The sequence below is a fragment of the Bradyrhizobium sp. USDA3516 genome (genome assembly GCF_057651995.1).
In genome coordinates, this window is record NZ_JBYGYN010000009.1 from 110000 (window position 1) to 192827 (window position 82828).

79 protein-coding genes (1 of these 79 only partly in view) are annotated in these 82828 nt (G+C 64.6%); 48 read left to right on the top strand and 31 right to left on the bottom strand.

Translation table 11 applies throughout. From position 1 onward, the window contains the following. The 5 genes from AC24YW_RS26305 to AC24YW_RS26325 form a co-directional block, all read left to right on the top strand. Positions 1-356 carry the end of an HlyD family secretion protein gene (locus AC24YW_RS26305; RefSeq protein WP_487485451.1) on the top strand. 880 nt of this gene lie to the left of the window's left edge, so the window shows 356 of its 1236 coding nt (coding positions 881-1236); the start codon falls outside the window, past its left edge; it ends in the stop codon at positions 354-356. Between the two features lie 146 nt (positions 357-502). Beyond that, positions 503-2395 carry an ATP-binding protein gene (locus tag AC24YW_RS26310; RefSeq protein WP_487485452.1) on the top strand — a complete coding sequence of 631 codons (1893 nt, stop codon included), beginning with the start codon at positions 503-505 and terminating at the stop codon, positions 2393-2395. Between the two features lie 170 nt (positions 2396-2565). Further along, positions 2566-4242, top strand: coding sequence for a DUF3300 domain-containing protein (locus AC24YW_RS26315; RefSeq protein ID WP_487485681.1), 1677 nt, complete (start codon positions 2566-2568; stop codon positions 4240-4242). Then, the gene (locus AC24YW_RS26320; RefSeq protein ID WP_487485453.1) at positions 4239-5156 is read left to right on the top strand and encodes a DUF2950 domain-containing protein; all 918 of its coding nucleotides are present in this window, start codon (positions 4239-4241) and stop codon (positions 5154-5156) included. Before AC24YW_RS26315 ends, AC24YW_RS26320 begins: the two co-directional genes overlap by 4 nt. Further along, a complete protein-coding gene (locus AC24YW_RS26325; protein WP_487485454.1) occupies positions 5140-5604 on the top strand; it encodes a hypothetical protein in 465 nt (154 codons plus the stop codon). Before AC24YW_RS26320 ends, AC24YW_RS26325 begins: the two co-directional genes overlap by 17 nt. Before the next feature lie 21 nt (positions 5605-5625). Here the strand turns inward: AC24YW_RS26325 and AC24YW_RS26330 are convergent, their stop codons facing one another. Beyond that, the gene (locus AC24YW_RS26330) at positions 5626-6120 is read right to left on the bottom strand and encodes an N-acetyltransferase family protein (RefSeq protein ID WP_487485455.1); all 495 of its coding nucleotides are present in this window, start codon (positions 6118-6120) and stop codon (positions 5626-5628) included. 162 nt (positions 6121-6282) lie between these two features. Between AC24YW_RS26330 and AC24YW_RS26335 the strand changes: the two genes are divergently transcribed. The 4 genes from AC24YW_RS26335 to fabI are packed head-to-tail and all read left to right on the top strand — an operon-like array spanning position 6283 to position 11508. Then, entirely contained in the window at positions 6283-8511 is a 2229-nt protein-coding gene (locus AC24YW_RS26335; RefSeq protein WP_487485456.1) for a DUF3141 domain-containing protein, read from the top strand. Between the two features lie 29 nt (positions 8512-8540). Next, a complete protein-coding gene (locus AC24YW_RS26340) occupies positions 8541-9503 on the top strand; it encodes a phosphate acetyltransferase (RefSeq protein WP_487485457.1) in 963 nt (320 codons plus the stop codon). A gap of 5 nt (positions 9504-9508) precedes the next feature. Next, positions 9509-10723: an acetate/propionate family kinase gene (locus tag AC24YW_RS26345; RefSeq protein WP_487485458.1), complete on the top strand. Its 1215-nt coding sequence runs from the start codon at positions 9509-9511 to the stop codon at positions 10721-10723. Then, a complete protein-coding gene (gene fabI, locus AC24YW_RS26350; protein ID WP_166816225.1) occupies positions 10720-11508 on the top strand; it encodes an enoyl-ACP reductase FabI in 789 nt (262 codons plus the stop codon). Before AC24YW_RS26345 ends, fabI begins: the two co-directional genes overlap by 4 nt. 15 nt (positions 11509-11523) lie before the next feature. Here fabI and AC24YW_RS26355 read toward each other — a convergent pair whose 3' ends face one another. Continuing rightward, entirely contained in the window at positions 11524-12123 is a 600-nt protein-coding gene (locus tag AC24YW_RS26355) for a hypothetical protein (RefSeq protein WP_487485459.1), read from the bottom strand. Next, positions 12120-13046: an alpha/beta fold hydrolase gene (locus AC24YW_RS26360; RefSeq protein ID WP_487485682.1), complete on the bottom strand. Its 927-nt coding sequence runs from the start codon at positions 13044-13046 to the stop codon at positions 12120-12122. Before AC24YW_RS26360 ends, AC24YW_RS26355 begins: the two co-directional genes overlap by 4 nt. Positions 13047-13180: 134 nt before the next feature. Here AC24YW_RS26360 and AC24YW_RS26365 point away from each other — a divergent pair, with 134 nt between their 5' ends. Next, complete coding sequence (locus AC24YW_RS26365) at positions 13181-15688, top strand: alpha/beta hydrolase (RefSeq protein ID WP_487485460.1); 2508 nt, start codon at positions 13181-13183, stop codon at positions 15686-15688. Positions 15689-15697: 9 nt separating this feature from the next. Next, complete coding sequence (locus tag AC24YW_RS26370) at positions 15698-16582, top strand: alpha/beta fold hydrolase (protein ID WP_487485461.1); 885 nt, start codon at positions 15698-15700, stop codon at positions 16580-16582. A 223-nt stretch (positions 16583-16805) separates the two neighbouring features. On the opposite strand, the gene AC24YW_RS26375 is transcribed toward AC24YW_RS26370, so the two are convergent. From AC24YW_RS26375 to AC24YW_RS26390, 4 genes are all read right to left on the bottom strand, one after another. Further along, the gene (locus tag AC24YW_RS26375) at positions 16806-17264 is read right to left on the bottom strand and encodes a MaoC family dehydratase (RefSeq protein ID WP_487485462.1); all 459 of its coding nucleotides are present in this window, start codon (positions 17262-17264) and stop codon (positions 16806-16808) included. 12 nt (positions 17265-17276) lie between these two features. Beyond that, positions 17277-17927, bottom strand: coding sequence for a 3-oxoacid CoA-transferase subunit B (locus AC24YW_RS26380; protein ID WP_487485463.1), 651 nt, complete (start codon positions 17925-17927; stop codon positions 17277-17279). A 4-nt stretch (positions 17928-17931) separates the two neighbouring features. After that, positions 17932-18579 carry a CoA transferase subunit A gene (locus tag AC24YW_RS26385; RefSeq protein ID WP_487485464.1) on the bottom strand — a complete coding sequence of 216 codons (648 nt, stop codon included), beginning with the start codon at positions 18577-18579 and terminating at the stop codon, positions 17932-17934. Positions 18580-19132: 553 nt separating this feature from the next. Beyond that, on the bottom strand, positions 19133-20113 hold the full coding sequence (locus AC24YW_RS26390; protein ID WP_487485465.1) for a LysR family transcriptional regulator: 981 nt from the start codon (positions 20111-20113) through the stop codon (positions 19133-19135). Positions 20114-20217: 104 nt separating this feature from the next. On the opposite strand from AC24YW_RS26390, the gene AC24YW_RS26395 reads away from it, so the two are divergent. Genes AC24YW_RS26395 through aroQ form a run of 11 tightly spaced genes read left to right on the top strand, consistent with a single transcriptional unit; the run spans position 20218 to position 28540 of the window. After that, on the top strand, positions 20218-21162 hold the full coding sequence (locus AC24YW_RS26395; RefSeq protein WP_487485466.1) for a ketopantoate reductase family protein: 945 nt from the start codon (positions 20218-20220) through the stop codon (positions 21160-21162). A 4-nt stretch (positions 21163-21166) separates the two neighbouring features. Next, a complete protein-coding gene (locus AC24YW_RS26400; RefSeq protein ID WP_487485467.1) occupies positions 21167-21553 on the top strand; it encodes a VOC family protein in 387 nt (128 codons plus the stop codon). 12 nt (positions 21554-21565) lie between these two features. Continuing rightward, the gene (locus tag AC24YW_RS26405) at positions 21566-22036 is read left to right on the top strand and encodes a MaoC family dehydratase (protein WP_487485468.1); all 471 of its coding nucleotides are present in this window, start codon (positions 21566-21568) and stop codon (positions 22034-22036) included. Between the two features lie 41 nt (positions 22037-22077). After that, positions 22078-23304: a CaiB/BaiF CoA transferase family protein gene (locus AC24YW_RS26410; RefSeq protein WP_487485683.1), complete on the top strand. Its 1227-nt coding sequence runs from the start codon at positions 22078-22080 to the stop codon at positions 23302-23304. Between the two features lie 3 nt (positions 23305-23307). Further along, the gene (aroE, locus tag AC24YW_RS26415; protein ID WP_487485469.1) at positions 23308-24135 is read left to right on the top strand and encodes a shikimate dehydrogenase; all 828 of its coding nucleotides are present in this window, start codon (positions 23308-23310) and stop codon (positions 24133-24135) included. A gap of 6 nt (positions 24136-24141) precedes the next feature. Beyond that, the gene (locus tag AC24YW_RS26420) at positions 24142-25005 is read left to right on the top strand and encodes a shikimate dehydrogenase (protein WP_487485470.1); all 864 of its coding nucleotides are present in this window, start codon (positions 24142-24144) and stop codon (positions 25003-25005) included. Between the two features lie 51 nt (positions 25006-25056). Beyond that, entirely contained in the window at positions 25057-25725 is a 669-nt protein-coding gene (locus AC24YW_RS26425) for an amino acid ABC transporter permease (protein ID WP_487485471.1), read from the top strand. A gap of 10 nt (positions 25726-25735) precedes the next feature. Next, positions 25736-26392, top strand: a complete 657-nt coding sequence (locus AC24YW_RS26430) for an amino acid ABC transporter permease (RefSeq protein WP_487485472.1) — start codon at positions 25736-25738, stop codon at positions 26390-26392. Between the two features lie 53 nt (positions 26393-26445). Further along, a complete protein-coding gene (locus AC24YW_RS26435; protein WP_487485473.1) occupies positions 26446-27273 on the top strand; it encodes a transporter substrate-binding domain-containing protein in 828 nt (275 codons plus the stop codon). A 57-nt stretch (positions 27274-27330) separates the two neighbouring features. After that, complete coding sequence (locus AC24YW_RS26440) at positions 27331-28077, top strand: amino acid ABC transporter ATP-binding protein (protein ID WP_487485474.1); 747 nt, start codon at positions 27331-27333, stop codon at positions 28075-28077. 13 nt (positions 28078-28090) lie between these two features. Further along, on the top strand, positions 28091-28540 hold the full coding sequence (gene aroQ, locus AC24YW_RS26445; RefSeq protein ID WP_487485475.1) for a type II 3-dehydroquinate dehydratase: 450 nt from the start codon (positions 28091-28093) through the stop codon (positions 28538-28540). A gap of 485 nt (positions 28541-29025) precedes the next feature. On the opposite strand, the gene AC24YW_RS26450 is transcribed toward aroQ, so the two are convergent. Then, positions 29026-29304, bottom strand: coding sequence for a hypothetical protein (locus AC24YW_RS26450; RefSeq protein ID WP_487485476.1), 279 nt, complete (start codon positions 29302-29304; stop codon positions 29026-29028). Positions 29305-29799: 495 nt separating this feature from the next. Beyond that, positions 29800-30558, bottom strand: coding sequence for an SDR family NAD(P)-dependent oxidoreductase (locus tag AC24YW_RS26455; protein ID WP_487485477.1), 759 nt, complete (start codon positions 30556-30558; stop codon positions 29800-29802). A gap of 163 nt (positions 30559-30721) precedes the next feature. On the opposite strand from AC24YW_RS26455, the gene AC24YW_RS26460 reads away from it, so the two are divergent. Genes AC24YW_RS26460 through AC24YW_RS26485 form a run of 6 tightly spaced genes read left to right on the top strand, consistent with a single transcriptional unit; the run spans position 30722 to position 36587 of the window. Beyond that, positions 30722-31987 carry an extracellular solute-binding protein gene (locus tag AC24YW_RS26460; RefSeq protein ID WP_487485478.1) on the top strand — a complete coding sequence of 422 codons (1266 nt, stop codon included), beginning with the start codon at positions 30722-30724 and terminating at the stop codon, positions 31985-31987. Positions 31988-31989: 2 nt separating this feature from the next. After that, entirely contained in the window at positions 31990-32928 is a 939-nt protein-coding gene (locus AC24YW_RS26465; protein ID WP_487485479.1) for a carbohydrate ABC transporter permease, read from the top strand. Then, positions 32921-33766: a carbohydrate ABC transporter permease gene (locus AC24YW_RS26470; RefSeq protein ID WP_487485480.1), complete on the top strand. Its 846-nt coding sequence runs from the start codon at positions 32921-32923 to the stop codon at positions 33764-33766. Before AC24YW_RS26465 ends, AC24YW_RS26470 begins: the two co-directional genes overlap by 8 nt. Positions 33767-33788: 22 nt before the next feature. Then, complete coding sequence (locus AC24YW_RS26475) at positions 33789-34886, top strand: Gfo/Idh/MocA family protein (RefSeq protein WP_487485481.1); 1098 nt, start codon at positions 33789-33791, stop codon at positions 34884-34886. A 10-nt stretch (positions 34887-34896) separates the two neighbouring features. Continuing rightward, the gene (locus tag AC24YW_RS26480; protein ID WP_487485482.1) at positions 34897-35541 is read left to right on the top strand and encodes a ThuA domain-containing protein; all 645 of its coding nucleotides are present in this window, start codon (positions 34897-34899) and stop codon (positions 35539-35541) included. Further along, the gene (locus AC24YW_RS26485; protein ID WP_487485483.1) at positions 35538-36587 is read left to right on the top strand and encodes a LacI family DNA-binding transcriptional regulator; all 1050 of its coding nucleotides are present in this window, start codon (positions 35538-35540) and stop codon (positions 36585-36587) included. Before AC24YW_RS26480 ends, AC24YW_RS26485 begins: the two co-directional genes overlap by 4 nt. Position 36588: 1 nt before the next feature. On the opposite strand, the gene AC24YW_RS26490 is transcribed toward AC24YW_RS26485, so the two are convergent. Beyond that, the gene (locus AC24YW_RS26490; protein ID WP_487485484.1) at positions 36589-37476 is read right to left on the bottom strand and encodes a VOC family protein; all 888 of its coding nucleotides are present in this window, start codon (positions 37474-37476) and stop codon (positions 36589-36591) included. A gap of 236 nt (positions 37477-37712) precedes the next feature. Between AC24YW_RS26490 and groES the strand changes: the two genes are divergently transcribed. From groES to AC24YW_RS26505, 3 genes are all read left to right on the top strand, one after another. Continuing rightward, positions 37713-38027 (top strand): co-chaperone GroES, encoded by a 315-nt coding sequence (gene groES, locus AC24YW_RS26495; protein WP_487485485.1) that lies wholly within the window; start codon positions 37713-37715, stop codon positions 38025-38027. A gap of 36 nt (positions 38028-38063) precedes the next feature. Continuing rightward, positions 38064-39683 carry a chaperonin GroEL gene (gene groL, locus AC24YW_RS26500; RefSeq protein WP_487485486.1) on the top strand — a complete coding sequence of 540 codons (1620 nt, stop codon included), beginning with the start codon at positions 38064-38066 and terminating at the stop codon, positions 39681-39683. An 80-nt stretch (positions 39684-39763) separates the two neighbouring features. Beyond that, entirely contained in the window at positions 39764-40099 is a 336-nt protein-coding gene (locus AC24YW_RS26505; protein ID WP_487485487.1) for a hypothetical protein, read from the top strand. Between the two features lie 343 nt (positions 40100-40442). On the opposite strand, the gene rpoH is transcribed toward AC24YW_RS26505, so the two are convergent. Beyond that, positions 40443-41333 carry an RNA polymerase sigma factor RpoH gene (gene rpoH, locus AC24YW_RS26510; RefSeq protein ID WP_487485488.1) on the bottom strand — a complete coding sequence of 297 codons (891 nt, stop codon included), beginning with the start codon at positions 41331-41333 and terminating at the stop codon, positions 40443-40445. A 377-nt stretch (positions 41334-41710) separates the two neighbouring features. On the opposite strand from rpoH, the gene AC24YW_RS26515 reads away from it, so the two are divergent. Then, on the top strand, positions 41711-41944 hold the full coding sequence (locus AC24YW_RS26515; protein WP_225183240.1) for a hypothetical protein: 234 nt from the start codon (positions 41711-41713) through the stop codon (positions 41942-41944). Positions 41945-41951: 7 nt separating this feature from the next. Here AC24YW_RS26515 and ftsH read toward each other — a convergent pair whose 3' ends face one another. Both ftsH and AC24YW_RS26525 read right to left on the bottom strand, forming a co-directional pair. Continuing rightward, a complete protein-coding gene (ftsH, locus tag AC24YW_RS26520) occupies positions 41952-43793 on the bottom strand; it encodes an ATP-dependent zinc metalloprotease FtsH (protein WP_487485489.1) in 1842 nt (613 codons plus the stop codon). 83 nt (positions 43794-43876) lie between these two features. Further along, positions 43877-44161 carry a hypothetical protein gene (locus AC24YW_RS26525; protein ID WP_487485490.1) on the bottom strand — a complete coding sequence of 95 codons (285 nt, stop codon included), beginning with the start codon at positions 44159-44161 and terminating at the stop codon, positions 43877-43879. Between the two features lie 337 nt (positions 44162-44498). On the opposite strand from AC24YW_RS26525, the gene AC24YW_RS26530 reads away from it, so the two are divergent. After that, positions 44499-45686, top strand: a complete 1188-nt coding sequence (locus AC24YW_RS26530; RefSeq protein WP_487485491.1) for a CaiB/BaiF CoA transferase family protein — start codon at positions 44499-44501, stop codon at positions 45684-45686. Between the two features lie 213 nt (positions 45687-45899). Here AC24YW_RS26530 and AC24YW_RS26535 read toward each other — a convergent pair whose 3' ends face one another. Beyond that, complete coding sequence (locus AC24YW_RS26535) at positions 45900-46622, bottom strand: DUF72 domain-containing protein (protein WP_487485492.1); 723 nt, start codon at positions 46620-46622, stop codon at positions 45900-45902. Between the two features lie 90 nt (positions 46623-46712). Between AC24YW_RS26535 and AC24YW_RS26540 the strand changes: the two genes are divergently transcribed. After that, positions 46713-46928: a hypothetical protein gene (locus AC24YW_RS26540; protein ID WP_109144595.1), complete on the top strand. Its 216-nt coding sequence runs from the start codon at positions 46713-46715 to the stop codon at positions 46926-46928. Position 46929: 1 nt separating this feature from the next. Here AC24YW_RS26540 and AC24YW_RS26545 read toward each other — a convergent pair whose 3' ends face one another. The 9 genes from AC24YW_RS26545 to AC24YW_RS26585 form a co-directional block, all read right to left on the bottom strand. Continuing rightward, entirely contained in the window at positions 46930-48078 is a 1149-nt protein-coding gene (locus AC24YW_RS26545; RefSeq protein ID WP_487485493.1) for an amidohydrolase, read from the bottom strand. Positions 48079-48303: 225 nt separating this feature from the next. Continuing rightward, positions 48304-49392, bottom strand: coding sequence for a mandelate racemase/muconate lactonizing enzyme family protein (locus AC24YW_RS26550; protein WP_487485494.1), 1089 nt, complete (start codon positions 49390-49392; stop codon positions 48304-48306). 110 nt (positions 49393-49502) lie between these two features. Continuing rightward, positions 49503-49679, bottom strand: a complete 177-nt coding sequence (locus AC24YW_RS26555) for a hypothetical protein (RefSeq protein WP_487485495.1) — start codon at positions 49677-49679, stop codon at positions 49503-49505. A 388-nt stretch (positions 49680-50067) separates the two neighbouring features. Further along, positions 50068-51108 carry an AraC family transcriptional regulator gene (locus tag AC24YW_RS26560; RefSeq protein ID WP_487485496.1) on the bottom strand — a complete coding sequence of 347 codons (1041 nt, stop codon included), beginning with the start codon at positions 51106-51108 and terminating at the stop codon, positions 50068-50070. Between the two features lie 25 nt (positions 51109-51133). Next, complete coding sequence (locus AC24YW_RS26565) at positions 51134-52327, bottom strand: M20/M25/M40 family metallo-hydrolase (RefSeq protein WP_487485497.1); 1194 nt, start codon at positions 52325-52327, stop codon at positions 51134-51136. A gap of 119 nt (positions 52328-52446) precedes the next feature. Beyond that, entirely contained in the window at positions 52447-53691 is a 1245-nt protein-coding gene (locus AC24YW_RS26570; protein ID WP_487485498.1) for an MFS transporter, read from the bottom strand. Between the two features lie 288 nt (positions 53692-53979). Beyond that, entirely contained in the window at positions 53980-54975 is a 996-nt protein-coding gene (locus tag AC24YW_RS26575; protein ID WP_487485499.1) for a methyltransferase, read from the bottom strand. A gap of 331 nt (positions 54976-55306) precedes the next feature. After that, entirely contained in the window at positions 55307-55606 is a 300-nt protein-coding gene (locus AC24YW_RS26580; protein WP_487485500.1) for an HGGxSTG domain-containing protein, read from the bottom strand. Next, complete coding sequence (locus AC24YW_RS26585) at positions 55573-56208, bottom strand: hypothetical protein (protein ID WP_487485501.1); 636 nt, start codon at positions 56206-56208, stop codon at positions 55573-55575. The genes AC24YW_RS26580 and AC24YW_RS26585 overlap by 34 nt, the downstream gene beginning before the upstream one ends. Before the next feature lie 431 nt (positions 56209-56639). Here AC24YW_RS26585 and AC24YW_RS26590 point away from each other — a divergent pair, with 431 nt between their 5' ends. After that, on the top strand, positions 56640-57623 hold the full coding sequence (locus AC24YW_RS26590) for a Bug family tripartite tricarboxylate transporter substrate binding protein (protein ID WP_487485502.1): 984 nt from the start codon (positions 56640-56642) through the stop codon (positions 57621-57623). Between the two features lie 10 nt (positions 57624-57633). Here the strand turns inward: AC24YW_RS26590 and AC24YW_RS26595 are convergent, their stop codons facing one another. Next, the gene (locus AC24YW_RS26595; RefSeq protein WP_487485503.1) at positions 57634-58092 is read right to left on the bottom strand and encodes an NUDIX hydrolase; all 459 of its coding nucleotides are present in this window, start codon (positions 58090-58092) and stop codon (positions 57634-57636) included. Between the two features lie 93 nt (positions 58093-58185). Here AC24YW_RS26595 and AC24YW_RS26600 point away from each other — a divergent pair, with 93 nt between their 5' ends. Then, positions 58186-59253 (top strand): DUF1236 domain-containing protein, encoded by a 1068-nt coding sequence (locus tag AC24YW_RS26600; RefSeq protein WP_487485504.1) that lies wholly within the window; start codon positions 58186-58188, stop codon positions 59251-59253. 42 nt (positions 59254-59295) lie between these two features. Here the strand turns inward: AC24YW_RS26600 and AC24YW_RS26605 are convergent, their stop codons facing one another. Then, a complete protein-coding gene (locus AC24YW_RS26605) occupies positions 59296-60258 on the bottom strand; it encodes a lytic transglycosylase domain-containing protein (protein ID WP_487485505.1) in 963 nt (320 codons plus the stop codon). Positions 60259-60440: 182 nt separating this feature from the next. Here AC24YW_RS26605 and AC24YW_RS26610 point away from each other — a divergent pair, with 182 nt between their 5' ends. Beyond that, positions 60441-61472, top strand: coding sequence for a L,D-transpeptidase family protein (locus AC24YW_RS26610; protein WP_487485684.1), 1032 nt, complete (start codon positions 60441-60443; stop codon positions 61470-61472). On the opposite strand, the gene AC24YW_RS26615 is transcribed toward AC24YW_RS26610, so the two are convergent. The 3 genes from AC24YW_RS26615 to AC24YW_RS26625 all read right to left on the bottom strand — a co-directional run bounded on the left by AC24YW_RS26615 (position 61469) and on the right by AC24YW_RS26625 (position 64008). Continuing rightward, the gene (locus AC24YW_RS26615; protein WP_487485506.1) at positions 61469-61744 is read right to left on the bottom strand and encodes a hypothetical protein; all 276 of its coding nucleotides are present in this window, start codon (positions 61742-61744) and stop codon (positions 61469-61471) included. The genes AC24YW_RS26610 and AC24YW_RS26615 overlap by 4 nt on opposite strands. A 76-nt stretch (positions 61745-61820) precedes the next feature. Beyond that, complete coding sequence (locus AC24YW_RS26620; RefSeq protein ID WP_487485507.1) at positions 61821-62678, bottom strand: VOC family protein; 858 nt, start codon at positions 62676-62678, stop codon at positions 61821-61823. A gap of 139 nt (positions 62679-62817) precedes the next feature. Beyond that, a complete protein-coding gene (locus tag AC24YW_RS26625) occupies positions 62818-64008 on the bottom strand; it encodes a urate hydroxylase PuuD (protein ID WP_487485508.1) in 1191 nt (396 codons plus the stop codon). A gap of 263 nt (positions 64009-64271) precedes the next feature. Between AC24YW_RS26625 and AC24YW_RS26630 the strand changes: the two genes are divergently transcribed. Next, positions 64272-65579 carry a PQQ-dependent sugar dehydrogenase gene (locus AC24YW_RS26630; protein ID WP_487485685.1) on the top strand — a complete coding sequence of 436 codons (1308 nt, stop codon included), beginning with the start codon at positions 64272-64274 and terminating at the stop codon, positions 65577-65579. 238 nt (positions 65580-65817) lie between these two features. Here the strand turns inward: AC24YW_RS26630 and AC24YW_RS26635 are convergent, their stop codons facing one another. Beyond that, positions 65818-66618 (bottom strand): SDR family NAD(P)-dependent oxidoreductase, encoded by an 801-nt coding sequence (locus tag AC24YW_RS26635; protein WP_487485509.1) that lies wholly within the window; start codon positions 66616-66618, stop codon positions 65818-65820. A 242-nt stretch (positions 66619-66860) separates the two neighbouring features. Between AC24YW_RS26635 and AC24YW_RS26640 the strand changes: the two genes are divergently transcribed. The 4 genes from AC24YW_RS26640 to cyoD are packed head-to-tail and all read left to right on the top strand — an operon-like array spanning position 66861 to position 70708. Beyond that, on the top strand, positions 66861-67694 hold the full coding sequence (locus AC24YW_RS26640) for a cytochrome ubiquinol oxidase subunit II family protein (protein ID WP_487485510.1): 834 nt from the start codon (positions 66861-66863) through the stop codon (positions 67692-67694). Continuing rightward, positions 67684-69684, top strand: a complete 2001-nt coding sequence (cyoB, locus tag AC24YW_RS26645; protein WP_487485511.1) for a cytochrome o ubiquinol oxidase subunit I — start codon at positions 67684-67686, stop codon at positions 69682-69684. Before AC24YW_RS26640 ends, cyoB begins: the two co-directional genes overlap by 11 nt. Continuing rightward, entirely contained in the window at positions 69684-70325 is a 642-nt protein-coding gene (locus AC24YW_RS26650) for a cytochrome (ubi)quinol oxidase subunit III (protein WP_487485512.1), read from the top strand. Before cyoB ends, AC24YW_RS26650 begins: the two co-directional genes overlap by 1 nt. Beyond that, positions 70322-70708, top strand: coding sequence for a cytochrome o ubiquinol oxidase subunit IV (gene cyoD / locus AC24YW_RS26655; protein WP_487485513.1), 387 nt, complete (start codon positions 70322-70324; stop codon positions 70706-70708). The genes AC24YW_RS26650 and cyoD overlap by 4 nt, the downstream gene beginning before the upstream one ends. Positions 70709-70928: 220 nt before the next feature. Here the strand turns inward: cyoD and AC24YW_RS26660 are convergent, their stop codons facing one another. After that, on the bottom strand, positions 70929-71717 hold the full coding sequence (locus tag AC24YW_RS26660) for a thermonuclease family protein (protein ID WP_487485514.1): 789 nt from the start codon (positions 71715-71717) through the stop codon (positions 70929-70931). A gap of 200 nt (positions 71718-71917) precedes the next feature. On the opposite strand from AC24YW_RS26660, the gene AC24YW_RS26665 reads away from it, so the two are divergent. The 3 genes from AC24YW_RS26665 (at position 71918) to AC24YW_RS26675 (ending at position 75273) form a co-directional block, all read left to right on the top strand. Continuing rightward, positions 71918-73516, top strand: coding sequence for a GMC family oxidoreductase (locus AC24YW_RS26665; RefSeq protein WP_487485515.1), 1599 nt, complete (start codon positions 71918-71920; stop codon positions 73514-73516). Positions 73517-73711: 195 nt separating this feature from the next. Continuing rightward, entirely contained in the window at positions 73712-74161 is a 450-nt protein-coding gene (locus AC24YW_RS26670) for a hypothetical protein (RefSeq protein ID WP_487485516.1), read from the top strand. Positions 74162-74253: 92 nt separating this feature from the next. Then, the gene (locus AC24YW_RS26675; RefSeq protein ID WP_487485517.1) at positions 74254-75273 is read left to right on the top strand and encodes a S1C family serine protease; all 1020 of its coding nucleotides are present in this window, start codon (positions 74254-74256) and stop codon (positions 75271-75273) included. A 168-nt stretch (positions 75274-75441) separates the two neighbouring features. On the opposite strand, the gene AC24YW_RS26680 is transcribed toward AC24YW_RS26675, so the two are convergent. Continuing rightward, complete coding sequence (locus AC24YW_RS26680) at positions 75442-78918, bottom strand: indolepyruvate ferredoxin oxidoreductase family protein (protein ID WP_487485518.1); 3477 nt, start codon at positions 78916-78918, stop codon at positions 75442-75444. Positions 78919-79081: 163 nt separating this feature from the next. On the opposite strand from AC24YW_RS26680, the gene AC24YW_RS26685 reads away from it, so the two are divergent. The 3 genes from AC24YW_RS26685 (at position 79082) to AC24YW_RS26695 (ending at position 82709) form a co-directional block, all read left to right on the top strand. Further along, complete coding sequence (locus tag AC24YW_RS26685; RefSeq protein WP_487485519.1) at positions 79082-80029, top strand: hypothetical protein; 948 nt, start codon at positions 79082-79084, stop codon at positions 80027-80029. A gap of 303 nt (positions 80030-80332) precedes the next feature. Further along, the gene (locus AC24YW_RS26690) at positions 80333-81031 is read left to right on the top strand and encodes a cysteine hydrolase family protein (RefSeq protein WP_225139651.1); all 699 of its coding nucleotides are present in this window, start codon (positions 80333-80335) and stop codon (positions 81029-81031) included. A gap of 10 nt (positions 81032-81041) precedes the next feature. Then, the gene (locus AC24YW_RS26695) at positions 81042-82709 is read left to right on the top strand and encodes a regulator (protein ID WP_487485520.1); all 1668 of its coding nucleotides are present in this window, start codon (positions 81042-81044) and stop codon (positions 82707-82709) included. Positions 82710-82828: the final 119 nt, after the last annotated feature.

The window sequence follows — 82828 nt, forward strand, 5'->3', positions numbered from 1 at the left end:
AGCCCTGGGTGATCATTCCGATGGTGATCACGACGGTGCAGGATTACATTGCGGCCGGACAGTTTCGCACCGGCGAGCAGCTCATCGACCCGCAGAACGCCGTCCGCCCCGGCACGATCCTGGTGTTCCTGGAGCCGCTCTACAAAGGCGGTCTCGATGGCGTGACGCCTGGCTCGAGCTGCATCGTCAACGCCTACACCAGCAACCACGAGGAGATCTCGGCCAAGGGCACATCGACCAGCCGGAAGATCGCGCTCCACGTCGTCGACGGCGTCGGTCTCGTCCATGCGCTGCTGCTGCGCATCCAGGCGCTGTTGCTGCCGATCCAGACGCTCGTGCTGAGCGGCGGGCATTGAACGAGAGAAGAGAATGTCCCTCATCCGAGGAGGCCGATATGGCCGCGTCGTCACGCGTTGCTGAGGCTTGCCCCGGGGCTGTCCGTATGGTGCGATTCCGGATAGAATTGCCGGGAAAGCAGCTGCCGTAAGCTGCGAGGTGCCGCATGAGCGGGGGCGCGTCCATGGACCGGCTGAAGGCACGGCTCGCGGCCGCGCTCCTCTGTCTCGGCCTGCTCGTGGCCGAGTGGCTGGCGGCCGGGCAAGCCGGTGCGGTCGAGCGGAGCCGGCGCGGCGAGCTCAAGCGCGTGCTGTTGCTGCATTCCTTCGGCCGCGAGTTTCGGCCCTGGAGCGAGTATGCGCGCGACATCAAGGCCGAGCTCGAGCGGCAATCGCCCTGGCCGCTTGATATCCAGGAACACGCGCTGCTCACCGCGCGCTTCAACAACCCTGGTCCCGAGGCTCCCTTCGTCGAGTATCTGCAGTCGCTGTATCAAGGAGCGGCGCCCGACATCGTCTTGAGCATCGGCGCGCCTGCCGCCCGGTTTGCGCAGAAATATCGCGCCAGGCTGTTCCCCGATGCGCCGCTGATCCTCTCCGTGGTCGAGCATCGGCTGATTAATCGCACCGATCTCGCCGACAATGATATCGTCGTGGCCGTCCGCAACGATTTCGTGGCGGCCTTCGACAACATTCTGCAGGTTCTGCCCGATACGACATCGGTTGCGATCGTGGTCGGCGCCTCGCCGCTCGAGACGTTTTGGCGGGAGGAGCTGACGCGGGAGCTGAAACCATTTGCCGAGCGGATCGAGCTGGTCTGGTACTCGGATTTGTCCTTCGAGGAGATCCTGAAGCGCTCGTCAAAGCTGCCGCCCCACACCGCGCTGTTCTGGGGGCTGATGTCCGTCGATGCGGCCGGGGTCGTCTATGAGAGCGACTGGGCGCTACGCAGCCTGCGTGCCGTCGCGAACGCCCCGATCTTTTCCTACCAGGAGCCGTTCTTCGGCGAGGGCACGGTCGGCGGACCGATGCACTTGATCGGGGAGACGACATCGCGGACCGTCAGCGCCGCGATCGGTCTTCTCGGCGGCGCGAAGCCAGCGAGCATCAATTATGAGCCGATCGCCTTCGCCGCGCCGCGTTACGATTGGCGTGAGTTGCAGCGCTGGGATATCGGCGAGAGCCGCCTGCCCAAGGGAAGCACCATCCTGTTTCGCGAGCCGAGTATCTGGGAGCGCTATCGCTGGCAGATGCTGATGATCTCGGCCGTGTTCCTGGTTCAGGCCGGACTCATCAGCGGGCTCCTGCACGAGCGCCGCCGCCGCCGCGTCGCAGAAGTCGAATCGCGTCAGCGGCTGACGGAACTCGCCCACGTCAACCGCTACTCGGCCGTTGGCGAGCTGACGACTTCGATCGCGCATGAATTGAACCAGCCACTCGGATCGATTCTGACCAATGCGGAAACGGCAGAGCTCATGCTGAGGGCTGCCAAGCCTGATCTGGTCGAGATCCAGCAGATCCTCGCCGATATCAGGCGGGACGACCAGCGGGCGAGCGAGGTGATCCGCAGGCTGCGCAGCGTTTTGAAAAAGACCCCGTTCGAGGTCAAGCACATCGAGCTCAACGATACGGTGCGCGAAGCAATCGATCTTGTGAAGGCCCTGGCTCACGGGCGCCGGATCACGTTGAGCTATGTGCCGACCCTGGCCGGCATTTACTTCAAGGGCGATCCGGTCCAGCTTCAGCAGGTCGTTCTCAACCTGATCATCAACGCGATGGATGCGATTTCCGATGCGGACACCGGAAAGCGGGAGGTCAGCGTGTCGACGCACAGCACCGGTAGTCAGGCCGAGATCAGGATCGCCGACACCGGGCCCGGAATACCCGCCTCCGATCTCGCAAGCCTGTTCGATCCGTTCTTCACCACCAAACCGCAAGGCATGGGCATGGGCTTGGCAATCGCCAGAACCATCGTCGAAGCCCATCACGGCACGATCGTCGCGGCGAACCAGCCTGCAGGCGGCGCATTGTTCACGATCCGGCTTCCGGTCGCGCGCTGAGAGATGATCCGCGTCTCTCAGGGGCGGGCTGTTTCGACCGAATATCCTGGTCGAATGCTCGTGCGTCCTTGCGCTGCAGCAGCCTTTACGGACCCGTTTCGTTGATCTCGATCAACAAATGCCTGCGTCCCGGCTCGATCCTCCCGCACTGGAAGTCGAGGGAGGATGTGATGTTTCGTTGCGGCAATATCCTGATGGCGCTGGCGCTCTTGATGGCGACTTCGGTCGCCGCAACGGCGCAGACTCCGACGACACCCGCAGCCCCGGCGCCGCAGGCGCAGCCCGCGAGCCCGCCTGCGACCGCGGCCGAGCTCTTGAAGCCCGAGCAGCTCGAGGCCCTCGTCGCGCCGATCGCGCTTTATCCCGACGAGTTGCTCGCCAATGTCCTGGCCGCCTCGACCTATCCGCTGGAAGTGGTGCAGGCCGACCGCTGGCTGAAGGAGCGCAAGAGCCTGAAGGGCGATGCGCTGAAGACGGAGGTAGAGAAGCAGGGCTGGGACGACAGCGTCAAGGCGCTGGCCAGCACCGCCGATGTCCTCGCGATGATGAGCGATCAGCTCGACTGGACCAAGAAGCTGGGCGATGCCTTCCTCGCCCAGCAGCCCGACGTGATGGACGCGATCCAGCGTCTGCGCAACAAGGCCTATGACAACAAGAAGCTCGTCACCACCAAGCAGCAGAAGGTCAGCGTCCAATCTCAGGAAGGCAAGCAGGTCGTCGTCATCCAGCAGGCCGATCCCGCCGCGATGTACGTGCCGTATTACGACCCGGCGACGGTCTATGGCAGCTGGCCCTATGCGGAGTATCCGCCGTACTATTGGGGCTACCCGTCCTATATCGGCGCCGGCGTGGTCGCGGCGGGCATCGCGTTCGGCACCGCCTGGGCGATCGGACGCTGGGGCAATTACTGGGGCGGCGGCTGCAACTGGGGCAATCGCAACGTCTATGTCAACCATCGCACCACCAATATCGGCAATGGCTGGCAGCACAATCCGGCGCATCGCGGTGGCGTCCGCTACAACAACAGCAATGTTCAGCAGCGCTTCGGCAACAACAATCTGAAGGCCGGCGTGTCCGACCGGATGGATTTCCGCGGCCGCGACGGCAACCAGGTGCTGCGCCCCAACCAGGGTGCCGGGGACCGCGCGGGAGATCGTGCGGGTGACCGCGGCGGTCCAGGTGATCGCGCCGGCAATCGTGGAGACCGTCCGGGCGCAGGCGATCGCCCCAGCGCGGGAACGCGCGATCGGCCTGGCGGCGGCGATCGTGCCGGTGCCGGTGATCGTGCCAAGGGTGCGACCAAGGGCGGCGGCGATCGCGCCAAGGCTGCGAACCGCGCCGGCGGCGGTGCGGCCAATCGCGGCGGCGGCAATCGCGGCGGCGCCATGAACGTTTCCTCCGGCCGCTCGGCTGCCGCGGCATCCGCGCGCGGCCGCGCCAGCATGGCGAGCATGCCGCGCGGCGGCGGCGGAGCAAGCTTTGCCGGCCGCGGCGGCGGTGGCGGAATGGCGATGCGCGGCGGTGGAGGAGGCGGCTTCCGCGGCGGTGGCGGCGGTGGCCGGCGTTCCGACCTCGCGCTGAAGCATGATGTCGTCCTGCTCGGTCATCTCTCGAACGGCCTTGGCTACTACCGGTTCAGCTATATCGGCAGCGACAAGGCCTATGTCGGCGTCATGGCGCAGGAGGTCGAGCAGGTGGTGCCCGATGCCGTGACCCGCGGCAGCGACGGCTATCTGCGCGTCCACTACGAAAAACTCGGGCTGACGTTCCGCACCTATCGCGATTGGCTCGCCGGCGGCGCCAAGCTTCCTGCGGAGGTCAAGCTTCCTGCGGAGGTGATGCCATGACTGGTCTGAGATCGTTTGGCCGTGCATTGCTGCCCGGCGTCCTCGCGCTCGCGCTGCTCGGATCGGCCTCTCTCGCGCAGGAATCCTTCAAGACACCGGAAGAGGCCGCCTCTGCGCTTGCCGCAGCCGTCAAGAGCGGCCCGAGAGACATCCTGAAAGTGCTGGGCAGGAACGCGGAGGACATCGTGTCGTCCGGCGACGAGGTTGCCGACAACGACATTCGGGCGCGTTTCACCGCGATGTACGACGCCAAGCACGGCATCAAGGCCGAGGGCAACAAGACGGCCACCTTGATCCTCGGGCCGGACGACTTCCCGTTCCCGATTCCGCTGGTCAACACCAGGACGGGCTGGGCGTTCGACACCGACGAGGGGCGCATCGAGGTGTTGCGCCGTCGCATCGGCCGCAACGAGCTCGACGCGATCCAGACCGCGCTCGCCTTCGTCGACGCGCAAAACGAATACGCCGAGAAGGACCGCGGTGAGGGCGTCGGAGTCTACGCGCAGCGCATCGTCTCCTCGCCCGGCAAGAAGGACGGATTGTTCTGGCGCGACGACAGCGATCCGAGCCCGCTCGGCGCGCTCGCGGCCGAAGCCTCGAAGGAGGGCTATCGCGGCGGCGACGTCGGACCTGAACCTTATCACGGCTATTACTTCCGCATTCTCAAAGGGCAAGGGCGGGATGCGCCCGGCGGTGCGCTCAACTACGTGGTCAAGGGCAAGATGATCGGCGGCTTCGCCCTGATCGCCTGGCCGGCGGAATACGGCAATTCGGGCATCATGACCTTCCTCGTCAATCACGCCGGCACCGTCTACCAGAAGGATCTCGGCAAGCGCACCGCGTTCGTCGCCGAGCGCACCACGTTGTTCGATCCCGACGAGACCTGGAAGAAGGTCGATGCCGCAAAACCCTGAGCGCCGCGTGCGCGGGCGCGCATTTCCCCTGATCGCGATGCTCCTGCTCGCGTTCGGGCTGACCCTGGCAGCGACGCCGTCCTTCGCGCAAGCCTCCGGTCACGTCCGGGTCAAGATCGTCAAGGCAGGCCTCCTGGCCGGCGGCGGCGCCGGCAGCGGCGTGTTGACGTACCGGGGCAAGACCTATCCCTTCACGGTCAGCGGCGTGAGCTTGGGCATCACGGTCGGTGCGACGGTCGGCCGTCTCGACGGCTGGGCATCCGGTATCCGGGAGGTCGGTGATTTCGCCGGCACCTACAGTTCCGTCGGCGGCGGCTTCGCGCTGGTCGGCGGCGCCAACGGTGTGCACCTCCGCAACGACAAGGGCGTCACGATGGTACTGCAAGGCCCGAAGGCGGGGCTCGAGCTGGCGGCCAATATCAGCCGGATCACGATTGCTGTGAGGTGAGGCTCAAGCCGGGCGCGCGGATCAAAGCGAGAGCGACAGACGCACCGTTCTTGGATCGTCACTCCGCGCAAGCTTGAAGCCCGCCTTCGCGAACACGCTGCGCATGGACGCGTTGTCGGATAGAACCTCGGCCGTGAGCTCTCGTACGCCCTGCTCACGCGCGATGTCCGTCAGATGCCTCAGCAACAGCGAACCCACGCCGCGACCTTGCCAGGCATCCAGCACGACGAAAGCCATCTCGGCCTGACCGGGCTCGATGATGACGTACCGGCCGCCGCCGATGATGGCGTATCGACCCTGTTCTTCCACGAGAGCGGCCAGCGCAACGTGGTTGACGAAATCCACCTCCATGAAGTAGGCGCGCTCTTTCTCCGAGAAATGCCGTTTCAAAACGAAGAACCGGCTCTGCAGCGATTGCGGCCCGGTACGCGCGATGGCCGCAAGCATATCCGCCTCGTCGCTGGCGCGAAGCGCGCGGATCTGGATCGGAGTGCCGTCCTTCAGGGCGGTCTGCACGCTGTAGGTTGCAGCTTGTGACATGCCGATGTCGCTGGTCCAATCTCATGCCTTATAATGCAGAATAAACGCCTCCGAAGCGTGCAGATCATCTTGACCTAGATCAACGTTCGTCCTCGCCCTGCGCCGTCAATTGGCGAGGGCGACGGAGAGGTCGAGAACATGTCCATGGACAAGGTGCAAATTCCGGGCGGTCCCATGTCGGGCCTGGTCGCCTCGGCAGTCGAATACCTCGTCGATGCGGGACAGCGCAGTGTCCTGTTCCTGGACATCATGCGCCGGCGCGGGGACCAGTACAGGGAGCACGTCGCGCAAACCGCCCCGCACGTCCTGCAATATGCGGCGGAACTGATCATGGACGGGCGCCAGCTGGCCGAACCCGTCAATTACGCCCTGGTGCGCATCGTTCCGCCCGACAACGTCGAGATCGACATGAGCCGGCGGCCGTTCGTCGTGGTCGATCCGCGTGCGGGCCACGGCCCCGGTATCGGCGGCTTCAAGGCGGACAGCGAGATCGGGGTGGCGATGAAGGCAGGCCATCCCTGCTACTTCATCGGATTCCTGCCGAACCCGATGCCCGGCCAGACCATCGAGCGCATCGCGCATGCCGAAGCCGTCTTCATCGAAAAGGTCATGAGCCTTCACCCGGATGCCGACGGCAAGCCCTGCGTGATCGGCAACTGCCAGGCCGGATGGGCCGTCATGATCCTGGCCTCGCTGCGCCCCGAGCTGTTCGGCCCCCTGATCATCGCCGGCGCGCCGCTGGCCTATTGGGCCGGCGTGCATGGAAAATATCCGATGCGCTACTCGGGTGGGCTGCTCGGGGGAAGCTGGTTGACGGCCCTGACCTCCGATCTCGGCGCCGGCAAGTTCGATGGTGCATGGCTGGTGCAGAACTTCGAGAACCAGAACCCCTCGAATACGCTCTGGAGCAAGCAGTACAACGTCTATTCCAAGGTCGACACCGAAGCGGATCGTTACCTCGAATTCGAGCGTTGGTGGGGCGGCCACGTCAACCTGAACGCCGAGGAGATTCAATTCATCGTCGATGAGCTGTTCGTCGGCAACAATCTTGCCGCCGGCAACATCGAAATGTCCGACGGACGGAAGGTCGACCTTCGCAACATCAGGTCCCCGATCGTGGTGTTCTGCTCGGAGGGCGACAACATCACGCCACCGCAGCAGGCGTTGCATTGGATCCTCGATTGCTACGCCGATGTCGATGAGATCAGGGCCTATGGCCAGACCATCGTCTACACCGTGCACAAGAGCGTCGGCCATCTCGGCATCTTCGTCTCCGGCGGCGTCGCCAAGAAGGAGCACGCGGAATTCTCCAGCAACATCGACCTCATCGACGTTCTGCCGCCCGGGCTCTATGAAGCAACATTCGAGGCCAAGGGCGAGGAGACCGCGAGCTCGGATCTGGTCGTCGGCCAGTGGGTGATGCGCTGCGAGGCGCGCACCCTCGACGACATCCGCGCCATGGGCGGCAATTCGCCTGAGGACGAGCGGCGCTTTGCCACGGCCAAGCGGATCTCGGAAATGAACCTGGCGGCCTACCAGAAATTCGTGCAGCCGTGGCTCAAGCGCATGGTGACGCCGCAGATGGCGGAATGGGCTCACAACATGCATCCGCTGCGGCTGCAATACGAGCTGTTCAGCAGCCAGAATCCCTACATGGCGACGGTGAAGTCATTGGCGGAGAAGGCCGCCGAGGAGCGCAAGCCGGTCGCCACGGACAATCCGTTCCTGGCGTTCCAGGAGCAGATCTCCAAGCAGGTCGTTCATGCCCTCGACAGCTGGCGCGATTCACAGGAGGCGCTCAGCGAAGCGATGTTCCTCAGCGTCTATGGGTCCCCGGTACTGCAGGCGGCGGTCGGGATCGATCCGACGTCCACGCCGTCGCGTCGGCGTGAGATGTCCGCCGAGCATCGTGCCATGCTCGAGAAGCGCATCGCCGAGCTGAGGGCGCGGATCGGTGAGGGCGGTCTCCGTGAAGCGGCGCTGCGCGCCTTGCTCTATGTCGGCTCGGCGCGGGGAATGGTGGACGAACGCAGCATCGAGGCTCTGCGCCAGATCCGTCGGGAACATGGCGGCCCACGCGTATCTCTTGCCGAATTCAAGAGGCTGGTACGCGAGCACTTCTTCATGCTGTTGCTCGACCGGGAAGGGGCGCTCGCCGCAATCCCGAAATTGCTGCCCGACGACATGAACGTTCGTCGCGCAGCATTTGAATCGATCGAACAGGTGCTCTCGGCCAGTGCGGACGTCACTGGCGAGCGCGCAAACCGGCTGCGGCAGATCGCCCGCCTGTTCGGCATCGATACTGCGGAAGGTTCCGAAAGGGCATCGAACGTCGCCCCTTTCGATCCGAAGGCGAAGGCGTCGTAACGCGGGTTGCAGGGATCGGGAGCGACATCATGTCAGCAGATGCGAGGGCCACGCAGTCTCCCAGCAAGTATGATCGCCTGATCGCCGCGGCCAGGGCGATTCCGCCGACGCCGACCGTCGTCGTGCATCCCTGCGATGAGACATCCTTGCGAGGCGCCGTCGACAGCGCCTCCGCCGGCATCATCCGGCCGCTCCTGGTCGGGCCGGAGGCGAAGATCAGGGGGACCGCTACCAGGTTCGGACTTGATATCTCCGGCTTCGAGATCGTCGACGCCGCGCACAGCGACGATGCCGCGGCGAAAGGGGTCGAATTGATCCATGCCGGCCGGGGCGAATTGCTCATGAAGGGCAGCCTTCACACCGACGAACTGATGCGAGCCGTCACGGCCAAGGTCGGGGGATTGCGGACCGATCGGCGCATCAGCCATGTCTTCGTCATGGACGTGCCGGCCTATGCTGAGACGATCTTCGTCACTGACGCCGCGATCAACATCTTCCCCGATCTGGACGCCAAGCGGGACATCATCCAGAACGCGATCGACCTCTACAATCAGGCGGGCTTCGGCCAATCGCCGCGGGTGGCTATTCTTTCCGCGGTCGAAACCGTCACGTCGAAAATTCCGTCCACGATCGAGGCCGCGGCGCTCTGCAAGATGGCAGATCGCGGCCAGATCACGGGCGGCGTGCTCGACGGGCCACTGGCGTTCGACAATGCGATCGACCTCGAATCGGCGCGGATCAAGGGCATCAAGTCCGAGGTGGCCGGCCGCGCTCAGATCCTGGTCGTGCCCGACCTCGAAGCGGGCAACATGCTGGCCAAGAACCTCGCCTATTTCGCCAAGGCAGACGGCGCCGGCATCGTGCTCGGCGCGCGCGTACCTGTGGTCCTGACCTCGCGTGCGGACAGCCCACGAGCGCGGATGGCCTCCTGCGCGGTTGCTGCACTTTATGCTCACGCGCGGCGCCAGAAGGCGCCGACAGTTGCGGCGTGACAGCCATGGACAGCATCCTCGTCGTCAACGCCGGCTCCTCGAGCGTCAAGTTTCAGGTCTTTGCGGTCGAGGGTGAGGGCGTTCTGCGCCGCCTGATCAAGGGGCAGGTGGACGGCATCGGCAGCCGTCCGCGCTTGCGGGCGAGCAGGGCAGGCAACGATCCCATGGCCGACCGGGCCTATCCGATCGAAGCCATTCCGGATGTGCCGGCGGCGATGCAGGTCGCGGGGGAATGGCTGCGGAACGAGGCGCGCATCCATCCGCTGGCGGTCGGGCATCGTGTCGTCCATGGCGGGCCGGATTATGAGCGGCCAATTCTCGTCGATCATGGCGTAGTCGCGCGGCTGGAGCGCTTCGTCACGCTGGCGCCGCTGCATCAGCCGCACAATCTGGCGCCGATCCGCTCGATCCTGGCCAATTTCCCGACGATACCCCAGGTCGCATGCTTCGACACCGCGTTTCACCGGACCCACGGTCCGCTCGCCGATCATTACGCCATTCCCCACCAGCTCCACGCCGAAGGCGTGCGGCGCTACGGCTTTCACGGGCTCTCCTATGAGTACATCTCCAGGACCCTGCCGCAGATCGCGCCCGACGTCGCAAAGCGCCGGGTGATTGTCGCCCATCTCGGCAGCGGCGCGTCGATGTGCGCGATGAAGAATGGGCTGAGCGTCGAGAGCACGATGGGATTCACCGCGCTCGACGGGTTGCCGATGGGCACGCGTCCAGGCCAGCTCGATCCGGGCGTCGTGCTGTATCTGCTGTCCGAGAAGGGCATGACGGCATCGAAGGTGCAGGATTTTCTCTATCGCGATTGCGGATTGAAGGGGCTTTCCGGGGTCAGCAACGACATGCGCGAGCTGGAGGCGAGCCTTGATCCGCAAGCGAAGCTGGCTGTGGACTATTTCGTCTATCGCATCGGCCTCAACGCCGGCATGCTGGCGGCGGCGTTGCAGGGGATCGATGCCTTCGTCTTCACCGCCGGCATCGGCGAGAACTCGAGCGGCATCCGTGCACGTGTCGCGGAGCAGCTCGGCTGGCTCGGCGTTTCGCTCGACCCTGCCGAGAACACGCGCCATTCGCGGCTCATATCCGCAAAGACGAGTCTCGTTCCGGTCTACGTTGTCCCGACGGACGAGGAGCTCATGATCGCGCAGCACACGCTGGCGCTGTTGATGAACGGCCAATCGCCCAACCCGAGACAAGAGAGGGTGTCATGATCCCAGTATTTCCGGACAGCAAGGTCGCCCTGAAGGGGAAGAAGGGTCTCGTCGTCGGCATCGCCAACGACCAGTCGATCGCCTGGGGTTGCGCCAGGGCGTTTCGCGCACTCGGCGCCGATCTCGCCGTCACCTACCTGAACGACCGCGCCAAGAAGCACGTCGAGCCGCTGGCGCAGGCGCTCGAGGCGCCGATCTTCATGCCGCTCGACGTCATGGTCGAGGGTCAGACCGAAGCGGTGTTCGAGCGAATCAAGTCGGAGTGGGGGCAGCTCGATTTCCTGCTTCATTCCATCGCCTTCTCGCCCAAGGAAGCGCTGCACGGCCGCGTCGTCGATGTCGGCCGCGACGGCTTCCTGAAGACCATGGACGTCTCCTGCTGGTCGTTCCTGCGGATGGCGCATCTTGCCGAACCGCTGATGAAAAATGGCGGCACGATGTTCACCATGACCTACTACGGCAGCCAGATGGTGGTGGAAAACTACAACATCATGGGCGTCGCGAAAGCCGCCCTCGAGGCGTCGGTCCGTTATGCTGCCGCCGAATTGGGGCCGAAGGGGATCCGGGTCCACGCGATCTCACCGGGGCCTCTCGCCACGCGCGCCGCGTCAGGCATTCCGGAATTCGACGAGCTGATGGACAAGGCACAATCCAAGGCGCCATCGCGCAGTCTCGTCAGCATCGACGATGTCGGCAATGCCACCGCGTTCCTGGCGCTCGACGGCGCCAAGTTGATCACTGGCGGTGTGCTCTATATCGATGGCGGCTATCACATCATCGATTGATCCGCATCCGCGCTGTCATGCCGGCCGTGCGCTGATGCCGATGCTCTCGAGTGTTTCGTGCCAGAGCTTGCGGACGCCGGCGTGACGCTGCTCGAGCGCCATACTCACCGCTGTTAGGTGCGGCGCAAGAGGCTCGCTCTTAAGAAACAGAATCTGGGCCTGCAACAGCCGACCGCTCTCGAATTCGATGCGGCGAAGCGCCATAACGAAAGGATCCTGCGCATTGGCTTCGACCGGAAGCAGCGCAGCTGGCCGGATGCCGGCATGCACGGCGTGGGCAAGCGCTGCGAGATCGACCGCCTGGGCAAGCTGAGGATCCCGGATCTCTGCAAGCGGCACAGGAAGCCAAGCCGTCTCCCAAATCATCAGCATGTATCCGAGGGCAACGTCCGGGACCCAGGCGGTGGCGCGCATCAACAGGGAGACGATCTCCGTCTCGCGATAGAACTGCGCGTTCAACTCGGTCTGCCAGGCCGCTTCGAACCTCGCCGGCAACGAGAGGGCAAATTGCCGCGCGAGGGCACCATGGGCTGAGATCAGGAACGCCGCGACCCGCGTCTGCTGGCGCGGTGGAATGCGGCCGTCAGGATCAAGCGGACCGAGGAAGCCGTTCATGACGTCGCTCTCTTGACCGGGATGGCGCGCAGATGATCGTAACCGTCGGGAAACGGCGTCAGCTCCCCGCCGGGCTCTTCCGGCGCCACCCAGATCGATTGATGTCCCTGCCATCGCCCAGCCAGCACGTCGTCGGCAAAGCGCGCCAGCAGGTCCGCCGTCAGCGTTCCCTTCTCCAGCGTGAAGGCGTGATAGGCCTTGGGAATGATCACCAGGGAGCTGTTGGGAATTCCGACACGCAATGTTTCGTGGAGACCTCGCGGGGTGAGAAAGTCGAACTCGCCGTTCAGGATCATGGTCGGAACGGCGATCGCGGACAGGCGCGGCGTGAGCGGCTGGAAGTCGAGGAAGGATTCCATCAGGTTCTGCAGCGCGTAGACGTCGTTGACCAGCCACCCTTGCCGCTTCACGCTGTCGAGCTTGTCCAGCAGCGGCTTCAGCCATTGGTCCGACAGGTTCATGGGCAACAGAAGGTCCTGGAGGTAACTTGTGCCGCCGAGGATCAGCCCGGTTCGCAGCGCATTGCCCAGCAGCAAGAGTTGCGGCGACAGCTCCGCAAAGCAGCTCATCGGTACCAGCCCGGCCAGTCGCTTGCCATGCTCGATCGCATATCGCAGCGCGATCAGGCCACCAAAGCTGATCCCGCTCAGAAAGACCGGACCGTCCCCCAGCTCGTCGATCAGAAGACGCAAGGCGGCGACCTGGTCGTCCTGGCTGATGAAGAGCCTCGGCTTGTCGGAGGCGCCCTGGCCAAGCAAGTCGAAGGTCGCAACGCGAAAGCCGCGCGCCGACAAGGCCTCGCGATAAGCGCCCCACAATTCGGAATATTGCGTCAGCCCGTTCACGAGGACATAGGCCGGCGCGCCCGCCGGCCCGACGAGCTCATAACGGATCCGATATGAGCCGTGGCTGAGGAAGGGCATCGCGAGGGGTTCTGCCGGTGTCTTGATGCCCGCGATCCTCGATCCCCTGCGGACGGATTCCATTGAGTTAGATCAAACCTCCCCTGGCCACCATGCCTAGCGTTTCGGGAAAATCTTGCAGGGAGGATTGCGTCATGTTCGGCCAAGTTGCCTTGAAGCGCTGCTTCATGAGCCTGATCGTGCTGCTGCTCGGAACGGCGATCGCAACCGCACAGCCTTTCACGCGCCGCTCGTCGCAGGTGCAGCATGATGGGCTGAAGAAGACCTACGAGATTGCCAACTTCCGCCTTGGCGGCAAGTACGACTTGTCCGACCCCTCGAAATGGGAGAACGGCGGTGAGGGCGGCGTCACGCTGGAATCGCTCGGGGGCGGCAAGCTGCGCACCGCCTATATCGCTGTCGGCAACGCAAGGCGCAACGCCGCCGGCGAGATCACCAATGCCATCGTGATCAACTCCTACTATTCCGGCGATTCCACCGACATGTACGAACAGTGGGTCAAGGGTGCGGCGTTGTCGGGTGGCGTTCCCATCATCGGTCCGGGCCGGCCGATCGACACGGATCAATACTATGTCATCATGGTCGATCCGCTCGGCACCTGGGGCGCGAGCAAGCCGTCCGATGGTCTCGGCATCAAGTTTCCGCAATACAGCTACTACGACATGGTCCAGGCGAACTACCGCCTGCTGCGTGACGAGCTGAAGGTCGCGCGCGTTGCACTGGTGACCGGCGTCTCTATGGGCGGCACGCAGACCTACGTCTGGGGCGTGATGCATCCGGAATATGTCAGTGCCCTGATGCCGATCGGCGGCACGACACAGTCGGATGGCGACGACCCTGTCGGCAACTGGACCTTCCAGATGATGACCGCTGCGATCCAGGGCGATCCGGTCTGGCAGGCGACCAAGGGCGACTATTACAAGCTCCCGAAGGAAAAGCATCCGGTGCCGGGCGTGGCCTTCGGCTGGTCGATCCTTGGCATGACCGGCTATGACTTCGCGTTCCGCACGACCCAGAACTGGGCGGCGGTACAGCCCGAGATCTTCTATTGGGATCCGCCGAACGAGAAGGCCGGCCTCAACGTCACCAATCGCGCCAAGCTCTACGACGCCGTCGACCTCGTCTGGCGCAACCGCGTCGGCGAGACCCATAACGTCAATCCCTATCTCGGTCGCATTCAGGCGCGGACGCTGGTGATGCACATCACCAACGATCTCTGGCTGAACTTCAAGCTGGCACAGAAGGCTGTCGACCGCGTGCCCGGCGCCGATCTCATCGCACAGGAGAGCCCGGTCGCGCATTACGGCGTGTTCCCGATCATCAACCAGCGCAAGAACGACCCGAAGTTCGTCGCGTTCATGGATGACGTGGCGGCCCTCGATCGCGCCCAGAAATTCGTCGACAAGAATTATCGCGTGCCCGACGTCGCCCAGACCATCGATCCCAAGAAGTCGTTCTGGAAGGCCCATGTGACCTATCCCTATCCGGTCAAATTCGGCAATGCCAAGGACAAGAGCGGCAATTCCTGGGAGATCGGCTACATGGACGAGTATGCCGGCACCGACAAGGATCCGAAGGTGCTCGTCATCATCCACGGCAAGGGCGCGTTTGGCGGCCATTACGGCAACGTCATGCAGTACGCCCTGCGCAGCGGCCTGCGCGTGATCGTGCCGGACCTTCCGCATTACGGCATGTCGGGGCCCGGGAATCTCGACAAGAACCCCGCGCGCACCATGCAGGACATGCGCGAGGTGATCTACGACCTCGTGGTCAATCAACTTGGCGTCAAGAAGGCCTACTATCTCGGCCACTCGCTCGGTGGCCAGTTCGTCGTGGGCTACGCCCTGACCTGGCCGGATGCGGTGCAGGGCCTCGCCTTGGAAGCGCCGTCCGGCCTCGAGGAATATCCGCGGGAGATCACGATCGCCAAGGACAAGAAGGCGCCGTTGTTCGATCCGACCCTTGGCCGGGACTTCGACAAGTGGAGGCAGGTCTGGGACCAGACCGGCATTCTCGCAGCGGAGAAGGCACGCAACGAGCAGAACATCCGCGACTTCTTCTATTTCAAGAAGCGTGACCCGGACACCGGCGTGGTGTCGGCCGCGAAGAGCGGCTACTTCTTCAGCGACAGCGAATATGCCCGCTTCCACACCGAGCAGCGTGTCGGGCTCACCAAGGGCAACCCGAAGGAGCTCGATCAGTGGTGCAACGTCTTCATCTTCGACATCTACACCATTGGTGCAGAGCTTCAGCAGGATGACCCGAAGAACCTCTTTGAGCGGGTCACCCAGATCAAAGCGCCGATCTTCCTGGCATTCGGCGACAAGGAGCCGTTCATTCCGACGCCCGCGTTCAACGGCCTGACGGATCTCGGCCGCGACGTCATCACGCCGTTCATGACGCGTATGACCAATGCCGGCAACCGGCCGATGCTCAAGATCTATCCGGAGACCGGGCACTTCATCCACACCGACAATCCAGTGGAATACCCTGCCGACGTCGTGGACTTCGTGACCAAGGGGGCGATCGACACGTCATCGCCGCTCGGCACCGATCGCATGATCAAGGGTGCTGTCGTCTCGGCGTTGCCGGTCGCGCCGACACCGCCCGGTGCGGCGCCGACGGCCGGCCTCAACAAGTAGGGTCCGGCGATGCTGAGGGTGCAGGCCGGCGAAGTCCAGCTCGGCTGGCGGGAGTGGGGAGGAGGCGACGTCACTGTCGTCTTTATCCACGGTAATCTCGCCAGCAAGGACTGGATCGAGCTCGCCGCGCCGTTGTTCCCAATCGGGCTGCGCGTGGTTGCAATCGACTGGCGCGGCTGCGGCGATAGCGACCGGCCGAAGCCGGCGGCCGATTATTCCAACTACTCCATGCTGCAGCACGCCGAGGACATGTTGGCGGCGCTCGATGCGCTCGAGATTGGTCATTGCCATCTCGCGACACATTCCACCGGAGGAATCATCGCCGCCAGGATGCTGCTCGAGCGGCCGCAGCGCTTCGGCCGTGTGTTCGCGCTCGATCCGGTGACGCCGCTTGGCATGGCCTTCAATGCCGACCAGATCGGATTATTCAGGGCGATGATGGCGAGCAAGGAGCTGACGCGGTCCGTGATGGCGACAGCAGCTTCTTCCCTGTTCGTCCCGGAGAGCATGGGGCCGAACATGGTCCCGCGCTTTCGCGAGGGGCTGGGCGAGATCCAGGCGCTGTTCGACCGGATCATCGAGCAGACCTTCCTCGTCTCCGAGGGGATCTGGATTGGAACGCCGGTCAACTTGACGCACGAGAAGGAGAGCGGCGAGCTGGAGCGGCGCATGCCGGAGATCCGGCATCCGCACCTCGTGTTGTGGGGCGAGCGGGACGGCTGGATCGCGCCGGCAGATCTTCGCGCCATGGCCGAAGCGATGCCGGATTGTCGGCTGGTCACCGTGCCAGGCGTCGGGCATTCGATGAACCTCGAATCGCCGGCACTTTATGCGGGCTATTTCGGCGCCTGGTTCGGAGGACTTGCCGCGTCACCGTCAACGGCGCCAGGCTGATGACCGGCGGTGTCCTCGACGTCGACGGCAGCTATCACGTCATCGATCGACTGCGCGTTGGCGCCGCGCTGAGCTGCCCGGCGCCTCACGGCTGATGGTGACATATTGCCAGTGTTTTGCCCGACGGCGCAACGGCTCCGGAGCGAATCTGGAGTGAACAAGAAACCTCAGTCAAATCAGCTCCATGTCTACTGTGCATGGGGTTGTTTTTCGACTCCTTGATTCAGCGATAGTGCAGAGCGATCAATTCGGCGACGCAGGCCGGCTTCTTGCCGCCCTCGATCTCGATCACGAGATGGTAGTTGACGCGAAGCCCGTCCGGCGGCACGTCCTCAGCTTCCGCGATCGTGACCCGGCCGCGCAGCTTCGAGCCCGCCGGCACCGGCGCGAGATATCGGATCCGGTCAGCACCGTAATTGAGCGTGTTGCGCAGACCCTTCAGGCCGATGACCGAGCGGATGAACAGCGGCGCAAGGGCAAGCGAGAGCAAGCCATGGGCGATGGTCTTGCCGCCCGGCATCTCCTGCCTGGCGCGCTCCTGGTCGACATGGATCCATTGCTCGTCGCAGGTCGCCTCGGCGAACTGGTTGATGCGGTCCTGCGTGATCTCGATCCAGTCGCTGACACCGATCTCGGTGCCGATTGCAGATTTGATCTCGTTGAAGTCACTGAATATTCGCATGGGCTGACCCGTTTAGATCCTCATCTCCGGAACATTGTCGGGAATGGCGAGCTCGGCCTCCGTCAGCGCCAGGACCTCGCCGACGCTGATGCCGGGCGCTGTTTCCAGCAGCGTCGCCTTGCCGTCGGGAAAGCCGATCACGGCCATGTCTGTCACGACGAGGTTGACGGGGCGCGCCGAGGTCAGCGGCAGCGAGCATTTGGCCACGATCTTGGACTTGCCCTTGGCCGCGTGCTGCATGGCGACGATCACGCGCTTGGCGCCGGTGACGAGGTCCATTGCGCCGCCCATGCCCGGGACCATCTTGCCCGGGATCATCCAGTTCGCGAGATTGCCATGCGCATCGACCTGGAGACCACCGAGCACGGTGACATCGACATGGCCGCCGCGGATTAGTCCGAACGACATCGCGCTGTCGAAGGTGGAAGCGCCCGGCAGCGCGCTGATCGGGCGTCCGCCGGCGTCGGTGAGTGTCGGATGCGCCATGCCCTGCTCGGGGATCGGGCCGGTGCCGATCAGTCCGTTCTCGGACTGGAAGAAGACCTTCAGGTCTGACGGCACGTAATTGGCGACCAGTGTCGGAATGCCGATACCGAGATTGACGAGGTTGCCGCTCTTCAATTCCTTGGCGACACGCCGGGCGATGATGATCTGGGGATCCATGACGTCACCCGTTGGTGATGAGATAGTCGACGAGCGGCGCGGGGGTGACGACGTGATCGGGCGCGATCACGCCGACGGGGACGATATGCTCAGCCGTCACGATGACGGTGTCGGCCGCCATCGCCATGACCGGGTTGAAATTGCGCGAGGTGAGGGCGTAGGCGAGGTTGCCGAGATAGTCGGCGAGGAAGGCATGGACGAGGGCGAACTGGGCGCGCAGCGCCGTTTCCAGCAGGAATGGCCGGCCGTCGACTTCGATCTGGTGTTTGCCTTCGGCCACCAGCGTTCCGACCCCGGTCGGCGTCAGCACGCCGCCGAGGCCGCATCCGCCGGCGCGGATGCGCTCGACGAAGGTGCCTTGCGGCACGAGATCGACGGCGATCTGGTTCGCCAGCATCTGCTGCTGCGCCTTGGGATTGAGACCGATATGCGTTGCTGTCAGCTTCGACACCAGCGCCTGATCGAACAGCTTGCCGACGCCCTTGCCGGGCGTGGCCGCGTCATTCGAGATCAGGGTCAGACCTGCCTTGCGCTGGCGCACGACTTCGTCGAGCAGCCGCTCCGGCGTGCCAACGCCCATGAACCCGCCAACCATGACGCTGGCGCCCGCCGGAATCATCGCAACGGCTTCTTCGACGGAAACTGCCTTCATGATCGAAACTCCCCGGTCGGCCACGTGGGCTGAAGGGCGGTGGGCGGATGATGGGACCCGGCGACGATCCTCCTTTGATTTGCGTCAAGGTTTCCCATCATTCCGCTCCGGGCGCATCAATGCCCATGCTTTCGAGTAATCCGCGCCAGAGCTTGCGCACGCAGGATCGAGAACCCAGGTGCGCCGTTCTCGATCATGGCTCCGCGCCAGCTGAATCGGAGTTTAAGAACGCCCCGCACCTCGTCGCCTTGCCGTATAGGACCGCGGTGGGTGAGCTTCTGCCCCCGGCGTGTTGACTCAAATCGACCCCTGCCCGGCGGTCGGGACATCAACTGTCGTTGATGTCAGCCTTGGACTGGAGAGTCACATGCGGATATTGGCCATCGCAGTCGTATTGAGCTTGGCGCCGGTTTCTGATTTGCCGTTCGCCTGAGGGCGGCGACAATCTGGCTGAGTACCCTCCCGCCCCAGCCAGTGTTTAACCTGTTGAGTTCGTTCGTTAGGCAGCGGTCGAGATGCGGTTGCGGCCGATCGTCGCCCGCTATCGGGACTACTACGACTGCAAATCGCGTGGCCTTCGTTTCCTTGGCCGACCGGAACGATGCAGGCCCCGCACGTCCTGCTGTTGGAAAAGCTCCGCGCATAAATCACGCAACCACTGGCTTGCCGGGTCGTGATGGAAACGGGCGTGCCAATATTGCTTGACCGTGAAGCCGGCGATCGTCAGTGGGCAATCGAGCACGCGCAACCCGTAATAGTGAGCCAAGGTTTCGCCGATGTGCCTTGGCAGGGTGGCGATCAGGTCGGTCGTCCCGACGATTGCGGGTAACCCCAGAAAGCCGGGGAGCTCGAGCGCAACGTCGAGGACGATCTGCTGCTCCTTCAGCGCGTCCGCGAGCAATTGATGTCCGGTGCCGGAGCGAATGAGGACGTGCGCCTCGCGCCTGAAATCCTTTGTGGTGATGCGGTCGCGGATCTGAGCATGCTTTGGGTTGGCCAGGCAGACCCAATCCTGCGGAAACAGCGCCTGCTGGAAGTGTCCCGCATCGAGATCCGAGATGTAACCGAGCGCCAGATCGGCCTCGCCGGACTGCAGCATGCGTGGCGTATCGCTGCCGATCTGCGCCGCCTCGATGCGGATGCCCGGCGCAGCGCGGCGAACGTGGGCGAGTATGGCGGGAAGCAGGGTGATGTGGCTCGCATCCGTCATGCAGATGACGAAGCGGCGCTTTGCAGTCGCTGGATCAAACTCGGGGCGAAGCTCCGCCAGGCGTCGCAGCATCTCCAGCGCTTGTCTCGCCGTGCCGATGAGAGCCTCCGCGCGCGGTGTCGGCAGCATTCCCTCCGCTGACCGGATGAAGAGCGGATCGTCCAGTTCCTTTCGCAGGCGCGCCAGCCAGATCGAAATGGTCGGCTGACTTTGACCGAGCTTCTCGGCTGCTTTGGTGACGCTAGCGGTGGTGAACAACGCGTCGAACAGCCGGAGCAGGCGCGGCTCCAGCAGGCTGGTCTCGGAGATGTCCCGATGCTTCATTGCGATCCGCAATAATGGATATAAGATCCATAGAATATCCAAATATTCGGTGGCCTGCTAGCACGCTTCGAACGCCCCAGAAGGGGCGAGGGAGAAGCGTTCGGATGAGGATCTGCTTTATCGGAGCGGGAGCCCTGGGCTCGACCATCGGTGGCGCGCTGGCGCGCGGTGGCGCCGAGGTTTGGTTGATCGATCCGTTTCAGGCTCATGTCGACGCGATCAACGCCGGCGGTCTCTGGATGCTCGAAGGTGAAGCCGAGACCGTCGTGAAGGTCTCGGCCTGCACCTCAGCGGCTGAGGTCGGCATCGTGGCGGATCTCGTCGTCGTCCTCGTCAAATCCTACCACACGCGGGATGCGATCCGGTCGGCAGCGCCGATCATCGGGCCGCAGACGGTCGTGATGTCGCTCCAAAACGGTCTTGGTCACGAGGACATCCTGTCGGAGGAAGTCGGCCGTGACCGGGTCATGGCAGGCAAGACCTACGTTGGGGGCGTGCTGCTCGGCCCCGGCCGCGTTCGCTCCGGGGTCGCCGGCAAGGAAACCATCATCGGCGAACTTGATGGAGGCTTGACGGAACGGGCACGGCGAATTTCCGAGAGCTTCAATCGGGCCGGAATTCTCACGCTGCTCAGCGACAACATCCTGGGCACGATGTGGGACAAGTTGTTCATCAACGTCGCCGGAGGTGGAATTACCGCCGTTACCGGTCTCACCTATGGCGGCCTCTATTCGCTGCCGATGCTGGAAGATTGCGCGCTGGCCGCGATTTCCGAGAGCATCGCGGTCGCGCAAGCTGCCGGCGTCAAGATCTCGATTACCGAACCGCGGCGTGCCTGGACGATGGCGTCTGCCGGATTGCCGCCCGAGTTCAAGACCTCGATGCTGCAGAGCTTGCAGTCCGGCAACCTGACCGAGGTCGATTACATCCACGGCTCCGTCGTGCGTTGGGGCGCCAAGCTCAACGTGCCGACACCGGTCAACGCGACCCTCGTCGCGCTGGTCAAAGGGCTTGAATACGCCCGCACCGACTATCCGGGAAAGGCCTGAGACGATGTCGTTGCCCCGCGCTTATGTCGAACATGTCGCGATCCGCGTGCCGGACGTCGATCGTCACGTCGACTTCTTTCGTGAGGTGCTTGGCCTTGCCATTCGCGACGAGCAACCCGCCGATGGTGCGCGCCCGCGTCAGGTCTGGGTGCTCGGAAGCGTGCAGCTCATCGAAGACCCGAATTTCCTCGGACCGGAGGGGCGCCTCGCCCATCTCGGCATCATGGTCGACGATTACGACGGTGTGCTCGCCCGTGCCGCCGCCTGGGGCGCCAAGGCATTGCCCGCCGGCCCGAACTGGCTCGAGCTGCCGGGCGGCCTGAACGTCGAGATCTTGCAAGCCAGCGCGGGCGCCGTGGAAGCGGTCCTCGCGATCAATCCACGAGCCTGAGGACAACGCGATATGACGGTCGAGCGCTATTGGGACGATGCCAGGGTCGGTGACGAATGCGTCACCCCTTCGGTCACGGTCACTGAAGCGATGGTAAATGCCTATGCCGAATTGACGGGTGATTTCACGCCTGTTCATGTCGACGAGGAATACGCCAGGACCACGCCATTCGGCACGCGCGTCGCGCATGGGCTGTTTGGTCTGTCGCTGGCGGACGGCCTGAAGACCCGTGCCGACTACCGCTTTCTTCCGGGAATGTCGCTGGGTTGGACGTGGGATTTCAAGCTGCCGATCAAGCTCGGCGATACCGTGCATGTAAAGTTCCGCGTCGGCTCGATGCGCACGACGAAGCGTGAAGGGTGGGGCATCGTTGTGTTGCCCTCGGAGCTGGTCAATCAGCGCGGCGAAGTGGTGCAGCTCGGAGAGCACCGGCTGATGATACCGATGCGCCCTAAGACCAGCGCCGCAGGAGAGCAGGCATGACCGCGCAAGATCTGCCGCTCCAAGATCTGCCGCTCCAAGATCTGTCGCTTCAAGATCTGCCGCTTAAAGGCATTCGCGTCATCGACTACAGCCATTTTCTGGCAGGCCCGTTCATGGGCCGTTGCCTCGCTGCGATGGGGGCGGAAGTCATCAAGGTGGAGCGTCCCAGGGCAGGCGATGCGGGCCGCGCCCATGGCTATTTCAAGGACGGACAATCCGGCTACTTCCTGCAGCAGAACATGGGCAAGCAGGGATTGTGCATCGATCTGCGCGATACGCGCGGTCTCGACATGATGATGAAGCTCATCGACACGGCCGACGTCTTCATCGAGAACTACCGCCCCGGCGCGCTCGAGCGTCTCGGGCTCGGCTACAAGGCGCTGTCGGCGCGGAATCGCGCCTTGGTCTACTGCTCGGTCTCCGCCTATGGCCACACCGGTCCTTATGCCGACCGTCCGGGCTTCGGCCTGATCGCAGAGGCGATGTCGGGCGCCCTGGCGCAACTGGGCAATCCCGGTGAAGCGCCGCCGCTGCTGCGGATGCCATTGGCCGATATGTATACCGGTATTCACGGCGTGGCTGCCATCAATGCCGCGCTGCTCGGCCGCGCGTCGTCCGGGCGCGGCCAGCATATCGATCTCGCGCTCTACGACTGCATGGTCTCGATGCACGACTATGCGGTGCAGCGTTACTTCCTCTCCGGCGGTACTGATCTGCCGAAGCAGACCGGCAGCGGACAGCCGGATTCCACCGTCTACGGCGTCTTTCCGGCCAGGGACGGCAATCTCGTCATCGCTGCGCAAGTCGACGATGCTTGGCGGCGATTGGCGAGTCTGATCGGGGGAAGCAGCTTGGCATCCGACGAACGCTTCACCACGCCTGCGGCGCGGAACGCCCATTATGCCGAAGCGATGGACATCGTGCGCAACTGGACGCTGTCGCAGCCGTCCCGGGATGCCTGCCTCGCGGCACTCGACGAAGCAGGTGTGCCGTCGGCTCCCGTGCAGACGATCGAAGAGGTCGTGAAGGATCCGCAGATCCACGCGCGTGGCATGCTGGTCGAGCAGGAGCATCCCGTGCTCGGCAAGGTGACGCTGCCGAACCTGCCATTCCACTTCTCCGGTTGCGACACCACGGTGCGGACTCCGGCACCCCTGCTTGGTCAGGACAACCGCCGCATTGCAGAGTCGCTGGGACTGTCGGCCGAAGTTGTCGAAGCGATGGTGCGTGACGGCGTCCTCTACAACGAAGCCGCGGTGCGGGAGTGAGCCATGAGCGATCGTTATGCGGTGATTGGCAATCCGATCGGCTTCAGCAAGTCACCCCTCATCCACGGCACGTTCGCCAGAATGACGGGACAGGATCTCGTCTATGAGGCGATCGAGGCACCACTCGATGGCTTCAACGAACGGGTTGATCAATTCCGGACAGAGGGCGCCAAGGGGCTGAACATCACCGCTCCGTTCAAGCTCGATGCCTTCGAATATGCCAACGAGCTTTCGGAAAGCGCCGAGCGAGCTGGCGCCGCAAACTGCCTGAAGTTCGTCGGTGATCGGATCATCGGCGAGAATTTCGACGGGATCGGCCTCGTGCGTGACATCACGGTCAATCTCGGCCTTGAGCTGACCGGCCGCCGCGTCCTGATGCTCGGCGCCGGAGGAGCGGCGCGCGGGGCGCTGCTGCCGTTCCTGCGCCAGGAGCCGTCCGAGCTGGTTCTGGTCAACCGAACGCTGTCGAAAGCGGTGGCATTGGCCGAAGAGTTTGCCGGCCGCGGTCCCCTGATCGTCAGCGGCTACACTGAACTCGCCGACCTTGCCGAAGGCTATGACGTCGTGATCAACGCGACATCGGCCAGCCTGCGCGGTGAGATGCCGCCACTTCCAGGCAATGTCTTCCGCGGTGCGGAGCTGGCCTACGAGCTCGCCTATGGCAAGGGACTGACTCCCTTTCTGCAGGCGGCCCGTGCTGAAGGTGTCACCAGGCTGGCCGATGGCGTCGGCATGCTGGTCGAGCAGGCGGCCGAAGCTTTCGCCTGGTGGCGGGGCGTCAGGCCGGGCACGGCTCAGGTCATCGCCGAACTGACCGTGCCGTTGAGCTGAACGACGATGCCGAGCATCCCTCCGAAATCCAGCTTTCTCGTCGGCCTGATCGGCAGCGGCATCGCGGCGTCCCGCACCCCGCCCATGCACGAAGCGGCCGCCGACGCTGCCGGCATCCGCTATCTCTACAAGAAGATCGATCTGGCCGAGTTGAAGCTCGGCGTGGAGGCATTGCCGGAATTGCTCGCGGCGGCGAGGCGGATGGGCTTTGACGGGCTGAACGTGACCCATCCCTGCAAGCAGGCGATCATTCCACTCCTGGATGAACTTTCGCCAGACGCGGAGGCGCTTGGTGCCGTGAACACAGTGGTCATCAGCAACGGTCGAATGATCGGCCACAACACCGACTGGTTCGGCTTCGCCGAGAACTTTCGCCGCAACATGCAAGGTGCATCGCTCGGTCGCGTCGTTCAATTCGGCGCCGGCGGCGCAGGCGCGGCGGTCGCTTTCGCGCTGATGAAGCTCGGCGTGCGGGAACTGACCATCATCGACGTCGACTTGGTCAAAGCGCAGGGTTTGGTGGAAAGCTTGTCCTCCCGGTTTGCAGTAGGGCGCTTGAGGACCGGCCAGGATGTAGCAGCAGCCGTTGCTGCGGCAGACGGAATTGTCAACGCGACGCCGATCGGGATGGACAAATATGCGGGCACACCGCTGCCGGCGGCGCTGCTGCGCCCCGATCTCTGGGTCGCCGAAATCGTCTACTTCCCGCTGGAAACCGCATTGCTGCGCACGGCGCGTGCCCTCGGCTGCCGCACCGTCGATGGTGGCGGCATGGCGATCTTCCAGGGCACCGAAGCATTCCGCCTGTTCACGGGCATCTCGCCTGATCCGGACGTTTTCTTCGCCACTTTTGCATCCCTGGGAGGGTGACACCCGGCCGATGGGCGAGCGGCACGTACAACGCCCGAGAGGAAACGCAAGATGGGCTACACGCTCGATTTCTCGGTGGTTTGGCATGCCATGCCCGCACTGCTGTGGGGGTGTGTGGGTACGTTGGGCCTGGCGCTTGCCGGCATGGCGCTCGCGATGATGATCGGTGTCGCCGGCGTCGCGGCACGCGATTCGAAAACGGCCTGGTTGCGTGCTCTCGTGATCGGCTTCGTCGAGGTCGTGCGCAATACCCCTTTCCTGGTGCAGATCTTCTTCCTGTTCTTCGCCCTGCCGCTCGTCGGATTGAAGCTCAACCCGACCGCTACCGCCATCATCGCGCTCGGTGTCAATGGCGGCGCCTACGCCATCGAGATCATCCGCGGTGGCGTCCAATCCATAAACAAGGGACAGGTTGAGGCCGGCTACGCGCTTGGCCTGCACAAAGGGCAGGTGTTCCGGTTCATCGTGCTCAAGCCCGCGCTTCGTGCGATCTATCCCTCGCTCACGGGGCAGTTCATCATGCTGACGTTGACCTCGTCGATCTGTTCGGCGGTGTCGGCCTACGAATTGACGTCGGTTGCGCAGCGCATCGAAAGCGACACGTTCCGCAGCTTCGAGGTCTATTTCTCCGTCACCTTCCTCTACCTCGCGATCTCATGGCTGTTGATGCTGGGCTTTGCGATCATCTCTCACCGCTTCTTCTCATATCCGACACGCTGAGGGAGCGATCATGACACCGCATTTTGGTCTTGCCGAGTTCGGCTTCCTGCTGCGTGGGCTGCAATGGACGATACTGCTGACGCTGGTCGCGTTCGTGGGCGGCTGCACGGCGGGGCTGGCCGTCGCGTTGCTGCGTACCTGTGGTCACAAGGGCGTGGAATGGGTCATCCGCATTTACATCGGGATATTCCAGGGCACTCCGCTGCTGCTGCAGCTTTTCGTCGTGTACTACGGATTGGCGCTGACCGGGCTGAAGCTCGACGCATTCGTCGCGGTGGCGATCGGCTTCACCGTGAACGCCTCCGCCTTCCTTGGCGAGATCTGGCGCGGAGCGATCCAGGCCGTGCCGCGCGGCCAGACCGAGGCGGCGATGGCGCTTGGATTGCACTATTCGTCGCGCATGCGCGACATCGTGCTGCCGCAGGCGATCCGCATCTCGCTGCCGGCAACCATCGGCTATCTCGTTCAGCTCATCAAGGGCACGTCGCTCGCCGCCATCGTCGGCTTCATCGAGCTCGCTCGCGCCGGCCAGATCGTGTCGAACCAGACCTTCCAGCCGCTGCTCGTCTTCGGCGTGGTCGGCGCAATGTATTTCGTCCTCTGCTGGCCACTCTCGTGGTGGGGCAGTCGGATGGAAGCCAGGCTCGCCCTGGCCAGCCAAAGGTAGGAACGGCGCACCCATCCAATCACAAACAGCCATCACCAAGGAGGAGGAATTTCATGTTGTTTTCACTCAGTCGTCGCCAGCTCGGCATTGCGCTGCTGACGCTCGGGGCAATCGCCATGGCAGACAAGTCGCAGGCGGGCACGCTGGAAGACGTGAAGAAGAAGGGCGTCGTCGTCATCGGCATCCAGGGCGACAATCCACCGTGGGGCTATGTCGATAGCTCGGGAAAGCAGGATGGCATCGATGCGGACATGGGCCGCGCTTTCGCCGAATATCTCGGCGTGAAGGCCGAGTTCGTCCCGCTGGCGGTTGCCAATCGTATTCCCGCGCTGACCACGGGCCGCGTCGACATTCTGTTCGCGACCATGGCCATGCTGCCCGAGCGCGCAAAGGCGGTGCAGTATTCCAAGCCCTACGTCGCCAACGAGATCACGCTTGTCGCCGCCCAGGCGACAGCGATCAACAGCAATGCCGACATGAAGAAATTCGTCATCGGCGTTCCCAGGTCCTCCACGCAGGATACTCAGGTGACCAACAACGCCCCGTCCGGGACCGAGATCCGCAGGTTCGACGATGACGCGGCTACGATCCAGGCGCTGCTCTCCGGCCAGGTCCAGGCGGTCGGCGCGAACTTGTTTTATCCCCAGCGCCTCAACGCCGCAAAGCCGGAGCTCGGGTTCGAGCCCAAGCTTCACTTCACAGCCCTTTACAACGGAGCCTGCACGCGCCTGGGCGACAAGGAGTGGAACGAGACGGCCAACAAGTTCATCGACCAGATCAAGTCGAACGGAAAGTTGGCCGCTTTTTACGCCAAATGGATGAAGGTCCCGGTGCCCGTCTTCCCCGATTCTGTCCCCGGCGTTCCCTTCACCGTCCAGTAGCCACTGCGAGCGGCCGACGCGATCTGCGTTGGCCGCCGCCCAACGGCGGAGACCAGCATGCAGGACCAGATCCTGATCGAAATGAAGGGCGTGCAGAAGTGGTACGGCGGCTACCAGGCCCTCCGCAACGTCGATCTCACCGTGCGCAAAGGTGAGAAGATCGTGCTCTGCGGTCCGTCCGGTTCAGGCAAGTCGACGCTGATCCGCTGTATCAACCGCCTCGAGCCGATCCAGCAGGGCAGCATCGTGGTGAACGGCCATCGGCTGGACGACAGCATCAAGGCGATCGATGTCGTGCGTCAGGACGTCGGCATGGTCTTTCAAAGCTTCAACCTTTTCCCGCATATGACGGTGTTGCAGAACTGTACGCTCGCCCCAATTCGCGCGCGCCGCGCCAGCAAGAGCGAGGCGGAAGCGACCGCGCGAAAATACCTCGAGCGTGTGCGGATCGGTGATCAGGCCGAGAAGTACCCGGCTCAGCTTTCCGGCGGTCAGCAACAGCGTGTCGCGATCGCGCGTGCGCTCTGCATGCAGCCCAAGGTGATGCTGTTCGACGAACCGACCTCGGCGCTCGATCCCGAGATGGTCAAGGAGGTGCTCGATACGATGATAGGCCTCGCCAACGATGGCATGACCATGATTTGCGTCACCCACGAGATGGGCTTTGCCCGCCAGGTCGCCGACCGCGTCATCTTCATGGCTGATGGGCAGATCATCGAAGAAAGCGCTCCCGACGCTTTCTTCAGCAATCCGCAGCACGCCCGCACCAGGCAGTTCCTTGGCGAGATCCTCGCCCATCACTGAACGGAGTACTTCCATGAGCCGTCTTGTCTACGTCCTGAACGGGCCAAATCTCAACTTGCTCGGAAAACGTCAGCCCCACATCTACGGTCACGAGACGCTTGCGGACGTAGAGCGGGATTGCCGGGCACTGGCCAGCGAGCTTGGACTGGAGATTCGCTTTCATCAGTCCAACAGAGAATACGAGTTGATCGACTGGATCCACGAGGCGCGCGAGACGGCTGTCGGCATCGTGATGAATCCCGCGGCTTTCACCCATACGTCGGTCGCCATCCTGGATGCTTTGAATACGTTCGAGGGCTCGGTGATCGAGGTGCACATTTCCAACGTGCACAAGCGCGAGGAATTCCGCCACCACTCGTTTGTCTCCAAACGGGCTGATGGAGTCATCGCAGGCTTCGGCACCCAGGGCTATCTGCTCGGCTTGCGTCGCGTGTCCAAGCTGCTGGACGAGAAGAAGGGATAGCATCGTATGAGTGCACCGTCCGCCTGTCGGTGATGGGAGCGGGTCTCATCGGCAGGTGACACGGTGGCCGCGAAGTCCATCGCGAGCCGGTCTATCCAAGCGCGGCCGCACCACGGGCGCCCGATCATGCGCCCAAGCGCTGTCAGTTCAGCCTTCCAAGCAGTCTTCGGATGATCTTCCGCAAGTTGTCGGCGTACTCGTCGACGACCTGTCGCCTCTCGGGCGATGGCGGCAGCTGACGGTCGTCGTCCCCGTCCGGCGGCGGAGTATCCGTCTTGGATCTCCCGCGCATGATGGAGGCGATCGGCTTTGTCAGTTTCACGGGAATTCTGACCTCTGATGCACGACGCGCGTCGTTCAGGCCAGGTGCAGATTCCATCTGCGGCCTTCACACAAGTTGGGTCGCCGGAGCGGCGTCGATCTGCACCGGCTTCCTCGCCGGCGCGTGGCGCCGCCGCAAATCCTGCAAATCGCCTCGCACTCTATTAGATGCACGAGGCGGTCGGATCGCACTTCGGGCAACGGCCGTCTGCGGCTGCTCCGAGTTGGCGGCCGAGCTCGGCCTTAAGAGCCTCCTTGTCCCATTTCGCGCCGTCGCATCTGACGATTCGCTTGGCACGTTCGAAGGCGTGACTCTCGGCGGCGTCATCGCCGATGCGGACGATCACGTCGCAATGGAACGGGCAGGCCGTCGTCGCGCGGGTCGTCTCCAGCGCGTAGCGCACGACCTCTGTGAGATCCTCGGTGTTAATGTCGGCAAGCATGCCGGTTCTCCTGATCGGCGTCCATGCTCTGGCGACACAACGTTAGCGCCGGCGTCACAACCATGTCTTGATCCAGCTCAAAGGAGGCGGCGGCATGCGACCGAACGCTTCGATCGGCACCCGCTCACAAGCGCTGCGCGAAGTCTTCACCGCTTCCCGCGTGGGTCCGTTCAGGACATCTGCGTAAGTACTGGCCCGCAATTTCCAGCTCGCCGCGCCGGGCGCATATCTCCAGCATGGAGCGCAACGTCATCTTCAAATGCCCCCGCACGGGCATGAACGTGCAGCACTGGCTTCCCGGCACAGCCTCCGACGCCGCGGACACGCACGTCCCGGTCCGTTGTCCCGCTTGCGCCTCGCTGCACTTCGTGGCTGTCGCCAGCGGCAAGACCTTGAGCCAGGGCATCGGTCGGCCTCGCGCGACCACGGCGCCAGCCGGTCTCGGCGACCGGCCTGATCCCTTGCGTCCTTGATCCGACTGATCCTCAAGCCATCTCAGACCCAGCCGCCATCGACGATGTAGTGCTGGGCCGTGCAGGCGGACGCCTCGTCGGAGGCGAGGAAGATTGTGAACTTTGCAACCTCGTCCGGCATGAGCCGCCGCTTCAGGCATTGCCGCTGCTGCAGCTCGATCTCGCCGGCCGGCGTCATCCATTTCTCGAGCTGCCGCTCGGTCATGATCCAGCCCGGCGCGATCGCATTGACGCGGATGTTGTAGGGACCGTAGTCGCGCGCCAGCGAGCGCGTCAGCCCGATCACGCCCGACTTGCTGGCGGTGTAGGCGGCCATGCCGCCTTGTCCTGCGATCCACGACACCGAGCCGAAATTGACGATGGCGCCGGCATTGGCCGCCTTCATGTCCGGCAACACGGCCTGCGACGCGAAGAACTGGTGCTTCAGGTTCACCGCGATGCGGTCGTCCCAGTATTCCGGGGTCATCTCCTCGGTGTTGTGCCGCTCGTCATGCGCGGCGTTGTTGATCAGGATGTTGATCGGGCCATGAGCCTGGCGTGCCTCCACGACGCCGGCACGCAGCGCAGGGATGTCGGTGAGATCGACGTGCTGGAAATGCGCGGCCAGGCCCTGCTCGGACAGCTCACGCGCCAGGCGCTGTCCCTCCTCGACCTTGATGTCGAAGAACACCACCTTGGATTTCTGCTCCGCAAAGCGCCGCACGATCGCAGCGCCGATTCCGGCTGCGCCGCCGGTGACGAGCACGACCTTGCCGGCAAGGTCGGAATAGATGGCAGCCATTGGGCACCTCGGTTTGTTGCGGCCGGCGCGGCACACCGCAACCGGCTCTTTTCCAAACCTTAGCCATTCCGTTGGTGAGGTGCATAGATCAGATTTTGTGTTGCGTACCTCAAAAATTGAGGGCAGGATTGCGTCAAAGAATAAAAGTCGTCGGGAGGATGTGATGAGATTGCTCGGGAAACTGGGACTCGCTGCTGTCGCATGCCTGCTTTGGGCCAGTTCCGCGTCAGCCGACACCACGGTCAAATGGCTGCACATCGAGGTCAACCCGGCCCAGGTGAAGATCTGGGAGGAGGTCGCACGCAGCTATGAGGCGTCGCACCCCGGTGTGAAGGTCGAGATGCAGTTCCTCGAGAACGAGGCCTACAAGGCCAAGCTGCCGACCATCCTGCAATCGAAGGACCGGCCGCACATCATCTATAGCTGGGCCGGCGGAGTGCTGAAGACCCAGATCGAGGCCGGCGTCCTGGAGGACATCACCGATTCTGTGAAGGGCGGCGGCTACAGCGACACGATCGCACCGGCAGCGCTCGCAGCTTTCACCGGCAACGGCAAGGTCTATGGCCTGCCGACCGCGCTCTCGCAGGTCGGCTTCCTCTACAACAAGGACTTGATGGCCAAGGGGAATGTCGATGCAAGCAAGATCAAGACGTGGGACGATCTGCTCGGCGCGGTGAAAACGCTGAAGGCCGCGGGTGTGACGCCGATTGTGGTTGGCGGTGCCGACAAATGGCCGCTGCATTTCTACTGGACGCATCTCGCAGTGCGCGTCGGCGGCAAGCCGGCCTTCGATGCAGCGCTGAAGGGTGAGAATGGTGGCTTCGCCGGGGAGACCTTCCAGAAATCCGGTGAGCTGTTCAAGCAGCTGGTCGATCTCCAGCCCTTCCAGAACGGCTTCCTCGGCTTCAAGAATCCGCAGGCCGTCGGCTATTTCGGCGACGGCAAGGCCGCGATGATCCTGGCCATCTCGTCCTTCTATCACACCCAGCGCGCGCTTGCCGCCGACAAGGTCGGTCTCAGCGACGACAAGCTTGGCTGGTTCGATTTTCCGGTCGTACCCGGCGGCAAGGGTGAGCCGTCAGACACGCTCGGTGGCATCACCGGCTGGCTGATCACCAAGGGGGCGCCCAAGGAAGCCACCGACTTCCTCAAGTTCTTTATCTCGAAGGACGTGCAGGCGCGGCTTGCCGCCGGCAACTTCATCGTTCCCGTCGTCAAGGGCGGTGAGGCCGGCCTCAACAGCGCCTTCATGAAGCAGATCGCGGCCAATCTGGCGAAGTCGAACTATCACCAGAATTTCTATGACCAGAGCCTCGGCCCCTCGGTCGGCCGCGTCGTCAACGACGTCACGGCGGAGATCGCCGGCGGCAGCATGAGCCCGAAAGACGCGGCGAAAGCGATCGAAGCGGCCTACAAGCAGGGCAACTGATTGTGGCGCGGCGGATCGCGATCACCTCGCCGATCGGCGTTGCCGGCGAGGCGGCTCCCCAGACGCTGCGCGGCCCGGCCTCGGACGGCCGCTTCACCGTCCTGATCTTGTTCCTGCCGCCCGCGCTGCTGCTGTTCACGCTGTTCGTGGTGCTACCGATCGGCGAGGCCGCCTGGTACTCCGCCTTCAACTGGAACGGCTTCGGCAGGCCGACCAACTGGATCGGCCTCGACAATTACCGTTTCGTGCTGGAGACGCGGGCGTTCTGGCTCGCGCTGCGGAACAACGCCCTGATCATCGCCGTTTCGCTCGCGATCCAGCTGCCGCTTGCGCTCGCGCTGGCCCTCATGCTGGCCGAAAAGTTTCGCGGCGCCGTGGCGCTGCGCATGCTGTTCTTCATGCCCTACATCCTCGCCGAGATCGCGACCGGGCTGATCTTCAGCTTCGTCTATGACGGCGATTACGGCCTCGTCGCCTCGATCTGGCGCACCTTCGGCGCCGAGCCTCCGCATCTGCTCGCCTCGACCGACACGGCGATGCTGGCGGTGCTGATCGTGGTGGTCTGGAAGTATTTCGGCTTCCACATGATGCTGTTCATCGCGGCGCTCCAGAGCCTCGACAAGAACCTGGTCGAGGCCGCCCGCATCGACGGCGCGACACGGACGCAGACGCTGCGCCACGTCGTGATCCCCTTGCTCTACCCGACGATCCGCCTGTCGGTGTTCTTCGCCATCATCGGCTCGCTGCAGCTGTTCGATCTCGTCATGCCGCTGACGCGCGGCGGACCGGCCGACTCCTCGAACACGTTGGTGAGCTTTCTCTACAACAACGGCATCTCGCGCATGCGGGTCGGCTATGGCAGCGCCATCGGCGTCATCCTGTTCGCGATCTGCGTGACCTTTGCCTTCACCTACAAGCGATGGTTCATGCGCGATGAATAGTGCCGGCGCCAGAGGCGCATTCGATCCCGCCGTGCTGTTCAAGGCGGTGTTCCTCGGCTTGGTCGCGATCTTCGTCCTGGTGCCGCTGCTCGCGACCCTGCTCGGCGGCTTCAAGTCGCTCGGCGAGCTCCGTGTCAATCCATTCGGCCTGCCCGCACGATGGGAGTGGCAGAACTACGCCGACATCCTGTTCTCCGCGCGCTACTGGCAGCTGCTGCGCAACTCCCTTGTTATCTCGACACTGGCGGTGGCGCTGACCCTGATCACGGCGTCGATGGCCGCGTTCACCTTCGCCCATGTCAGGTTCTTCGGCTCATCGATGCTGCTCAGCTATCTGACGCTGGGCCTGCTGTTTCCGGCCGCGACCGCCGTGCTGCCTCTGTTCATCAAGGTGCGGGATCTCGGCCTGCTCGACACCTATTTCGGCGTCGCACTGCCGCAGGTGGCGTTCAGCCTCGCCATGAGCGTGCTGCTGCTACGCCGCTTCTTCAAGGACATTCCATACGAACTGCTCGAGGCCGCGCTGGTCGACGGCTGCAGCTACATCAAGTTCTTCCGCTATGTGACGCTGCCTCTGTCGCGGCCGATCCTGGCGACCGTCGGCACCATCACCTTCGTCAACAGCTGGAATGCCTATCTGCTGCCGCTGGTGATGCTGAACACCGATGCGCTGTACCCCTGGCCGCTCGGAATCATGGTCTACCAGGGCGAATACTCGTCCGAATGGCACCTGATCCTGGCCTTCATCACGCTCACCATCCTGCCCACGATCATCCTGTTCCTGCTGGCGCAGAAGCACATCGTGGCCGGCCTCACCGCAGGCGCGGTCAAGGGATGAGCCGTATCTTGAGGAGACCACAATGAGAAAAGTCGGCATCGGAATCATCGGCTGCGGTGTGATCAGCACCGCCTACCTCAAGGCGGCCCAGCGCTTTCCCGTCATGGAGGTCAGGGCGCTCGCCGACATGCGAAGCGAGGTTGCCGAGCGCCAGGGCGCGGCCTTCGGCTTGCCGGGAATGCGGGTCGACCAATTGCTGAAGCGCGACGATGTCGAGATCGTCGTCAATCTCACGGTGCCGCTCGCCCACACCGACGTCAGCCTGGCGGTGCTGAACGCCGGCAAGCACGTCCATTCGGAGAAGCCGCTCGGCATCAATGTCGCCGAGGCGCGCAAGGTCATGGAGCTTGCCGCGCAGAAGAACCTGCGCGTCGGCTGCGCGCCCGATACGTTCCTCGGCGGCGGCCATCAGACCGCGCGCAAGCTGATCGACGACGGCGCGATCGGCACGCCCGTCGCGGGCAGCGCCTTCTTCGGCTGCCCCGGCCACGAGCGCTGGCATCCGGCGCCGGGCTTCTATTACCTGCGCGGCGGCGGACCGATGCTGGACATGGGGCCGTATTACATCACCGATCTCGTGCAATTGCTCGGTCCGGTCGCCAGCGTGATGGGCTCGACCGCGCGCCCCAAGGCCGAGCGCCTCGTCACCAGCCAGCCGATGAACGGCGCGCTGATTCCGGTCGAGGTCGCGACGCATGTCGCCGGAACACTGGAGTTCGAGAGCGGCGCTGTCGTGTCGATCACGATGAGCTTCGACGTGCCGAAACATCGGCATGCGCCGATCGAGATCTACGGCGACAAGGGCAGCATGCTGGTGCCCGACCCAAATCGTTTCGGCGGCGAGGTGCAGGTGGCGAAGACCGGCGGCGAATGGGAGCCGATGCCGCTGACGCACGGTCACGTCGAGGGCGAGTTCCGCTCCATCGGCGTCGCCGACATGGCGTCCGCGATCCTGAACGACCGGCCGCATCGCGCCAGCGGCGCGCTCGCCTTCCATGTGCTGGAGGTGATGGAGGCGTTCCAGACCTCCGCCGACGAGGGCCGCCGCGTCAGGATCGAGAGCCGCGTCGAGCGGCCGGCGATGCTGCCGGCGGGACGCGAAACCGGACAGATCGATTGAGGGAGTGACCATGCGCAAGGCAATGATTGTATGGGGTGGCTGGCCGGGACACGATCCCGATCTCTGCGCGTCGATGATCCGCGGCTGGCTGAAGGCGGAAGGTTTCGAGGTGCGGATCGAAACCACGACGGCAGCCTTCGCCGATCCCGCGATCCACGATCTGTCGCTGATCATACCGATCTACACGATGTCGAAGATCGAGAAGGCGGAAGCGCTCAACCTCTGCGACGCGGTGCGCAGCGGCGTCGGGCTTGCCGGCCATCACGGCGGCATGTGCGATGCCTTCCGCGAATCGGTCGACTACCAATTCCTGTGCGGCGGGCAGTGGGTCGCCCATCCCGGCAACATCATCGACTACAGGGTGGACTTGACGAAGCCTGACGATCCGATCATGACGGGTCTGAAGAGCTTCGAGCACCGGTCCGAGCAATATTACATGCATGTCGATCCCGCCATCGAGGTCCTGGCAACGACGACCTTCAGCGGTGAGCACGCGCCCTGGATCGAGGGCGTGGTGATGCCCGTGGTGTGGAAGAAGCGCTATGGCGCGGGGAGGGTGTTCTATTCCTCGCTGGGCCACCGCGCCTACGAGCTCGACGTCCCGGAGATCCGGACCTTGATGACCCGCGGCATGCTGTGGGCCGCGCGCGAATGACTGAAGGCGCGACCCAGCCGGTGCTTCGGGCCACGCTCGAGGACGTCGCGCGCGCGGCAGGCGTGTCGCTCGCCACCGTCGATCGCGTCGTCAACCGGCGCGAGGGTGTCCGCGCCAAGACCGTCGCGCGGGTCGAGGCTGCGGTGGCAAAGCTCGGCTATCGCGCCGATCTTGCCGCGGCGCGGCTTGCCCGCGGGCAGACCTTCCGCTTCGCCTTCGTGCTGCCGACCGGCAACAACAGCTTCATGACCAACCTTTCCGAGCAGGTCGCGCGCACCGCGGATTGGCTCGCCGGCCATCGCGGCTTCATCGACATCCACCATGTCGACGTGTTCGACCCCGACGTCCTTGCGGGTGCGTTGGAGAACCTCTCGCCGGCCTATCAGGGCGTCGCCGTCATCGCGCTCGATCATCCCCGGGTTCGCGCCGCGATCGACGAGCTCGTCGCGCGCGGGGTTGCCGTGGTCACCCTGGTGTCGGACGCGCCGAGCTCGTCCCGGGTGCATTATGTCGGCATCGACAATCCGGCCGCGGGCCGCACCGCCGCCACGCTGATGGGGCGCTTCCTCTCGGAGCGCGAGGGCACCGTCGCCGTGATTGCGGGATCGTTGTCGCTGCGCGATCACACCGAACGGCAGTTCGGCTTCCACCAGATCCTGTCGAGCGAGTATGCGAACCTCTCCGCACTACCCGTCATCGAGGGGCGCGACGACAGCGACCGCACGCGGGAGCTCACGGCCGCGCTGCTGGCGCGCCATGCCGACCTCCGCGGCATCTATTGCTGCGGCGCCGGCAACCGCGGCATCGCCGATGCGCTCGAGGCTTCGGGCCGCGCGCGCGAGGTGGTCTGGATCACCCATGAGCTGACCGAGCACACCAGGCGGTTCCTGGTGCGCGGCACGCTCGACGCCGTCATCAACCAGGATGCCGGCCACGAGGCGCGGTCTGCGGCGCGGGTCCTGCTCGCGCATTGTTCGGGCGAGCCGATCAGCCCCGACCAGGAACGCATCCGCATCGACATCTTCCTGCGGGACAATCTGCCCTAGATCACCCCTCGTACTGATCCGGCCCCATCGCCCAAGCCGACTCGTCGTGGCCGTAGGCGTAGTTGCGGTTGTTGAGCGCCGGATTGCGGTTGACCATCGGCCGCATGAACATCGGATGGGTCGCCGAGCGCACCTCGTGCTCGACCGTGAACAGCTTCTTGCCGCTGTCGAGATCGACGATGTCGCAGAACCGGTACTGGTATTGATTGTCTTCGCGCGAGATCAGCTTGCGCGCGAGCAGCTTGCGGTAGGGACCGGAGAAATCGGTGATGTACATCTGCACGTGATGGCCGTCATAATCGGCCTGCGGCCGGTCGGTCTCGCGAAACAGCAGATGCTGGTTGCGGCCCGTCTTCACGGCGGCCACGGTGCCATCGCCGTTCCGCAAGCTCGCCGGCATGCCCATGACTTCAGGGTAGAAGGCGCAGATGCCGGCCGCCGTTCCCATCGGCACGTCGAACTCGACATAGGGAATGCCGAGCGCGATCCGGCCGAACCGCGCGGCGTCGGGCTCGTAGCAGCGCACGCGGTTGCCCCAGGGGCAGACCGCCTCGACATGGTCGTTGTGCTCCGTGAATGCGAACGCCGTGCCCTCGAGCTTCTTCGCGACCGACGCAAGCCGCGCCAGCAGCGCCTCGCGGCCTTCGATGACCAGGCCGATGTGTCCGCGCAGCACCTGCGGCCGGCCGCTCGGCAGATGAAACTGGCTCCGCCCGGCGTTGATCCACATGTTGGTGTCCGAGACCATCAGGTAGGGATCGCGGGTGAGCCCGAGCCCGGCGACGTAGAACAGCGTGGCGAGGCGCTGGTCCGGGACCTGGATGTTGACGTGCTCGAAATGGATGGCGTTGCCGAGATCTTCTGCGGACCGGTCGAATTGTTGCGGCATGGTTGTGCACTTCTCGCTCGGGGACGAACCCGTGCATCTTAACGCATAGTTGCCGGCCGTCGAATTCTTCCGCCGGTCCCTGCGCCGCTCCCTCCGGGCGGGCGCGCCCCTGCGACAATTTTTTCCCGCCGAGACCCTTGAACGGAATTCGGCCTGTTCCTAGGTGGTTTGCCGCCCGGGGGCCGGTTCCGGACCCGGATTTTGGACATCGCTGAACCTACGCAAGGAGGATGTGCATGCATTTCCGCCCGTTGCACGACCGCGTGCTCGTGCGCCGCATCGATGCCGAGGAGAAGACCGCCGGGGGCATCATCATTCCCGACACCGCCAAAGAGAAGCCGCAGCAGGGCGAGGTCATCGCCGTGGGGCCGGGCGGGCGAAACGAGCAGGGCCAGCTCGTGCCGCTCGATGTCAAGGTCGGCGACCGGGTGCTGTTCGGCAAGTGGTCGGGCACCGAGGTCAAGATCGACGGCGAGGAGCTCCTGATCATGAAGGAAAGCGATCTTCTCGGCGTCACCGGGCAGGCCGGCACGCTGAAGAAGGCGGCGTAACGCGGACGATCATCGAACGGAAAGGAGTTTTGCAACATGGCTGCCAAGGACGTGAAGTTCTCGACCGAGGCCCGCGAGCGGATGCTGCGGGGTGTCGACACACTGGCGAATGCGGTGAAGGTCACGCTCGGTCCCAAGGGACGCAACGTCGTCATCGAGAAATCGTTCGGCGCTCCCCGCATCACCAAGGACGGCGTCACCGTCGCCAAGGAGATCGAGCTGGAGGACAAGTTCGAGAACATGGGCGCCCAGATGGTGCGCGAGGTCGCCTCCAAGACCAATGATCTCGCCGGCGACGGCACCACCACCGCGACCGTGCTGGCGCAGGCCATCGTCAAGGAAGGCGCCAAGTCCGTCGCTGCCGGCATGAATCCGATGGACCTCAAGCGCGGCATCGACCTTGCCGTGGACGCGGTCGTCGCCGACCTCAAGTCGCACGCCAAGAAGATCACCTCCAACGACGAGATCGCCCAGGTCGGCACCATCTCCGCCAACGGCGACACCGAGATCGGCCGCTTCCTGGCGGATGCGATGCAGAAGGTCGGCAACGAGGGCGTGATCACGGTCGAGGAGGCCAAGAGCCTGCACACCGAGCTCGAAGTGGTCGAGGGCATGCAGTTCGACCGCGGCTATATCTCGCCCTATTTCGTCACCAACGCCGAGAAGATGCGGGTCGAGCTCGAGGATCCCTATGTGCTGATCCACGAGAAGAAGCTGTCGGGCCTGCAGGCCATGCTGCCGCTGCTCGAGCAGGTCGTGCAGTCAGGCAAGCCGCTCCTGATCATCGCGGAGGAGGTCGAGGGCGAAGCGCTGGCGACGCTGGTCGTCAACCGGCTCCGTGGCGGCCTGAAGGTGGCCGCGGTGAAGGCGCCGGGCTTCGGCGATCGCCGCAAGGCGATGCTGGAGGATGTCGCGATCCTCACCGGCGGCACCGTGATCTCCGAAGATCTCGGCATCAAGCTCGAGAACGTCACGGTGAAGATGCTGGGCCGCGCCAAGAAGGTGGTGATCGAGAAGGAGAACACCACGATCGTCGACGGCGCCGGCGCCAGGAAGGATATCGAGGCGCGCAGCCAGCAGATCAGGGCGCAGATCGAGGAGACCACCTCCGACTATGACCGCGAGAAGCTGCAGGAGCGCCTCGCCAAGCTCGCCGGCGGCGTCGCAGTGATCCGCGTCGGCGGCGCGACCGAGGTCGAGGTCAAGGAGCGCAAGGATCGCGTCGACGACGCTCTGCATGCGACACGGGCTGCGGTCGAGGAAGGCATCCTGCCGGGCGGCGGTGTGGCGCTGCTGCGCGCGCTCAAGGCGCTCGACGGCGTCAAGACCGCCAATGCCGACCAGAAGGCCGGCGTCGACATCGTGCGCCGCGCCATCCAGGTCCCGGCGCGGCAGATCGTGCAGAATGCCGGCGAGGACGGCTCCGTCGTCGTCGGCAAGCTGCTCGAGAACCAGACCTACACCTGGGGCTTCAATGCCGCGACCGGCGAGTACCAGGACATGGTGCAGGCCGGCGTGATCGATCCTGCCAAGGTGGTGCGCACCGCCTTGCAGGACGCGGCCTCGGTGGCCTCGCTGCTCATCACGACTGAAGCGTTGGTGGCCGACAAGCCGAAGAAGATGGAAGCGGCAAGCGCTCCGGCGATGGACTTCTGACGACGAGCGAGCCCGGCCGTACGGCCGGGCTCGCTTGCCATTAGATTTATGATTGTGCTCTCGAACGAAAGGAGGATGAAATGATCAAGGATCGTGCTTTCTCCGCTCGCGGGGAAACCACTCGGAAAACGCTGCGGCGGCTCGCCGCCTTGGCCGTTGGCGCCGGCCTCTCGCTGGTGCCCTTCGCCGCCTTCGGCGCCGAAAGCCCGGGGCCTGCCGCCAGGACGGCGGACACATTCGAACGGCTCGCCTTGCCGCCGATCCCCCATCTCGACACGATGCCGTGGTCGAGCTGGGACCGGGGTAGCCCGACCATGAAGGTGGACACGCTGCTGTCGCCCATGCTGGGACCGTCAGGCATCCCGCTCGATGTCACGCCGCCTGATCAGGGCACGTCCGAGCCCGCCATGAGCTGAAAGCGGGGAGCGGCCCGCGAGGCCGCTCCTCATCGTTCAGCCACTCATCGCTCAGGCGAAAGGAGGATCATCAGATGAGAGGCATTGTCCTCGCCGTCGCTATGTTGGGTATGGCCAATGGGCTCCAGGCCAAGGAGGCCGACACGCCTCGCGCGGAGATGCGGAGCTCGGCCGAGCCCGCCCGGCAGCTTGCGACCAGTTCCGTCGGAGCGTCTCGGAGCAATCCTGAGAAGTCCGGCCAGACCGAGCGCAGGAGCCGGGAGTTTTCGCCCGAACGTCTCGTCCCCGATATCTGCAGAGGATGCTGATCGGCCTTGGCCGATCAGCATCCTCCTTCGCTCGCCTAATGCGACGTCGCAAAACGCGCCTCATCGAGACGCGCGGACATCTTCGCCTTGATCCGCTGCAGCGCGCGCTGCTCGATCTGCCGGACGCGCTCGCGCGAGATGGCGAACTTGCCGGCGAGCGCATCCAGCGTCTGCTGCGGCTCTCCGAGATATCGCGCCTCGACGATGCTGCGCTCCCGCGGTGTCAGCGCAGCGAGTGCATCGGCGAGGGCAGCCTTGGTGCGTTCACGGTCGGCCGCGTCCAGCAGCAGACTCTCCGGATCGGGAGAGGGATCCTCCAGCCGGTCCTGCCATTGGTCGCCTTCCGTCTCGACGCTGATCGGCGCGTTGAGTGAGATGTCGCCGCGCAGCCGGCCGTTCATCTCGGCGACGTCGGCTTCCCTCACGTCGAGATGTTGGGCGATAGATGTCAGCTGATCCGTCCGGAGCTCGCCATCCTCCGCGACGCCAAGCTTGTTCTTCAGCTTGCGCAGGTTGAAGAACAGCTTCTTCTGCGCAGCAGTGGTGCCCAGCTTGACGAGCGACCATGATCGCAGGATGTATTCCTGAACCGAGGCCTTGATCCACCAGGAGGCATAGGTCGCGAGCCGGAAGCCTTTCTCGGGATCGAACCGCTTGACGGCCAGCATCAGCCCGACATTGGCCTCCGAGATGAGGTCGGCGATGGCGAGGCCATAGCGGCGATATTGCAGCGCGATCTTGGCCGCGAGCCGCAAATGGCTCGTCACCAGCCGATAGGCGGCGTCACGATCGCCGCAATCGCGCAATCGCCTCGCATATTCGGCTTCCTCCGATGCCTCGAGCAGCGGAAACCGATGGATCTCCTTGAGATAGCGGGATAGCCCGCCTTCCGAGTGAAGAGCAGGAAGCGATGAGGCAACCAACATCGCGCCCTCCCTCACGAGCACCGTTCGCCCCGATCAGGGGCGCCTTGCCGATCCAAGCGATAATCTGAGTGAAGCGCCGAGAGCGGCGCGGTCCGAGCGCAGTCACGTTTCATGGCCAAATCCTCGTTAGAGCAAGATGGTTGGACCACCGCGAACCTGATCCGCTGAGCCCGATCATGGCACCCAGACGTCTCAGGCCGGTGGGCGCCACTAGAATTTTGAAATGGCCGGAATGTTCCAGCGTGACGTGAATGAAATCGGCAATGGCGAATGCCGTCTCCCTCTCCGCGCTCGACGGGCTCTTGAAACGCGGAGCCTTCATTCCAATCTGGTCCGCGCAGGCGCCGATGAGCCTGCACGCATGTTTGGTTCGTGGGATGGATGACTATCGTGATCTCGTGAGCGCGGCTCTTGCGCTGTTCTGCGCCGGCTTGATGTTGGTGGCCGGCCATCTCCTGATCGAATGGCACGCCAGAAGCACCGATCCCGGCATCGGGATCGAGGCGCCGAAGCGCGAAGGCGCGCCCGCGCCGCTGATCTCGAATGGTTCGCCGCCGGACAGGCGGATGATCGAGTTTCCCGCCGAGATTAGGCGCAAGCGCGCTGCGTGAGGGGGCCCTAGATCGCCCGCAGACCTTCCTTGGGCATCTCCCGGATCAGCGCATCGATGTCGCTCTGCTCCAGCGTCTCCTTCTCGAGCAGCTTCTTTGCGGCGCGGTCCAGGATCGGCCGCCGCGTGGTCAGGATGCCCTGGGTGCGCTGGAAGACCTGGTCGACGATGGTCTTCACCTCGTGGTCGACCGCGGCCGCGGTCTCTTCGGCATAGTCGCGCTCGCGCGTCGGATAGGCGCGATCCGGGCCGGCCAGGAAGTTGCCGGGGTCGCGTTCATAGGCGACACTGCCCAGCCGCTCGGACATGCCGTAACGCGTCACCATGCTGCGGGCGATGTCGGTGACGCGGCGCAAATCGTCCGCCGCACCCGTCGACAAGTGCCCGAACACGATCAGCTCCGCGGCGCGGCCGCCGAGCAGCACCGCCATCTTGTTCTCCAGCTCCTCCTTGGTCATCAGGAAGCGATCCTCGATCGGCCGCTGGATGGTGTAGCCGAGCGCGCCGACGCCGCGCGGGATGATCGAGACCTTGTGCACGGGATCGCTCCCCGGCAGCGACAGCGCGACGAGGGCGTGCCCCATCTCGTGATAGGCGACGATCTCGCGTTCCCTGGGATTGAGCAGGCGGTTGCGCTTCTCCAGGCCTGCGACCATGCGCTCCACCGCATTGTTGAAATCGCTCATGGTCACCGCTTCGCCCGCGCGCCGCGTCGCCAGCAGCGCGGCTTCGTTGACGAGGTTGGCGAGATCCGCGCCGGTGAAGCCCGGGGTCAGCGCGGCGACGGCGTCTGCGTCGACGTTCTCGGCGAGGCGCACCTTCTTCATGTGCACGTTGAGGATCTCGATGCGGCCCTTCTTGTCGGGGCGGTCGACCAGCACCTGGCGGTCGAAGCGGCCGGCGCGGAGCAGGGCGGGATCGAGGATCTCGGGCCGGTTGGTGGCGGCGAGGATGACGAGCCCCGAGCGCGAATCGAAGCCGTCGAGCTCGACCAGCAGCTGGTTGAGCGTCTGCTCCTTCTCGTCATGGCCGCCGGCGAAGGGGCCGATGCCGCGGGCGCGGCCCAGCGCATCGAGCTCGTCGATGAAGATGATGGCCGGCGCCTTGTCGTGCGCCTGCTGGAACAGATCCCGCACGCGCGCGGCGCCGACGCCAACGAACATCTCGACGAACTCCGAGCCGGAGATCGAGAAGAACGGCACTCTGGCCTCGCCGGCCACGGCCTTGGCGAGCAAGGTCTTGCCCGTGCCGGGCGGCCCCACCAGCAGAACGCCCTTCGGCATCCGGCCGCCGAGCCGACCATAATCGGTCGGGTTCTTCAGGAAATCGACGATCTCGCGGAGCTCGTCCTTGGCCTCGTCCACGCCGGCGACGTCGGCAAACGTGACGCCGGTGTTGGATTCGACGTAGACCTTGGCCTTGCTCTTGCCGATGGCCATCAGCCCGCCACCGATCCCGCCGCCTTGGGCCATGCGCTGGCCGATGTACCACCACAGGCCGAAGAACAGCAGCACCGGCATGACCCATGACAAGAGGTCGCGCAGGAACGTGCTCTCGATCTGCCCCGTGAAGCGGACGTTGTGCTTCTCGAGCTCCTGGGCGACGTCCTGGTCGACGCGCGTGGTGACGAACTGCTTCTGGCCGCCGGGCAGCGCTTCCTTCAGCGTGCCCTGCAAGGTGCGGTCGGAGATGCCGACCGTCTCGACTTTGCCCTGGCGGAGCAATTGCTGATATTCGCTGTAGGGGATCACGGCGATCTGGTTCGCCGCCGAGATCAGATACTGAATCAGGAAGACCGCGAAGATCGCCGCGATGGCGTATCCGAGATTGAAACGGGTATTCTTGTTCATGCGAATCCAGGTCCGATTGTGTCGCGCGCATCGGGTCGCACGCAGCTAAAAGGCCCGGCTGGGGGCCGGGCCTTCGCATCAGCTCACCAGGGATACCAGTAAGGATATGCCGCCGGATAATACCGGACGGTCCGATAATAGCGGGGACCGTAGTAATATCCCGGCGGACCATAGACCGGCGCATAATAGACCGGCGGTGCAGCCGCGGCGGCCAGCGCTCCGGTGAACATGCCGAGCGCGATGGCCGGACCGATGCCTGGACCACCCCAATGATGGTGATGATGGCCCCGCCAGTGGGCCGAAGCCGGCGCAATCGTTCCGATGAGGAGCGTTGCTGCCGCGGCGATTGCAAGAGCAAGCTTTCTCATGTGACTTCCCTCGAACATCTGCCCGCGCAAACGGGCCTCTCGATCCTTTTCATGAGTTTGGTTTCGCCGGACACGGGGCCCGGCAGCATTCGAACTTAGGATTGGCCGCGACGACTTCAAGTCTCGTGCTGCGGCTCCGACGTTTGGTCGCAGAGGCCGGAGCGTCACTCGCGGAGAAGAGGTGTTGCCTCCATTGCCCCTGCCGCTGCGGGTGTCCCGTCCCATTCCGTTCGTCGAAATGTCCGCGGCTCACATTCTTGGGTCCAGCATGGATCTCGTGCCTTGCGGAGCCGGCCGGCCGCTGTAATTTGGACGAAACATCAAAGGAAGGAACCCCATGGGAGGAGTCTTGCAGGGCGTGCGCGTGCTCGATTTCGGGCGCTATATCGCCGGGCCCTATTGCGCGACCTTGCTGGCCGAGTTCGGGGCCGAGGTCATCCGCGTCGAGAGGCGCGACGGCAGCGAGGATCGGTTCGTGGCACCGGTGGGTGAAGGCGGCGAGGGCGCGCTGTTCCTCCAGATCAATCGCAACAAGAAGGGCATCACGCTCGATCCGATGAAGGCGGAAGGCCAGGAGGTGATGCGCCGCCTGATCGCGACCGCGGACGTCGTGGTCGCCAATCTGCCGCCGCAGACCCTGCGCGCGATGAAGCTCGACTATGATTCGCTGAAGGCGATCAAGCCCGACATCATTCTGACCACGGCGACCGCATTCGGCGGGCCGGGCCCCTGGTCCGACCGCGTCGGCTTCGACGGCGTCGGCCAGGTGATGTCGGGCTCGGTGTACATGACGGGCAGCGGCGATCCGCCGTACCGCGCCGCGGTGAACTGGGTCGATTTCGGCACCGCGCTGCACTGCGCGTTCGGCACGCTCGCCGCGCTGATCGAGCGCGGCAAATCCGGGCGCGGCCAGATCGTCGAGGGCGCGCTGCTCGCAACCGCTCTGTCCTTCACCAATGCCACACTGATCGAGCAGGCCGTCATCGCCGTCAACCGCGTGCCGACGGGCAATCTCGGCCAGACCGCGGCGCCCGCCGACATCTACCGCACCAAGGATGGCTGGGTGTTGTGTCAGGTCACCGGACACCCGCTGTTCAAGCGCTGGGCGCGGCTGATGGGCGAGGAGGAGGTGTGGCTGAACGATCCGCGCTTTGCCGACGACATCAGCCGCGGCAACAACGGACCCATCATCAGCGAGCGGATGGCGCGCTGGTGCGCCGAGCGCACCACGCAGGAGGCCGTCGACACGCTGGGCCAGGCGATGATCCCGACCGGCCCCGTGCTCTCGCCGCAGCAGGCGCTGGATCATCCGCACATCCGCGCCGCCGGCTTCATGCAGGACGTCGACTATCCCGGCCTGCCGAAACAGGCCCCGGTTGCCCGCGCCGCGGTGCGCCTGTCGGAAACGCCGGGCGAGATCGCGCACCGTCCGCCGACGCTCGGCGAGCATACCGACCGCGTCCTCGCCGACCTCGGCTATGACGAAGCCGAGATCGCGGCGCTTCGGCAGGGCGGCGTCATCTAGCGGAATGGCTTTAGTGGAATCGATTGCCACGGGCTCGGTGCAACCTCTCCCGCTTGCGGGAGAGGTCGCGCCGCAGGCGCGGGTGAGGGCTTTCTCCTCTTGGGGATTGTCCCATTGCGGAAGCACCCTCTCCCCAACCCTCTCCCGCAAGCGGGAGAGGGAGCGCACCTCCATCGTTGCGCGATCAAGCCTCATTTCATCGCGCTTCAGGCGTCACAGCATTTGCTTCAAAGCCTGGGCGTCGGCGGGTGCGGCGCTCTTCTGATCGTTGTCGAAATAGACGTAGACGTCGCAGCCCTGCCGCTTCCACGACTTGATGCGCCCCGCCCATTGCGCCAGCGTGGCCTTGGTATAGTGCCCGTGATAGCGGCCGCTTGGCCCGTGTCCGCGCACATAGACGAAATCCGCCGTGCGCTTCCACGGGCTAGGTGCATCGTGATGGTCGGACAGGCACAGCGAGATGTTCTCGTCCGCCAGCATCCGCAGGATGCGCGGCTGATACCAGCTCGGATGGCGGAATTCGAAACTGTAGCGCCGCTTCCGCGACAGCAGCTTGAAGAACGAGGCGAGCCGGTCCGCATTGGCCTCGAATTGCGGGGGCAGCTGGAACAGGATCGGGCCGGCCTTGCCGCCGAGCCTGGAGATGCGGTCCTCCAGCAGCTCGAGGCTGTTGACGGAGCGGTCCGACAGGCGCTTCCAGTGCGTGATGAATTTCGACGCCTTCCAGGCGAACACGAAATCGCGCCCGGTCTGCTCGCGCCATCCCGTCACCGCTTCCGGCGTCGGCGTGCGGTAGAACACCCCGTTCAGCTCCGTGGTGTCGAACTGTCCGGCGTAGTAGCTGAGCTGCTGCTTCAGCGTCACGCCCTCGGGGAAGAACGGGCCGCGCCAGGAAGCGTAGTGCCAACCCGAAGTTCCGATCAGAACGCGCGCCATGTCTCACGTACCATCCGTTGCCATTTGCCGGAGGGAACGTCCGTGCGGCCGATACGTTTCTCGTGAGCATCAACGCGAGGACCGGAACCGATGTACGCGCTGTTCGAAGGCAACAAGCAGATCGGCAATCCCTTTCCGACCGAGAAAGAGGTGTGGGAAGCCGCCTTGATCGAGGGCCTCGTGACCGATGTCCCGGTCGCCGACGAGGAGGGCGGCCACATTCTGCCGGCCGGCTATCACGTCGAGCGCGTGGACGAGACATTCGCTCCACGGCCGGATTGGAAGCTGCCGCGCGAGATCTCCTGAGCTAGTTCGACGCCAGCGCCGCCTTGGCCACTTCCGCCATCCAGCTTGATGCCACGGGCAGGATCGCGTCGTTGAAATCGTAGCGCGGGCCGTGCAGCTCGGCGCCGTCGCGCAACTCGCCATTGCCGATCCAGACGAAGGCGCCGGGCCGCTGCTGCAGGTAATGGGCGAAATCCTCGCCGGCCATGCTGGGCGCGAGATCGCGCCGCACCTCGGCCTGCACCTTCTCCGCGGCGATGCGGGCGAGGTCGGCCTCGTCAGGCGTGTTGACCACGACGCCGACACCCCAGACGATCTCCGGCGTGACCTTGACGCCGAAGCTGGTCGCGATCCCGGCGCAGCTGCGCTCGATGCCGTCGAGGATGACGTCCTTGACCGCCTCGCGGTGGTAGCGCAGCGTGCCGCGGATGGTGACGCGTCCGGCGATCTGGTTCGGCGCGGTGCCGCCTTCGATCGTGCACAGCGACAGCACGGCGGTGTCGAGCGGATCGACGGCGCGCGAGGTGACCGATTGCAGCGCGACGATCAGATGCCCGGCCGCCACCACGGGATCGCGCGTCAGATGCGGCATGCCGGCGTGCCCGGCGTGGCCGTCGATCGTGATGGTGATGCGCCCGCCGGATGCCATGACGACGCCGTCGTGCACGGCGATGGTGCGGGCGGCAAGGCCGGGCCAGTTGTGGAAGCCGAAGATCCGCTCCATCGGAAAACGGTCGAACAGCCCGGCCGCGACCATCGCGCGCGAGCCGCCAAAGCCTTCCTCGGCCGGCTGGAAGATGAAATCGACCGTGCCGCTCCAATCGGTATCGGCGGCGAGCAGCACTGCCGCGCCCAGCAGAGCAGCGGTATGGCCGTCATGGCCGCACGCATGCATCACGCCCGATGTCTTGGAAGCATAGGGCAGGCCGGTGTCCTCGGTGATCGGCAGCGCGTCCATGTCGGCGCGCAGGCCGACCCGCCTTTGCGCGTGGCCGCGTGTCAAGGTCGCGACGATGCCGTGTCCGCCGATGCCGGCCTCGAAGGGAATGCCGAGCTCGGTGAGCTTGTCCTGCACGAAGGCGGCGGTGGCTTTCTCCTGGAGCGACAGTTCGGGATGCGCATGCAGATGCCGGCGCCACGCGGTCAGTTTCTGGTGCAGTTCGGGGGACAAGGCGAGTTTCTTTTGAATGGTTGCGAGCCGCCACCATACCGAAATTTTCGCACTGCGCATCTGGGCCCAGCGAATGGCCCGTGTGCAGCCAAGTCGTCATGGCCGGGCTTGACCCGGCCATCCACGTCTTGCTTCGCAGTTGAAAAGAACGTGGATGCCCGGGCCTTCGCCGCGCCGTAGCGGCTTCGGCCGCGCAGGCGGGACAAGCCCGGGCATGACGGTGCCCTAAGCCGCCAGCTTCGCCAGCCCCTTCCAATCGAACCCGATCCCATGACCGGGCCTGTCAGGCGCCAGCGCCAGCCCGTCCTTCAGCACCAGCGGATGCTCGATGTACTTGTCGAGCCCGAATCCGTGCGCCTCCAGATAGGAGCGGTTCGGGCACGCCGCGAGCAGGTGCACGGTGATGTCATGCGCGCCATGACTGGTGACCGGCAGGTTGAACGCTTCCGCCAGCCGCGCGATCTTCATGAACGCGCTGACGCCGCCGCAATTAGTCACGTCGGGCTCGGGATAGGACACGGCGCCCGATGCGATGTAGTTCTTGAACTCCCACAGCGAGCGCAGGTTCTCGCCGGCCGCGATCGCCACGCCGCCGGCCTGCATGATGCGCGCATGGCCGGCGACGTCGTCGGGGATGATCGGCTCTTCCAGCCAGGTGAGGTCGAAAGGAACGAAAGCACGCGCGGCGCGGATCGCCTCCTCGACCGACCATTTCATGTTGGCATCCGCCATCAGCGGAAAGCCGTCGCCGAGATGCTGCCGCATCGCCGAGACCCGCGCGACGTCGGACTTGAGGTCGGGCCGGCCGACCTTCATCTTGATGGCGCGAAAACCCTTGGCGAGATTGCCATCGGTCTGCTTCAGCAGTGCATCGACCGACAGATCGAGATCGATGCCGCCGGCATAGCACGGCACGTGCGCATCGAAGCCGCCGAGCAGGCGATACAGCGGCAATTTCGCGCGCCGCGCCTTGAGGTCCCACAGCGCGATGTCGAGCGCCGAGAGCGCCAGCACCGCGGGCCCGCCGCGGCCGCCATAATGCAGCCCCCACCAGACATGATGCCAGACCGCCTCGGTGTCGTCGGCCTCGCGCCCTTCGACCAGCGGCGGGATCTCGCGCTTGAGAATGTCGGCCACAGCCCCGCCATTGCGCCCGACCGTATAGGTGTAGCCGACGCCTTCGGCGCCGTCGCCATCGCGGATGCGGCAGGTGATCAGCTCGAACGCCGTCATGTCGCCATGCGTGGAGTCCGACAGCGCGACGGGAAGGGGGATCCGGTAGAGCCCGGTCTCGATATTGGCGATGCGCGGCATGTGGCCTCCCTGCTTTCCTTGCAGGCTAGGCCGACCACGCTCGAGAGGCAACCGCTCGATCTTTCAGTCGTTGTTGCTTCCGCGAGGGAACTGCGCCGGCCTAGGAGGTTTCACGACGTTCTCGCTTGCTTGATCGCCTGCTCGACCTCGTCCGCGAGGCGGCTGAAATGCAGATGCAGCCGCTCGAACATCTCCTTCTTGTGCTTCTGCGTGGTAAGGTCGCGTATCAACGCGGCTTCCGCGGCGTCCGCGCGAAGCTTTTCCAGGCATGCGAAAAAATCCTTCATCGAAACATCTCGAGCGGTCGCTGTCTCAAACGGCCAGGGCAATCCAAACAAGCGCGGTGATCAGAACCACGATCCATGCCAGCGAGATTGCGAACCAGAAGTCCAGGGCGTTCATGTCGGCCGCTGCTCGTCACGAACAATGCCGCCGCATTGGCATTTGAACAAGCGGATGACGTGGTCTGTACGCGGATCGCGATAGCGCGCGATCAGTCGGAGACTGTCGGAGCCGCAACGCGTACAGCGCGGTGCCCCTTTGGCGAGAATGTCGATCATGAAAACGGTGGAGTCCGCCGCTGCCTTGTTGATGGCGACGGATGCTTTAGACTGGCCAGCTGCGCAGTTCTTGTCGATTCGAGCCCATCGCTTGGGATTTCGCGCCACTGAACGGTTAGCCGGACGTGTTCGACCTCCGGAATTCTCGCGGTGTCATGCCGCTCCAGCCGACAAACGCGTGCGTGAACGAGCTGAGCTCCCGATAGCCCAACAGCCAGGCAACTTCCGAGATTGGCAGACGTTCATCTCGTAGATAGCGCCGGGCAAGGGCCTGCCGCAACTCAGCGAGGACTGCCGAGAACGTTACGCCCTCGTCCGACAGCATCCTCGCCAGCGTCCTGCGGCTCATTCCTGCACGGCGGGAAACCTCGGTCACGTTGGCTTTGCCGGCCGGAAGCAGTTGGATGAGATGATCTTCGACGCGCGAGCGGAGACTGACGCGCTGGAGGCTGCGCCGGCCCAAGGCGTCATTGGCGTAGTCGAGCAGTATTTTGTTCAGATGGGTATCCGCGCTGACGATCGGCAGATCAGCGCCGGACGCGGCAAACAAGACTTCGTCGCAATCAGCGGAATAGTCGATCGCGCATCCCAATTGCACTCGGGCAGCGGCAGGAACATGTGGTCTGTGATGCCGCAATCTTATCTGCTTTGCTGAGCTTCTGCCGGCGGTAAGCCCCCGCGCGATGCGCACCAGGGTGGCTACCCAGAATTCCGCGTGGTGACGATCGGATTGGCGGTCAAGATTCAGGTATTCGAGTCTGATCGACAGCGCGGGGCTGGCGGAAACTCGCAGCCGAACTCCTTCATTGTTGATCGCGCAATAGCGCTCGGCGTTTTCGAAGGCGTCGCGGAGCCGCTCGGATGAAGCCATGACGTAGTAGAGAAGGCCGATCTCTCCCAGCTCGAAGTCTCGCGCAAGTCCGAAGCCGAAATGATCGTCCTGCAGCTCCCTCGCGGCGAGCTCCAACAGCTTGATCTGGGCGCCGGCGCTAAGCCGATATTTTGGATCCGCGATATCCTGGATCGTCAATCCCGCGCCTTCGAGAATGGGCCTCGGATCTCTGCCTTGCCTCCGCAGCCGGTCGCAGGCGAGCCGCGCTATGCCGCCGCTGGCGCTGGGAATTGAGCCAACACCTTTCGCCGCTTTCTTCCGCATGGCTGAGCGTTGCCCTCCGCATCAATCACCGCATCGTCGCCAGTTGCACCGCCAGCGCACAGGCGCGGTCGTATTCGTCGAGATTGATCCACTCGTCGACCGTGTGCGCCTCGTTCTGGCCGGCCCCGAAGGTGACGGTCGGAATGCCGTGGCGGACCATCCAGTTGGCGTCGAGCCCGCCATTGGCGGTGCGGACGTTGGGCGTGCCGCCCACCGCGGACACGGCTTCAACCGCACGCTTGATGACCGGCTGGCTGTCCTTCATACGGAACGGATAATAATCGGTCTCGGCCTTGAACTTGACCTTGCCGGACTTGCCTTGCGCGTTGGTGACCTTCTTGGCCGCCTTCTCGAACGCGGCCTTGTAGGCCTTGGTGATCTCCTTGAAGAATTTTCCGTCATGGCTGCGGCTCTCGCCGCGCACATTGACGTAGTCGGTGACGACGTTGGTGGCATCGCCCGCGGGGCGGCCTTCGCCGCCGGTGACCGGGCCGACATTGCTGGTGCCTTGCTTCTTGCCCTTCACCACCTTGCCGAACCAGCCGCCGGCCTTCACGTCGGCAAGCGCCAGCGCCATGATCATGGTCGAGGAGATGCCGCGCTCGGGGGCGACGCCGGCATGCGAGGCGCGGCCGAAGATCTCGACGGTCCAGCGATCGGCGCCGACCGCCCCGATCACGACGTTGGAGGCCGAGCCGCCGTCATAGTTGAACGCCATCACCGGCTTGCCGAGCTCGTCGAGCTTGACGTGCCGCGCGCCGTACAGCCCGCTCTCCTCGCGCACGCAGAACAGCAGCGTGATCGGCGGATGATCGAGCTTCTGCTTGGCGAGCTCGGCGGCCAGCGTCACCAGCACGCCGCAGCCGCAGCGATTGTCGCCGCCGAGGGCGGTCCTGGCGTCGTTGACGATCTTGCGCCCGGACAGCTTCGGCTTGGCGCCGGCGCATAGCGGCACCGTGTCCATGTGGGTCATGAACATGATGCGCGGCTGGTTGTGCAGCGCGCCGCGGCCGGGCAGGTCGACGATGAGGTTGCCGGTCTCGGTCGGCACCGGAATGCGCGTGTTGGCATCGTCGAGCCGGATCGCCCTGGCCGGCACGCCGCTCTCCTTCAGCGCGGCCATGAGCTCCCGCCCGATCGCCGCCTCCTGTCCGGTGACGCCCTCGACAGCGAGGAAGCGCATGAGACGGTCGGTGGCGGCTTTGGTGTCGACAGGCATGGACTGGAATTCCCTTTGATGCGGATGGCGGCGGTACGCGAACGCGTAGGATGGGTAGAGCGCAGCGAAACCCATCACTTCTCGGCGAGAACGATGGGTTTCGCTGCGCTCTACCCATCCTACGAACTCGCGCTTGTGTAAGTCAAAAAGATCACGACGCCGAGCGCCAGCGCCGCCGCCATGAACAGCAGCACAGCCGGCAGGCCTGCGAGCGCGGCCACCGCGCCGGTGACGGATTGCATCAGCGCGGTGCCGAGAAAGAAAGCGAGATTGACGGCCGCAAGCGCCTTGCCGGCGACCTGCGCATCGACGAGTTGCCTGGACATGCCGAACAGCAGCGGCTGGGCGGAGGTGAAGAGCCCGATCAGCACGAACAATGCCAGATCGTAGGACGGCGGCATGACGGTCACGCCGAACAGCCATGCAACGGCGAAGTGCGGCGCTCCCAGCGCCATCAGCGCGAGCAGCAGCGCGGCGACTGCGTGCGTGCCGGCAACCAGCTCGCGGCGGCGGCCGAGCCTGCGGTCGATCATGCCGACCAGCAGCGGGCCTGCGATCATCGCCAGCGTGAACGCGCCGAGCTGGTTGCCGGCCTCGACCCGCGTCAGTCCCTTGATCTCCATCAGCCAGGGCCCGCCCCAGAGGCCGCGCAGCACCAGCGTGCTCGCCAGCGACACCATCGCCAGCGCGATCACGCCGCGCAGCGGCCGCGACAGGCCGAGCCTGACCACATCGATCATCTGCGACAGCGGCGAGGACTCGTCCTTGTGCTCGGCCGGCTGGTGCGGCACCAGCGCGAAGACCGCGAGCGCGACCAGGACGCCGCCGATCGCGGAGATCCAGAACCCGGCGCGCCAGCCGTAAGCGTCGATCACGAAAGCGAGCGGGCTCGCCGAGAGCAGCATGCCGATATTGCCGATCGACAGGATGGCGCCCGACCACAATCCGAACCGCGCCGCCGACAATTGCTTGGCTGCAAGCGTCATCGGGCACATCAGCATGCCCGAGGTCGCAACGCCCAGCAGCAGCTGCCCGACGGCGAAGCTCTCAGGCCCGGTCGCAAAGCCGGACGCCACCGCGCCGAACACGGTTCCCGCCAGCAGGGCGAGCGACACCGGCCGCACGCCGAAGCGGTCCATCGCCGCGCCGACCGGAATCTGCGAGGCCGCAAAGGCGAAATGATAGACCGAGGTGAGGCTCGCCAGCGCCTGCGGCTCGATGCGGAAATCCGCCGCCATCAGGTCGAGGCTCACCGCCGGAATGGTGCGCAGCAAGGTCGACAGCATGTGGCCGCAGGCGAGCGCCACGAGCGCGAAGATCAGCGCGCGGGTGGCGGTGCCCGCCTCATTGGCGGCATTGGTCATGAGCGTCCCGTCCCGAGAAGGGTTTTGGGTGGGTTACATGATCAACGGGGCGGGCGGCAAGCAGCATGGCGTTGAGGGCCGGCCGGCGTCGCCAACCGCTCGATTGACCGGCTTATCCAGTCCCAGGTGAATCAGAACGCGCGCCAGGAGGTTATGACGCGAACACGTGGTATCCTGCTCACCAGGAAGCGCCATGACATGCGGTGGCAACGGCAATGTTCTCGTGCAGAGGTTTCGACGGTCTAAAGGTTCGTTGCGCCTGTTTGACCCGATGCTTTTTCAAAGACTTCAGGCTCGGCTTGCCTCAAGAACTGAGATCGCCCGGGCGGTCGAAATGACCCGCTCAAGCCGCAGACCTGCGGCGGCAAGCAAAGCGGCAAATTCGCTCTCGGTTCGCTCGACGCCCCCCGTAACGACAAGCATGTTCGCATCGATTAGCTTGATCGTATTTCGTTCGTTTCCTGGGGGAATAATAGTCTCCGCAATCAACACTCGTCCGTGGGGTTTCATTACCTCTCGGCAATTGCGCAGGATGCGTACCGCTTGCTCGTCATTCCAATCGTGAATGACCTTTTTCATGATATAGACGTCCGCACCGGCTGGAACGGCGTTGAAGAAATTGCCGGCCACGAACGAGGTCTGTGGCGGGAACCTTGCCGCATCAGCCCGCGCTGCCTCAACCCCGGCCGGTAGGTCAAACAGTATGCCGGAAAGGTGAGGGTGCCTCTTTAGGATCTCCGAAAGCAGCTGTCCATGGCCGCCGCCGACATCGACAATCTGGGAAAACGCACCAAAATCACACGCCTCTGCTACAGCTTCATTGGCGCCTTGGCTAAGCGCGATCATCGCCTGCTGGAATAGCGAAGCCGCGTCCGGATGGTCCGCCAGCCAATCGAACCTGGGCTTTCCAAATACGGTTTCGAACGTCGGCAAACCCGTTCGCACTGAATGAGTGAGCTGAGCGAAGGCGAGATAGGGCTCCCTGTTCATCATTCGGATCAGGTCGCGGGGACTTGAGGGCGCGTCGGAAAGCAAGGCTGCGCCCAATTCGGTGAGTTGGAAACGGCGGGCCGAGGTTTCGCTAAAGACCCCCTCGGCGGCGAGAAGCCGCATAATCCTATAGAGCGCATCGCAGTGACAATGCGTTTCCTCCGCCAGATCGTCGACGCTCCGCTCTCCGGCGACCAAGCGATCCGCAACGTTGAGATCTGTCGCAACGCGCAAGGCTTGGGAGACCATGAAGCCAAGGCCCAGGTGAATGAGTTGTTGAGAGGGACTATACATAGCTTTTCCTTTCAACGGCCGCCTCACGGCGCCCGTGGTCTCAATATCACGATCTGAAGTGCCGGTAAGGGATGATAATTTAGCCGAGGGTGCAGTGTTTGTCGTTCGATGTAGACATCCCGCTCAGGTCGATGTCCGCTCCGGGGTCAAAACCGGCAATACTCTGATTGAGCAGAATATTTCTGCTTGGGCTCCCAACAGCAGACGTCTGCGCTTTATGAGTACGCCCTAGATCCATCAGAGTCTTCGTCTTCTAGGCGAGGTCTCGCGCCGGAAATGACGCGCTTCCATTCCCCCCTGCCACGACCGGCGCCGGAGGTCGCGCCGCAATCTACTTCAGCTCATTCAGAAGCTTCCAAGCGTCCTCCAGCAAGGCTTTCATCTGGTGTCGTTCGGCGCGACCATCCGGCGTGCACATTCCATGTCGATATGCATTCCGGTTGCCCTTTGGAGCGCCCGATCTCGGCGCGCCGCCGTGCATGCGGCAGCGGAGCTTGCCGCGGACCGCGGGCGCCGAGCAGGCAAAGCCGCCGCGCGTGCGGGCGCCGCAGCGCGGGCTTGCCATCATCGCGCGCGTGTTGCGGACATGACCGGCACTCATGCGCCGGCGCCCCGCCTTGCGTCGGCCCATTCGGCCTCGCCGGTTGCGCGGGAAACGGCGTCCGGATCGGCACCGATCAGATGCGCATGCTGTGTGACGTTGCCCACGATCGCCCGTCCGCCGTCCTGCACCGACAAATTCTGCACCGTGATCGCGCGCTCGTCGCTGGTGCGGTGGCGATTGAGCGCTTCGACCTGGGCGGCGAAAGTGCGGGAGAGCCGAGTCAAGGCGCGGGCGATGCCCTCCTGCTGCGCGAGATCGTCGGTGCAGGCGAGACGGCAGGCGCAGCGCATCGCCGCCATGTGCACCGACACCATCTGCGACACCAGCATGGCCTCGACGGAATCCTTCGGCGCGATGCTCTTGATCGTCGAGATCATGAAGGCGAGATTGGCCTCGTCCGGCTTCTGGCCGACCACGCTGGCCTTGACCAATTGCCGCAAGATGCCGTGCATCGCGTCACGGTCGGCGGCGCCGAGCGCCTCGGCCAGCAGCTGCTCGCCGGCGTGCGGGTCGGGATGGCGGATCGCGATGCGACGCTTGTAAAGTTTGACACGCGGGGTCACGGCGGGGGCGCTGCGATCGGATGCCGCGAGCGGCGAGGGGATGGGACGCGAGAGAGCTGTCGTCATGGGCATGTGTCCTATTGGCGGCGCAGGCGCGAACGGCCGTTCGCTGCTGCGCCCGAATGCGGGTTTCGGAATGTCGATGAAGGGGTTAGGCGCAAGCGCGTCGGCACGGGGCCGGTCTGGCAGACCGTGACGCTCGCGACTGTTGCGATGATGCCAGTATGCCACTGTTTTGCCCGACGCGCCAGAATTTATTTCGATAATCCGAAAGAATTCGTCCGCCGCCCGCAAGTCCTTGTTCTGACAGGGGCCGTCTACTGTGCATGGGGTTGTTTTCACACTTTTGTTTCGGAAGCGGCACGCACGTGCCGTGCAGCGGAATGCCGGCGCCCAAACGCGATTGCGAAATCCGGCACGGCCGCTCATCATGATCTTTGACGGCGCCGCACCAACAAGCATGTACAAGCGGTGCCAAGAGGTCTGGGAGAGAACGAATGCAACGAACGGCTCGCGCACTGGCAGTCATCGCAGGTCTATGCGCTTTGGCGCTGGCGACAGAGGCCGTTGCGCAGAAATATCCGTCGCGGCCGGTCAAGATCATGGTCGGGTTCAGCGCCGGCGGCCCGGTCGACGTCGTCGCGCGCATCATCGGCGACCGGCTCGGCAACAAGCTCGGCCAGCCCTTCGTGGTCGAGAACCGCGCCGGCGCCAACGGCATGATCGCCGCCGAAGGCGTCGCGCGCGCTGATGCCGACGGCTACACCATGCTCGCCTGCAACTCCTCCACGATCACACTGAACAAGACGCTGTTCAGGGATATCCGCTACGACCCCGAGAAGGATTTTGCGCCGCTCACCACGGTGGTGTCGGCGCCGCTCGTCCTCGTCGTCAATCCCGAGAATCCCAAGACGGCGAACGTCAAGTCGGTGGCCGATCTCGTCGCTGCGGCGAAGGCCGCGCCCGGCGCGCTCGCCTATGGCTCCGGCGGGAACGGCAACCTCGCCCATCTCGCCATGGAGCTGCTCAGCCAGAAGGCCGGCATCAAGCTGATCCACGTGCCCTATCGCGGCGGCTCGGCCGCCGAGGTCGGCATCCTCGCGCAGGAGGTGCTGGCGGTGTTCGATCCGCTCTCCGCCGTGCCGCTGGTCAAGGCCGGCAAGCTGCGCGCGCTCGCGGTGTCCTCCGCCGGGCGGCTGCCGGCGCTGCCCGACGTGCCGACCGTCGCGGAAGCCGGCTATCCCGGCTTCGACATCTCGTTCTGGGTCGGCTTCTTCATGCCGAAGGCAACGCCGGCGCCGATCCTGGAGACGTTGCACCGGGAGATCGTCGCCGCCGTCAAGGATCCCGCTATCGAGGAAAAGCTCGGCTCGCAGGGCGTCGTCAGCGTGCTCAGCCCGGCCGATTACGCCGCGAAGATCGCCAGGGAGACCAGGGAGCTCGCCGAGGTGGTCGCGGCCGCGAACATCAAGGCGGAATAGGAGCGACGCGCTATTCGCCGATCAGCAGCGTAAGCCGGTCGAGCAGCGGACGCTGTCCTGCATTGATCTTGTCCTGCGCCGCGTCGAGCGTGAACCACTCGGCGCTGTCGACTTCCGGAAAGGCCTGCCGCTTGCCGCTGCGCGGCGGCCATTCCATCTCGAAATTGTTGCTGCGAATGCTGCGCACGTCGAGATCGAGCTCGGCCGCGAAGGCGGTGACGAGCTTGCCTCCGCGCTGCCTGACCTGGCCTAGCGGGGTCAGCGGCATGGACAGCTCCTGTCCCAGCTCCTCGGCGAACTCCCGTCGTGCGGCGATCTCTGCGTCGTCTCCATCCGCGTATTCGCCTTTCGGGATCGACCATGCGCCGAGATCCTTGTTGCGCCAGAACGGCCCTCCGGGATGCACGAGGAGCACCTCGATGTTCCCACGCTTGCGGTAGGCAATGATCCCGGCACTCTTCGATGGCATGGCGGGTTCCGTGCGGCCTTCTCTCGGGAAAAACTGGAACCGCCCGTTCTAACGCAGGTTGGTAGCCCAGTTTCTGATGAAAGGGAGTGAACCATGACCCGCCTGTTGGCAACCACCGCATTGGGTGTGGTGCTGGCGAGCGCCGCGTTTGCGCAATCGCCTGGCACGACCACGCCGTCTCAACAGACGCCGCAGTCGCAGTCGAATTCGACCGCGCCATCCACCACCTCGCCGTCGAGCGCGACCGACAAGCAGCAGACCACATCGCAACCGCAGCAATCCCCGCCGTCGGGAACGGCGGCCCAGACCACGCAGACCAATCCACCATCGTCCGGCTCCGGCACCGCCAACAACACGACCGCGCCATCGCAGAGCGGCACGGCAACTTCCAATACAGCCGGCAACCAGCCGGCAACGCAGCAGAGCGCCAACCCGCCGCCCGCGAACACCAACCAGGCGCAGGATCGGTCCAACCCGCCGCCGCCCAACAGCAATCAGGCCCAGCAGGCACCTGCCGCATCTGGAACCAACCAGGCCCAGCAGGCGCCGACTGCGCCGGCGAGCAACCAGGCGGCCGCCCAGACCGACGTCAACCTCAACAAGCAGCAGGAGACCAAGATCAGCGCGTCGATCTCGCACCTCAACGTGCGGCCGCTGACCAACGTCAATTTCTCGCTGAACGTCGGCACGGTGGTGCCGCGCGACGTGCACCTCTCGACGCTGCCGCCCGACGTCGTCGAGATCGTGCCGCAATATCGCGGCTACAGCTTTACGCTCGTGAAAGATCAGATCGTCGTGGTCGATCCGGCGACCTACAAGATCGTGACGGTGCTGCCGTATTCAGGCCAGTCCACGGCGACAACGACGACGACCACGCGCGAGCGCAGCGCCAGCAAGTTCTCGGATCGCGATCGCGAGGTGATCCGCAAGCATGCGAAGACCCGCACCGAAGGACGCAGCGAGGCGCGGACCACCGGCAGCACCGCACGCACGGAGATGCGCGTCGGCGATCGGATCCCGGAGACCGTCGAGGTCGAGGAATTCCCGACCACGGTCTATCGCGATGCGCCGGGCTTGCGCGAATATCGCTACATCCACCGCGACACCCGGACCTATGTCATCGAACCGCGCGAGCGGCGGGTGATCGAGGAGATCGACTAGGTCGATTGAGATCGGGGCCGCGCAAGCGAGCGGCTCCGATCGTTAGCCTGACGTCCGTTCGCGCGATGCGATGCGAACGGCGCGCGCCTTCGCGCTCTTTCCGGCCGCGCGTGCCGCGATCATGCTGCGGGCCTTGCCGGGACCTGCGGCATTCTTCCGCAGCAGGGTGGCGAGCCGCTTGCGCGCGCCCTTCGTCGTCACGCGCGCCGCGACTTGCTCGGCCTTGCGAATGATGTTCGCAACCGAAGGCGTCAGGTTCACCGGAACCCAGGCGACGTCCTTGGCCTTCGAAAGACTGCCGATGCCTTCGCATGGCGCTTCGCGCGGCAGGTCGATGCGGATCGCGAGCGCCTCCGACCGTTCCGTCCAGTCTTCGGCCTTGGTGCCGGTGATGATCCGGACATAGTCGCGCGTCTCGCGCGGCAGCTCGCCCTGCCTGCCGAGCCATTTCTGGATGCGGCCGGGACCGGCATTGTAGGCCGCGGCAGCAAGGCCGAGATTGCCGAAATCGTCGCGCAGCTTGCGCAGGAATTTTGCCGACGCCGGCAGCGCCTTCATCGGATCGAAGGGATCGTCGAGCCCGACCTCGGCGGCCGTCCCGGGCATGAACTGCGCGACGCCCTGCGCGCCGGCATGGCTGACCTCGTCGGACTTGAAGCGGCTCTCCTGCCAGATCAGGCGCGCGAAGAACGGCACCGGAATGCCGCTGGATTCGGCGGCCTGGCGCAGCGCGTGACAGAACCGTTCGGTCGGCGATGGCTCCGCCTGCACCACTGGGTCGACCGCGCGCGGTGGCTCGATCACCTGCTCGTAAGCCGCGTGCGCGTTGGCAAGCTCGATCGCCTGCACGCTGGCGACGAAGAGCTCGACCACCGGAACAAGTGACGAGGCATGATTGTTCTTGAGAACAGTGGTGTCGAAACGTGATGCTTGGCGGGATGCCGACGGATCGAGATCGCACATCAGAAGCAGAAACGCGGCGCAAGCCGCGACGACAAATCGCATTTGCTGGGACAACCTCGAACTGTGTGGATGAACGGCCAGCGATGCGCCGGCGATAGAAGTTCTTAACCGTCCGATTGCGGCAAAGCTGCGATCTCTCGGGTTCCTTCGGTGTTAGTACGGTGTTCCCGAACAGAAACCTTCCGCGGTTTTGCGGGCTGTTTGCGAGTGGATGCGCGATGACGATGCGACGGATGCTTGGTGCTGTGATTGCGCTGTGGCTCGCCGGCCCGGCGATCGCAGGCAATCTCGATCCGGCTGCGGTGAACACGGCTGCGCGTCCTGCGAAGCCGCCTGCCACTGACAAGCTGAATGCAGCCGTGGTGAAGCTTCAGGTGCTGCTCGATCGCGCGCAATTCTCGCCCGGCGAGATTGACGGCAAGTTCGGCGAGAACGCGCAGAAGGCGCTCAAGGCCTTCGCGGAGCAGAACGGCATCGCATCCGACAAGGTTCTGGCGCAGGAGCTCTGGGACAAGCTGACCGCAGCGAGCGAGGGGCCCGTTCTCATCGACTACAAGATCACCGATGCCGATGTGAAAGGGCCTTTCCTGAAGGAGTTGCCGCGCAAGCTCGAGGACATGAAATCGCTGAAGGCGCTGAGCTACACCAGCCCTCTCGAAGGACTTGCCGAGAAATTCCACATGAGCGCGGATCTGCTCAGGGCGCTCAATCCGGGCAAGGCGTTCGACAAGGCGGGAGAGACGATCGTCGTCAGCAACGTTCCGGCACGGCGCGAGCTGCAGCGCATCGCCCGGCTCGAGGTCGACAAGACGAACGGGATATTGAAAGCGTTCGACGCGGGCGGTGCTCTGCTGGCGTTCTATCCGGCGTCAGTCGGCAGTCCGGATCGCCCGACGCCAACGGGAACGCTGAAGGTCACCAGCAGTCACGAACTGCCGACCTACCGCTACAATCCCGAGTACAAGTTCAAGAGCGTCAAGTCCAAGAGACCGTTCGAGGTCGAGCCGGGACCGAACAATCCGGTGGGCGCATACTGGATCGGCCTGTCGGCGCAGGGCTACGGCATCCACGGCACGGCCGAGCCCGACAAGGTCAGCAAGTCGGCGTCGCACGGCTGCGTTCGCCTGACCAATTGGGACGCGCGTACGCTCGGCGAGAGCGTGAAGCGCGGCACGCCGGTCGTCTTCCTCGATGCGCCGACGGAATCCTCCTCGCGGCGGCAGGCTACGTCTGCTGCGAAGCGCGCAGCGAACTAGTCTTTCGGGAAATCCTTGCGCATCGCGATCTCCGCGGCGTCGCCGGGCGACAGCACGGTCTGGTCGAAGGCGGCCTGCGGCCTCGTCATGATGTCGTAGAGCGAGATGCCCTTGATCGGCTTGCCCATGAGCTCGCGAACGCATTCGGCGAGCGTGCCGTTGTAGACGAGATAGGGCGGACCCCGATCCTTCAGCCGCTCGCCCTTCAGCGACGGCCACTTCTTCAGCTCGGCCGGCGCGTCATAGGCGATCGGCGATCCCTCTTTGAACATGCGTTTGGCCCCGGTGGCTTGATGGCCGGGAAGCCTACAGCCGCCGGGTAAACGCCCGTTAAAGAATTGGTTCAAATCAGCCGGCGATGAAGGCGAGCAGGGTGCCGTTGGCCTTGGCCGGCGGCACGCAGATCGCAGCGCCGCTCCGCACGGCGGCTGGCCCCAGCGCCTTCTCGGTCGCCGCGAGATCGCCGCTGACCAGGACCAGCGCGGCGCCACCGCGTTCGGGGAGGCCCGTCAGCGGCACGCCGGGATAGCGCTTGGCGAGCTGGTCCAGCGTCAGATAGACGAAGTCGGCGCGATCGCCGCCGGAGGGCACGATGACCGCGCCGTCCGAATCGGTCCTCGTCTCGCGGTCGATCAGGCGGGCGAGATGTGCGGCCTCCTTGGCGGGCTCCGGCGTTGCGATCAGCGTTTGCTTGATCCGCTTGGCCGCATTGGCGTGGGTCATCAGCTCGGGGATCCACACGGTCTCGCGGGTCTTGTGCTGGCAGGCGAAGATGCGCACGCCGCCCGGCGCTTCAGCCGTCGGCCACATGAAGGTGCGGAATTTCGCCGCCGAGACCGTGCCGTTTGGCAGCGTCACGGGGCGTTCGAAATCGGTCGGGCCGATCGGCTCCAGGCCCCGTGCACGGATCTCCTCGGCGCCGGCGGCGCTATCGACCGCGGTGAAAGCGATGCGCTCGATGCCTTCGCCATGCCGCTCGACGAAGGCGCGGGCCGGTGCATTGTGCTCGGTCGCCACGAGCACGCCGAGCAGCTCCATGTAATCGGGGTCGAACATGATGGTGTAGTTGCCGGTGCCCATATGCGGGCTGTGGGTGCCGCGCGGCGAGAGCGTGAAGCCGAGTTGCCTGTAGTTCTCGGCGGCCTTGTCGAGGTCCTTCACCATGACGACGGCGTGGTCGATACCGATGACGTTCTTGAGGGCCACTGTTCTAATCCCCGATTGCATGCTGACTTTGCGCCGCGCCGGCGGCTGCCGGCCATGTCTACGCCGGATGGGCGATCAAGTCATTTTCAATTCGGCGACAGATGCGGAATTCCGCGCGATGCCTCTCGTGCGACGCGCGTCAGCGCGCCTGCTCGATGTAAGCCGCGAGGACGGCGCGCTCCTCGCCGGTCATTTCCGTGATGTTGCCCGGCGGCATCGCATTCGACCAGGCCGCGACCCGCCCGATCAGGCGGATGTTGCGATGGATGTGCTCGGGCGTGTCGAGCACAATGCCCTTCGGCGCGGTGACGATGCCGGCCCAGACCGGCTCGGCTGCATGGCACATGCTGCAGCGGGACATCACGATCTCCTCGACATTGGCGGCCGTGACCGGGGCCGACAATGCGGCCGTCTTCGCCTCGCGCGGACCGGCGGCGGAGAGGAGGAGGATCGCAATCACGCCGGCCGCGGCCACGGCCCACACCCACCAGGGCGATTTGCGCCCGGCATGACGCTCGTTGAAGAAGTGGCGGATCACCGGCCCGAGCGCGAGGACGATCGCGACGATGATCCAGTTGAAGCGCGTGGCGTAGAGCAGGGGATAATGGTTGCTGATCATCAGCACGACGACGGGAAGCGTCAGGTAATTGTTGTGGACCGAGCGTTCCTTGCTGGCCTTGCCGAGCTTGGGGTCAGGCGCCTGTCCGGCGATCAGGCTGGCCACGATCTTCTTCTGGTTCGGGATGATCAGCGTGAAGACGTTGGCCACCATGATGGTGCCGATGATCGCGCCGATCTGGTTGAAGGCGCCGCGTCCGCTTAGCACATGGGTGAAGGCGTAAGTGAGCGCGACCAGGAACAGATAGCCTCCGATGGCGAAGGGCAGCTCGCGCTGGGCGAGCCCGGTTCGGCAGGCGGCTTCATAGAGCAGCCACGCCAGCGCGAGACTGCAGAAGCTGAACAGCCCGGCCTGGAACGGCGTGAGGTCGAGGATCGATTTGTCGACCAGGAACAGGTCGGCCTCGAGATAATACACCACCACCATCAGCGCGAAGCCGGACAGCCAGGTGGTGTAGGCCTCCCATTTGAACCAGGTCAGCTCGTCCGGCATCTGGCTGGGCGCGACCAGGTATTTCATGATCCGATAGAAGCCGCCGCCATGGACCTGCCAGGCCTCGCCCTGCACGCCGTCAGGCAGGTCGGCCTTCGGTTTCAGGCTGAGGTCGAGGGCGATGAAATAGAAGGAACTGCCGATCCAGGCAATCGCGGCCACCACGTGCAGCCAGCGCAGCAGCAGGCTCGCCCATTCCGATATGACGGATCCCCACATGATCTCCCCATCGGGCCCGACCTGGATGCCGCAGCCTCCATGATCGTAACCGGCGATCGCCGCCCTCACAATGTGTCGCACTGTTCAACCGCGTTTTCCACTATGATGGGCTGCGGCTGATGCACATCGTGCGGGCATGAGCTGACGTGGGATTCGGCAGGCGCCAAACTCGCCGAGAGACCTTTTGCAGGTGATCGGCGTTGACGCACGACACGCGCAAGGCGGAGGACGACGAATTGAGTGACAGGATAAGGATCGTGGCGATGCTCGCAGCGCTGCTGGTCGCAGTTGCGGCCGGCGCACAGGCCGAGCCGGTGCTGCAGGGCAAGGACGCCTATGGCGATTGGCGTGCCGACAAGCCCGGCACGGTCAGGCTGATCCGGCCGCAGGATCTGGTCAGGCCCGGCGCGACGCGGTCGGTTGCGAGCTCGTCGCGCGTGGTGCCGCGTCCGCCGGAAGCCGAGCTGCAGGTCCCGCCCGGCTTCAAGATCGAGCTGTTCGCCGAAGGCCTCCGCGCGCCGCGCATCATCCGCGTGGCACCGAATGGCGATGTGTTCGTCGCGGAAACACGCGCCGGCACCATTCGCGTGTTGCGCGCGGGCGAGGGCGGCAAGGTCGCGACCAACGAGATCTTCGCCAGCGGCCTGCGGCAGCCGTTCGGCATTGCCTTCTTTCCGAATGGCGACAATCCGCAATGGGTCTATGTCGCCAATGCCGACAGCGTCGTCCGCTTTCCCTACCAGGCCGGCGATCTCAAGGCGCGCGGCAAGGCGGAGACGGTTGTCGCAAGCCTGCCGGATGGGGGCCATTCCACCCGCGATATCGTCTTCATGCCCGGTGGCAAGCGTATGCTGGTGTCGGTGGGTTCGCTCAGCAACGTCGCCGAAGGCATGGGCACGCCGCCCGGAGGGATGGAGGCATGGTCGAAGTCGCAGCCGCTTGGCGCCACATGGGCCAGCGAGCTCGAGCGCGCCGCGGTGCTGGCCTTCAATCCTGACGGCAAGGAGCGAAAGATCTATGCCACCGGCATCCGCAACTGCGTCGGCCTCGCGATCCAGCCGCAGACCGGTCTGCCCTGGTGCTCGACCAACGAGCGCGACGGCCTCGGCGACGATCTCGTGCCCGACTACGTCACCAGCGTGAAGGAGGGCGCGTTCTACGGCTGGCCGTGGTTCTATATCGGCAACAATGAAGACCCGCGCCATGCCGGCGCGAGGCCGGACCTCAAGGACAAGGTGACGGTGCCTGACGTGCTGATCCAGCCGCACTCGGCCTCGCTCGGCATGACCTTCTACCAGGGCGCGCAGTTTCCGCCCGAATACCAGGGCGACGCCTTCGCCGCCGAGCACGGCTCCTGGAACAGGTCGAAGCGCACCGGCTACAAGGTGATCCGCATCCGCATGAAGGACGGCAAGCCGACCGGCGAGTACGAGGATTTCGTGACGGGGTTCGTCGTGAACGACACGGAAGTGTGGGGGCGCCCCGTGGGCGTCGCCGTGGCCAAAGATGGATCGCTGCTGATCTCGGAAGATGGCAACGGCACGATCTGGCGGGTGACATATTCCCGCTGAGCCGCGCCGCGGTGACGCTGCACCCGTGCCCCTTGTGGGAAGGGTGGCATAGGCGGCCTATGGCCGCCGTCCTTAAGAACGTCGATGCTTTGCATCAGCTATGGCGAAGCGGCGAGACGGGTGAGGGGTTCCATCCTCACGAACGGTTGTGCGATTGGAGAGAACCCCTCATCCGGCGCTTCGCGCCACCTTCTCCCACAAGGGGAGAAGGAAGCGCACGATCGCACTCTGCCTCGACCTATCCCCGTCGCACGCTTGCCCCACCATCCACCGGCAGCGTCACTCCCGTGATGAAATTCGCCTCATCGCTCGCCAGGAACAGCGCGGCGTTGGCGACGTCCCAGCCCGTGCCCATCTTCCTGCGCAGCGGCACCTTGCTGTCGCGTTCGGCTTCGACTTCGGCGCGGGTCTTGTGCCATTCGCGGGCGCGGGTGTCGACGGCCATCGGCGTGTTCATCAGGCCGGGCAGGATGACGTTGGCGCGGATGCCGTATTCGGCGTTCTGGTAGGCGAGCTGTTCGGTGAAGGCGATCATCGCCGACTTCGTCGCCTTGTAGGCGACATAAGGATAGGTGGTGATCGCCGCCATCGACGAGATGTTGATGATGGCGCCGCTTCTCTGCGCGCGCATGATCGGGATCACTTCCTTCGCCGCGAGAATGCAGCTCTTCAGATTGATGGCGACGACGCGATCGAACGCCTCCTCGGTCAATTGCAGCAGCTCTGCATCGCCCCCGGCGAGGCTGACGCCGACATTGTTGTGCAGCACGTCGATACGTCCCCAGCGCGATTGCCCATCCGCAACCATCGCCTTGATGTCCGCAGCTTTGGTCACGTCCGCCTTGAAGGCCGCAGCGTTGCCGCCTTTCGCGGCGATCATCGTGACCGTCTCCTGCGCCGATTCCAGATGGTGGTCGACACACAGGACCTTGGCGCCCTCGCGCGCGAAGGTGAGCGCCGTCGCGCGGCCGTTGCCCATGCCTTCGCCGGGGCTTTGCCCGGCCCCGACGACGATCGCAACCTTGTCCTTCAAGCGCATCTCGGTTCACTCCCCTCTCGTCATTATTTTCGTGCAGATTAGCAATCGCGCTCCTGGGAGAGAAGAGCGCGCTTTCCGCGTTCATGTCATTGACATCACACGGAATTGCATGTGGCGGCCGGTCCATGGCGCGTGGCTGGCCGAAGCACGCCAGGAACCGATCCGACGTCGCTGCGTTTGTCGCCGAGCCTTTCCCGCGCTAGGCTCAGTCCCGGGGCTTCCCAACCACCAGTGGCTTGCCGATGAATCTGCTCGATCCGCAAGGGCCTGTGGCTGCTGCCAACAGCACCATCCTGATCGATTCCGTCTTCATCATGCTGGTGATCGTGGTGCCGACCATTTTCGCGATTCTGGCTTTCGCGTTCTGGTTTCGCGCCTCGAACCCGAGGGCGCGCTACCAGCCGGACTTCGTCTATTCCGGTCGCGTCGAGATGGTGGTGTGGTCTATTCCGGCGCTCACCGTGATCCTGCTCGGCGGCGTCGCCTGGATCGGCTCGCACCAGCTCGATCCCGCCGCGCCCGTGCCGGGCACCGGCAGCCCGGTGCGGATCCAGGCCGTCTCGCTCGACTGGAAATGGCTCTTCATCTATCCGGATCAACGCATCGCCACCGTCAACACGCTGACGGTGCCGGCGGGCGCCGAGCTGAATTTCCAGCTGACGTCGTCGAGCGTGATGAACACGTTCTTCATCCCGCAGCTCGGCAGCATGATCTACACCATGAACGGCATGGTGACGAAGCTGAACCTGCGCGCCGACAACGAAGGCAAGCTTCAGGGCCTGTCCGCGCATTTCTCCGGCGACGGCTTTCCGGACATGATGTTCGACGTCAACGTGATCTCGCCGCTCGCCTTCCCGGACTGGGTGGCGAATACGGCGAAGACCGACGCGGTGCTGAACGAGGACAGCTACAAGAAGCTGATGCAGCAGGGCATCGAGAAGGGCAGGCCCGTCTACCGCCTCGACGATCCGCGCCTGTTCGATCTGATCGCGACCCAGCACATTCCGCCCGGGCCAGGGCCGGAGCGCGTGTCCGAAGCGGGCCGGTCGCACAGTGGAGGCCATCATGCTCGGTAAGCTCGATTGGTCGGCCATCCCGCTCGACCAGCCGATTCCGCTCGTCGCCGGCGCGGTGGTGCTGGCCGCGATCCTCGGCGTGCTGGGCTGGGTCGTGGTGAAGGGACATCTGCCCTATCTCTGGCGCGAATGGATCACCAGCGTCGATCACAAGCGCATCGGCGTCATGTACATCCTGCTCGCCTCGGTGATGTTGCTGCGCGGCGGCAGCGACGCCATCATGATGCGGATCCAGCAGGCCGTGGCATATCAGTCGCAGGGCTATCTGCCGCCGGAGCACTACAACCAGATCTTCTCCGCGCACGGCACCATCATGATCTTCTTCGTGGCGATGCCGTTCGTGATCGGGCTGATGAACCTCGTCGTACCGCTCCAGCTCGGCGTGCGCGACGTCGCCTTCCCGACGCTCAATTCGGTCGGCTTCTGGCTGACGGCGACCGGCGCGCTCCTGGTCAATATCTCGCTCGTCGTCGGCGAATTCGCGCGCACCGGCTGGCTCGCCTTTCCGCCGCTGTCGGAATTGTCCTACTCGCCCGGCGTCGGCGTCGACTATTACGCCTGGTCGCTGCAGATCTCCGGGATCGGCACGCTGGTGGCCGGCATCAATCTCGTCACCACCGTGCTGAAGCTGCGCACGAAGGGGATGAACTACCTGCGCATGCCGATGTTCTGCTGGACCACGCTGGCCTCGAACCTCCTCATCGTCGCGGCGTTCCCGATCCTCACCGCGACGCTCGCAATGCTGCTGCTCGACCGCTACCTCGGCTTCCACTTCTTCACCAACGAGGCTGGCGGCAACGTCATGATGTTCATGAACCTGATCTGGGCCTGGGGTCATCCCGAGGTCTACATCCTGGTGCTGCCCGCCTTCGGCATCTTCTCCGAGGTGGTCTCGACCTTCTCCGGCAAGGCTCTGTTCGGCTACCGCTCCATGGTGCTCGCGACCATGGCGATCTGCGTGATCTCCTTCATGGTCTGGCTGCACCATTTCTTCACGATGGGGGCGGGGCCCGACGTCAACGCCATCTTCGGCATCGCCAGCATGATCATCGCGGTACCGACCGGCGTGAAGATCTACAATTGGCTGTTCACGATGTATGGCGGCCGCATCCGTTTTGCGACGCCGATGCTGTGGTCGGTCGGCTTCATGGTGACCTTCATCATCGGCGGGTTGACCGGCGTCCTGCTCGCGGTGCCGCCGGCCGATTTCATCCTCCATAACAGCATGTTCCTGGTGGCGCACTTCCACAACGTCATCATCGGCGGCGTGCTGTTCGGCGCTTTCGCCGGCCTCGAATATTGGTTTCCGAAGGCGTTCGGCTTTCGTCTCGACGAGCGCTGGGGCAAGGCGGCGTTCTGGTTCACTCTCACGGGCTTCTACGTCACCTTCATGCCGCTGTACATTGCCGGCATGCTCGGCATGACGCGGCGCATGCAGCACTATGACGTCGCGGCCTGGCGGCCCTGGATGATCGTCGCTGCATTCGGCATGGCCGTGCTGACCATGGGCGTGATCTGCCAGATCGTGCAGCTCGTGGTCAGCATCCGCAATCGCGAGGCGCTGCGGGACCGCACCGGCGATCCCTGGGACGGGCGCTCGCTGGAATGGGCGACCTCGTCGCCGCCCCCGGTGTTCAACTTCGCGTTCAACCCCGATGTGCGCGGCGAGGACGCCTATTGGGACATGAAGGCGCGCGCGAAGCAGCAGTCGCTCGCGCATGAGGCGCCGGAATATCAGGACATCGAGATGCCCCGGAATTCCCCGACCGGGTTCGTCTGTGCCTTCTTCGCCACCATCATGGGATTCGCGCTGATCTGGCACATCTGGTGGATGGTGATCGTGGGAGGCTTGGGCGCTTGGGCAACCTTCGTCGTGTTCGCCTGGCGCGACCATGACGAATACGTCATCCCCGCCGAGGAGGTCGCCCGCATCGATCGCAGCAACATCGAGGAACGGCGCAACCTCGTCAGCATGGCGGGAGCGGTCTGATGGCGATGACCGCGACTGCAGGCCGCGCGCACGCCGATCCCCATCACATCGGCCTCGTCGTCGAGCATCCCGGCCCCGCGCCGAAGCGGATCGTGACCGCCTACGGCTTCTGGATCTTCCTGCTCTCCGACATCGTGATGTTCTCCTGCTTCTTCGCGGCCTATGCGGTGCTGTCGGGCCAGACCGCCGGCGGCCCGAAGGGCGCGGAGATCTTCGAGCCGAGATACGTCGCGATCGAGACCGTCTGCCTACTGCTCTCGAGCTTCACCTGCGGCATGGCCAGCATCGCCGCCGACGTGCGCAACCGGTTCTGGTTCTATCTCAGCATGACCGCGACCTGCGTGCTCGGGCTGATATTCCTGGTCCTCGAGTTCCGCGAATTTGCCGACCTCATCGCGCGCGGCTATGGCCCGTCGCGAAGTGCGTTTCTGACCGCGTTCTTCTCGCTGGTCGGCTGCCATGGGCTTCACGTCTCGGCCGGCGTGCTGTGGCTGCTCACCATGATGGCCCAGGTGTTCGCCAAAGGCTTTCGTGCCGACATTTTGCGCCGGATGACGTGCTTTGCGCTGTTCTGGCACGCGCTCGACATCATCTGGGTCGCCGTGTTCTCAGTCGTTTACCTGCTCGGGAGTGCGCCATGAGTGAGCAGACGCATGGAACCGTCAAACACGACCTCGCGCCGGGCGAGGAAGAACAACACAGCGTCGGCACCCGCATCCTCGGTTACGTTGTCGGCCTCGTCCTGGCGCTGCTGCTCACGGCGACGTCGTTCTTTATCGCCGGCACGGACCTGGTCTGGCAACCGTCGATCCCCGTCGCGCTGATCGTGCTGGCGATCGCGCAGATGGGCGTGCACTTGGTGTTCTTCCTGCACATCACCACCGGACCTGACAACACCAACAACGTGCTGGCGCTCGCCTTCGGCCTTTTCGTCGTTTTCCTCGTGATCGGGGGCAGCGTCTGGATCATGGCGAATCTGAATGCCAACATGCCGCCCATGGACCACATCATGCGGATGCAGTGACGGACCGTCCAAAAGAAAGGGCCACTTGTTTGTGACAAGCGGCCCAAGTCTAGGGAGGAAACGCCCAAGCAAAGACAATCGGCCGGAGCCGGATTGTTGCCAAGGAAACGCTCGCGCGAAGCGCTTGCGTACCTTCATAAGTGCAACAAGTCGCAAAGGGGTTCAATTCCGGATCAATACGGTCTCGGACTACTACTCACGGGTGCGTGAGGGAACTTGCTCACCTTGGCCGGCGGCAGTTGTAGGCCTTGCGGAAGCCGGCCGCCTGGGCATCGTCCTCCGAGCAGAACCAGCGGTCCGGTGTCGTGGTGGCGGGATAGCTCGGGCATCCGCGCAGATGGTAGATGCCGATATTGCCGGTGACGCGGGCGCGCACCGCGAGCTTGCCCTTGATGCTGCAGCTGGGGGGCATGGTCAGCTCCTCCGGAAACAGGATGGCGCGGATCTCCTTGTCGCGGTCGGGCCGGCAGGCGGCGCCCAAGAGTGCGCCGTCCTTCTTGCCGCTGCGGAAATCTTGCGGCGCAACAAAGCAGCCCTTCCAGATCCCGGCCGCGGTCGCCTTGGCCTCGTTGGCTGCGGGCTTGACGTTGGCCTTGATCGGCTCGCGTGCGAGGGCAAAGCCGAGCTTGATCAGCTGCTCGTTCAAGCTGGCCTTGTCGCCTTCGGCCGTGCAGATGGCGCGGTGCCGCTTGCCAAAGCTCTTCTCGGGTCCGACATCGTTACATCGCACCGTGCGCTTGTTGATCAGCTTCGCCAGCTGGTCGCGGGCCTCGATGCCGCAGGTCCAGGGATCGGCGTGATCGTCGATGCAGACCTGGTCGAGCTCCGGCGCGTCGACGCCGTCGAGCCGGTAGGTGACGTCGCCGAGCTGGACCGAGTTGCCGTCACGGGCCGTCGCGGCGCCGGTCAGCGCGGAAACCGGTCCGGACGAGGCCAGAAATCCGGACAAGGCGAGAAACGAAACGAGCGCAAAAGCGCGGGCGGCGGCAAAGAATTTCTGGAAGGACATACGGTCTCGCTATCGATGGCTCGTGCGCCCCGTTCCTAGCATCCGGATGTGGCAAGACCAATGGTCTGCGCCTTGCGAAGTGCGACATTCCGGCCCCGCGGCTTTACTCCGCCGTCGCTCTGCCCGTATCGTTCGCCGGCCCCGCGAAGCGCGCAAGGCCGAATCGCCCGGTAAGCGGCGAGGGGGAGGACAAGGTTTCGATGAAAGACCCCGTGGACGTCCTGATCATCGGCGCCGGCGCTTCGGGCGCGGCGGTGGCGTGGTCGCTGGCCGAGACCAAGATGCACATCCTCTGCCTGGAGCAGGGCGGCTGGATGAACCCGGCGGAATATCCCAGCACGGGCCGCGACTGGGAGGCCAAGTTCTACGGCGAATGGTCGTCGAGCCCCAACGTTCGCGGCCGACCCGAGGACTACCCGATCAACGACGACAACTCTCCGATCAAGGTCGTGAACTACAACGCGGTCGGCGGCTCGACGGTGATGTACACCGCGCACTGGCCGCGGCTGCATCCCTCCGATTTCAAGGTGAAGACGCTCGACGGCGTCGCCGACGACTGGCCGATCGATTACGACGCATTGACTCCGTTCTTCGAAGAGAACGACCGCATGATGGGCACGTCGGGCCTGTCAGGCGATCCCCTGTCGCCGCTGACGCATCCGCCGATGCCGCAGCAGCCGATGGGCCTGTCCGGCGCCATCATCGGCAAGGCCATGAACAAGCTCGGCTGGCACTGGTGGCCGTCGGACACCACGGTCGCGACGATGGACTATGAGGGCCGGGCGCGCTGCATCAATCTCGGCCATTGCACGCCGGCCTGCGCGCAAGGCGCAAAATCCTCCACCGACATCACCTATTGGCCGCATGCGATCCGCGCCGGCGTCGAGCTGCGCACGCATTGCCGGGTGCGCGAGATCACCACCGACGAGAACGGCATGGCTTCTGGCGTGGTCTATTACGACAAGGACGGCATCGAGGAGTTTCAGCCCGCGCATGTCGTCATCATCGCCTGCAACGGCGTCGGCACGCCGCGGCTGCTGCTCAACTCGGCGTCCGGCCGCTTCCCCAACGGTCTCGCCAATTCGTCGGGTCTCGTCGGCAAGAATTTGATGTTCCATCCCTATGCGCAGATCTACGGCTATGTGAAGGAGCCGACCGACTCCAACCGCGCGCCGCCGACCTGCCTGTGGAGCAAGCAATGGTACGACACCGACCTGTCGCGCGGTTTCGTGCGCGGCTATGGCGTGCAGTTCGTGCGCGGGGCCGGGCCGGTATTCGAGGCCGTGGTCAGCGAGCAGAAGGGCATCTTGCCCTGGGGCGAGGATCATCACCGCGTCTTCCGCAAGCTCAACGGCCACCGGCTGGGATTCTCCGCTATCTGCGAGGATCTGCCGGAGGAGCACAATCGCGTCACGCTCGATCCGGTGCTGAAGGACAGTCACGGCATTCCCGCACCGAAGGTCGACTACACCATCAGCGAGAACAGCCGGAAGATGATGGAGCATGCGCTGGCGCGCGGCCGCGAGTTTCTCGAAACGGCCGGCGCGAGCGACATCTGCGTCAACTCGCCGATCCCCTGGGGCGGCTGGCACCTGCTCGGCACCGCGCGGATGGGCACCGATCCCGAGCGCTCCGTCGTCAACGAATGGGGCCGCTCGCACGACGTGAAGAACCTCTTCATCGTCGACGGCAGCATCTTCGTCACCTCGGGCGGCGTGAACCCGACCTCCACCATCCAGGCCCTCGCGCTCTACATCGCCGACCAGATGAAGCAGCGCCTCGCCAATCTGTTCGATTGACCATGATGCGGATCGAAGAGAGCGGCAACCTCAGTGCACCTCTCCCGCTTGCGGAAGAGGTCGGCGCGAAGCGCCGGGTGAGGGCTCCCTCCTCTGGGGGAATCCCTCCGTGGAGACACCCTCTCCCCAACCCTCCCCCGCAAGCGGGGGAGGGAGCAGACCTTCATCGCCGCACGAGTGTTGGAAGAGCACGCCATGTCTGATCAACTCGCCCTCACGCCGCGGCAGCGCGATGACCTCCGCACCATCGCCGCGATGATCATTCCGCGAAGCGAGGAATATCGCGTTCCGGGCGCCGATGACGACATCATCCAGGCCGACATCCTCGCAACGCTGGGCCGCGACACCAAACTGGTCGTGGCGGCGCTGGATCATTTGGCGCGCCTTGCCGGCATGCCGTTGGCCGATCTCGAGCCCGCCGCACGTGACGGCGTTGCCCAGCAGTTCCGCGCCTCCGGCGGTGCCGCCGCCGCAACCCTCGTCCGTGTCGTGCTGCAATGCTATTACCGCGATGACCGCGTGCTGGGCTCGCTGGGGCTCGAGCTGCGCGCGCCTTTCCCCAAGGGCCATGTACTTCCGGAAGGGGACTGGTCGCTGCTCGATCCGGTCAAGGCGAGAGGCGGCTCGCTGAGGCGGGCGCCCTAGCCATCTGGGCAGGCCAGCCCTGCGCCCCACACGCGAACCTTGCGCGGCAGGGATCAGGCCACCATCTGTGTGAGCCTCCAAGGACTCTTGCCATGTTGGACTTCACCTCAGATATCGCCGATGACACCCCGTCATCGCGAACGAATGCGGCCGCCCCGGTCGATGACCGGGCGTTGCTGGACGCCTATTCCAATGCCGTGATCGACGTCACCGATCGCGTCGGCCCTGCGGTCGTGCGCGTCGAGACCGGCCCCAAGGTGCCGAACGGCCGCGAGCGCGGCGGGCTCGGCTCCGGCATCGTGATCTCGCCGGATGGACTCGTGCTCACCAACAGCCATGTGGTCGGCACGTCGAAGGAGATCCGGCTGCGCGACGTCGAGGGCCATGTCGGCGATGCCCAGGTGCTCGGCGTCGATCCCGACACGGATCTAGCGTTGCTGCGCGCCAATGGCGTGCGGCACTTGCCCTATGCCGCGCTCGGCAATTCCAAGACGTTGCGGCGCGGCCAGCTCGTGATCGCGATCGGCAATCCGCTCGGCTTCGAATCGACCGTGACGGCCGGCGTAGTCTCGGCGCTCGGCCGCTCGATCCGCTCGGTGAGCGGGCGCACCATCGAGGACGTGATCCAGACCGATGCCGCGCTCAATCCCGGCAATTCCGGCGGTCCGCTGGTGTCGTCGCATGCCGAGGTGATCGGCATCAACACCGCCATCATCAACGGCGCGCAAGGAATCTGTTTTGCAGTCGCCAGCAACACCGCGCAATTCGTGCTGTCGGAGATCATCCGCCACGGCTATGTCCGCCGCGCCTATATCGGTGTCGCCGGGCAGACCGCGCCGGTCCCGCGGCGGCACGCGGTGCTGGCCGGGGTCGAGAACAAGATGGGCGCGCTTCTGATGCAGATCGAGCCGGATGGACCGGCGGCGAAGGCAGGCCTGTTGCCAGGCGACGTCGTCATCAGGCTCGACGGCGTCGAGATCAACGGGGTCGACGATCTGATCCGCGTGCTCGACCGCGACCGGATCGGGCGGCGGCTCGCCATGGACGTGCTGCGCCTCGGCCGCCTGCGGGCGATCGATATCGGCCCGATCGAGCGCAAGCCGGCGCGCTGAACTGTACTGAATCGGCAAGTCAAGCGATGATGCAGAATGTGTGGCGAGCGCGTGTCGACGATCTCGTCATTGCGAGCGAAGCGAAGCAATCCAGACTGTCTCGACTCTGGATTGCTTCGTCGCAACGGCTCCTCGAAATGACGGGGAGAGAGCTGGGGCTTTCCCCCTCTACTCCGCCGCCGCGGCGAAGCGGCTGTTCTCCAGCTCCGCTTCCAGTCGCGCCGTCTCGGCCGCCGCCAGCTTGATGTTCGCTTCCTTGACGTGGCCGAAGCCGCGGATGGTTTCCGGCACGCGCGCGAGGCGCGTCAGCAGCGGGATCTGCTCTGCCTTCAGCTTAACAAGCCGCTGATCGATCATCGCCAGATAATCCGCGATCAGTTTCCGTTCGGTCCGGCGCTCCTCGGTGCGGCCGAACGGATCGAACGCGGTGCCACGCAGGAATTTCAGCCTGGCGAGCAGGCGGAAAGCGTGGATCATCCAGCTGCCGAACTCCTGCTTCTGCAGATGTCCGGTCGCCTTGTCGCGCTTGGCGAAGATCGGCGGCGCCAGATGGTACTTCAGCGTGAAGTCACCATCGAATTTTTCGGACACTCTCTCGGCAAAACTGCCGTCGGTGTAGAGCCGGGCGACCTCGTATTCGTCCTTGTAGGACATCAGCTTGAACAGGTTCTTTGCGACCGCTTTGGTGAGCTCGGTTGATCCGGCCGAAGCCGCGCTCTCCGCTTTGCGCACCTTGGCAATTGCTGCAAGGTAGCGGTCGGCATAGGCTTTGTTCTGATAGCCGGTCAAGAACTCCGCGCGCGTCGCGATGATGTCGTCGAGCGATTTCACTGGGGCGGACGCTCTCGCCTTGAACTGGAGCACGCTGCGCACGCGCGACATGTCGTGAGCAGCGAGCCGGCCCCAGGTGAAGGCGAGCTTGTTCATCTCGATGGCGGCGCCGTTGATCTCGATGGCACGGAGCAGCGCCTCCAACGACAGCGGGATCGCGCCCTTCTGGAAGGCAAAGCCGAGCATGAAGGGGTTGGTCGCGATGGAATCGCCCATCAGCGCCGCGGCAATGCCGGTCGCGTCGATGATGTCGAGGTTGTTGTCGCCGATGGCGTCGCGCAGCACCGTCTGCATCGCGCCCATCTCGAAATCGAGATCGGGGTTTTGCACGAAGCTCGCGGTCGGCTGCAGATCGGCGTTGATATAGGCCTTGGTCACGCCGCGCTCGGCGCGGCTCAGCGCCGTCGACCCTGCCGAGACGATCATATCGCAGCCGAGGATGACGTCGGCGCCACCGGTGGTGATGCGGACCGCGGAGATGTCCTCCGGCCTCCGTGCGATGCGCACATGGCTCATCACCGCGCCGTTCTTCTGCGACAGGCCGGTGAAGTCGAGCGCCGAGCAGCCGCGGCCGTCGACATGGGCGGCCATGCCGAGCAGGGCGCCGATGGTGATGACGCCGGTGCCCCCGATGCCGGTGACGAGGATATTGTAGGGCCCGTCCAGTTCACGCGCGGGCGGGAGCGGCAAATCGGCGAACAGCTGCCCGGAATCGACCGCAGATGTCTTCATGCGTTTCAGGCTGCCACCATGCACAGTCACAAAACTCGGGCAAAAACCCTCGACGCAGGAAAAGTCCTTGTTGCAGTTCGACTGGTCGATCTGGCGCTTGCGGCCGAATTCGGTCTCCAGCGGCTGCACCGAGACGCAGTTCGAGGCCTGCGAGCAGTCGCCGCAGCCTTCGCAGACCAGCTCGTTGATGAAGGCGCGCTTGGCCGGATCGGGATAGAGCCCGCGCTTGCGGCGGCGGCGCTTCTCGGCGGCGCAGGTCTGGTCGTAGATGATGACCGTGAGGCCCTTGATGTCGCGCAGCTCGCGCTGCACGGCATCGAGTTCGCGGCGGTGGTGGATGGTCGCTCCTTGCGGGAAGTAATTGCCTTGCGGATACTTGCTGGGATCGTCGGACACGATCGCAAGCCGCTTGACGCCCTCGGCCCAGACCTGATGGGCGATCTGCGCGACGTTGAAGGCGCCTTCGGCCGGCTGGCCGCCGGTCATCGCGACGGCGTCGTTGTAGAGGATCTTGTAGGTGATGTTGATGCCGGCGGCCGAAGCCGCGCGAAGGGCGAGCAGCCCGGAATGGGTGTAGGTGCCGTCGCCGAGATTCTGGAAGATGTGCGTTTCGGTGGTGAAGGGCGACTGGCCGATCCAGTTCACGCCCTCGGCGCCCATATGCGAGATCAAATCCGTGCGGCGGGTCGGCATGCTCAGGGCCATGCCGTGACAGCCGATGCCGGCCATGGCGCGGCTGCCCTCGGGCACGCGCGTCGAGGTGTTGTGCGGGCAGCCCGAGCAAAAGAACGGCGTGCGCGCGAGCTTGATCGGCGTGCTCGTCGTGACCGGGTTGTCGAAGGCCTCGAGCCGGGCGAGGCGCTGCTCCAGCACGGGACTGTGATGGCCGAGCTTGCGCAGGCGCGCCACCAGCGCGCCGGCGACGATGGTCGGCGTCAGCTCACCCTCGCTCGGCAACAGCGGTGCGCCGCGCTCGTCGCGCTTGCCCGTGACGGTCGGACGCCGGGATGCATCGACGTTGTAGAGGATGCGCATCAGCTGGTCTTCGATGAAGCCGCGCTTCTCCTCGACCACCAGCACGTCCTGAAGGCCTTCGGCGAAACGCCTCGCGCCGCTCTCCTCCAGCGGCCAGGTCAGCGCGACCTTGTAGATGCGAAGGCCGAGGTCCTGCGCATCCTTGTCGGTGATGCCTAAGTCGGCGAGCGCCTGGCGGAGGTCGAGATAGGCCTTGCCGGTGGCGACGATGCCGAGCCGCGCCGGCTTGGAATCGAGCACGATGCGGTCGAGCTGGTTGGCGCGGGCGAAGGCCTGCACCGCCGCCATCTTCGGCCCGAACAGGCGCCTCTCGGCGTCGAGTGGCGGATCCGGCCAGCGGATGTTGAGGCCGCCGGGCGGCATCTCGAAATCGTCGGGGAGCTTGATCTGGATACGCTCGGGATCGCTGTCGATCGAGGCCGAACTCTCGACGGTTTCGCTGATCGCCTTGAAGCCGACCCAGCAGCCGGAGAAGCGTGATAAGGCAAAGCCGTAGAGGCCGAGGTCGAGATAGTCCTGCAGCGTTGCGGGGTTGATCACGGGAATCAGCGCCGCCGCGAACACCTGCTCGCTCTGATGCGCCAGCGTCGAGGACTGGCAGCCATGGTCGTCGCCGGCGAGCGCCAGAACGCCGCCATGAAGCGAGGTGCCGGCGGCATTGGCATGCTTGAGCGCATCGACGGAGCGATCGACGCCCGGGCCCTTGCCGTACCAGATGCCGAACACGCCATCGACCTTGGCGCCGGGAAACAGGCCGACTTGCTGGCTGCCCCAGACCGCGGTTGCGGCGAGGTCCTCGTTCAAGCCGGGGACGAAAGCGATGTCGTGCTGCTGAAGGTGCGACTTCGCCCGCCACAACGCGTGGTCGTACATGCCGAGCGGAGAGCCGCGATAGCCGGAGATGAAGCCGCCGGTGTTGAGCCCCTGGAGCCGATCGCGTTCGCGCTGCAACATGGGCAGGCGGACCAGGGCCTGGGTGCCGGACAGGAAGATCCGCTTCGATTCGAGCCGGTATTTGTCGTCCAGCTCGACCTGCAACAGCGTCATTCGGAAGTCCTCGTCTTTCGTTCGGCGGGAGGTTTGCGCTGCGGGAGGGAGTGCGGCTGCGCGACGCGAATTGTGACAGTCAAAAGGATGGGTCGGCGAAGTCAATACGGCTAGCCGCATCCGTGGCGCTCCTGCTAGTCATGGCTTGCACGCGGAGGAAAACATGAAGGCGTTCGAGACCGAGATCACGGAGACGGCCGAGGCCCTGATCGGACCGTGGCGCCGCCCACGCCAGATGCTGCAGGCGCAGACCTACGACGCGCACGCCTCGATCCATGACGACGCCACCGCGCAGAAGCTCGGCTTCAAGGGCGGCACCATCGAGGGGCCGACGCATTTCAGCCAGTTTGCTCCGCTTTGCGAGCGGCTGTGGGAGCGCGCCTTCTTCGAGACAGGCTGTCTTTCCGCGCATTACCGCAGCGTCTGCTACGAGGGCGAAGAGGTGCAGGCGATCCTGACGAAGCCATTGCCCGGCACGCGCCAGTGCCAGATCCAGATGGTCAAGCGCGACGGTACCGAGGTGCTGCGCGGCACCGCATCCGTCGGCGATTCGCCGGTTGCGACGGCGCTCGAGGCCCGTCTCGGCGAGCTCAAGCCGCTCACCGATCCCGTGATCTTGCGCGATGTGAAGGTGGCGCAAACCGGCAAGCGGCAATCGGTGCGCATGGCGTTCGACCAGAACATGGGCGACCTCTATCCGTTCTCGCTGAGGCAGAAGCTCGCCGTCATCACCGAGAGCTCGCCGTACTATTCGGGCGTGGACAATCCGTGGGGTAAACCCATCATCCCGATGGAGATGCTGAGCGTGCTGTTCCAGTACCGCTCCAAGGACGATCCGCTGCCGGCCAAGGGCCCGGCCGTCGGCCTGTTCGCAGACCAGGAGATCCGCCTGGTGAAGGGTCCGCTGTTCGAGGGTGAGGACTACGAGATCGAGCGCGAAGTGGTCGCGCTCTCGGGCAGCCGCCGCACCGAAAGCGCCTGGGTCAAGACGCGTGTGTTCGACAAAGCGGGCACGATGGTCGCAACCATGCTGCTCAACGCGGCAACGCTGAAGGAGTCCTACGCGGCGTATGAGGAAGAGCATCGCCAGCTGTATGGGGCCGGGCGGTAGTCTCTGTCGTCATTCCGGGGCGACGCGAAGCGTCGAACCCGGAATCCATTTCGCTTCACGGATAGCTGCCCGATGGATTCCGGGTTCGCGCTGCGCGCGCCCCGGAATGACGGCGGAGGCCGCTCATCCCTTGGGCAAATGCCCGCCGCGAAGCCGTCGCACAGCGAATGAGCAGACGCCGATCGCCGGCTTAACGTTCTGAGCACGCTACAAATTCCCTCGCCGTCCGCGCGCCATCGCAATTGTACACAATGGCACGGCGCTTGCAGAACTCCCGGTCAGGAGAGTTCTCGCGGGGCCGTCATGTTGAACTCAGCCAAGCCGACAAGAGGCGTCGTCAGCGCCGAGCCCGAGCCGATCACGCTCGACTGGCCCGCTACCGCGCTTCTCATCATCGATATGCAGCGGGATTTCATGGAGCCCGGCGGCTTCGGCGAGACGCTGGGCAACGACGTCAGCCAGCTCGCGCGCGCGGTGAAGCCGATCGGCGCGGTGCTGACGGCGGCGCGCGACACCGGCATGCTGGTTATTCACACGCGCGAGGGGCACCTGCCCGATCTCTCCGACGCGCCGCCGGCCAAGGTCGAGCGCGGCGCGCCGAGCCTTCGCATCGGCGATCCCGGTCCGATGGGCCGCATCCTCATTCGCGGCGAAGCCGGCCACGACATCATTCCCGAGCTCTATCCGCTCGACAGCGAAATCGTGATCGACAAGCCCGGCAAGGGGGCGTTCTACGCGACCGAGCTCGGCGAGGTCCTGGAGAAATACGGCATCGAGAATTTGCTGGTGTGCGGCGTCACCACCGAAGTGTGCGTCAACACCACCGTGCGCGAGGCCAATGACCGCGGCTATCGCTGCGTCGTCATCGCCGACGGCTGCGCGTCCTACTTCCCCGAGTTTCACGAGATGGGCCTGAAGATGATCAAGGCCCAGGGCGGCATCTTCGGCTGGGTCGCGGATTCAGCCGCAGTTCTGGAGGCAATGAAGGTTTCGACCACATAGGGGTATTGTCATGAGCACATTGACGGGGGCGGCCGGCGGTTCTGATCTGAACAAGTCGGACTTCAAGCCGGCGCTATGGACGTCGGGGGACTGGAACGCGTTGTTCGGCTTCGGCACCAACATCCTCGTCAACATGCTGGTGCTCACGGGCCTGTTGCGCTTCGTGCTGAAGATGCCCGATAGCCTCGTGTTCGGCCGCATCCTGCCCGCGCTGGGGCTGATGATGTGTCTCTCCACCTTCTATTACGCCTATCTCGCCTACCGCCTCGCCCAGAAGACCGGCCGCAACGATGTCTGCGCGCTGCCGTCGGGCGTCAGCGTGCCGCACATGTTCATCGTCACCTTCGTGATCATGCTGCCGATCACGCTCAAGACCGGCGATCCGCTCAAGGGCTGGTCGGCGGGTCTCGTCTGGGTGTTCTTCCAGAGCTTCATCCTGATGATCGGCGGCTTCATCGCGCCGTTCATCCGCAAGATCACGCCGCGCGCGGCGCTGCTCGGCACGCTCGCGGGCGTCTCCGTCACCTTCATCTCGATGCGGCCAGCGTTAGAGATGTACATGACGCCGCAGATCGGTCTCGTCTGCTTCGCCATCATCCTGGTGAGCTGGTTCGGCGGCGTGAAATATTGGCGCGGCATTCCCGCGGGCCTTGTCGCCATCGCGGCCGGCATGATCATCGCCTGGGGCTCGAACCTGTTCGGGCTCGGCCTCGGCGGGTTGAGCATCGCGGGTGTCGGCGCGGCCTTTGCCAATTTCGGCTTCTCGGTGCCGATCCCGGCGTTCGGCTACGTCTTCTCCGGCTTTGAATTCCTCGGCATCATCCTGGTCACCGCCATTCCGTTCGGGATCTACGACCTCGTCGAGGCCATGGACAATGTCGAGAGCGCGGAAGCGGCCGGCGACGACTATCCGACCACGCAGGTGCTCACCGCCGACGGCGTCGTCAGCCTGATCGGCTGCCTGATGGGCAATCCCTTCATCAACGCCGTCTATATCGGTCATCCCGGCTGGAAGGCGATGGGCGGCCGGATCGGTTATTCCGCTGCGACCGGCATCATGGTGGTGGTGCTGTCCTGGTTCGGCATCATCTCGGTGCTGCTGGCGCTGGTGCCCGTCGTCGCAATCTCGCCGATCCTGCTCTACATCGGCATGCTGATCGGCGCGCAGGCGTTCCAGACCACGCCGGTCAAGCATGCGCCCGCGATCGTGCTGGCGCTGACCCCGCACCTTGCCGCCTGGGCCAAGCTTCAGATCGATACGATGCTGGCCTCGACCATGACTGCGGCAACAACCGTCGGCGGGATGGCGGCGGACAAGGCCGACGCAGTCAAAACGGCTGCGATTGCCGCGCTGCCGCAGCAAGGCGTGTTCTATCACGGCCTCGAGGTGATGGGCGGCGGCTCCATCCTCGGCGGCCTCATCCTCGGCGCCATCGGTGTCTTCATCATCGAGCGCGATTTCGAGAAGGCCTCCGCCTTTGCGCTGGTCGGGGCCATCCTGACCTATTTCGGCTTCATGCACGGCGAAGCCGTCGGCATCGGCGGCGGCTTTGGCGTGACCCCCGCGGTCGCGCTGGCCTACGCCGTGATGGCGGCCGGCCTGTTCGCCGCCAGCAAGCTCGGCGCCAGCGAGCACTATGCCGCGCATCCGGAGATGTCGGCCGCACCGGCGGAGTAGGCCGGGCTTTCACTTCGAGGAAGCGGGGGGGGGGGGGGCCGGGCGGGTTTTTTTTTGGGGGGTGTCTCCGGGGTTTTTCTCTGTCGGCAACGCTCCCCCCAACCCCCATCGATATCGCA

What these genes read in the sequence shown, in the direction of transcription:
- AC24YW_RS26310 (WP_487485452.1), top strand. Translation starts at nt 503, where the DNA reads ATGAGCGGGGGCGCGTCCATGGACCGGCTGAAGGCACGGCTCGCGGCC.
- AC24YW_RS26315 (WP_487485681.1), top strand. Translation starts at nt 2,566, where the DNA reads ATGTTTCGTTGCGGCAATATCCTGATGGCGCTGGCGCTCTTGATGGCG.
- AC24YW_RS26320 (WP_487485453.1), top strand. Translation starts at nt 4,239, where the DNA reads ATGACTGGTCTGAGATCGTTTGGCCGTGCATTGCTGCCCGGCGTCCTC.
- AC24YW_RS26325 (WP_487485454.1), top strand. Translation starts at nt 5,140, where the DNA reads ATGCCGCAAAACCCTGAGCGCCGCGTGCGCGGGCGCGCATTTCCCCTG.
- AC24YW_RS26335 (WP_487485456.1), top strand. Translation starts at nt 6,283, where the DNA reads ATGTCCATGGACAAGGTGCAAATTCCGGGCGGTCCCATGTCGGGCCTG.
- AC24YW_RS26340 (WP_487485457.1), top strand. Translation starts at nt 8,541, where the DNA reads ATGTCAGCAGATGCGAGGGCCACGCAGTCTCCCAGCAAGTATGATCGC.
- AC24YW_RS26345 (WP_487485458.1), top strand. Translation starts at nt 9,509, where the DNA reads ATGGACAGCATCCTCGTCGTCAACGCCGGCTCCTCGAGCGTCAAGTTT.
- fabI (WP_166816225.1), top strand. Translation starts at nt 10,720, where the DNA reads ATGATCCCAGTATTTCCGGACAGCAAGGTCGCCCTGAAGGGGAAGAAG.
- AC24YW_RS26355 (WP_487485459.1), bottom strand. Translation starts at nt 12,123, where the DNA reads ATGAACGGCTTCCTCGGTCCGCTTGATCCTGACGGCCGCATTCCACCG.
- AC24YW_RS26360 (WP_487485682.1), bottom strand. Translation starts at nt 13,046, where the DNA reads ATGCCCTTCCTCAGCCACGGCTCATATCGGATCCGTTATGAGCTCGTC.
- AC24YW_RS26365 (WP_487485460.1), top strand. Translation starts at nt 13,181, where the DNA reads ATGTTCGGCCAAGTTGCCTTGAAGCGCTGCTTCATGAGCCTGATCGTG.
- AC24YW_RS26370 (WP_487485461.1), top strand. Translation starts at nt 15,698, where the DNA reads ATGCTGAGGGTGCAGGCCGGCGAAGTCCAGCTCGGCTGGCGGGAGTGG.
- AC24YW_RS26375 (WP_487485462.1), bottom strand. Translation starts at nt 17,264, where the DNA reads ATGCGAATATTCAGTGACTTCAACGAGATCAAATCTGCAATCGGCACC.
- AC24YW_RS26380 (WP_487485463.1), bottom strand. Translation starts at nt 17,927, where the DNA reads ATGGATCCCCAGATCATCATCGCCCGGCGTGTCGCCAAGGAATTGAAG.
- AC24YW_RS26385 (WP_487485464.1), bottom strand. Translation starts at nt 18,579, where the DNA reads ATGAAGGCAGTTTCCGTCGAAGAAGCCGTTGCGATGATTCCGGCGGGC.
- AC24YW_RS26390 (WP_487485465.1), bottom strand. Translation starts at nt 20,113, where the DNA reads ATGAAGCATCGGGACATCTCCGAGACCAGCCTGCTGGAGCCGCGCCTG.
- AC24YW_RS26395 (WP_487485466.1), top strand. Translation starts at nt 20,218, where the DNA reads ATGAGGATCTGCTTTATCGGAGCGGGAGCCCTGGGCTCGACCATCGGT.
- AC24YW_RS26400 (WP_487485467.1), top strand. Translation starts at nt 21,167, where the DNA reads ATGTCGTTGCCCCGCGCTTATGTCGAACATGTCGCGATCCGCGTGCCG.
- AC24YW_RS26405 (WP_487485468.1), top strand. Translation starts at nt 21,566, where the DNA reads ATGACGGTCGAGCGCTATTGGGACGATGCCAGGGTCGGTGACGAATGC.
- aroE (WP_487485469.1), top strand. Translation starts at nt 23,308, where the DNA reads ATGAGCGATCGTTATGCGGTGATTGGCAATCCGATCGGCTTCAGCAAG.
- AC24YW_RS26420 (WP_487485470.1), top strand. Translation starts at nt 24,142, where the DNA reads ATGCCGAGCATCCCTCCGAAATCCAGCTTTCTCGTCGGCCTGATCGGC.
- AC24YW_RS26425 (WP_487485471.1), top strand. Translation starts at nt 25,057, where the DNA reads ATGGGCTACACGCTCGATTTCTCGGTGGTTTGGCATGCCATGCCCGCA.
- AC24YW_RS26430 (WP_487485472.1), top strand. Translation starts at nt 25,736, where the DNA reads ATGACACCGCATTTTGGTCTTGCCGAGTTCGGCTTCCTGCTGCGTGGG.
- AC24YW_RS26435 (WP_487485473.1), top strand. Translation starts at nt 26,446, where the DNA reads ATGTTGTTTTCACTCAGTCGTCGCCAGCTCGGCATTGCGCTGCTGACG.
- AC24YW_RS26440 (WP_487485474.1), top strand. Translation starts at nt 27,331, where the DNA reads ATGCAGGACCAGATCCTGATCGAAATGAAGGGCGTGCAGAAGTGGTAC.
- aroQ (WP_487485475.1), top strand. Translation starts at nt 28,091, where the DNA reads ATGAGCCGTCTTGTCTACGTCCTGAACGGGCCAAATCTCAACTTGCTC.
- AC24YW_RS26450 (WP_487485476.1), bottom strand. Translation starts at nt 29,304, where the DNA reads ATGCTTGCCGACATTAACACCGAGGATCTCACAGAGGTCGTGCGCTAC.
- AC24YW_RS26455 (WP_487485477.1), bottom strand. Translation starts at nt 30,558, where the DNA reads ATGGCTGCCATCTATTCCGACCTTGCCGGCAAGGTCGTGCTCGTCACC.
- AC24YW_RS26460 (WP_487485478.1), top strand. Translation starts at nt 30,722, where the DNA reads ATGAGATTGCTCGGGAAACTGGGACTCGCTGCTGTCGCATGCCTGCTT.
- AC24YW_RS26470 (WP_487485480.1), top strand. Translation starts at nt 32,921, where the DNA reads ATGAATAGTGCCGGCGCCAGAGGCGCATTCGATCCCGCCGTGCTGTTC.
- AC24YW_RS26475 (WP_487485481.1), top strand. Translation starts at nt 33,789, where the DNA reads ATGAGAAAAGTCGGCATCGGAATCATCGGCTGCGGTGTGATCAGCACC.
- AC24YW_RS26480 (WP_487485482.1), top strand. Translation starts at nt 34,897, where the DNA reads ATGCGCAAGGCAATGATTGTATGGGGTGGCTGGCCGGGACACGATCCC.
- AC24YW_RS26485 (WP_487485483.1), top strand. Translation starts at nt 35,538, where the DNA reads ATGACTGAAGGCGCGACCCAGCCGGTGCTTCGGGCCACGCTCGAGGAC.
- AC24YW_RS26490 (WP_487485484.1), bottom strand. Translation starts at nt 37,476, where the DNA reads ATGCCGCAACAATTCGACCGGTCCGCAGAAGATCTCGGCAACGCCATC.
- groES (WP_487485485.1), top strand. Translation starts at nt 37,713, where the DNA reads ATGCATTTCCGCCCGTTGCACGACCGCGTGCTCGTGCGCCGCATCGAT.
- groL (WP_487485486.1), top strand. Translation starts at nt 38,064, where the DNA reads ATGGCTGCCAAGGACGTGAAGTTCTCGACCGAGGCCCGCGAGCGGATG.
- AC24YW_RS26505 (WP_487485487.1), top strand. Translation starts at nt 39,764, where the DNA reads ATGATCAAGGATCGTGCTTTCTCCGCTCGCGGGGAAACCACTCGGAAA.
- rpoH (WP_487485488.1), bottom strand. Translation starts at nt 41,333, where the DNA reads ATGTTGGTTGCCTCATCGCTTCCTGCTCTTCACTCGGAAGGCGGGCTA.
- AC24YW_RS26515 (WP_225183240.1), top strand. Translation starts at nt 41,711, where the DNA reads ATGGATGACTATCGTGATCTCGTGAGCGCGGCTCTTGCGCTGTTCTGC.
- ftsH (WP_487485489.1), bottom strand. Translation starts at nt 43,793, where the DNA reads ATGAACAAGAATACCCGTTTCAATCTCGGATACGCCATCGCGGCGATC.
- AC24YW_RS26525 (WP_487485490.1), bottom strand. Translation starts at nt 44,161, where the DNA reads ATGAGAAAGCTTGCTCTTGCAATCGCCGCGGCAGCAACGCTCCTCATC.
- AC24YW_RS26530 (WP_487485491.1), top strand. Translation starts at nt 44,499, where the DNA reads ATGGGAGGAGTCTTGCAGGGCGTGCGCGTGCTCGATTTCGGGCGCTAT.
- AC24YW_RS26535 (WP_487485492.1), bottom strand. Translation starts at nt 46,622, where the DNA reads ATGGCGCGCGTTCTGATCGGAACTTCGGGTTGGCACTACGCTTCCTGG.
- AC24YW_RS26540 (WP_109144595.1), top strand. Translation starts at nt 46,713, where the DNA reads ATGTACGCGCTGTTCGAAGGCAACAAGCAGATCGGCAATCCCTTTCCG.
- AC24YW_RS26550 (WP_487485494.1), bottom strand. Translation starts at nt 49,392, where the DNA reads ATGCCGCGCATCGCCAATATCGAGACCGGGCTCTACCGGATCCCCCTT.
- AC24YW_RS26555 (WP_487485495.1), bottom strand. Translation starts at nt 49,679, where the DNA reads ATGAAGGATTTTTTCGCATGCCTGGAAAAGCTTCGCGCGGACGCCGCG.
- AC24YW_RS26560 (WP_487485496.1), bottom strand. Translation starts at nt 51,108, where the DNA reads ATGCGGAAGAAAGCGGCGAAAGGTGTTGGCTCAATTCCCAGCGCCAGC.
- AC24YW_RS26565 (WP_487485497.1), bottom strand. Translation starts at nt 52,327, where the DNA reads ATGCCTGTCGACACCAAAGCCGCCACCGACCGTCTCATGCGCTTCCTC.
- AC24YW_RS26570 (WP_487485498.1), bottom strand. Translation starts at nt 53,691, where the DNA reads ATGACCAATGCCGCCAATGAGGCGGGCACCGCCACCCGCGCGCTGATC.
- AC24YW_RS26575 (WP_487485499.1), bottom strand. Translation starts at nt 54,975, where the DNA reads ATGTATAGTCCCTCTCAACAACTCATTCACCTGGGCCTTGGCTTCATG.
- AC24YW_RS26580 (WP_487485500.1), bottom strand. Translation starts at nt 55,606, where the DNA reads ATGGGCCGACGCAAGGCGGGGCGCCGGCGCATGAGTGCCGGTCATGTC.
- AC24YW_RS26585 (WP_487485501.1), bottom strand. Translation starts at nt 56,208, where the DNA reads ATGACGACAGCTCTCTCGCGTCCCATCCCCTCGCCGCTCGCGGCATCC.
- AC24YW_RS26590 (WP_487485502.1), top strand. Translation starts at nt 56,640, where the DNA reads ATGCAACGAACGGCTCGCGCACTGGCAGTCATCGCAGGTCTATGCGCT.
- AC24YW_RS26595 (WP_487485503.1), bottom strand. Translation starts at nt 58,092, where the DNA reads ATGCCATCGAAGAGTGCCGGGATCATTGCCTACCGCAAGCGTGGGAAC.
- AC24YW_RS26600 (WP_487485504.1), top strand. Translation starts at nt 58,186, where the DNA reads ATGACCCGCCTGTTGGCAACCACCGCATTGGGTGTGGTGCTGGCGAGC.
- AC24YW_RS26605 (WP_487485505.1), bottom strand. Translation starts at nt 60,258, where the DNA reads ATGCGATTTGTCGTCGCGGCTTGCGCCGCGTTTCTGCTTCTGATGTGC.
- AC24YW_RS26610 (WP_487485684.1), top strand. Translation starts at nt 60,441, where the DNA reads ATGCGACGGATGCTTGGTGCTGTGATTGCGCTGTGGCTCGCCGGCCCG.
- AC24YW_RS26615 (WP_487485506.1), bottom strand. Translation starts at nt 61,744, where the DNA reads ATGTTCAAAGAGGGATCGCCGATCGCCTATGACGCGCCGGCCGAGCTG.
- AC24YW_RS26625 (WP_487485508.1), bottom strand. Translation starts at nt 64,008, where the DNA reads ATGTGGGGATCCGTCATATCGGAATGGGCGAGCCTGCTGCTGCGCTGG.
- AC24YW_RS26630 (WP_487485685.1), top strand. Translation starts at nt 64,272, where the DNA reads ATGCTCGCAGCGCTGCTGGTCGCAGTTGCGGCCGGCGCACAGGCCGAG.
- AC24YW_RS26635 (WP_487485509.1), bottom strand. Translation starts at nt 66,618, where the DNA reads ATGCGCTTGAAGGACAAGGTTGCGATCGTCGTCGGGGCCGGGCAAAGC.
- AC24YW_RS26640 (WP_487485510.1), top strand. Translation starts at nt 66,861, where the DNA reads ATGAATCTGCTCGATCCGCAAGGGCCTGTGGCTGCTGCCAACAGCACC.
- cyoB (WP_487485511.1), top strand. Translation starts at nt 67,684, where the DNA reads ATGCTCGGTAAGCTCGATTGGTCGGCCATCCCGCTCGACCAGCCGATT.
- AC24YW_RS26650 (WP_487485512.1), top strand. Translation starts at nt 69,684, where the DNA reads ATGGCGATGACCGCGACTGCAGGCCGCGCGCACGCCGATCCCCATCAC.
- cyoD (WP_487485513.1), top strand. Translation starts at nt 70,322, where the DNA reads ATGAGTGAGCAGACGCATGGAACCGTCAAACACGACCTCGCGCCGGGC.
- AC24YW_RS26660 (WP_487485514.1), bottom strand. Translation starts at nt 71,717, where the DNA reads ATGTCCTTCCAGAAATTCTTTGCCGCCGCCCGCGCTTTTGCGCTCGTT.
- AC24YW_RS26665 (WP_487485515.1), top strand. Translation starts at nt 71,918, where the DNA reads ATGAAAGACCCCGTGGACGTCCTGATCATCGGCGCCGGCGCTTCGGGC.
- AC24YW_RS26670 (WP_487485516.1), top strand. Translation starts at nt 73,712, where the DNA reads ATGTCTGATCAACTCGCCCTCACGCCGCGGCAGCGCGATGACCTCCGC.
- AC24YW_RS26675 (WP_487485517.1), top strand. Translation starts at nt 74,254, where the DNA reads ATGTTGGACTTCACCTCAGATATCGCCGATGACACCCCGTCATCGCGA.
- AC24YW_RS26680 (WP_487485518.1), bottom strand. Translation starts at nt 78,918, where the DNA reads ATGACGCTGTTGCAGGTCGAGCTGGACGACAAATACCGGCTCGAATCG.
- AC24YW_RS26685 (WP_487485519.1), top strand. Translation starts at nt 79,082, where the DNA reads ATGAAGGCGTTCGAGACCGAGATCACGGAGACGGCCGAGGCCCTGATC.
- AC24YW_RS26690 (WP_225139651.1), top strand. Translation starts at nt 80,333, where the DNA reads ATGTTGAACTCAGCCAAGCCGACAAGAGGCGTCGTCAGCGCCGAGCCC.
- AC24YW_RS26695 (WP_487485520.1), top strand. Translation starts at nt 81,042, where the DNA reads ATGAGCACATTGACGGGGGCGGCCGGCGGTTCTGATCTGAACAAGTCG.